Origin of the sequence: Brevibacillus sp. 1238, assembly GCF_029892995.1 — a bacterium.
GTDB lineage: Bacteria > Bacillota > Bacilli > Brevibacillales > Brevibacillaceae > Brevibacillus > Brevibacillus parabrevis.
The window spans coordinates 1-112465 of the sequence record NZ_JARXWC010000009.1; the positions used below are offsets into that span (position 1 = coordinate 1).

Genomic DNA, 112465 nt, shown 5'->3' on the forward strand with positions numbered 1-112465 from the left:
CTGAAAGCATCTAAGCGTGAAGCCCCCTCCAAGATGAGACTTCCCACAGCGCAAGCTGGTAAGACCCCTCATAGACGATGAGGTTGATAGGTTCGGTGTGGAAGCGCGGTAACGCGTGGAGCTGACGAATACTAATCGGTCGAGGACTTATCCACACATGCTTAGCAATCATGCATATTCAGTTTTGAAGGAATAAATCCTTCAACGTTCCTCGGTAGCTCAGTTGGTAGAGCAATCGGCTGTTAACCGATCGGTCGGCGGTTCGAGTCCGTCCCGAGGAGCCATATATGCGGAGAGTTACCCAAGAGGCCGAAGGGGACGGTTTGCTAAACCGTTAGTATGCGCAAGCGTAGCGAGGGTTCGAATCCCTCACTCTCCGCCATATTTTTCAATCAAAAAGCTTTTATGGCGGTGTAGCTCAGCTGGTTAGAGCGTTCGGTTCATACCCGAAAGGTCGGGGGTTCGATTCCCTCCGCCGCTACCATCCTAAGCTGCGGTCGTGGTGGAATTGGCAGACACACCATCTTGAGGGGGTGGCGGGGCGACCCGTGCGAGTTCGAGTCTCGCCGACCGCACCATATTTAATACATGGCCCGTTGGTGAAGCGGTTTAACACAGCAGCCTTTCACGCTGTCATACAGGGGTTCGAATCCCCTACGGGTCACTTAATCACCTCACAAAGTGAAGTTGTTGCGTTATAGCAACACCGAACATTTTGCGGGGGGACCCAACAACTGGTTGGGTCCCGACAAAAGTCGGGGAGCATGGAGGCTTAGCTCAGCTGGGAGAGCATCTGCCTTACAAGCAGAGGGTCGGCGGTTCGATCCCGTCAGCCTCCACCATTTATAAATTAGCAGGACGGTCAGTTGAAAACGCCGCGTTTTGTGGTGATGCTGATGTGTGAGTCCTAATCGTCGCGGGATGGAGCAGCTCGGTAGCTCGTCGGGCTCATAACCCGAAGGTCGCAGGTTCAAATCCTGCTCCCGCAACCAAATTTTCCTTGATGGAATGGAAGTACTCTTGGGTGCAACCAAACATGGAGCTGTGGTGAAGTTGGAGTTCACGCCGGTCTGTCACACCGGAGGTCGCGGGTTCGAGTCCCGTCAGCTCCGCCATTTTTTGAATAAAAGAATGGCATAAGATAAAAATCATTATGGCTCGGTAGCTCAGTCGGTAGAGCAGAGGACTGAAAATCCTCGTGTCGGCGGTTCGATTCCGTCCCGAGCCACCATTAGTAACATATCTTGCCGGTATAGCTCAATTGGTAGAGCACCTGACTTGTAATCAGGGGGTTGTGGGTTCAAGTCCTATTGCCGGCACCACCATTGGGGTATAGCCAAGCGGTAAGGCAACGGACTTTGACTCCGTCATTCCTAGGTTCAAATCCTAGTACCCCAGCCATTTGCGAGCCATTAGCTCAGTTGGTAGAGCATCTGACTTTTAATCAGAGGGTCGAAGGTTCGAGTCCTTCATGGCTCACCAGTTTTTACAATCAAGAGTCGAGTAGCACGATAGAAATATCGATGCGCTTTTCTGTTTTATCTTGCGGGTGTGGCGGAATGGCAGACGCACCAGATTTAGGTTCTGGCGGGCAACCGTGGGGGTTCAAGTCCCTTCACCCGCACCATAGTAGTAAAACCCTTGAGAAATCAAGGCTTTTTTTATTTTTGAGAGAAGTTCGACTTGAAGAAAATCATCACCAAAAGGGGAGGTGGGGACGAATTGGGGACGAACTCTCAAATCGACTGTTTTTTGGGGTCGAACTGATCAAATTTGTCCGCGAGGTCCCGGCTCACTTTCTTGGTAACGTGTGCGTAGATGTCCGCTGTCGTTTGGTGCTGTTTGTGTCCCAGACGTTCCTGAATCGCTTTTAGTGAAGCTCCTTGGGCGATAAGAAGTGTTGCCGAACTGTGGCGTAGGTCATGGAATCGGATGTAGCGGAGCCCATGACGCTTGACAAACTTACTCCACCACTCAGAGGGGTAGGTGAAGTAAAGCGGCTTTCCGTAACCGGCGTGGAATACATATTCACGATCGCCACCCTCCCATCTGTCCCGAATTTTCATCTTTTCTTCACGCCACTGCAAATGGTATCGACGAAGTTCCTCCATATACCATCCCGGCATTTCCACAATTCTGTCCTCACCGTTTTTTGGGTCTTTTTCGTACACTTTGCCTTCTTGTGCGAGTGATATGCTCTTTTTGATATGGATCGCATTTTCGCTGAAAAGAACCTGTGGCCACTCCAGGGCAACCAATTCGCCGCGCCTGAATCCGCCAATAATGGCACCCAGGATAAGTAGCCTCCACATAACCGGCTCTTCGTACAATGCCTTAATGACTTCTTGTGCCTCATCTGCGTCATAGTACTGGGCTTTCTTCTTTTCTGCCTTCGGTTTCTTAATTTCCTCTATCGGATTTGATTTGATGAGCTTCCAGCTTTCCGCCTGGGCGAATATATTCCGCATCACCGCGTAAATGTATTGAATGGTACGCCCAGATAATGTTTCGCCACGGTTGTCTTTCCTTGAACCAGGCTTGGAGAGGCGATCCAAGAAGGTAACGATGTGCATGGGTTTTATTTCATCAAGTCTTTTATGTCCGAGCGCTGGTAGGATGTGATTATTAATGTGACCCATGTACTCTTTTAAGGTTTTTGGGGCAAGCTGCTTTTCGGCGTATTTTGATCGCCACTCTTCAATAAAAGTAGCAAGAGTCATCTTCTCTGGAGTAATATACTCGCCAGCCTCAACCTCCATTTTGAATTTAAGCCACTCACTTTCCAGATAGTCTCTAAGTTTCTTCGTTGTTTTCAACAACGCCTGATCTTCAACTTTGATGACTTTCCTTTCGCGCAAACGCTCACCATTAGGGCCATAGCCCAACTCAACGGTAAGACGCCATGAGTTAGCACCACGTTTTTCAATACTTGCCATGCTTAATCACCTCCATGGATTCATGTGCAGAAGCTCTTCAAGGTCTGACACTTGCAGCACCAGCTATTCTGCCTCCCAGTAATTTTGCTTGTTTTCCGTCGCGCGTCTACGGAGCTGATCGAGCCGAATCCCGAACTTCCCCGGTTTTTCTTCGTTCAAAGTCAAGTCCGCAAGAGCAACTGTGATTCCCATGCTGTCCGTACTAAAGTCTTCAGCACCTTGACGCTGGAAAGGGGCAGCAATCGGTATGTATGCCATGTCTTTATTCCAATCAAGTTCCCCTTTGCGAAAGTTGATGACATACCAGAGGGGAGCGAGTTCCCCCTCAAAATAATCGTAATAAACCGCAATTTTCATCGAATTACCACTCCTTGATCTCTTTCTAATTTTCGTTGGATAGCTGTAATGAAAAGTCGTTTCGTTTCATCGGACCAGTTTGCTGGATCTGCTTTGCTGTACATACTTTGGGCGTAAGAAGCAAGGCGTTGACTATATTCCTCCTGGTTAATGCGAGCCTTGATTTGATTGAATCGCCGGGTAGCAAGTGCAATCGTCACCTGAAACACATGCGCCAGATACAATGGAATATCTTTCTCGTAAACCGGCATATCCAACTCCTGCACCATGAAGAAGGGGATAGAGGCATACAGTTGAAATTGGGTCGCCTGAGTCTCCTGTAAGTCTCGAAAAGCCTTCGGAAGCATTTTCTGGTTCCCTACATGGCGGAGAGGGTGGCAAATCTCATGGAAGAACTCACTCCTTACGATAGGCTCACTCAAACGAGAATCAAGAATTATCATGAATTCGCTTGTGCCATCGTCTTCCCAGCGAGCATGCGATTTTGTTGGTAGATATGCGACTTCACCACCAAAAACCTCGGCAATCCGATGGACGTCGATATCTTCTGGTGTGCTGATGGAGTGAGCAAGATATTTTTCTGTGATCCATTCCTCAAGTGGCGTCATTTTGTAGAGCGTTAGATTCATAGATTACCCCTCCAAACAAAACGTATGTTCGTATATGTAGGTGAAAATAATAGCCCAAGTGGGCTGTTATTTATTTTTTTCTCTTTCCTTCGCTTTCCGTTCCTTCATCCGCCTGAATAACTCAAGGCTCTCCTTGAGATACTCTACTTCTTCTTCAGAAAGATCTTCTCCGCCAGTGATGAATGCAAGGCCTATGCGTGGATCGTTAACTTCTAAATGTTTCTCCTTATCAGGTGGAGAAGGATCATCTTTTCCAAACAAGATATAATCAGCTTTCGTCTCAAGTATGAGAGCTAATTTTGCAATATCATCATGGTCAAGCGGAGTGTATTCCCTTTCCCAGTTTGAGACTACTTGTGGGGAAACATTAACGCGTTTTGCCAACTGTTGCTGTGTCCATCCTTTTTGTTTGCGAAGTCTCTTAATTCTTTGGCCAACCGTTTCCACCACAATCACCTCCTAAGCAGATGATACCAGCAACTAACGTATTTAGGTAGTTTATTAACGAAATATGAGAATTTAATTTAGTATGAGGTTGACACTAACGAAAAGCGTTAGTATAATCAAACTAACGAAACGCGTTAGTAATTGAGTGGAGGTGATGGGATGGTACACATCAACGTAGAGCGTATTCGCAAAGCCAAAGGCGTAACTAAGACCTATCTGGCCAATAAATTGAATTTGTCGTTACAAGGATATCGTCATATCGCTTCCGGCGGAGTCCGATTGGATGCGGAAAGATTAAAGATCATCGCTGATGCATTGGATGTAGAGCCAGCAGTTTTTTTTGATAACAAACTAACGGAATCCGTTATTGAACGTTTAAACAATTTAAAACTGGCTTGAAAGGAGGGGAGCAGAATGAATCAAGGAACCATGACGCCTGCTGAATGTGCAAAATACATCGGTGTTCACCGTGACACTATCTACGCGATGGTTCGAAAAAAAGAGATTCCGTTTTTCCGAGTACGATCCAGGATTTTTTTCAGAACAGAAGCCATCGATGCCTGGATGCGTGAACAGGAACAGCGTAATTGCCAGGCTGCGGGTTGATACAAGCAAACAGAAAGGAGGTGCTCCTTTGGACTTTACCGATATCAACGGCCTGCACGAAACCACCAGCGCCAAGGAAGCGAACGAGTTACTTCAAGATGGATGGACGCTGTACGACATCGAGAAGAAAAACGGTCGCTATACCTTCTTGCTTGTGAAGGTGTAATCGAAGCATCAACCATCAACCATAGACACACAACTGCATAGAGCGCCGAAGAGCGGGAGCGTGCGATGATATGAGCCGCGCCGTAATACATTCCACCGATTCACCAGGTAAGGGTGAGCAAGGTCAGGTGGGGTCACTGCCAAGACTCGGCGTTGCATGCAGTTGTGTGATGAAAGTGAGGTGAAAACGAATGGCCGCAGAAATTCCGCAGCACTTGCTTCAAAGCCGTCACTGGCGTAGCTTGATTTACCTGTTTCAAAATCATCCCAAGCTTCAGGGATACTTCAACACCAAATACTTCGATCTGCATGCTGAAAGGGTAAAAGCACAAGCCCTCAAAAGAGAATCCAAGCCATGGTCGGACAGCGAGCGCTTCATGCTCGATTTGGCGCTGCATCTGTTTAACGACTCAAACAAAGTCGATCTGGGCGGCATGGATTACCTGGACCACAACAATACCAGATTGGCGCTTAAAGCAATCGAGCTGCGCTATTCATAAAAAGAAGACCCCCGACGAGGGGGAATCTGGGAAATGAGCTACTTTTATTATACATCGACAAGTGGGTCACACCAGTAAAGGAGATGCGAACACATGAGCGCAAAAAATCAATACGGCCCGCAACTGGGCCAAGCGCTCATGGAAGCAGGCATGACACAACTGAGTTTCAGCTTCGATGCACATGTAAGTCCTGAGTCCGTGAGTGCCTACAAAAACGGACGTGCAATCGCGCCGCCTGATGTCAAGTCAAAGTCGGTACTGGTAACGGACAACCCATATTTGGCGATCGCAGCGGCACACGAGTCAACAGCAGGAACCAGCCCGGTGATACTTGACGGCGATAACGTGGAACTCAACCGGCACACAGTCGTGGTGAAGACGGTTGAAGAAGTAGAGGAACTGCTTGCGGCAATAAAGCAAGTGAGGCCGATCCTCATCAAACCTCCGAAGTCATTAACCGCGGCAGAGCGGCAGCAAGTGGAGCATTTGATCCAAGAAACGCTCGATGTGGTTACGTCGACAACGAATATGGCTGCTGTTATATGCCGGGAAATGCGATTCTCATGGGTTTATCAGTGGGGGTTGCACAAATCAAAGTTGGTGAAGGAAGGCTTCATGAAAATGATGAAAGGGGCGGGGCGACATGAATAATCAGTACATGGTGTTTGATCAAGACCAGTTGCTCATTATCATCGGTGCACTGGTAAAAGAAAAAGTCAGGCTTGACCGTAGGGGAGATGTTTGGCAAGGCAGACGGGTGATTTCCACGGCAAATACACTGTTCGATATGTACTGCGGTAAGCCTGGTTATCTGGATGAAGAACAGCTTGAACACTCAGCTGTGGCATTGGAAAAGGCCATAGAGGAAGGCAGGGGACTGTCAGACAGCAAGGCGTCGCAGGCTTTATGGATCGCTTCGCGACTTCGAGAGATAAAGATGAAGCGGGAACTCAGCTTTTTTAAAGCTCCATATGTGATGGTGAAGGGCAGACGGAAAGCGGTTCTCTTGAAAGCGCGAGAAGTCGCAGCTTACCTGAAATACGAAAAAACCGCCCGCGGCGAACGGACGGCTTAAACAAACACTTAACGGAAGAATATCACAAATTTACACAGGAGGGCAAGCCATGAATTTGAGTGATCGGCTGAAAGCGAAAGGCATCGTATCAAATGAACTGCTCGGAGGTAAGTTTGACCGCATGGCTACGTATCGGACGGATGGCACATTGTTGATCGAAGCGACACCAGACTTTGCTGCAGGTAACTGGGTAGAAGCGCAGCAAGTCATCTTGCAGAACTGGGAAGAAATTTGCAGACTGCGTGATTTCTTGAACGGACTGACGCCCGTTGATGTCCCTCAGAAGAGGAAGGAGGAGCCGCATGATGAACGAGCCTCTGCTTGATTTCCCGGATCATGTGCAGCGGACCGAACCGATCCGCAAAAGAGAACTGGAGGCGTTGGCCTTCGACCAAGACGATGGGCCGCTGGAAGAACAACTGCGGGCTTTGATGATTGAGCTTGAAGACATCCAGGAAGAAACGCGTAGCATCTGGGAGTTTAGGAACGACTACCCGGTTGCAGACAGCTTGGCTGCTTTACAGGAACAGAAACGAAGGCTGACCAAGTGGGCAAACGGAAAATAGCAAACGCGGGCTTCGGCCCTGCGTGGAAGGCTCAGAGCCACATCCTTTCAAATTGAATGGAATTCGCACGATGAGCTGAGCCTTCCACGGAGGCTTGAAACCTCCAAATTACATAACGAGGCCAAGACGTGGCGTAGGCAAGGAACTACAACGGCTGCCGTAGAGGTTGGGACGGTGGCGGCCTCGTGACCATGAGAAAGGGGGCGATGCAGTGGGAGAAGTAGCAGATATGATGCTCTCCGGGTTGCTGTGCCAAGTTTGCGGCACCTACATGGACGACTTCGAAGAACCGGGGTATCCAAGAACTTGCGAAGATTGCGAAGAAGAACAGTAAAAGACCCAGCGTTGCAGCGCTGAGTCAAGGTCGATAATGTACGATTGGGAATCAAGTTAATCGTAGCTTATCAAGTGATTTAACACAAGAGGGAGTGGTTCTGTGGGAGCCTTGAAACTTGTCTCCACGGAAAACATGCCACATCACGAGTGGCTCCAGTGGCGTAAGAAAGGCATTGGTGGATCGGATGCTGGAGCGGTTGCCGGATTCAGCAAATATCGCTCTCCCGTTGTCGTCTGGCTTGAAAAGACCGGGAAGGCTGAAGCCTCACAGGAAGAGTCACAGGCGGCGCGCTTCGGGCGAAAGTTAGAACCCATTGTCGCTGATGAATTTGCTGAACGGACTGGATTAAAAATCGAGCCAATCTATGAAATGCTCGCACACGAAGATTACCCGTTCATGCTGGCAAACCTCGACAGATTGATCCATATGGACGGAGAGCTTGGAGTCTTGGAGTGTAAAACCGCTGACAAGTATCTTGCAGCTGAGTGGGACGAGGAGAAGATGCCGGACCATTACTATCTGCAAGTACAGCATTATCTCGCGGTGACCGGACTGAAATTTGCCTACATCGCGGTTCTGATTGGTGGGAACGACTTCCGGTACAAACGGATCGATAGAAACGACGAGGTAATCGCTCATCTAATCAAAATCGAATCAGACTTTTGGAACTTGGTTGAAGAGGATATTCCTCCGGCAGTGGATGGAACAGAATCTACAACAGAAATGATCAGGCAACTGTATCCAGAGTCCAACGGGCAAGAAATCATTTTACCAGAAGTAGCTATGGACTGGCTTGATCAGTACCACAAAGCAGCAGCCAAGGTCAAGGAATATGAACTGCTGAAAACGGAAGCTCAAAACAAGATTATGTACGCCATGCAAGATTATGCTATCGGCTGGATCGGTGAAAAGAAAGTTACTCGGTCTGTGATTGCTGAGAAGCAAATGAGCTATGTGAAAAAAGCACACACACGTCTTTACTTGCCCAGAACATAGGAGGTGAAGTGAATGGGAAATCCACAAGATATGGCAACCAAATTGGCCGGAAGGTCGGCTCAAGCAACACCAGCACTAAAGCCTGAACAGCAAATCTCTGCCTTGTTGAAAAGAATGGAGTCAGAAATCGCGCGAGCGATGCCGAAGCATTTGACTCCAGACAGGTTGGGTCGCATCGCTCTGACAGCCATTCGGCAGACGCCAAAACTTTTGCAATGCGACCAAATGAGTTTGCTGGCTGCTGTAATGCAGTCCGCCCAGCTTGGATTGGAGCCAAACACCCCTCTGGGTGAGGCGTATTTGATTCCATATCGGAACAAAAAGGAAGTGAATGGAAATGAAATATGGGTAGACGAGGCCCAATTCCAGATCGGCTACAAGGGCATAATCGCGCTCGCTCATCGCACTGGTGAATACCAAGCCATTTATGCACATGAAGTGTACAAAAACGACAAGTTTGAGTTTGCTTATGGTTTGGATAAGAATCTGACCCATGTACCAGCCGATGTGCCTGAAGGAGAGCCGACACATTATTACGCTGTATATAAGCTCAAAAACGGTGGCTTTGACTTTGTAGTGTGGTCGACCAAAAAGATCGATGCACACGCTAAACGATTCTCCAAAGCCTATGCAAAAGGCTGGAACACCCCTTGGAAGACTGACTTCCCGGCTATGGCAAAGAAAACAGTGCTGAAAGAGGTACTGAAATATGCTCCGAAGTCAGCTGAACTGGCAAAGGCTCTGATAATGGACGAGACAGTGAAACACGAGATTTCTGATGACATGTCATCAGTTCCATGGATCAATGTTGACGCTTATCCCGTTGAAATTGCGACGGAAAATAGCGATAGCCAGAAGCAAGGTGAGGAAGGGACCGACTTGTTTTCACAAGGATAGCGAGGGGGGCAGGGGATGGGCATAGCAGAGCAAGGAGCAGCGGGGTTTTTTGTCCTCCCCCGTTCATCCTGGCGATCGAAGAGGGACAAGCTGTTGTACTACGACTTGGTAGAACAGGCGAACTACAGAGATACGGCTGGATGTAAGCGGGGGCAGCTCATCACCTCTACTCTCCAGCTGTCGAAGGATACCGGATGGACGGAAAAACAAGTCAGAGGTTCGCTGGAGTATTTGAAGCAACAGGCTCTGATCACGATCGAAACCTTCAAGGACCGAAAAAAAGGGATGATCGTAACGATAACCGCCTATGAAAAGTTGCAGGATTTGTCCACCTACAGAAACCAAAAATTGGTTTTCAACAGTTTTCAAAAGGGCGAATTAAATGGCGAATTGAAGGGCGAATGCGAGGGCGAATTAGAAGTGCCAGAAAATGCAGTCGTACCAAAGGTTGAAGGCACATCAAAAGAGGGTGAGGGCGAATTGAAGGACGAATTAAAGGGCGAATTTGAGGGCGACTCCTTAACAGCAGTATTAACAACAGATAAACAACAAAAAGATTTAAAAGACTTACCCGAGCAGTTGGCACACATTGAGCATGTGGAGTCCTTTGTTGACTCGCAAATGCTCGCCAACCCGATTTCTAATTTGCCAAGAAAGCTCTTCGTGAAATATTTCAACACGATCCGTCTGAAGCGGGCAACCGGACGCATCGCGGTAGGAAAAGCAGCGAAGATATGGGACAAGCTGTTGACCTATTGGCAAAACAAGAAATTGGCTGACACGCCCGAGGGTCGAGCAGCCATCATCCTATACGCTCTGAGCCTGCACGTACTGCAGCATGACGACAAAGCGGAAGAATACACGTTTGGTATCATCCGGCGGACAACAGAGCATGAGGCTCGACAAAAGATGCTGAAAATCAGAAACCAGGGAGGTGCAGGCCGTGAAGTCGCTGCAACAGGTACTGACGGACGGGCAGAGTATCACCAGAAGCGCCGAAGCTTCTAAGCCGCCAGCTAGGCAGTGTCCCTACTGCAAAAGGATGTTGGAGCCGGTGCAAATCCAGTTGCTTGGTCAGGTGCGATGGGGTTCGGTAACCTGCACGTGTGAAACAAAGGCCAGAGAGGCCGAGGAAGAGGCAAAACGGAACCGGGACTGGTTGACCCTTTGCCATGAGTTTACGAGCCGGGACAAGCTGATCACGAAAGCGGCTCTTGCTCGTGAAACTGAACGAGCCGGAAGCGCAAATGCCATGAAGATCGCTTACAACTTTGTTGATACATACACCGAGTGGCAACGTGAAAAACCGGGGCTTGGCCTTTACTTCAACGGCGCCAACGGCCTGGGCAAGACTTACATCCTATCAGGCATATACAAATCGTTGATGAGCAAGAACGTATCGGCTGTCTTCATGACCACATACCACATGTTCCAGCGATTCCGTGAAGTTGGCAAGGTGGATGACTACGAGTATGAAAAACGGCTTCTGAAAGTGCTGTACGGTTGCGATGTACTGCTTCTCGATGATGTTGGCGGCGAAGTGCCGTACGACTCGCGAGCGGAGAAACTACTGGACGTAATCAATGCCCGCAGCCAGAAAAGGCCAATCATCTACTCTAGCAACTTCACCACAGAGGGACTTGAACAGTGGATGGGGAGCCAAGGCGCACGGATCGCAGACCGCATCTTGGAGAACTCCATCACCATCACGTTGCATGGTGAGAGCCTGCGAGGTGCCATCAATGACAGACATCATGACTGGCTTGCAGGAAGGGTGAAGGGACTTGGATAACACGGTGGTGCAAACGGAAAGCCTCAGCCATGTGCTGGTGAACCACCAGGCCGAACAGAGCGTGATCGGTACGATGATCTTGGACGAAACCTACTTCCCGTTGGTTTACTCCATGTGCTCGCCAGATGACATGTACTCGCCGCAGCACAGACAGATTTTCCACGCGATGGTCGATCTGAAACAATCCGGCAAGCCAATCGATCTTGTATCTGTGACAACTCACTTACAGGACCTGAAGCAGCTCGATGATGTGGGCGGGGTAGGCTACCTCACTGAATTAGCCAGCGCCGTACCTACAGCAGCGAACGCGGAGTATTACGCGCAGGTTGTACGTGAGAAGTCCAACCTGCGGAAACTGTATCTCACTGCGATGAGGTTGCCCCGCCTGATCGAAGAAGAAGTTAACCTGGTCGTAGCGGTAGAGTGCTTGGAAAAGGCGCTGCAAGAGGTCGCTGTAAGCTCTACAAACAGGGGGTTCCGCTCAACGAAGGATGTGTTGCTGGATGTCTACGACACGATCGAACGAAACGCCAATAACGGCGCTAGAGAAGTAACTGGGCTTCCGACGGGCTTCAAGGACTTGGATCGCATTACGCGCGGGTTTCAAAGATCAGACTTGATTATACTTGCGGCCCGACCGTCTGTTGGAAAAACGGCTTTTGCTCAAAACGTTGCGCAGCGCGCCGCTGAGATAACCAACGAACCAATCGCGATCTTTTCGCTCGAAATGAGTGCGGCTCAGTTGGTGCAGCGCATGATTAGCTCTGAGGGTCATATCGAGGCCGACAGGCTGAGGTCAGGCCAATTAGAGGCGGATGACTGGGAGAAGCTCACAGAGGCCATTGGAAACCTCTCAAAGCTGCCTATTTACATCGACGACACCCCTGGTATCACGATCACAGAGATCAAAGCGAAAGCCATGAGGCTGATGAATGAACAGGGGGGAAGGCTTGGAGCCATCCTAATCGACTACCTGCAGTTGGTTCGCTTGAGAGCCAAAACGCATAACCGACAAGAAGAGGTATCCGAGGTGTCACGGTCCTTGAAGGCACTCGCCCGTGAGCTGAATGTTCCCGTGATCGCCTTGTCCCAGTTGAGCCGTGGTGTAGAGCAACGGCAGGACAAGCGACCGATGATGTCCGACATCCGCGAGTCCGGTTCGATTGAGCAGGACGCCGATATCGTAGCGTTCCTGTACCGCGATGACTACTACGACAAGGAAACAGAAAACAAAAACATCGTTGAAGTCATCATCGCCAAGCAGCGAAACGGATCAACCGGAACGGTGGAGCTGGCGTTCCTCAAAGAATTTAACAAATTTGCCGACTTGGATCGACGCTTTAAAAACGAGCAACTCTCCATCCAGGTTGTTGCTGATGATGTCCAGGAAGAGAAGCCATGGTGGACGAAGTGAGTGAGCTTGCTGGCAGCGTGCCCGTGAAAGTGCCGATTCCCCGCAGGCTGTTGCTGATCGAGGACGAAGCAGAGCGGTCAACAGCCATGAGGCAATGGTGGGTGGCTTATGCCAGTCGTTATCCAGACTACAAGGCTGAACGGAAAGACAGCCAGTTCGTTTACATGCTGAAACGCTAGGAAAGCGAGGGTAGCAAACGTGAAACAGGGAAAACGGCCAACGAATAGGCAGAAAGATGTAATGACAGCAAAGAAGCTGAATCCGGCAAACTGGCTCGTTGAGCGCGATAGCATGACGGAGCTCGTCCTGATCCATCGGTACACCGGGACGAAAAAGACCATCAAGAAAGGGGCATAGTCATGAAACGCAGAGTCCGAACCACCAAGCAGGAAACTGACAAGCCAAAAACGCCAAAATACAACAACAAGATCACGTATGTAGATGGCATCAAGTTCGATTCCAAAGCCGAGTCAGAATACTACGTGGTTCTCAAAGAGAAATTAGCGGCTGGCGAAATTCGGGACATGAAGCTTCAACCAGTCTACGTTCTTCAGGATAAGTGCTCACGGAATGGTAAGAACCTTCAAGCTATTACGTATAAGGCGGACTTTGAAGTGCTGCACCTGGACGGATCGCTGGAGGTCATTGACATCAAGGGTGAAGAAACAGAAGCTTTCAAAATCAAGGCGAAGATGTTCATGTACAAGTATCCAGACCTGAAACTCACTTTGCTGAAGAAGGTCATGAAATACGGCGGTTGGATCACTACTGACGAGTATAAAGAGAAAAAACGCGATGAGAAAAAAGCTATTTAAACCAATTAAACCAAGGGAGAGTGTGGGAAATGAGCTACATGGAGTTTAAACCACTGGTAAAGAAAGTGAACTTGAAACCAAAGGGTATCGTGGAAATCGTACTGGAGACAAGCATTACCGATCTCCAAGGAAAAATCGATCCTTTGAGCAGTATGATTGATCGGCGGGCCGAAGCTTCCTTGGATTCCCTTGTCGTGAACTATAATGTCGCAATTAATACCAAAACGAATAAACCAGTTGTAAACTACAAGGTTGATGATTCGGGGGTCGTTCACGAAGTGAAGCCAGAAGGCGAGCAAATCGAAGCGGAATTGGGGCTGCCAAAAGAAAAAATTCTGACTAAGGAAGAGCAAGAAGAGGCAGAACGTTCCGTTATTGATGATTTTATCCGCGAAGGATTTGCCCCCCAGTTTGATGACCTGCCTTACGACTTCCAGAGCATCATTTCACGCAAGCTGTCAGGTGAGACGTATATGAAAATCGCTTCTGAACTTGATATGTCGAGCGGAAAAATCGTGGAGCTTGTTGACGAGTACCGCAGTCGTGTAGCTCCTATGGCCCTGAAATGGGATGAGTGGAGAAAAGGCAAGGATAAGCCAAAGGCTGCCAATGAGAAAAAAGAGGACAAGCCCGCAGAACAGGCAGATGCTAATACCGAAAACAAAAATTCTGATAGTCCTGATGACGTTGCTGCTAGCAAAGCCGACCAAGGAGAGACTGAGGGAAGCACTCATGATCCAGAACAGCAAGGCCAAGATGCATCCGGGGTTAGCGAGAATGACGCCGACGACCATGGTGCTGAAAAACAGGAAGATGCTGCCGCAGCAATCGACAAAGAAACACTGGAAGCATTCATCCTGAGCGGACAGGCCCCAGTTTTTGAAGAAATCGAATATGATTTTCCCGCCTTGCTCGCCCGAAGAAAAGCGGGTGAAACATGGTTGAAGATTGCACCGACGATTGGTACATCATCCACCAAACTGCAAGCAGCATGGAGCAGATACAAGAAACTCGTAACCGATCATATGGCGAAGCAAAACGGCGGTGAGCCCGGGGCAGCGTAAAGCTGCTCCTCTCCACCAGAAAGGCGGGATCATATGACAGCCGTTAAGCCAGCACCCGATCACCCTTGGAGACGAGGATTCCCTAAAACTGCCGATCAAAAGAGAATCAATCAAACTATCGTAAACGCGAAAGTGAACAACTGGAAAGTGGGCGGTGCCGTGCCGCCCTGGAACGGGAGGAAGTAGTTACTCGGGATAACGCAGCCCGTGCCCGTCGAACAGCTCCCGAACGCTGTTGTAGACTCGCACATGCAGGTCTGGAAACACAAAAGCAACGTGTCCGGCGGCCAGGTTCAGCTTGTCGGAGGGTTGCTCAATAGAAAACGGTATCTCCATCGTCTGGAGTGCTTTTTTCAGGCAACTGGCTTCTGACCATTCTACCGAATAATAAAACGACTTTTCCACGATATCACGCCTCCTTTTCTGATAGAGTAGCACACCCGTTTGAGACAAAAAAACAGGCATCACTCCACGGAGGGATGAGTATGAATTTTGTCGAGCCAATCAGGGACATGCAGAAATTGGACGAGCTTAAATCACTGTTGAAAAAGCGGTCTGAGCGAGACTATTTCTTGGTGGTACTGGGCATCAACACCGGGTTACGAATATCTGATCTGCTGCGCTTGAAGGTTTCGGACGTGAAAGGTAAGAGTCATATCATCTTGGTTGAAAAGAAGACGGGCAAGCGAAAAAGGTTTCTCATCAACGACAGCTTGCGGAAAGAGGTCGATCAATACATCGACGACAAGAAAGGTGACGAGTATCTGTTCGTCTCAACGAAAAGGCCGCAGCCGATCACTCGGGTCCGAGCCTATCAGATCATCAACGGAGCTGCGAAGAAGATAGGACTGAGCGAGATTGGTACCCATACACTTCGTAAGACGTTTGGCTACCATTTCTATCAGCGCACAAAAGACATCGCCACACTCCAGATGATATTCAATCACTCGCACCCGTCGATCACTCTGCGATACATCGGCATCACTCAAGACCTGATCGACGAGGCGGTAGATGGCTTTAGCTTGTAGGGTACAAACGCTCAATTGAGAGAAGAGGCGATAATCATGCGTGAATGGTTTGGCGACATCCTGTTCCTGATAGGTGGGCGCCTCCTAGTTTGGTCGGCAAAGTTGAACGGACATGACAGAATGGCTGTTGAGTTGAAAGAAACAATCAAAGAGGGCTGGGTATCACGAAAGGTAGCCCGGTGGCATCGTTAACACAACAATCGTTTTGATAAATGGGAGGGGGATGTGACATGAAATATGCAATCAAAGTGGGCGAAATGGTGATGGCAACATACGATTCACCAATGGATGCTTACGAAGCTGCGATATGTGCCTATGAAGAAACGGAAGTGTTTCATGAAGTTGTTGCGATAGCTGATTAACAAAACATTACTTTTGTATCTATGGAGGGACGACATTGAAAAAGTCTGAAATCGCATGCGGAAAATCGTATTCGAACGGCCATCCAGAAGGCAGCCAATACCGGACGGTTCGGAAGGTACTGGCGATTTACACCGATCACTACGTTTACACAGGTCGTGAGGAGCGCCTGGTTCGGTACTTGTGCACAGAAGGACGCGTAGATGTACGTGATCGTGAATATGAGATTACCTTGCAGGCATTTGCAACCTGGGCGAAGGCGGTTGTAGAGGAGGCAAAGCCATGAAAGCACTCACCATCCACCAGCCTTGGGCGACACTGATCGCTCTCGGGGAAAAACGATTTGAAACACGAGGCTGGGCCACAAAGTACCGTGGCCCCATCGCCATCCACGCTGCTAAGAAAGTGGACAAGGCAGTGTGCCAGAAGGAGCCTTTTCGCAGCGTGCTGGCAAACCACGGATACACGGCGGACAACCTGCCAACAGGCGCGGTGGTGGCGACAGCCAACCTTAAAGAGTGCCTGCGGATCGTTACCCCGGGCACAGGCCAGGTAGCAGCTTACCGGGACGCGGACGACGCCATGATACCGATTGACGGACACTGAGGAAGGTTTGCTTGGCAGATGACGGATGTAAAGGAGATCAATCCGGTGCCAGTAAAAGGGCATCAGGGACTTTGGAATTGGGGAGGGGAACGGGATGCAAGCAGGACGGGAGATCAAGTTTCGGGCGTGGGATAACGTTAAAGATCAAATGTATTACCTAGGAGAAGAGGACTCGGTTGTATTCACTTTCAACAGTGTGGGTATTGTAGCCACCGACATTACAGAGAACGAGGAAGAATTTAAGACGCTTCACCATCTCCAGTACATGCAATTCACCGGCCTCCGCGACAAGAACGACCGTGAGATTTACGAGGGGGATATCCTGGGAAAAACGTCCGAAACAAGCGGGCTGTCATATCGCTACACCGTTGAATGGGACTCCGAAAATGCGCGCTTTATGGCAAGAGGAAAACATTTTCAGGAACTGGTGTCTGACTCGTTGGAACGCTGTTGTGAAGTCATCGGGAATGTATGGGAGGACGGTGGATTACTTAATGACCGTGAAACATCAAAAGCCGATTAGTTTCATCAACACTTGTAATTGTATTGTTGATGAAAGCGAACTGGAAAAAGCTATTTTATGGTATTCAGAAAAACCTGTCTTAGGAACAAAAAAGATTTTCATTCATGGTGAATACCCTGCCGTTTCGATACACAAAGAAAAAATCCACGTTCATAGACTCTTAATGATGTATTGGATGAGAAGGAAGCTTTCATCTAACGAGTATGTGCATCATTTGAATCACGAAAAGCTTTGTGCGTTACAATCGAATTTGTCGGTGATGATCGGACCAGGGCATCAAAGTTTGCATAACAAAGGGAAGAAGTTTTCTTCCGAGCATCGGCGAAAGATTTCCGAAGCAAACAGGGCGCGTTCCGGAAAGGTGAAGCTTAAGAAAAGGCGAAAAATCCCAATAAACGAACTGAAAACACTGCTATCAGAAGGAAAATCTATTAACTTTATTGCGAAACACTTCGGTGTTGATTGGACAACTATAAAACAAAGAATTAACGAGAACCCTGAGTTGCTGGAGGTGTCCGAGTAATGGAGGCAGGACGTGAGCTTGATGTGAAAGTGGCCGAGGCGTTGGGGTGGCAAGTCGTTTACTACAATGGCATACCGAATGTTTGGGTAGGCGGCACCGATAACAGCAGTGGGGAGAATAAGGGACTGCTCCCCCAGTTCTCAACCACCTGGGGCAGCATGGGCGTGCTGGTGGAGGAAGCGAAGAAGCAAGGTATCTACCTCGAATACTCGCACTCTCTGAATGGCGGGTATTATGGCGGCGCATACAGCTTTGACGATGGCGAATATCAGATGGACTACTCTACAGAGCAAGCTTTGCCGACAGCGCCGCACGCTGTAGCACTGGTGTACCTTATGGCAAGAGGAGTGATAAGCCATGCGTGACGCAGAAAAAGACATGCAGGTGTGCGAGGCAGCTACAGATGGACCATGGCATACACAAACGGATGGTAGATACTCGCTGGCTATTGTCAGCATTCCAGAGCAAGAAGTGATTTGCTTCACAGATAGCTTTGGTGCTGGCGTGCATGATGGACGGCTTATCGCAGAAGCCCGCACCGCGCTGCCGTACTGGATTCGAAGAGCTGATGCGGCAGAGGCGGAGGTTGTAAGGTTGAAAAAGAGCTTGCACTTCCTCATGACAGCAGTAAAAGCAGGTTACAGAGCAGGTTACATCGATGGTGACGGCTTTGGTGATGAGCTGATGGAAGAGATAAAGAAGATCACTGTTTAACATAAGAGAAAATGAAAAAACCGCCTATTTTTTAAATTTAGGCGGCAGGATGTGACAATATGGACGTCACAAACTTTCTACAAATCAATTTTATCACGTTTTGGTAATTGGTCCAGCATCGTGTTTTTAAATTTTACAAAAAATTTCTAGAGTTGAGAGAAAAAAATAACCACGTTCTAAAATAGAAATCGTGGTTAAAGGTAATCAATTTCGCTTGGCTCTCCAACAAAGATAAACTAAAGCGAAACAAGCAATTGTTCCAATTAAAGCTATGTCTGTAATTTCAGGTGAGAAGTGGATTTCAGGCACAGCAATACCTCCTAAAAAGATAGCCCCCAACCGGGAGCCTGATAATTTTCCTTCGACAAGAAAATTATAACATGGGCTTGCCGCGAGGGGGAATCGAGGAATGAGCGCACAAATACAAGAGCAGCTGTCTTTTCTGCAACCAGTAAATGAGACGGAAGTCAGAAAAGCAGTTGCGAAAGAACTGAAGGAGTACAAAGCCCTCCGCGTTGCTGTGAAAAATAAACAGGAGCTACAGGAGAAGGGCATAAGTCAGTTGTTTCCACGACTACAGCAGACAGAAACGATAAGCGAGCTGAAAGCCGGCCAAATAGAGCGGGCACTGCAATACTCGCTGGATGAAGTGGAACGGCGGATCATCGAAGAAAAGTACCTCAGCACGACGCGGGTGAAGGATATCAATGTTTACCTGGAGCTGGGCCTGACCAAAGACCAATACTATTTAAAAAAGAAAGAGGCGATTTTTCAAATTGCCACGGCACTCGGTATGATCTGAGTGCCTTTTTTATGCATAAAACTGTCGACAAAATCCCGACAAAAAACGGGATAAAACCCGGACAAAATCAGGGATATTTTGCTGGACGTTTTTACCAACGAGGATCGGTAATCTTGAGTCAAGGGCAAGCAAAAACGCCCCTTGGGAGATACCGGATTCCTCCCTTATCAAAACGGTACTCGGGGCGAAACGTAGGGATGATGATAGCTGTAGTCGACCAGGCAGAGCAGCAGGAGTCCTATATGCGCGCATGACGGTAAGAGCATGCACACTTACTTTTTGGTGAGTGTCAGGTGCGGCGGACGCTACGGAGGAACAAGGTTTTTGTATTAAACCTTGTAGATTGTGTTCGTCGCGATCACGTATCACTTGACTCCCTTCTGCCTGGGTGAACGCTGAGAGCGACAATATACATCTGGGAAATACCGGACAGGGGATTACATGCGAGACCTACGGCTCCGGCCCCTCGCCCCTTGTCCAGTACCTCTCATATTCGATACGCCGATCCTCCCCAAGAGTGCAGTGGACGTGTCATTAACGGCAAGTAAGGGGCAAACTTGCTGGTTCGGGCTTGCAGGCCCATCTGCACCACCTCCTACAGTCTGTGACCGCAACAGGCATAAGGATTGGCTCGCGGCGGCGGCCCCTGCCGAAAGAAGTGCGGCTGTAGTCACACAAAGTTTGAAATTTATGGTAGGATTGGTTGTGAAAAAGGGAGGAGGATTTTTAATGGCAAGCGATATTACCTATCAGTGCTCGATACACAAGCTTTGGTTAGATGAAGTAATTGTTCTTGAGAATATTTTTCCTGACATTAACAAAGTGGAGATTTCTATTGAAGAAAACCAGAACTCAAAAATTAACAAAATGTTTATCAGGTTCTATATGCAAAATGTTAAAAATTTGGTTGAAGCAGAAACACTGTTAAAACAACCTTTAAATTACATTGTGGACCTTATTTCGTTTAAATTTAATACAAGCATTGGAAATCCGTATTTGATAAATGCAAACATTCCAGGACAAGCGATTGGTATTTCTCAAATTAATGCTTCATTGACAGTTAAAAGGTCTCTTACAGAAAAACAGATTCAAGAGTTTAAAAATGAATTAACTTCTAAAATCGTTGAAAGTAGTTACCTGCCACTTTTTAAAGCCGCAATGCAGAATACTGAGCCAGTTTCAAGGTTTATGTTTCTCTATAGTATTTTGTCGCTTGCATTAGAGGATCTCAACCAGAAAGACACAGTAAGTCAACAAGAAATTGATTCCTTTATTAAGCAGTCAGCCTATTGGGATTCGAAAAAAGATAGACCAACTGCCAATCCAAGAAAAAATGGAGCAATGGAAACAATTTATACGTGGTTGCGAAATCAGGTTGGTCATACCAAGAACAATTCAGATTTAACTGAAGTAACGGCTGAAATTGAAAGTGAAGTTGAAAATCTTTGTGAGATTGTAAAGCTAGCTATCAGAGCGATTCCCTAAGCACCCGCGCGGTGCTTTTTTTCATGGAGGTGGGCGAGATGTAGTGAGACAATTTGTTGACCCAAATACCGGAGAAGTTTTCTTTGAGGAGCAAATCCTCCGGCGCTCTGATGAGATCGTCAAGGTTTTCCGTCCAGCTGGACGCAGCGCAAAATTCGTGAAGATCAAAGCCAGCCAGAAGGCAAAGCGACGGCTCAGGAAGCTGTCACTCGCTGAGGCTGGCTTTTTGTTGAAGATCGCTCCTTATGCCAGCGAGGGAACAAATCTCCTGCTGGGAGACAATGAACGCGGGCAAAAGGGGACGCCACTTACAGTCAAAGACCTTGCCCGCATAGCTGACTGCTCTTATCCTACGGCCAGGAAGGTCGTGAAGACGCTTATTGAGCTACACGTCTTACGCCGGACTGATTTGGATGGCCGGGCAGCACTGGCAATTAATCCACTATATTCCCTCAACGGGAAGACAGCAGAAGCGTGGCTCCTGCAGCTCTTCAAACAGGAGATCACGGAGGCAGGCGAAGACCCGAACTTGGACTAGGGGGTCGCCAGAAGCTAACAGCGTATGAAACCTTGTGGCTCTAAGGACGAACACGCTTTTTTGCGGTGAAAAGATACATATACTTTTTCGTCGGAATAGTAGTCGTTTCGTTACACCACCAAAACACCGCTCTAAACTTACAGCGTCAAGGATTTCAGCAGTTTGTGGGCTGGCAATATTCTTAATTCTTATATCTATCGCCACGAAGGAGAGAAAAAGGCTTGGATCTACGAAAAATCCCTGTTTCAAAGATCAACCCAGCTCCGTATAACCCGCGTGTCGACTTGCAGCCTGGTGACCCGGAATATGAAAAGCTGAAACGATCGATGCAAGAATTTGGCTACGTCGAGCCGCTCGTCTGGAATGAACGAACTGGTAACCTCGTCGGAGGACATCAACGCTTCAAAATCCTTGTAGAGCAAGGAGAAACGGAAATAGTCGTTTCGGCCGTCACCTTGGATGAAATCCAAGAAAAGGCTTTGAATATCGCGTTGAACAAGATCAGCGGGCATTGGGACGACGAAAAGCTCGCGCAGGTGCTTGCCGATCTTCGAGAAAGCGAATTGGATATCACCCTTTCTGGCTTCGACGAAGAGGAAGTCATAGCACTGCTCAGTGAATATGGAGACATCGAGGTTCAAGCTCCGATTGTCGAGGATGATTTCGATATCCAGAAGGCGCTAAATGAGGGCAAGGAGCCCGAAACGAAGCAAGGAGATATTTGGCAGCTGGGGCGGCATCTTCTCATGTGTGGAGATTCTACAAGCCTGGATGATGTGCAGACACTCATGGCTGGTACAAAGGCTGATTTGGTGGTAACAGACCCTCCGTATAACGTCGCTTTTCAGAGTGAGTCAGCCGAGTTGTCTGCAGATGGGCGGGAAAGCATCATGAACGACGATATGCCCATGGAGCAATTTGAGGAATTTTTGCGGAAGGTGTTCAGTAGTTATACGGCCATAATGGACTCAAAAGCGGCGATCTACGTATTCCACCCGTCACGGTATCAACGAGAATTTGAAAACGCAATGAATCAAGTTGGCATGCTTGTTAGGACTCAGTGCATCTGGGTGAAGAATGCAGCCAGCTTCGGCTTTTCGCAGTACAAATTCAAGCATGAGCCAGTGTTCTATGCTCATCTGAAAGGGAAGGCCCCGGCTTGGTATGGAGATCGGAAGCAGACAACTGTTTGGCGTGCGGGTCTTGCAGAGGAGCAACCTGTTCCCGAAACAATATGGGAGGTTTCCCGGGGGGATGTGAGCAAATATGTTCATCCGACACAGAAACCACTCGAACTCCTGGCGATTCCGATCGGGAACAGCAGCAAGAAAGATGATGTTGTGGTGGATCTCTTCGGTGGCAGCGGATCAACACTAATGACATGCGAACAGATGGGACGTACCTGCAGAACTATGGAGCTAGACCTAAAGTTTTGCGATGTCATCAAACGCAGATTTTTCGAGGCAACTGGCATAGAGCCAATGCTAATTCGTAGGTTGCAGGAAGCTGCTTAAAATAGCAAAAGGGAGACGCGCGAACGTCCCCCTCTGCACCCGGGTCACCCCGGCTGAGATAGTGGAAACCCGTGGCCACGGAACCTCATAGCCACTATCTCGTTTTCCATTTTACCGGAAAGCCGAGGGCGTCTCAATGAGAACAACAATAGAACAGTCCTCCGTTGACTCTCTTGATCTTCTCTTGCAGCATGAAGTCAAAGTGATGGAAGGCATCTTGGAGTCGAAGGAGCAATACAGAAAAGTCGTAAAGGCTGCCATTGCAAAATGGGTCAAGGACTTTCAGTCGGGTCACATCGAGATCAAGTCGGTTGATGACCTGAAAAAGCTAATAGAGCTGGACATTGAGCTGCAAAAGGTAGAAATCTAACGTCCTTTCAGCCACGTGTAAATAATTGCGGCCATTGCAAGAACTGTTTCTACTGGATGCGTCTCGATGTAGTGCAAGAGCAAAGCGATCGCAATGAGATTTACGATTATTCGTACCAAGTGAATCACCCCCTCATAAAAGGGTGACATCGGTAGAAACTTTTGCTGGTTTTGAAAACAACCCCATGAATGAGGTGGTGGATATGTAGATGGCGAGAAACCCGGACAAGCAGCGATGCAAAGCGCGGAGCAAGCAGCGCGGCGAACAATGCAAAAACTGGGCGAAGCCTGGTTATGAGGTGTGTCGGTTTCACGGAGCTGGGGGCGGCGCACCAAAGCGGAATACAAACGCAGTCAAAACGGGCGAGCATCAATCGATCTGGATGGATGCCCTGACCCCAGAGCAAGCCGAGGTGCTTGACAGGATCAATCTCGATCCAGTGCAGCAGGCGGACGAAGAAATCCGTTTGTTTACTTGGCGCGAGCGGGAAATGATGATCCGCATACGCGACTTGAAAAAAGGTTTGACCGAGAAGCAGCGGCGCATCCTGCAGGAGCGAGTCACCATAAAAGAGCCTGTCCAGGTTCATGACGACAAGTCCGGTCACTCGAAAACAGTGGTTCTTTCACGGAATGAACTGGTCACAACAGAGATCGAAGAGACCGAGTACCGAGCGATCGAGGACATACTGGCTCTGGAAGAAGCACTGACCAGAGTCCAAGACAAAAAGTTGAAGGCGATACAGCTCAAAGCGCAACTGCTGAGCAACGGTGGCGGTCCGGAGAAGCAAATCACCGTTCGGAGGTGGTCACGTGAGCCTGGTGCTTGATCTTGACCTTGATCCATTCGAGGGCTGGACCCCTCATCCGAAGCAAGTAGAAGTGATGGAGTCCGACGCTCGAAATGTCGTCATGAACTGTGGGCGTCGAGGCGGGAAGACGAATGTGGGCGCACGAAAATTCTTCGATAACATCTTGGCAGACATCGAGGCGGACAAGGGGCTGCCATACAAGCCCCCACGCAACTTGAAGGTAATGAAAAAGCCAAAGCCGCGGTTGGAATACTGGTGTGTGTCACCGACCTATTCCATGTCAGAGATTCAGCAGGAGGAACTGGCTGCCGTCATTCCAGAGGAAATGATCGAGAACTGGGACTTATCCAAAAATCGAGTGTGGCTGAAAGGGTACATTCTCATTCAGTTCAAGTCCGCCGACAGACCGAAAACACTTGTTGGTAAAGGTTTGAGTGGGGTGTGGCTGGATGAGGCGTCGAAAATGAAGGCAGATACATGGAGTGGGTATCTCTCCTATGCTCTCGCTGATAAAGGCGGCTGGAGCGTTTGGACGACCACGCCTGAGGGAATGAACTGGTTCTATCATGAAATCGTCTTGAACGGTCAACACACGTTAGCTGGAGGGCATTTGGAAGAGTACCGAAACGATCCAGAATGGCGAAACTTCTACTGGACCAGCAAGGACAATCCACTGCCTGAGCTGCAGCGGAATATACAGCGCATGATTGAGACCATGCCGAAGCGATATGTTGACCGGGAGATATTTGCCCGGTTCGATGTGTTTTTTGGGCAGGTGTATGAAGAGTTTGACCGCTCTATTCACGTTGTTCCGCAATCACTGTGTCGGCAGAAGTTTGAAAACGGCGATTTTGTTTTGGTCGAGGCCGGTAAGGACTGGGGCTTCACAAATCCCGGCGTCACATTGGTTGGTGCCATGACAGCCAACGGTGAACTGTGGATCGTCGATGCCATTTACAAACGCCAGATGGAAATCCTCATCCCGGGTGATCCGAATTGCTGGGTGGCACAGGATAAAGAACTGATGAAAAAGTGGAAGATCAGGTTGTTTTGGTGTGACGAGGAGGACCCGAGCAACATCAAGACCTATCAGACGAATGGCCTGCCGGCAAAAGCGGCCAAGAAGCATCTGAAGCCTGGTATCCGTGCCGTTGCATCTTTGTTTACGGTGAAAACGGACAACGGGCGGCCAAATATCTTTATCAGCGATCACCTAAAAGATGTGATTCAGGAGCTGACAAACTACAGGTATCCAGAAGGAGCTTCAGGTGAAAAAGCGGAGATTCCGCTAAAGGAAAACGATCACTCAATGGACGCGCTGCGGTACCTTGTATGGAACAGCAAGACATTCCATCAGTTACTGATAGCCCGGTTCAAAGTGATTCCGTGGAAGGTTGCCGACGATGCGGCGTAAAGGGGGTGAATAAGCGTGCAAATAACGCTGCTTGAGCAGTTTTATGAGGAAAACAAAGCCAACAATACTTGGCGCTGGGTATCTGATCTGATTTCCAAACACAAGCAAAAGGACTACTCCCTGATGCGGAGGTACGTCGATGGTGACCACGACATTCTGAAGCTGCCGGAGGAAAAGGGCAAGCCAAATAACCGAATTGTGGTAAACTTCGCCCGGAAGATCGTCGACTTTGGGACGGCCTACATAGCCAGCAACCCTATCCGTTATACGGCCAACGTTGAAAAAGATGGCATGGATGAGTTTACGAAAAAGCTGCAGGCGGTTCTAGTAGACAACGATGAAGAGAGTTTGTCCTATGAACTGATAGAGGACGGCTCTATCGATGGGGAGGTTTTTGAATACTATTATTTTGATGAAGACGGCCAGATTTGCATGACCGAATTCAAAACGGATGAGTGCATTGCTGTTTATGATACGACCGTGAAGGCAAAGCTGATCGCGGTCATCCGCTATTACTCTCTGACCGACATGCAGCGAAACGAAAAATCGCTAATAGTCGAGGTGTACGACGAAAACGAGATTACCTATCTTCGACAGGAGGGCGCCGCGCTCGTTTTGGATACGAGTAGAGAAGTCAATCCGGTCGCCCATCAGGTAACTGTATTGGCAAAGGATCAAGACGGGAAGCTCCAGCAGAAACCAGTCGTACCATGGACGCACTACGTGAATCGGCGGCGTAAACACCAGCAATACCGTGACAATGGATTGATTGAAGGCATGGGCGATCTTGCTGATCTGAAGAACCTAATGGATGCGATAAACAAAGCGGTAACCGGGAAGGTGAATGTCCAGGAATACTTCAAAAATCCGAAGGTGCTGTTTGAAGACCTCGATTTGGACGAGCTGCTGCTTTATGACGAAGAGGGAAATCTGATCACCGACGCGGAGAGGAAAAAGCAGTATCTTGCGAAAATGTGGGCAACCTCTCAAATCCTCATCGGAGGTAAGGCTGTGCCCATTACGTGGGACCTTCAAGATACTCATGAGGAAAACACCATAAACCGACTGGTTGAATCAATTCTCGATCAATCGGGAACGCCACATCTGCGACCTGATCAAGTAGGCTCCGCACCTTCTGGCATTGCCTTGAAGATAATCTTCTACCATGCGGACATCAAAGCTGGTCTGAAAATGCGCCAGTACGGAAAAGGGTTTAGAAACCGTATCCGTATCCTGACGGGCATGCTGAATGCCAAATACAAAAAGCAATGGGACTATCAAGACATCGATATCCGGTTCAGCAAAAACATGCCTGTCAACCTGGTAGAGATGGTAGATGTCGTGACCAAGCTTGTCGGCCAGGTATCGCATGAAGAGCGGTTGACGCTCCTGCCGTTCATTGATGATCCGAAAGCTTCCCGCGACAAGGTTCTGGCAGAACAGGAAGACGAGTCCAAGCGCCGTATGGCGTTGCTTGACCCTATGGCTGTAGATGAAGGCGATGATCCTGAAGGCGACAGCCCCGAAAATGATAATGGTGGGAATGACCCGCAAGGTGATGCTGCATGAGCAGAGAGGAGCGTTACCAAGAGGAACTGGAAGCAAGAATCGACAAGCATGGGGGCAAACTGAAAAAGCTATTTTCCAAAGCTAATAAAAGCATTGTGCAAGAAATTACTGATCTTTACGCTCGATTTGCTGAAAGTGGCGAAGGCTTAGTTTCCCTAATCTATAATGCTGCACGTCTGGATCAGGTGATGGCAAGCATTAAATCAATCCTGTACACACTCCGCCTAGAAGAAGAGCAGCAATTACGAATTACTTGGGAAGCAGAGTACAAGCGCAGCCTGTTCCATCACCTCTATTTTCTTGAACAGGATGCGCAAGTAGAAGTGCGACTCCCGCTGATTAATACGGGGATGGTGCTTGCTGCATTGGAACGACCATGGCAGGGCAGGCATTTTTCCAAGCGGATTCGGATGCGTACTGATCTGTTGGCAGCATCTATGGAGGATGTAATCACACAAGGTGCTGCTCAGGGGTGGGGTGTAACACGAACAGCGAAGGAAATTACCAAAAGGACATCAGAGAGTTGGTCAAGCGCTCAGCGTCTTGCTCGTACAGAACTAAACCGGGCTGCCGCCAAAGGGCAAACGATGGCCTACCAAGCCAATTCAGACATCGTGAGCGAAAAAGAGTTTTGTGCGACCTTGGATAAGCGGACGTCTTCCCAGTGTCGCAAGCTTGATGGCAAGAGGTTTCCCTTGGATTACGACACTGAGGAGAATCCAGGGCGAGAAGGTGAACGGATTCCAAATCATCCAAATTGCCGATCCTACTGGCGACCAGTCATGAAATCGAAGGTCTTGGAGAAGTTGGAACGAGAGCGGTCTTACCGAATTGATCAGGAAAGAGGATACACTTCTGCACGCACCTATAAAGAATGGGCAAAAGAAAAGGGATTGCCTGAGTAGCATCACGGAATCGTGGTGTTTTTTTATGGCCTGAAAGGGGGCGAGATCGATGTGATCAAGATCAAAGCGTACCTGAATAATGGCGAAATGAAGATTCATGCCGCAGGACACGCGGGTTATGCGGAGCACGGTAAAGACATTGTCTGTGCTGCAATCTCTACCATCATGCAGACAGCATTGTTAGGTATCCAAGCGGTTGCACAGCAATACCCTGAATACATTTCTTTGGAAATTCAATCTGAGGAAGGAGAAAGTGAACATGAAAAAGAGACAATGGAGCTTTAAAATTCAACGATTCAGCGAAGCAGGTGGTGCTGCTAGTGGCGGTGACGGCGGGAATGGAGGTGGTCAAGGTGGACAGGCCGGGCACAATGGTGGTGGTACCAGAGCAGTTGTTGGTTCCGATGGAGGAGGCGGTCAAGCTGCTGCAGGAGGCGATAAGGGAGGGGACAGCGGCAGTAAACCTGCGGTAGCCTTTACCTCAAAAGAGGAATACGATTCCGCGTTGCAAGGAGCAGTCAGCGACTTCCTCAAGGGCTTGGGCATTGAGAAAGCTGCTGATCTGAAGGGTATTGTCGATGCCCATAAACAACAGCTGGAAGCACAAAAAACGGCCGAGCAAAAGCTGGCAGAGCGGGAAACCGACCTGAAGACTGCCAATGGGACCATTCAATCCATGCGCATTGAAAATGCCTTTATCGTGGAAGCCATTAAACAAGGCGTTGATCCCGACAAACTGGCTGATGCGATCCGGTTGGCTGAGCTGACCAAAATCGAAGTCACCGACAGCGGAAAGATCAAGAACATCGACAAGCATGTGTCCGAGTTGATCACGTCGAAACCGTGGCTCAAATCAGACGGCACGCCACGAGGTACCACTCCACAGGCCAAGACGTCCACGCAACAAAAAACATCGATGCCAAACATTACTGACCTGCGAAAAATGCAGCGTATCTAAGGAGGAACTTATCCATGATGAAAAAACAAATGAGCGTAATGCCGGTAATGGCTATGGCCGCAGCCTTTTCGTTTGACATTCAAAAATTTGCCGAAGGAGCTACTCTCAGCACGGAGCTGACTGGTTTGATTCCTGATGAAACAGCTACGGACATCATCAAGGACGTTGTTCGCGGTTCCGCGATCATGAAACTGGCCGATTTGGAGCCAATGGCGTCGGCCACAAAGAAGATTCCAGTCTTGCTCGATGGCCCAGGTGCCTACTGGGTAGGTGAGGGAGAGCGAATCAAAACATCAAAGGCCACTTGGGCCCAGGTGACGTTGCAGGCGAAAAAATTGGGTGTAATCATTCCGATGTCGAAGGAAGCACTCAACCGCCCACGTGTTGACGTATTCGAAGAACTTAAGCCGTATATCGCCGAAGCGTTCTACAGCAAGTTGGATGCAGCGGCCTTCATCGGTACGGAGTCGCCGTTTGCAACCAACATCCTCACGGCTGCTGTCAACTCCGGTAATACCTTTACCCGCGGATCGGTAGCAGGGCAAAACCTCGCGGATGACGTAAACAGTGTTATGGCCTTGATCGAAGCAGATGATCAAGAGCCGCGCGCGTTCGCTGCCCACTTTGGCCTGAAATCTTCTCTGCGTGGTCTGAAAAACAGCCAAGGCGATCCGCTCTATCTGACCTCCGTCCGCGAGGGGGTTGCCGAAGATTCCCTTTACGCTCTTCCGATCGAATACTGCCGCAATGGAGCATGGGATAAAACGAAAGCGGATCTCATTGCAGGCGACTACAAAAAGTCCAAGGTCGGTATTTTGCAACAAATCGAATACGAAATCTTGAAGGAGGCTACTTTGCAAAGCGTCAATGCGGCAGATGGTAAGCCTCTTTCTCTTGCTGAGCAGGACATGGTTGCGCTGAAAGCTACTTTCCAAGTGGCATTCCTGGTAGTCAAGGAAGCTGCATTTGGCGTGCTGCGTCCTGTCGGCTTCGTAGGTTAATCAATTCAGTGAGAAAGGAGTTGCCCCACAATGAAAAAGCCAAATGACATCCTTTTGATCAGTAAGGGTAAAGAAAAACTGAAAGTCAGTCGCAAGGCATATGAAGTCGTCTACTCCCAGCATGAATACAAGATTGCGGATGACCCATCCGGGGATGACGAAGGCGGCAGTCAGGCTGTGACGACCGATGACAATCCTCAGTAACGAGCAGCTGCTGGCTCATTTTCCTGAACTGGCTTCTTTGTCGCCTGACAAGTTGAGCTCCGTCGTTCTGAATGCAAACATCTATGTGCTGGGTCAGGTGAATCTTCCTGACCCGGTGCCTGAAGAATTGCGATTGGCTACGGCCATGGTTGCGAAGGATATGGGGCAGGAAAAGCGTGTAACCAGCGTGAAGCAAGGGGACTATCAGGAGTCAATATCCTACTCGTCAAACGATCCGAAGGTGCAGGATATTATTTTGAAATACAGTAAGAAACGGGGGCAGAAGCTGTGGATGATTTGAGCGAATACAAACGGCTTCTGTGCTACTCATTTACCCTTCTGGATGTCGGGGGGGAGACTGACACCTTCACCGGAGGAAAAGACCGCTCAGAATGGCGCACAGTAGCCCAGAACGTGCCTTGCAGGATATCTGGTTCCCCTGGTCGCATTCAGCAGCTTATAGGGCGGCAGGCAACGTCACAAGACTTCTTGATGCACACTCTATACGAGGGGTTGAAACCGGGCATGCGTCTACAGATCGAACAGTCGGAGTATGCTGGCAAGATGTTCGAAGTCAGTCTACCCTATCCTGTATATGGGGCAGAGAGCTTGCATCACTTTGAAGTGGTCATTTCCCAGGTCGATCCTATTACAGGTAAGGAGCCAGAAATCTGATGGCGAAGGTGAATAAGAAGGAGCTGGAGCGGCTATATAAACGAGTGAAAAAGCGATCACAACGTGAGGCCCAGTTTTCTATGGATCGGGTCGCTCGTGCATCTGCTTTACAAGTTTTAAGAGGAGCACAAGATAGAGTTCCCGTGCGCGATGGTATTCTACGGGCCTCCCTCACGATTGGTCATGCCTCCAACGTTTTTGATCTGGTGTTGAGCGGATTACGAGCTGAAGTAACGATCGGCACTAATCTGTCATATGCACGTTACGTAGAAGAGGGGTTTACACAACGGAAGGGGCAATTCGTGCCGGGTTATTGGGACAGAGAAAAGTTTATCTATGTTCCTGATCATCCTGGGGGAATGGTCCTCAAAGGTAAACGAATCCCTGGGGTTCACTTTCTTGCCCGATCAGAGGCAGAAGTGGAATCAATCATGGACGAGTTGGTAAAAGAAGAGCTCGACGATTTGGCAAGGAGGTTGTTCCCCGATGGGTGATGATGTTCTCTCCGTTCGCCACTGGCTGTACTCGCTAACAGAAATACAAACGGAGGACCTTTTGATTCCAAAGGACTTCAAGAGGCCAACATGGTTTGTAGAGGTGCCCTTCCGTATCCCGGAACCTCGAAGGGCGGATGCCTATCGGGAAAAATGCACGATGAACTTTGCCCTGCTGGCTAAGGACAAGGCGCAACTCGCGCGCGTGGTATCACAAGTAAGGCAAGACTTGGCTGATAAGAGGTGGGCCTTGCCATTGTTCAACGAGGAAAGGGTACAGGTGGGCTACCTGCGGGAATGCCGCTTGACTATGAGCAAGCCGGACGGGCTGGACCTTCCAATGGAGTTGAAGTACACCGTTTATATCCCATACACTCCGGTAGTTTACGACCAGTTGGAAGCAATCCATAGACGTTATGATGAAACGCTGAGGAAAGGAGACAAGCGTTATGGTTCGCAAATCGGATCAGGACAATAGCCAGCCAAAAGCGGCGGCTTACAAAAAAGAACAAATCTTGCAGGTAGCGGAGCAAAGGTTCGGTGTAAACCGAGTCGAAGCAACCGCTGCCTTTTTTGATGCGCCAGACGAGATGACTGTTGAGCAGGCAGAGCAGCTTGTGAAGAAATTCAAAGAAAGGACGGTGAAGTAAATGGCAGGACAATTTCAGCCCGGTGAAGATAAGGTTTTATCTGGTGTCTATTCGTTTTTAAAATCATTCATCAAGGAGCAAACGACAATCGGTAATCGGGGAAAGCTTGCATTACCGATTGTCGCAGATTGGGGACCAATCGGGGAGTTTGTAACAGTCCGGTCCAAGATTTCCGCTGAGAAAATCTTCGGAATCACAGAAGCATTTAATTTGATTTGGGCAGCAGATCCATTCCCAACAGAGGTATTGCTGTACCGCGTGGCAGGGGATAGTGCAGCTACTGCAAGCGTAGTTTTGAAGAATGGAGAAACAGATGTGCTTCGAGTTGAAGCCAAATACAAAGGCGAGGCAGGCAACAAATTGAAAGTCGTCGTACAACCAAGTTTATTGGATGCTAATCAGACGGAACTGCTCGTTTATCGGGGATTTGAGTTGGTAGATAGCCGAACTGGAAAGACGGTTGATGAGCTGGTAGCTGCTTTTGCAGATAGCGAATTTGTTGTCCTGAAAAAACTGACTGACACGCTGCCTGCTTCAACTGCAGGGGTAAGTTTGAGCGGTGGTAACAGCGGAACCAGTGTGGAGGCCACAAAATATACCACCTATCAAAGCGCGCTGGCAACTCAAAAAGGTAAGTATGGTGTGTTTACTCTTGGGATTGCTGATCCTGCATTAAATGCAGCAGCGGAAGACTGGACAAAGCAGCAAAACGTACTGGGGAACTACATCAAGTTTGTATTCGGTGGCGATGAGGCGAGAGATAAAAGTAAACAAGCAACCACGAAAGCATCTACCGATGTTAATCACATGGCTGTCGTCAACGTAGGTAGCGGAGCGCGGTGGAAAGGCAAAACCTATCCGAGTTCAAAAGTGGCTATCTATGTAGCAGCGATTATGGCATCGTTACCACTCAACTACACCATGGCTTTGTATATTACACCATTTGAGTCGCTTACAGTGGAGTGGGACCCGGATACGGATTTGACCGATATGGTTCAGGCTGGCGTGCTGATGCTCAATATGGACAATGACAAGGTCATCATTCAGGAGCCTGTAAACACCTTGACAATTCCCGGCCCCGATCAGTCAAGAGAGTTTGGCAAAATCCGCGTGGCTGATACCTTCCATACAATCCTCCATGCCGAAGAAAAGGCAGGAAAGGACTGGATTCGTCAGCAGCCCAACAGCAACAGCCCTGCCCGCCGTGCAGCCTTTTGCCAGATGATGAAGCAGGAAGTATTCCGACCGCTGGCTGCGCTGGAGGTTATCGCTGCTGACTATGAGTACATCGAAGACCCGGATTATCACGGTGATAACGCGATTTACACACCTGCGCGCAATGCGGGCCACTTTATTGCGGGCTTCCGGCACCAGGATGCCCTCGAAAAAATCTACATCTACAACCAAGCAAAGTGAGGTGAAGCAGCATGGCAGAAACTTTTTCTGGCACCCATGGGCATTTTTACGATAAAAACGGGAAAGAACTTCCTGAATGCATTGGTTTTGAGCTTACCGAAGACTTTGAGAAGGGAGAAAGTAAAAGAGCTGGTAGACTACGCAAAAGCCATCGTGTACTGGCCTCTACTGTTAACATGACTGCAACGTTTGAACGTACAGCAGATATTCAGGAACTCATCGTGGCAATCGCCGCAAATCCTGAGAAAAAAGTGAACTTCATTGGTGAACTGGATGATCCCGTTGCGGGCAAGTACAGGGTTGCGGTAACTGGTTTTTCTCCAGACTCACTGGCATTGTTGAAATGGAGTCATGGTGAACTGGACGAAGACACCAGCTTAGAAGGCACAGTCGACGACTACGAATTTATCTAAATAGAGGTGGGGGAACCCCAGAAGGAGGCAGCATAATATGAGTGAATTTTTGACCATGGAAGAGTTTTTGGGGATGAACACACAGGCCGCAGAAAAAGGGGAATGGGAGTGGAAACGCAAGAAAGTGAAGCTTCCTGTTCGCACTGTATCCGGCGACGTGTACTATAAAGCTCGCAAGAGTGCCATCAAAGTATCCGTTACTGGTAAAAAGAGCAAAGCAGAACGGAAAGTTGATTTTGATGATTTGCGCTATAAGGCCGAAATCATTATTGCCGGAATTGATACGGATCGAACCGATTTCCGTATTGATTCCCAACAGGTGCTCGCGAAATATGGAAAAGTAGCTGCTGTTGATGCAGTTCCTTGCATTTTCCGTCCAAATGAAATTGACTCGTTGTATGAGGCCATCGCTCAAATCAGCGACTTCGCTGAAGATGAGGAGGCGGAGGAAGAAGTAAAAAACTCATAAAAGAGAGCCCTGATCTGGCTCTCTATTCTTATATTTGGCAGGAAAAAGGCATGGTACCATCTGCAATCCTAAATTTGCCGGAACGAGAGAAACAATTTGTCCTTGTTTCAACAGCTTTGGAGATGGAAAAAAAGGCAGAACAAGCGAAAAAAATAGAGCAAGCAAAACGGCGTAGCAAGGGAAGGAACAGATAGCGGATGGCTGTGACGACCACGTTAGAATTTCAAGATAAAATGACTCGACAGCTAACTAATATCCTCCGAAGTATCCGAGCACTTCTGAATGGTTTAGATGATATTGAAGACGCCGCCAACGACGTAGAAGATGTCTTGGATGATTTGCTTGACGATTTTGACCTTGGACCAATCGAAGATTTGGACGATGCGCTCAGTGAGGCTGAGCGTGAGGCTGAACGACTCAGGCAAGAGTTGGAGCGTATGGAACGTGCCGAAGAGGATATCGACACTCAGGAGATTTCGCGATTAGAGCGCGCCTTACGTGACGCCGCAAGAGCTGGAGACGAGGCATCTGAGGCTTTAGATCACGTCGATGCTGTAGCAGGCCATTTAGAAGTAATTGGAGGGCTGGCAACTGCTGGTGGTGCGGCCATTACTGCTGGATTATCAGTAGCTGCCGTCGCAGCCAACTCTATGGATCAAGCGCTCAGGATGTTACAGGCAAATGTCGGGGCAACTGATGAGCGGATGGTGAGCATGTCGGAGACAGTAAAGGAACTCTACGCCACAGGTCTTGTTGAGGCGCCTTTAGAAGCTGCTGAATCATACGGAAAGCTGAGGCAGTTACTTGAAGGTACAGATGAGCAAATAGGAGCGATTGCTGAAGGGGTTCTATCGCTAGAAAAGGCTTCGTTCGGGAAACTTGATCAAGATGGTATTGCTAGAGCTCTCGACATGATGCAGGGCCAGTGGGCTACAGATCCAATAAAAGGATTGGATATGATTACAGTAGCTTATCAGAGAGTGGGAGACAAAGCAGAGGACTTGCTCGACACAATCTGGGAGTATTCGCCACAGTTTAAAGAGGCGGGGATCAGCGCCGAGCGGATGATGGGTATGTTTGTGGCCGGAGCAGACAAGGCGTTCAATTTCGATAAACTGGGCGATGCGTTCAAAGAAGGCTTCGGTATCCGGTTGAATAAGGCGCTTGACGAGAATGCTTTGGGGGCGCTAGAAGAAATCTTCGGAGAAAAGAAATTATTCGAGATGCTTGATAAAATCAAAGCGGGTGGGAAAGAAGCAGAAAATGCTATTCTAGCCATAACTGCTGGTATCGCATCCATCAAGGATCAAAAGCTACAAGATAATGTTCTAGGAAACGTCTTCGGGACTCAATATGAAGATATGGGTCGCGAGACTTTAATGTCTATGCTTAATGCTGGACCACTTGAAGACTTTGCGGGCACGACAAGCGAAATAGTAGGTCAGGTAACAAATGAGTGGCAGGCTATGGCTAACGAAATGCAGCTCGCCATCGAACCAGTAGGTGAATCGGTACTGGATGTAGTAAAGCCGATTGTAAGCTCCCTTGCTTGGATCGCTAAAGGGATTGGTAATTTTACAAAAGAACATCCATTTATCACAAAGGTAGCTGTTTCGTTTCTGATGATAGTTGCTGTGTTGGCTTTACTGGTAGGTCCTTTGCTATTTCTAGCTGGTATCTGGATGCCTGTATCAGCTGGCTTTGCAACAATGACTGCAGCAATGACAGGATTTGGAATAGCATCAATTAGTGCTTTGTGGCCGATTCTTCTTGTAATAGCAGCAGTAATAGCATTAATCGCTGTTGGCTGGTGGCTATATGAAAACTGGGACATGGTGAGCGCCTATCTGGTTGCCGGATGGGAATGGGTAAAGAACGCCGGAATCGCGGTGTGGGAAGGTATCTCAGCATATTTGAATGCAACGATCGCTTTCTGGAAAGGGATATTCACAGCGTTTCTTCAGTTCATCACTGGCGATTGGTCGGGAGCTTGGGATACGGTCCAGCAAACATTCTTCAATGCTTTTACCACGATAGATGGATGGTTTGATGGCTGGATCAGTGGGTTATTCAGCAGTGGTCAAAAAATCATTACCACTATCGTTGACGGAATTTTATCCGTGAAGGATGAAGTAGCAAATGCAATTGCAAGTGCATTTGAATGGGCGGATCAATTCTTGCCCCACTCGGACGCAGATTTGGGGCCGTTCTCCCGACTCACAGACAGCGGGATGGCTATCCCAGAGACGATGGCGATCGGCGTTGAGGCTTCTGGTGATTCACTTGCTTCAGCAATAGAAAATTCATTCAGCAAGGTGCCAAGCTATACACCATCTCTCGCCAATACAGGGGTTGCTCAAACAGCAGTTGGAGGACAAAACTCAGGTTCTACGTATGTTGATTTCCGACCAACTATCCAAATGACACTTCAAAGCAGTAGCGTAAACAGTAAAGAAGACCTAGACAGTCTATCTGATAAGATTGCGGATACCCTTGCTGACAAGTTACAACATGTTTTAGCAGGAACTGGTTATTTTGTTCTTGAGTAAAGAGGTATTTCATTCCATAACGGAGAATACCTCTTTATCTTTTTTAAGGAGGCTTTACAAGAATGTGGGTGGTAGTCGGAGTCGTAGGCTTCTTGGGATTCTTAATTTTTCTAGGGATCGCGTTTTATTCGCTAATTAGAAAGAATGGTAAGGCAAAAAGAAACTTCATGCTTTCTGGCGCTGGATTGATTATCTTTTTGATAGGTGCTGTTGGAAATGTAGAGCCAAATAAGGAAATCACCTCGACAACCGTAGCTAAGAAGTTGGAAGCATCTGAGATAGAGCGGTTAAAAACATATGCGACCAAAATTAGAGGTGGGACCTTTTTGAAACAAGTCGATGTATCGGATAATAGTGCAATAATCACACTTATGGGTGATTATCAAGACTTTAAGAGCTTAAATTCTAATAGCACTATTTCCGAAAAAGACTTTAACGATTATTGGAGCACAGGTGATGCCATAAACAAAACACTAATGGAGGAACCCGTACGCATTTTAAGAGAATTCCCTAGCTTAAACAAAGTAGAACTTATTATACCGATAAATGGAAAAGTGTATAGTTGTGAAATGGACCGGAAAATGGCCGAAAGTTATTTCAAAATTAACCTTGACGATTTGAATAAGGATACAAGTCTTGATTTGTGGCGAGAAAAAATCGTTAATCCTTACTTCAATAAAACTGAGAGGGAAAAATACGTAAGTGAATTTGTGAAAGTAAAATAAACGTTTTAGACGCCACTCAATATGAGTCGCGTCTTTTTTATTGGAGGTAGGGGAGATGAAATTCAAGCATCTGGAGTTCTGGTTAACCTGGAACAATAACGTTGAAAAGCTTCGTCTACCTGTCATCCCGCCGAAAATAGCAGTAAAGATCGGGCATAGCTACATCGATATTGATCTTGTCGCCATTGGCGAGGCAACTATCATCGGAGAATCAACATTGGAAGAGTATTCTTTTTCAACCAGATGGCCAGAGTCATATGATCCGGGGGATTGTGACTATGATGGGTTTCCTTCTCCTGAAGAATTTAAGAATACTCTTATACGTTGGAAAAACTCAGGCTACCCCATTCGATTCACGGTAACAGGAAGTGAAATCAATGTTCCAGTGACAATACGAGATTTCAGCTACGATTGGGACGGGTTTGATCTGGAGTTCACTTTAGCACTGAAAGAGTATAGGTTCGTTTCGGTTGAGAGCACTGATGTAAATATTCCTTTCCAAACAACGGCGAAAGGAAAACGGCCAGATACACGAAAAGCCAAAGTGTCAGCAACAAAGAAAAAAGGCGGCGAAAAAGAGTCTTTAGTCGACAAGTACAATTCACGATGACAGGGCAGGAAGGAGGGGGCAGATGCTTCCGAAATATCATTATGAGGTTCGATTCCAAAAGCCTGGTAAAAAAGCACTTCGCCTCCCCTTTACAGAAGCGACTTGGTCTGGAAGTCGGCAGGAGGCAAAGCGGACTCTGGCCGTTAAGACAAACAATGGCCGGGACAGATTTTGGCCTGATGTGGATGTGGAAGAAGGTGACCTGATGGAGCTGATTTCGTACACGGGTGGTACGGTTAAATCACTCTTTATGGGGATTGTTGTTGATCTGGGGAAGTCGTCAAAAGGCGACATCAACCCAGTAGCATATGACTTCGGCTTTTATTTACTCAATAACGATGTAGCTGTGGTGTATCTAGGGGGACCTGCCGATCAGCTGTTAAAGCTCATTTTTGCACAGCATGGAATCCCTGTGGGTGGGATCGGAGCGATGCCCGCTGTTGAGAAACAAGTCATACGTGGTAAAAGCGTATGGGACGCAGTTGTCGATGTCCTCAATCAAATTTACCGGGCAACTGGCGTCCGTTACTGGTGCTGGATTGATCAAGGTAAGGTGTATGTCGGAACGCAGCGAGGTCAAACAAAACAATGGAAAATTCAGCAAGGTAGCAATCTATTAAATGCGGAGCGCAAGCGATCCATTGCAGATATGCGAACAGTTGTAAGGGTGATTGGGAGTGATAGTGACTATATTTCTGTCTTGCATGACGAGGTGGATGCTGACAAAGCCAAACGATACGGCCATCTTGTAAAGGTAATTGAAATTCAGGATGAAGATCGAGAAAACATAATATCGATTGCCAAGCAAGAGATGCAGAATTTGAGCAGAGTGAAGGAGCAGGCAGCAGTTACCTCATTGGGAATTGATGATGTCATTGCCGGAACGAAGATCGAGGTTTTCGAGGAAATTACGGCACTCCAAGGGACATATACAGTCTTCGGCGATAGCCATACCATTCGCCCGAGATACCATGAGATGAAGCTTGATTTACAGATGGAGGTGAGTGGAAAGTGAACGGGTTTCAAAAGCTTGCTCAAACTCTGTCGGGCATTAATCAAAATCAAAGTCAGAATGGGGCAAAGCCACCTCAGAAAGATTTTCGAATTGAGTTGGCAACTGTCATAAAGCCTTCACCGGATTTGAAAATATTGATAGATGGCATGACTGAGCCGATCGGCAAGGAGTTTCTTACTGTGGTGGAGCATTTGACGAGGCATAAACGGATTGTCTCGATTACGCACCAAGAAAAGGCTGAACGGGATCTGGGCGACATGAAGAAAGAAGACTTCTTAGACACGGATGATCTCGCAGCTCCCTTCACCTCGTACAAGCACAATTATGTGGAGCTGCAATCAGAGGATGTACTAAAGAAAGATGATAAGGTACTGGTCCTATCCGTAGAATCTGCCTACTACATCATAGATCGGGTGGTGAGGCCATGAGTATTTTCCCGCTCCTTTTGGTAGAAGAAGAGAGTTCTGAACGGGAACGGCCTCCTATCCCCAATGTGCTTCGGACATATAAATTCGACTTCGAAACTGGTCAGTTTGTCGTGCGACCTGATGGCAAGTCAGTCATGATCGACGGTGAAGAGGCTCTGCTACAGAAAGCCACAAAAGCACTACGAACGGATCGTTATACGTTCCCTATTTATTCGTCGGACTATGGGCATGAGCTGAAAGAAATCATCAGGGGTAGTGGAACGAGGGCTTGGAAACAAGCAGAGGCGACGCGCTTGGTGCGTGAAGCTTTGGAGTATCTATACGGCATCGAGCGATGTGAAAAGTTCGCGTTTGAATGGGACAGCAACAAACTGAAAATCTTCTTTTCGATCATTACAGAGGAAGGGGTGTTGGAGATGGTGATAGATGTCTGAAACGGACTTGAGCTTCATGGAAGGATCGACCTTTGAGCAGATATTATATGACATGCTCCGCACCGTACCGGAGGACTTGGACAGAAGCGAAGGCTCAATTATTTACGATGCGCTTGCTCCGATTGGAAAAGCTCTTTTTAAGCACCAGACAGAACGCGGCAAGATTATCGAACAGGCTTTTGGTGTAACCGCAACGAGGAAATACCTGGAGCTCATGGCGGTCGACTATGGTCTGGCCCTTGATAAAGACGAACCAACTGAATACTTGCGCAATCGAATTTTGCGTCATAAACGCAACCCGGAGCGCGGTGGATCGATATCGGATTATGAACGTTGGGCTTTATCTATACCAGGCGTAAATTATGCGCGAGCGCTCAACTTGATACGGGGGATCGGCACTGTTGACTTAGTTGTTGGCGGTACGATCCCTAATTTATTGGAGACGGTTCGTGAACTAATTGATCGCCGCAAGACACCTGGCCTTGATATAGTGGTTCGACTTGTAAGTAAACAAGTTGTAAACATTGAAGTTGCAGTCACTGGGTTGGACCAAGAAAAGGCACGACAAACTATATTGGATTATACGGGTTCTATTGGTGTTGGTGGGACCTTATTCCTTGCTCAGATTTTTGCAGTGTTGGTTGGTGCTGGTGCTACTGACGCTAGGATTCTTTCCCCGACGACCAGTATGACACTTCGCCCGGATGCACAAATTGACCCGGTGGTGACGGTCATATGAGCGAAGAGCAGATGAATGTGCTAATGGCTGAGCTGCCTAGCTACTATAAAAAAAGCCGACACATGCGGGCGATTATGGATGCAGTCTCAGGCTATCTACCAGCGGATAGCGACATCTGGAAAGCGTTTTTCATTCATCTTATGTATGAGCCTTCATTGGAACTTTGGAGACGCGAGCTTGATGCTGCTGACGACGAAGACTTGCTGGCGAAACTCAGAGCAACCAACGGCAGGATGACCGTTGAGTCCGTGCTCGCGCAAGGTTTTGGTTTGCAGGAGTCTTACCGTCTTATGCCGGAGGACGGTCTCGTACTTTCAGACTTCGGCGTGTTGGCCGACGGCTGGGAGTTTGCACCTTTAACCTCGGTTATTTACGCGACACCAGAAACTGTGGGAATCGCACGAGGAATCGTAAAACTGATGGGACTTGCAGGATTCCGTTACCTCTTCGGTGTCAGAGTTGCAGCATACCTCAAAACAAAGCAAGGAAAGACCACCACCAAACAGACTCGATTTTTCACGACAAGTAACTTCAAGGAAAGAGACGACGACGAAGTCAGCGGTCGGAAAATGGACTCAGGTGTTTCCAGAACGCAGTATTTTTCGTCGATTTGTGACGGACAGCGTAAGAATTTCTGGTCGCCAAATATAACGTTTCTGGATGACCTCACATTCGTGGACAAGCTAGTGGTCGTCCAGCGATCGAAAATCACGGTAATACCGTAGGAGGGCATTGAATGGGCATCAAATCATCGGATGTGGTAGGGCTGCGAACCTTTCACGCCTACAACTTTATCCACAACAAGAGTATTTTTGTTGGCGCAGGTAAGGATACCCCTTGGCCCGGCACGCCAGAAGTAGTGCCGGAGCCTACATACAACGGTACGATCGAAAACTTGGTCGCGCTAAAAAGAGCAGACCAAGTCAGGTATGCGTTGCCTGATCCTGCAGGGGACATCGAAATCACAACAGGGCAAAAGTATCGCCTTGTCAGCGAGGAAGAAGCAATCGCGAACAATTCCCGCTGGGTGTACGTGCAAGCGTGGTTCAAGTACGATCAGTTCCCGGTCACAACATACAGGCAAACGGGAGTGTTCGTTAACGTAAAGCTAAGGACAGGCGTGCCAGTGAACAAGGACGTCGCGCTGCCTGATGATGTCGAAAGTTATGGCTTTTTTGTCAATCTATCGAATCTCGATCCAGTCGTACGCGACAAACACTCACGCGAGAGCATCGAGTATATCATCGAACTGTAGGAGGATGAACCATGACCCATTACAACCGTTTTGACCCAAACAAAAAGTGGGTTTCGGTCGACATCAACGGAGGCAGGAGAATCCAAAGCGCGGAGTTGAACGAAATGCAATCCATCGCGCTGCATCGAGACAAGCAAATCGGTGACATCATCTTTGGTGCAGGACACGTCATCGAAGGCGGAGAGCTGTATATCAACAGAGACAAGACTGAGTTGCGCATAACTCCTGCTCGCGTGTACCTGGATGGTATCGTTCACGACATCCCTGACACGACTCTGCCAATAACTGGTGTCGGGGAAGCAAACGTCGGTTTGAAGGTGACTATGACCGTTGTCACCTTTGAGGATGACCCTGACCTACTTGACCCAGCAGTAGCGCACTCCAACTTCGGAATGCCGGGTGCAGATAGAACGATCACGATCCCGAACTGGTATGTCAACGATCCGGCAGCTACGACCATGTACCGCCTGATTGACGGCGAATTGGTAACAGCAAAGGTTCCGCCCGAACTAGAAGGGTTTACGCCCGTTCTGGCTCGTCGTACATACGATACAAGCGGATCTTTTCTTGTGTCTGGCATGGACGGATATATTGAGCCGAAAGACGAAAGTAGCGTGAACCTTGTTGTTGATGCCGGGAAAGCGTATGTCCTCGGCTACGAACTTTCACGGTTGGTGCCGACAAGGATCGAAGTACCGAAAGCATTGGAATACCGGACTGTCGTCAACGAAACGAAAACATACAACAGCGGGACGTCCTTTTACCCGTTGAACTCGAACCCTGTCAAACAGATCACTCAAATCACAGCAACCGTCCGACGAACCGATACAATCACGCGCGGGAACATCGGGGGAACCGCTGATGTGTTGCCGTTGACGCCAGTCGTAAACGTGGTCGAAGTGAAACAAGGCGGAACGACATACAGCAAAGGAACGGACTACCAGCAATCAGGTGATTCCATCGACTGGTCGCTGGCGGGCGCGGAGCCTGCGGGCGGCACGTCATACACGGTTACGTATGACTATACAAAGGTGATTGTACTTGGAACCGACGCCAAGCTCGAAAACGACGGGGTTCAGTGGTTGTCTGGCGACAAGCCAGTCAGCGGCACCCAGTTCCAAACGACCTATGACTTTTACCTGTCCCGAAAAGATGTGTATTACATCGACGCAAGAAATGAAATCAAAGTCATCCAAGGGCAGCCTTCCGTCACGGCTTTTGCACCAACGTCGCCGCCTGATGTTTTGGAGCTGGGCGAATTATACCTGCCACCGAACAGCGACCAAGTCGTTGTTACAAATCGCAAGCCGAAACGTCTGACCATGCTGGAACTGCGGTCGCTGCTGGAACGGCTGGAACGAGCTGAATACAACCAAGCAATCCAGAGCCTTGATACAGCAGCACAGCTTTCCGATCCATCTTTGACCAAGAAAGGGATCTTCACCGACAACTTTACGAATTTCGAGCGCACGGACATCGGTCATCCAGATTTCGACGCTATGATCAACCCAGCCGACAAGGTGTTGCAACTACCAATCGACGGGAATTTCTTTGATCTCGAAGTCGACACGGCAGGCACGACAGCAAGGGTGCATGAAAGGCTTGTCACGTCGCCATACACTGAAGAAATTTTGATCGACCAGTCCTTCACGACACAAACAATGAACCTCAACCCGTATATGGTGTTTGGGAACATTGCGACCATTCGTCTGACGCCGTCGAGCGACACTTGGATCGAACAGCAGACCATCACGAAAAATGTGTACGGATGGTGGGACGACTGGCGCAAAGTCGGGACGACCAAGACCACGACGGCAATCTTGCTGGACGAAGCGATTCCGTTCATTCGCCAGCGAGAAGTGATCGTCAACGGCGAAGCGTTCGAGCCGATGAGCAACAATATCACAGCTACTTTCGACGGTGTCACTGTACCACTGATTCCGATGGGGACAACGGTCGCAGGTTCAGCACCGGGAACGATCAAAGCAGACGGGCTGGGTAAATTCCAGTGCAAGTTTATGATTCCGCCGAACATTCGCAGCGGAACCCGCGAAGTGTATTTCTATAACGAAGTCTAGGGGGGAAAGGGACATGGCGAAGCAAAACGAAGCAAAAGCGTCCTACGTTGCTGTGGGGCGCAAACAAGTAATTGAATCAACACTTTGGGAAATCCCGTCGTGGCGGCTATACGACCCGCTAGCGCAAACCTTCCTTTTGACCGAAGAACGATATGTTACAGCGCTCGACCTTTACTTCGGCCAGAAAGACCCAAACGCAGACGTGACAGTTCAATTGCGGACGGTAGCTAATGGTTATCCGTCCATGACTATTCTGACGTCAACCGTTGTCAACGCGAAGGATGTCAAAGTTTCTGCGGACGGGTCGGTCGCTACGCGGGTGAGGTTTCCGGACCCGATCCTTCTGCGAGCGAACGTCGAATATGCGATTGTCCTACTGACTCCATCTTCGAACTACCGGGCACACGTAGCGAAGATGGGTGAAAAAGATCTTGTGTCTCAAAAAATTGTTGCAAAGCAGCCGTATGATGTTGGGTTGCTGTTCTCGTCCTCGAACGCATCTGCATGGACAGCGCACCAGGACATGGATCTAAAATTCAGGTTGATCGGCGCGAAATTCCTAACTGCGAACTACTACTTGAAATTCAAAAAGATGTCAGTTGATCGAGCTGCTCAGATGGTGCTCGCCGCGTCTCAAATCGTTCCGAGGGGCGCGGAGATTCAGTGGCAGTATTCGCCGAACAATGTAAACTGGTACGCGCTTGATGATGCTAGCGTGACGGCTTTTGGACAGACGGCAAATGAAATCTATATTCGTGCTGTTTTCAAGTCCAAAGGGTCTTCTGCCGTCGTGCAAGCTGCTGTCGGTGCGTTCCCGTTGGCATACAAGGACAGTGGCACGTATATCAGTCGCGAAATCACGTCCGCGACGAATTTCACCACGATCACAGCTTATGTGGAACTGGACACGCCATCGGGCACGAATCAAATCGTCGAGTATACATTGAACGGTACGGACTGGGTTGGCTTCGGGTCAGCTGTTTCCTCCGTGCAAATCGATCAAAACTTTGTTCAATTGAAATTTGCGGCCAACGTGCCTGCTTCCACGAAAGCACGCGTCCGAATCAGGCAGTTGTCGTCATCGCGAGTGATTACGCCCAAAGCGCGGAATCTGATGGTTCACTTGACATAAAATTCAACGATGAAAAGGGGAGGGATCAGACATGGCGACGAACACGGAACGCATTGTCCTTGATCCTTCCGCACCTGATTCTCTTAAAGCGGGTGCGGAAAAAATCAATCGAGCGTTTGATATCTATGATCAAAAGGTTGAAAATCTTGAAGCAGGGGTGCAAGTGGCGATAGGCACAGCGAGTGATCTTGAATTTAAATTTCGCTTCGAGATAGAGCCTGTTCTTTCGGCACACACAGATGACGTCACAAGAATCGACGCGAGAATCGACAACGTCCTTGGCGACCAAGGTCAACTAACGGATGCGGTGAACGGCTTGGTTGCGAGCGAAATCCCGGAATTAAAGACCAGGATGAATAATGTCGAAAACGACACGGGAGTTTTGTATGTCAAAAGAACGGAGAAAGACATCAATGGTGTTTATACCGTTGTCAGGTCGTTCAGAGGAAATGGAACGATGCATACCAAGAGCGAACTGACGTTGCCTGACGAGAGTGGAAGATATTCTCGACGAACAGAAACGCGGTATGCAGCAGATGGGACAACTCCGGTGTCCGTTGTGACGTCAGCGCTCTTTTATGACGAGGACGGCGACCTTTATGAAGAGAAACTGGGGGAATACTGATGGACATACTCCAACAGCACGGGCTGATCGGCGGCAGGAAAGGTACGTCTGATATCGACATAGAAAACACATTTGACGTTATCGCGGGACAATCCATCGTAAAAGGCGATGCTGTGGAGCTGATAAGAACAGGAGCTAATGCAAATAAGGTAAGGACATCCCGGGAATATTGGCAGCAGTATGCAACAGCGATAACGGCATCGGGAAAAGTGGCTGACGGTATGGCTTTAAAAGCGTACGTTGGGTTGGAGGAAGATGGAGAAGCGGTATCTGTCATCGCTTATCAGAAAACATCGACGACGATCGGTTTTAAAGCGATCCGATATAGTTATGATGGCATGGTGCAAGAGGGCCAGGAATATCTTTTGAACGGATGGACATTCAATACAATGTCGGCCTTATCACAAGCAGGCACCCTTACGGCTGTTTTCGTCGGGCTTAAATCATCGTTTTTGGCAGCTGCCTTTATTCGAGTTGGCAGCGATTTGAGTTTGACGTTTACAGAAACGGTAGCTGGAATTTCAGGAACAAGCATGTACTATACAACCATCATTCGTATATCCAACGAAAAATTCGTACTGACTCACAGAAATTCGAGCGGATATGCATGCGCCATGGCAATGTATGTGAACAACTCCACCGGAACGGCATACTTCTCTACGATTTACACGGTGTCATCGGCAAACACGACGTACGTGTGGGCTAAAGGTGTACGATACGCAAATGGAGCTGTGATTTTGTGGGGAACGTCAGGTACGATGTCGACCATCGTATACGCGAGTTTTTCAGGAACGACAAGCCCGAGCCTCGGTTTTTCGGGAATGGTGCATCAAAACGCCGTCACTATCGGAACCGTAACATACGGCATCGTTCGTTCCACGGTATATCCAGATGAATTTTGGGTTGTTTGCAAGAATGGTTCATTTGATATTCGTTTGTTCAAAATCAAGTATTCAGGTGGCGTGTTCACGTTCGATACAGCAAACGCCAAGCTCATGCATGGCGTTTACGGCGACGGGGATGCTCTTGCGATTGAAGTTGTGAACGCAGACGACATCGCTAATGTAGATTCTGGATCAAGCAAAAGTTCATGCGTCATCGTAGCCATTTACACAGCGACCACGACAACTTACTACCTGATCGACTTTGTAAATGCGTTCAGTACGCCTTTGGAGTATAAGTGGAATCAGATTATGCCTGTGTCGAAAGTGACAATCACGAATGCTGCAACGATTTATTCTGGATATCGCGTCGGTAATTTGGAGTCACAAAGGATCATAAGCGGAACCACCCCGAGTGGATATGATCTGATGGGTGGAATACGTGTGACTGATGCTTATACAGTCAGTCCACATACGTCGATTAAATTGGTCGGCCTGACCCTTTCTCGCGATCTTTCGACGCTTGTGGAAGGGATGGTAATGATCGAACAAAAACCAATCGGTATTTCCACAGGAAATGCAAGCGGTGGAGAGAAAGTGAAGGTAAAAATGAGAGGAATTGTTCGGGGGTTGTCTTTGGTTCCCGGGTCAAGGTACTATGCTGATAAATACGGAAAGCTGACGAGAGAAAAGACGAAAAATCCTATCGGTATCGCTATTTCCAGTTCCGAGTTGTTGATTCGAAGGTCGGCAACAGAAGAAGGGGGAATGTGCTAGTGGAAACAATTATTAAAAATTACCCATTCGCTTCTAAAGTACCCAGCCAAGGGCATATGGCGACCTTGTTAAACAACGGAAAGGTGAAAGCTGCTTTAAAAGAAACCATCGACGAAACGGTCAACAATCCGCCGTTGTCTATACCTGTTCCAGCCACTTATACACAAGCAAATGCCCCACATCAACACAGGGCAGCTATTTTGTTTGTTTCTCCGACATTGATGATCCATGTGACTTCCAGCGATGGCACTTTGTATGCCCAAGCAGTAAATCCACAAACATCCAGTTTCAACTCTTACAATATAGACGCCGGAGGAGCGACGGGATTCACGCACATTTACGCTCATATTTTGCCGAATGGCAAAATACTGATCGTAGGAGCGAAGGCGAACAACAACTCATCGCTAGACTTTATTTGGGCGGGCGTATATTCGGTAGATTCAATCGGAAATCTCACAAGAGTTACGTCACAAATCCTTGTAAATGGGTACGTTTATGCGCCGCGAATCATTTCTGTATTGAGTGAACGCGGTGTTTTGGTTATGTACCATGCCAACAACGGTAGCAGAGAAATGCGACTGCTTTGTTTCACTGTTGACAACGATGCAATCTCCACCTCAAACGGAACGGCAACGTATATAGAAGCTGGAACGTTTTTTAGTTATGGAGACGGTTGTGACGTTTGCAGAATCGGAGAAGATTCTGTTCTGATCATGGGCAGGTCAGAGTATGCGTCGGGTACGGGTGTGCAAGTATCTATCTGGCGAACGTACGTGGTGACAATCAACTCATCGACAAGGGCACTCACAAAATACGCAGCGTACAATGACTTGATAGCTGCCGACAGCCAATACGTTACACTCATGAACATCGGCCAAAATCGCGTTGTCGCCTATTATGCGGACAACAAAGGCGGATACTTCGCAAACTATGTGTCCCTCATGGATGTTGCTAACCTGTTGAATATCAAAGTAATAAAAACCTACGAAGTCGATAACCCGTACGCAAATTCTCCGTTACCAAGCATGTATTCCATAGGAGGGAAGGGGTACTATCGTTCTAAGTTGGTTCACCAACTCAACACGCACCCCGAAATAGGTCGATTTCCTGTTTGCTTTCCGGTGGCGATAAGGCTATCTGGATATCGGGTAGCTTTTATGGGACAAGCAGCAAATACTTGGGCTGGGAACGCGGGGTCGACGACTACTTACATGAACCTTGCGGTTGTGGTCGAATTAACGGGCAATGCGAACGGATTGATTTTCGGCGATCCGATGCCTATGTTTGATGCCAGCGGAGCATCGCCCGGGGTTCACTTTGCCATAACCAAGACACCCACCGGACAGTACGCCTATGTAAATACCAGGACGACGAATGCAAGCGGGACTTCGGTTGGGCTGTTTCCAGAAAAATATTTTGACACAGGCATGATCATCGGTATCTTCGATAAAAATTCCAATGTTATCCTGCGGGGTATCGTGAAATTGAATGTGGCGGCTTTGGTAAACGGATATGAATACTTTGCCTATTTGCCAAAAAGCTCGGCTGTGCCACTTGTTCCAAATTTGATAAAGTCGGCATACGTTGGAACCGGAGTGGATGCAAAAACTCTGTTGATGAGAGATTTTCTGGGTATAAGCAAGCCGCCAACAGTATAAGGAGGGACAGAAAGTGTATATCGTTTTCCAGAAGAACACACGAATCGCAGTAGCGAAAACAGCAACAATCAAACGGGTTGAACAAGGACTGGCAACCGACGAATCTATCTATTTCGATGGAAATGGTGAGTTGGATTACAGAGAAGTAGATGACAACGACGTTCCGGCGGATTTCGGTCCGCATAAGTACATCCTAGATACAGGTGGAAGCTTTGGTTTGAACGAAGATTATGTTGAATACAAAACGCCTGAGCAGAAGATTGCGGAATTGGAAGCGAGGCAGGCTGCGACCGAAGAGGCGCTTTTGCAATTAATTCTTTCTCAAGCGTGACTAATCCGAAAGGGAAGTGTTGTCAATGTATGCATTTATGCTGAATATGTGGGTCATGAAAAAAGTGACGAATGCCGATCTGATGAAGCTAGTCAACCGGACGCCACAACAACTTACTCAGGAAGAATACAATATGATCGTTGAGACATCGCAAAAGTAGAAGCGCCTTTCCAAAAGCGGGAGGCGTTTTTTCATGGGGAGCTGCCGAGGCGGCTTCTCTTTATTTTGCCCCAAGGGGGTGAGGAGGAAGAGCGACATGGAAAACATCATCAAATCAGTATTCGCACTTGGCGGCGCAGCTGCATCTTTTCTCTTTGGTGGATGGTCGGCATTGCTCAGTGTGTTGTTGGCATTCGTAATCTTTGATTTCGTCACCGGAATGGTTGCGTCCGGCATGGAAGGCAAGCTAAAAAGCAAGGTCGGCATGATCGGCATTGCGCGGAAGGTGTTCATCTTCTGCATGGTCGCGATTGCGCATCTGATCGACATGTCTCTGGGTGACCAAAATTTCATCCGCGACGCGACGATCTTTTTCTATCTGGCAAACGAGCTGCTGTCCATCATCGAGAACGCGGGACGCATTGGCCTGCCCGTTCCGGAATTGATTAAGCGAGCAGTAGAGGTACTAAAAGGGAGAGGGGAAGGGAAGTAACATGCAAATCATCGATATGATGCTGACCAACAAGACGGCCAGGCCAGGTACAAAGATTGTCCCGAAAGGACTGGTCATCCACTGGACAGCCAACGAGGGCAAAGGTGCTGATGCCGTGGCGAACCGGAACTACTTCAACAAGCCGACGACAGAAGCTAGCGCTCACTACATCGTGGATGACCGGCAAATTATCAGGTGTTTGCCTGAGACGGAAATGGGCTATCACGTCGGGGCTAAGTCGTACAAGCCGGAGGCGGTTGCCAGGTTGAGCAGCTATCCGAACAACGCAACCATCGGAATCGAAATGTGCGTCAATGCAGACGGCGATTTCAAGGTGATGTATCAGCGGACAGTGGAGCTGGCAGCGGATATTCTCAAGCGGTACGGGTGGAGTGTAGACAAGCTGTGGCGCCACTTTGACATCACCGGGAAAAACTGCCCGGCTTACTTCGTGTCAGATGACTTCTCCCGCCGCTTTACCGGACTGACAGCGACGCAGGCATGGTCGAAGTTCAAGGCTGATGTGGAGCAGGCGTTAAAGCCTAATCCACAACCTGCACAAAAGCCTGTGGACAAGGTGCTCGTGGAGATCAACGGCAAGCGCCTGGCGGCGTCCGGCTACCTCAAAGATGGTGTATCTTGGCTGCCGATCCGTGCCGTTGCAGAGGCAGTTGGCGGCAAGGTCGAGTGGTGCCAATTGACCAAACAAATCAAAGTGAATGGCAAGGACATCAACGAGGAAATTATCGAGGGCACCGGCTACGCCTGGTCGAAGGAGATCGGCGCAGCGCTCGGCCTGACGGTGGAGTGGGATGGGGAAACCAAAACAGTGCGCCTGACGAAAGGATGTGTGTAAGATGGACTGGCTGAAACAGAACAAAAGGGGCTTGCTCCTCATCGTGATCGGCGTCCTCGCTATTGTTGGCAGCTACGGACTGCTGACGGAAGAGCAGCAGCGGCAGATCGTGGAGATCATCGCATCGTTCCTGTATACGATCTTGTAAACGACGAAGCCCTCTGGCGGAGTGATCCGCTGGAGGGTTTTCATTGTTGAAATTTTTGCATCTAGCGTGTTTTTTAATAATTATTTGAAACAAGACATTCAATTTTATTTACACCCTACTTTTTCACATAGTATGCTAAAAACAGAAACAATAAGGGTGAAATAAAATGGATCTCGTATTATCGGGCAGTCTTGACAGGAATCAAATTTCAAAGGCACTGGCCTCACTACAAAAGGCTAATACCAAGACGGTCAATAATGTTGATCTTACTGGGGTAACATTCGCACAACCTTATGGGATGGTTCTGTTACTGCAGTTATTTGGCTATCTAAGCATTACCAATGATATCTTGTTGCCAAATAATAAAATACTTTCTTACATGGCAAGAGCTAACTTTTTCTCTTTAGTTCAGAAGTATGCATATCTAGACGATAACATTTTGAGAATAATGGACCAGACTGTTAAGGATGATGGTAACAAGAGTTTGCTTGAAATCACGCGTATTGAAGACAACAGTGATATTAAAAAAACAGTTCAAGCGGTTTTTGACCAAGCTTATAATATCCTGAAATATGAACTGTTGTATGACGATGATGATGTTTCTAGCTTCCTCTCACTGCTAATTGAATTACTACAAAACATCCCTAGACACAGCGAATCATATGGTTATGTATGTGCTCAGAGATACCATTTCCCGAAGAGTGATCTTAGATATATTAGCGTGTGTATATCCGATAAAGGAATTGGTATTAAAGAGAGCTTAACACCGACTCATGGTAATTACATGTCTGTATGGGACGACAGTGTTGCCATTAATCTGGCCGTACTCGAGGGAGAGTCAAGTAAAAGTAGAGGAGGTTTGGGCTACAAAGGAGCAAGGGAAATCGTTAAAAAATTCTCAGGAACCCTATATGTTCGGTCTGGAACTGCCGACATATTTATCAAAGAGAATGGCATACCAGTAATAAATGGAGGACTTCCATTTTTTCCTGGCACCCAAATTGAAATCATCTTACCACAAAAAAATGATTGACAAACCTTTTTGGAAGATATAATATCTTCCTTGTAAGGGTTTATAATATTTTTGTTTAAAGGAGGGGTGAGCATGATTGGTTCAGTAAAGGTTTTGGACCTTGGCGGCCTAAGTGAACAGCTTGTTGAGACAAAACTCCTCTCCATCCGCCCTGACGGTGAAATTATCAGGAACGAAATTATCTCGATTGCTCATTCAATTGAGGAGGATATTATACTTCTTGATTTTAGTAATGTCCTGATTATTGACTTTTCTTGTTCTGATGAGATTATTGCAGTACTACAAGAAAACACGAAGCTCCTCTCAGGTAAGAGGATTATCCTATCGAACCTGACAAAAAGTCATCAGGAAAATATTCAAATGGCATTGAAGGAAAGAAAACAAGCTGTCTGGGCGCTGGATAAGTTACAAGGTTATTATCTCATAGGTCATCTTCAAGGAAATCTGGAATCGATTTTGGCGTTTGTAACCGACAGAAAAAGAGTAACTGCAAGAGAGTTAGCTGATGACCTAGGGGAAGAGTTGGCTAGTGTGAGTCTGAAGCTTGGAAAACTCTATAAAGGCGGATTAATAAACCGTATTGAAGATCGATCACCAGAAGGAATGCAATATATTTATACTTCACTTTTTTGAACTCCATAGCGAGTTCAAAAAAATTAGAATGGTTTAACCGAAAAATGAATAAAGGTACTTTAAATAAAAAAAGAATAAGGGGTGAGAGGGAATGAGATCGAAGAACAAAATAAAAAACTGGTTGCTGTTCCGACATTCTTGCCGGGAGCCTACCAGTCTGGTGTAAAGTGGGTATTCATGTTATCGTCCTTTTTATTGCCTCGACAACAATAAATGTAACATGAATGGCTCTCTCCTGGCAAGGCACAAAAAACCAGGAGGATTGATAAAGATGTTAATTTGCACACCGTACATTACTCTGAGGAACGGTCATCGTTTGTATGCTCATGAAAAGGGGCTGGAAGCATTTTGCTTCGAGGTTACTCCCGAACAACAAAAGAAGTACGAGGAAAAAAAGCGTAATAAAGCGTCTGAACAAAACGAAAAAACAAAAGAGTAGTTGCATTTCGGCGGGATTTTGGACGAGATCCCGTCGACCAAATTTATTATCAGGAGGAACATGATGAGATACTGGTTACGAGATAAATTGTTGGGACTTGGTTTATTGGTAATCGCTGTGGTAATTGCTGTGGGTATTATTTTTCCGCTTGTGAGAAGTGCACTGGTTAGCGCTTTTGGTGACCAGGTGACTACAGTGTATGTTGCGATAGTTGATGATGTCAAAAATGCTCAAGCAAAAGTTAGATGGATTGATGATGTTCCTCAGCTACCTATGCAGAACGACAAGTATGTTGCACAGAAAGCGTGGGTTAATATTGAAAAATTTCCTATTGCTAGGGTAGGAGACACAGTTGACCTTGCTGTAACTGCACCTGGAACACTAAAGAAACTCGGAAATCCCCATCAGTACACAAAACTTGAGGTGGTAGATCTAAACTTAAATTGGTTCTCAGAGGCTTGGCGATATATAACGAAATGACAAGTCGGCGTTTGCCGACTTAATTTTATTTGCAAGATTCCCTCCTGTTCGCATATAATACAAACAAATGTTCTTATTTGGAGGCGAACAGCATGAGAATCAGCAAGATAGATAATCCGCTTTCAATCAGATTTGTCCTGCCGGAGCAACGGGAGCTGTACCTGCAGATGCGCGAGGACGAGAAGCTGGTGCCAATGCCAGTGCTGGAGCAGGATGAACTTGAATCCTTTCAGTACCTGATTCGCGATGCAGCGCGCGAGGACTACGCCGTCACAGTGACCTGGTGGCAGCAGGTCAAAGGTGATCTGGGCAAGAACCGCAGCATGTGGGGCACCGTGAAGTGGATCGACCACAACACGCGCCGGATCAAGCTGGTAAATGATGAAGATGTTCAGTGGGTTCCATTAGATAATGTAACAGCGATTTCAAGTTAAGTGGTTGTCGAAGGGTGTCGGACAATTACCCTTGCTCACCCTTGGGTACTTGGATTATCGTGGAAATGTCACGAATATAGTCCTGGGACCATCAGGAGGAAAAGCCATTGAAATTTTTGAAGTTCATAGGTTGGGTTTTTATTCCTTATATCATGATCCTTTTTCAATGGAAGAAGATCGGGGCAATTGGTAAGGGATTAGGAACCGCATGGGCATTAATTGTTCTGATTTCTAGTATTGGTAATGCTGCCAGCGAGAAAAAGCCAGTTCAAACAGTTTCAATTCAAGAGAGTAAGTCTACAGAGGTAAAGCAAAAGGAAGTAGCCCCAATAGCTTCCCAAAATCAATCGAACCAGACACCTACAACCGACTCTCAAGCGGTAACGCCAACTGCCTCACGTATTCAAGCGAAAGTTCTTGAGGTAACAGACGGCGATACAATCAAGGTTGAGTTAAATGGTAAGGAGGCAGCTGTTCGTTTTCTTCTGGTCGATACCCCGGAAACCAAACATCCACAGCATGGCGAACAGCCCTTCGGAAAAGAAGCATCAAATTTCACCAAAGATTTGCTAAGTGGCAAGACCGTTGAGCTCGAACAGGACGTAAATAATGGGCCCGACAAGTACGGCCGACTGCTTTACTACGTGTATGTGGATGGCAAATCCGTACAGGAAGCGCTGCTGGAGAAAGGGCTTGCCCGGGTCGCCTACGTGTATGTTCCAAACGTCAAGTACGTGGATGAGTACCGAGCAATCCAAGAAAAAGCCCAGAAGGCTGGCGTGGGAATCTGGTCAATCGAGAACTACGCCCAAGAAGATGGATACCACGCAGAAGTGGTTAAGAAGAACGCTTCAACTCCGGTTAAAAACGCCACCACAACCTCAGCGCCTAAGCCACAGCCTAAGCCACAACCTGCTCCGCAGCCGGTTCAGGAAGTGTATTATGCGAATTGCAGCGAGGCAAAAGCAGCCGGTGCGGCTCCGATCTACAGAGGCGAGCCAGGTTACAGACCGAAGCTTGATCGTGATAACGACGGGATCGCCTGTGAAAAGTAAAACAAAAGCCCTTCTCAACAGAGAGGGGCTTTTGATACGACGTTATATTAATATGGAAGAAACTCAACAAAGAATTGGGGACAATGGGGACGAATTGGGGACCAAATCGAACAGCAAGCATCATTTTTTATCCTGCGTTACCATAAACATCTTACGAAAAACCCTTGACCCATTAGGTTTTATCATGTTACACTCTAATCTGTCAGACGGCCTCGACCAGATTTAGGTTCTGGCGGGAGACCGTGGGGGTTCAAGTCCCTTCACCCGCACCTTATAAGAAAAAGGATTTGCAGCCAGAGCAAACCTTTGTTCATGTACATGCGGACGTAGCTCAATTGGTAGAGCGTCGCCTTGCCAAGGCGAAGGTCGCGGGTTCGAGACCCGTCGTCCGCTCCATAGATGTTCTCGGGTCTCTCACCCGTTCCGGGTTTACCCTTGAAGAGCATCAAAGAAGAGTGTCACGGGTACTTCAGATCTGGCTTGTCGGGTAGCAAATCGGCGAAGTGGTGCCAGTAGAAGCGAGACCCGTCGTCCGCTCCATCATTATTCAACCGTTTCAGGTTGACTCTTACAATTAAGTGCCCTTAGCTCAGCTGGATAGAGCGTTTGACTACGAATCAAAAGGTCGGGAGTTCGAATCTCTCAGGGCACGCCATTACTTCATATGAAACCGTAGAGTAGGAACAATTCCTACTCTTTTTTGCATAATCTCGGCTGCATTCTTACAAATTTTAAGTAAGTTTTCCTTGTATCTCCCAATTCCATCTATTACTTTAGAATTACACTGTATTTTCAACATCAACAATACAGGTGATACAAGGGAAAACAGGTGACAACGAGAGTTTGTTACATGCGTGATGGAAGAATAAGATGGAACAGGAGATGTATCAACGTGAACCCAATTAAATTGGACCAAATGCATCCTGCAATTGCTAAACTGATCGATAATATAGAAAAAGTTTTGATTGGAAAACGTTCGGTAATCGAGATGATGGTCGCAGCGATTTTGGCGAATGGGCATGTTCTTTTGGAGGACGTGCCGGGTGTCGGAAAGACGATGCTCGTACGCGCTCTGGCCAAATCGATCGGGGGCGAGTTCAAGCGTATCCAATTCACGCCCGATTTGCTGCCGACCGACGTGACTGGGGTAGCGATCTTCAACCAGCAAACGATGGAGTTTGAATTTCGGCAAGGACCGTTGTTTGCAAACGTGATTTTGGCGGATGAAATCAACCGGACATCGCCAAAGACACAGTCAGCTCTTTTGGAAGCAATGGAAGAGCGCTCAGTCACTGTAGACGGCACAACGTATCGGTTGGCCAACCCGTTTTTTGTGATGGCGACGCAAAACCCGCTGGAATACGAAGGAACGTTTCCACTGCCGGAAGCACAGTTGGACCGTTTTCTGATGCAATTACGCTTGGGATATCCGACTGTAGATGAAGAAATGCGGATGTTGTCGAGATTCTCAGATGTGAATCCGCTCACAGAGCTTGAGCCTGTCTTGTCGGCAGCAGACTTGACGCAGCTCCAGAAAGAAGTTGCTGCGATCAAGGTGTCGGAAGGGGTAAAAGAATACATTGTGCGGCTTTGCCACCGTACACGTGAACACCACCATATTTACCTTGGTGTAAGTCCACGCGGGTCACTTGCCTTGTATAAAGCGGTGCAGGCACTTGCATTTGTACGCGGCAGAGATTACGTTATCCCGGATGATGTCAAAGAACTGGTGCCGTTAGTATTCGCCCATCGGATGATCGTGAAGCCGGAAGCACGTCTGGAAGGAGCAACCGTTGATCGGGTACTGACCGTGATCTTGACCGAAACCCGAGTGCCGGTGAGCTGAGGCGGTGACTGCGAATGAGACAGCAAAGATGGGGTAAGCTCAAAGCGGTCCTGCTTGTGGTGATCACCTATGTTTTCGCCAAATTTCAGGGCGGTTTTTCCAGCTGGTTTCTTTTTTACAGCAGTCTGGTGTTTCTGGTATATGAGGCTCTGGCGTATTTTCTCATGTTCTCTACGCTGGAGGTAGAACGCCACATCGATCGCAATCGTTTGCAGGACGGCGAGGACGTCGTTGTGACGGTTCGTCTGCGCCGGAGAATCCGGTTTCCGCTCGGGTGGCATATGGTTGTGGAGCCGTTGCCGGAGCGTCTCGCAGGCGTGTATGAGCCGCACAGACAGCTGATTTTTCCTTGGTTTAAAAAAGAGATGGAGTTTCGCTACGTCATTCCCAGCCTGCCACGCGGTTTTTACACGCTGGATCAGTGTGTTGTCAGCGGAGGAGATTTTTTCGGATTTTGCGAAAGGCGGAAAGTGTTTTCATTCCCCCAGGAGTTTCTCGTCTATCCACGCTATAAGGAATTGACGCATTGGGCTTTGGGCGATGGCAGCTTCAGCGGGAATGTCCACGTGTCACACAAGCGCTCCGACGACGTCGCTGCGGTAAGGGGCGTACGCGATTATCAGCGCGGTGACCGGCTGAGCCAGATTCATTGGCGTGCATCTGCCAGAGGGACTGGCTTAAAAACAAAGGAATTTGAGCATCAGGCGATGAATCAGGCTGTCTTTTTCCTTGATGTAGAAAAGGAAAGCTACGAGGGCCAGCCAGCCCAGCTTTTCGAAACGGCGGTAAAGCTAAGTGCAAGCCTGATCGCGTATGCCAACCGGAACCAGTATCACTACGGGCTGGTGTACAGGCAAAAGGAACGCATCTCGATTGCTCCGGCGCTGTCCCATGCCCACTTCCTGCGTGTGTTTGATCAGTTGGCGCGAGTCATGCCGCAAGGAAGCGAGTCGTTCGCACGGGTTGTAGGGCGAGAAGCGCTGGAACAGCAACAAGGTGTAACGCTGATTATCGTCACACCGCGAGTAGACAAAGACCTGGTCAATCGACTGATTGCGTTGTCGCAAAAAGGAAGAAGAGTGCAATTGTTCTACGTACATGCCGAAGCCACCATTTCCCAGGAGCGCAGACGAATGCTGCAACTGCTCGGCGGAAGCAAAGTATCGTGTACGTCTATCCACGTCGATGAACAAGAGTGGAAGCGGATAGGAGGTGCTTAGACTCATGAGCGTGTGGAAACGTCCAACGGTATGGCAATGGGTCTCGGCCCTTTTTCTGTTCCTGATGCTAAGAGAGTGGCTATTGCCTTTGCAGGAGCTGACAGATACAGGCATCCTTTGGCCTTTTTATGCGATCGTGGCCGGAGTGCTGATTATCGACGTAGCCATACCGTATCGCTGGATTACAATACCGATCAAAATGCTGGGCCTGCTGTGGCTTTTGCATGCTTCTTTGTTCGACACACCGCTGTTTGCGACGGATTGGCTGGCGGAGTTGTACGGGCAGATAGTTCATGACCTCCCGTTGGCTTTTCAGCAGGATTGGGCAGCGATGTCCATCTTGTCGCGAAATGCCTTGTTTGACCTGATGCTGATCGTTTTGATCACGATGCTGACGTACTTGGTACTGGAGCAGCGGCAAGGCTTATGGTTCGTCTTTTTGACAGAGCTGTATTTGGCTGTCCTTGATACGTTCTTGCCGTATGACGCCAGCGAGGGGATTGTGCGGACGCTCATTTTCGGGTTCTTGCTCCTGGCTGTCAGTCATTTGATGAAGATGACCAACATGGCTACCGTGGCAGAAAAAAGGAGCCGACTTCTCTTCGGTTCTCTGATGGCTTCTCTCCTGATCATTCTCGTGAGCGTAGGCATCGGCTATGCCGCTCCGAAGAAAGCAGCGAGCTGGCCTGATCCGATTGCTTTTCTGATGGGCAACGGGAACGAGACGCCGACAGCGGTCATGAAAAAAGTTGGTTACGACAACAACGACGAGCGGTTGGGCGGACCTTTTCTGCAAGACAATACGCTGGTGTTCATTGCGACAACGAACGAGCGCAGCTATTGGCGCGGCGACTCCAAAGACCTGTATACAGGTGTAGGCTGGGAGAAAGGGGAACGCGATTACACGGCGATTCTCGACCCGCAAAACTACGAGTGGAAAAATGAACTGTTCCACGGGTTCGAAATGAAAAAGGTAGAAGCAACGCTGGAATTTAAAGGACCGCAGCAGTTTGCCACTGTCTTTTATCCGGGGCAATTGAACAAGGTGAGCAATTACGCTCCGCCGAATGCTACTGTCGTGTACGATCAGTTGAACCAACAGCTAGAGGTGCGGGCAGGCAAAATCAACCTGATCCAGCCCAGATCGCAAAATGGCAAAACGGAATACGCTCCTAACACATTGCTGCTCAAGCTCAACCAGTACAAGGTGAATGCAGAGGTTCCGGTTGTCAGCGAAAAGGCAGTGACCGAAGCGGGAACCGACTATCCGGAAGAGATCAAAGAGCGGTACTTGCAGCTTCCGGCAACTTTGCCGCCGCGTGTAAAAGAGCTGGCGAAGTCGATTACGCAAAATGCCAAGACCCCGTACGAAAAAGTCCGGGCGATCGAGAATTACTTGCGATCGAGTGGAAAATATAAGTATGAAACGAAAGATGTGCCTGTAGCTGCGGAGGGTCAAGATTTTGTCGACCATTTTCTCTTTGACAGCATGAGAGGGTACTGCGATCATTTCTCCACCTCCATGGCGGTTATGTTGCGCTCTCTGGACATCCCGACGCGCTGGGTAAAAGGCTTCGCTCCGGGGGAGAGAGTAGGCAGCGACGATCAAAACCGCGACATCATGGAAATTCGCAACAAAGATGCCCACTCGTGGGTAGAGGTGTACTTCCCGGGTCACGGGTGGATTCCTTTTGAAGCGACCAGCACCTTTATCTCGCCAGTGCGATTCAACTACGATTTGCAAACCTCCCAACCGCAATTGCCGATCCCTGTGCCGGATCTGGGCAACCAGACTTCGCCAGACAGAGGAGACGGGCGCTTCAATGAGCTGGAAGAGGGAGATGCCGTCCCTGGGAAAAGCTTTTCGATTCCGTGGCAAGTCAATGCGGGGCTGGTGGTTGTGGCAGCCGTTGCGGGCTTCATGGCTTGGAGGAGGAGAAAAGACATTCAACTATGGTGGCTCCGAAGACAGATTGATCAACATAAAGGAAACAAGTACCAGGATCGTTTCAACTGGTTGCTTCGCGTGATGGAAAGTGTCTACTCACGTCGGCAATCGGGTGAGACTCTCCGGGAGTATGTAGGCAGAATCACGATTCCAGCCGACAAGCGGCAAGACTTGCGTTACTTGACGGAAATGTACGAGCGAACCGTTTACGGCTACAAGGAATTGGAACAAAAGGCACGTTCCGTGGCAGAGCAGCTGATCGAGAGATTGATCCGTCAACTGAAGCCTTGAACAAAGCCGTCCCATCTGCTAGAATGACGATCAATGAGTCTCGTATAATGATCAGGAATACGGCCTGAAAGTTTCTACCGCTGAACCGTAAATTCGGCGACTACGAGGAGAGCACTTCGGATTTCTGTACATGCAACCACACATGTGTACACAAGCTGGGACGCTGCCTCCGTATGAAAGATCGGAGTCACCGTCCCGGTTTTTTTGCAAATATGCGACAATTCGGCTTGTAGACGAGTGAGCATGATGCAGAACCGGGGGAAGCGGAAACTGTTTGACCATGCATCAAGCGAGGAGGTCGGCAAAATTGCAGCCGACACTCACGTCCTGTGCGTAACAGGAGAAGGGGGATATGATGGACAAGTCATTGGAAATGGTCGTCGTACTCGATTTCGGAGGCCAGTACAATCAATTGATCGCGCGACGCGTTCGCGATCTCGGTGTCTACAGCGAGCTGATGCCGTTCAATACGCCTGTAGAAAAAATCAAGGCAATGCAACCAAAAGGGATTATTTTCTCCGGCGGACCTGCGAGCGTGTACGAAGAGGGAGCGCCTAAAGTAGATCCGGCGATTTTTGATCTGGGCTTGCCAATCCTGGGTATTTGCTACGGCATGCAGCTGATGAGCCACATGCTGGAAGGAAAAGTAGAGCGAGCTGGCAAACGCGAGTACGGAAAAGCGGAGCTGCGTTTGCAAAATGCCCACAGCCTGTACGAAAAATGGGATGCGAATGAAATCGTCTGGATGAGCCACACCGATAAAGTAGTAGAGCTGCCGACTGGTTTTAGCGTAGATGCTGTGAGCGACAGCTGCCCGGTAGCGGCGATCAGCAACCCTGAGCGCAAGCTGTACGGCGTGCAATTCCACCCAGAAGTTCGTCACACCGTAAAAGGAAGCGAGTTCATCGGCAACTTCCTGTTTAACGTCTGCGGTTGCGAGCCTACCTGGAGCATGACGACTTTCATCGAGGACGAGCTGGTTCGCATTCGTGAAACCGTAGGCAACAAGCAAGTTCTGTGTGCCTTGAGCGGCGGCGTTGACTCTTCCGTCGTAGCAGCGTTGATCCACAGAGCGATTGGCGATCAATTGACTTGCATGTTCGTAGACCACGGCCTTCTGCGCAAAGGGGAAGCCGAAAGCGTCATGGAGACATTCGGTGAGAAATTCTCCATGAAAGTGATCAAGATTGACGCTCGCGAGCGTTTCCTGAGCAAGCTGAAAGGCGTTTCCGACCCTGAGCAAAAGCGCAAAATCATCGGCAACGAGTTCATTTACGTATTCGATGAAGAAGCAGGCAAACTGACAGACATGGACTTCCTGGCGCAAGGTACACTGTACACGGACATCGTGGAAAGCGGAACGGCGACAGCGCAAACGATCAAGTCCCACCACAACGTGGGCGGCTTGCCGGAAGACATGAAGTTCGAACTGATCGAGCCTTTGAAAACATTGTTCAAGGACGAGGTTCGCAAATTGGGTACAGAGCTTGGCTTGCCGGATGAAATCGTTTGGCGTCAACCGTTCCCAGGTCCGGGACTCGGCATTCGCGTTTTGGGCGAAGTGACAGAGGAAAAACTGGAGATCGTTCGTGAATCCGACGCGATTCTTCGCGAAGAGATTGCCAAAGCAGGTTTGGATCGGGACATTTGGCAATACTTCACAGCTCTGCCGAACATGACGACAGTGGGCGTAATGGGCGATGTACGCACCTATTCCTACACAGTAGGCATTCGTGCCGTTACTTCCATCGACGGCATGACAGCTGACTGGGCACGCATTCCGTGGGATGTTCTGGAGAAAATCTCCACGCGGATCGTCAATGAAGTCGACAACGTAAACCGCATCGTGTACGATGTCACTTCCAAACCACCAGCAACGATTGAGTGGGAATAAAATAAATCCGGATGTTCACCTTATTTCAAAAATGAACGTTCGTATTTTCGTTGACATTCGATATGTCACCTGATACACTTCTCAATGTGAACAGGTAATATAGGAAGGTTCGTATATTCTTGAGAATATGGCTCAAGAGTTTCTACGGGGTCGCCATTAACGACCTGGCTACGAACAAAATGTCGACGGGATGCGAGTTTGTTATTATTTTTGAAATTGTTCCCGGAGTGTTTTGTGAAGAGGCCAGGCGCATACTAATAGCGTCCGGGCCTTTTTTCATTGCCACTACCATAAGCATGGGGGGACTTACGGTGCGGAAGTACTTTGAGTTTGACAAACTGGGCACCAATTACCGCCGCGAAACAATCGCGGGCATCACTACTTTTTTGGCCATGGCGTACATTCTGGCTGTCAATCCGTTCATTCTCAGCGGTGCAGACTTGCCGCCGGATCTGAAAGCAAACTACCCTGAGTTCGGCGCTGTATTCACGGCGACAGCTCTGGCAGCAGCGATCGGAACGCTGCTCATGGGGATTCTTGGACGTTTGCCGATCGGGCAAGCACCAGGGATGGGACTGAATGCGTTCTTTACTTACACCGTCGTGTTGACGATGCACATTCCTTGGCAGCAAGCATTGGCTGGGGTATTTGTCTCTTGTACGATCTTTTTGATTCTGTCCTTGACTGGCGTTCGGGAAGCGATCATCAAAGCGATTCCAAAAGGGTTGAAATATGCGGTTTCTGCGGGGATTGGGCTGTTTATCGCATTTATCGGTTTGAAAAACGCAGGCATTGTGGTTGCAAATGACGCGACGTTTGTCGCTTTGGGTCATCTGACCTTTTACCATGAAGGAATGAAGCCAGAAGACGTATTGGCTGCGAAAAATGCCTTGCTGGCAATCTTCGGTCTGATTGTTACGGTCGTTCTGCTTTCGCGAAAAGTGAACTCCGGTATTTTCATCGGGATGGTGGTCACAGCTGTAGTCGGGATGATCTTCGGTCTGGTCAGCCTGCCAGAGCAGGTTGTATCTGCACCGCCGAGCCTGGCGCCGACATTCGGTGCGGCGTTCCAATACCTCGGTGATCCATCTGCTTTGTTTACAGTGAACATGCTGATCGTTGTACTTACGTTCTTGTTCGTTGACTTCTTCGATGCAACAGGTACTTTGCTCGGCGTAGCCAGCCAAGCTGGATTGTTGAAAGAAGACGGAAACTTGCCGCGTCCTGGCAAAGCGCTCGCTTCTGATGCGATTGCCGGTATGGCGGGTGCGGTACTCGGTACTTCGACGACTACTGCTTATGTCGAGTCCACGGCAGGGGTAGCAGCAGGCGGCCGTTCCGGTTTTACTGCTATCGTTACAGGTGTGCTGTTCTTGTTGGCTCTGTTCTTCTCGCCGCTGCTCGCGATTGTGACCCCGGCTGTTACCGCCCCGGCGCTGATTATCGTCGGTGTGCTGATGGCTTCGCATATCGCCCATGTGGCTTGGAACGATCTGGACGAAGCGTTCCCAGCGTTCCTGACGATCTTGTTGATGCCGCTCACTTACAGTATCGCAACAGGGATTGCGACTGGCTTCATCGTTTATCCAGTGATGAAGTTGCTGAAAGGCAAAGGGCGTGAAGTGCATCCGGCGATGTACGTTCTGTTCTTCGTGTTCCTGGCCTACTTCATCTGGTTGCGCGAATAGGATATTTTGGAAAATGGCTTCTCGTCTACTGGACGGGGAGCTTTTTTTGCGCTATGATAGGAAAAATCTTTTGATGTGGAGGGACCTCTGTCATGTTTAGCCAAATATCGTTCCTTCAACAGCATCACCACGGCTAGAGCGTTTGTATCTTCGGAAATGTTTCCGCAGGTGCAAGCGCTTCTTGTGCTTTGTGCCTGCGGTGGTGATTTTTTTGTAGCCATGCGGGCATGAAGTTGCCTCGCATGGCTATTTTTGTTGGTTCGAAAACAGAAAGGATGAGGGACATGGAAAACAGCGTTTTGAAAAGCGTGAAAGGAACAAAAGACTTTTTGCCAAAAGAGCAGGCGCAGCGCAACTGGATACGGCGCACGCTGGAGGCGGTGTTCGAGGCGTACGGCTGCAAGCCGCTGGAGACTCCGACATTGCAATACTATGAGCTGCTCGCATCCAAATACGGCGGCGGGGACGAGATTTTGAAAGAAGTTTATCGGCTGAGTGACCAAGGGGAGCGGGAACTCGCCTTGCGCTACGATTTGACGGTTCCTTTGGCAAAAGTCGTCGGGATGAACCCGGAGATGAGATTGCCCTTCAAGCGCTATGAGATCGGCAAAGTGTTTCGCGACGGTCCGGTGAAGACTGGACGGCTGCGGGAGTTTATCCAGTGCGACGTCGATATCGTCGGTACGTCCTCGATGCTTGCCGAGGCAGAGCTGATCAGCATGGCGTTTGCGGCATTCGCCAAGCTTGGGCTGGACGTGTACATCGAGGTAAACAATCGCAAGCTGTTGTCGGGCGTGTTGCAGGAGCTGGGGGTACCGGCAGAACGGGCGGGAGATGTGATGCTGTCGCTCGACAAGCTGGAGAAAATCGGCGTGGAAGGGGTACGCGACGATTTGCGGGAGCGCCAGGTGGAGGAGCCGCTTGTTGCAGCGATCACGGCTTTTTTGCAAAAGGGTGCGCTGACTTTGGACGCTTTGGCGAAGCAGTTTTCCTCTGATACTTTCCAGCAGGGCGTACAGGAGCTGCAAGAGCTGTTTGACTACTTGCAAGGAGCAGGCGTCTCTGGCGAGGTGCGCTTTTCGCCGTTTTTGGCCCGCGGTTTGGGGATTTACACGGGCACAGTTTACGAGATTTTTTTGCAGGATCGAAGCATTGCCTCAAGCATCGGGAGTGGCGGCAGGTTCGATGAGATTATTGGGCGGTTTTTAGGCGATGGGCGAGCATATCCGGCGGTGGGCATCTCGTTTGGGCTTGATGTGATTCTGGCGGCGCTCTCCATGCGGGAGGCAAGCGAGCGGGCAGCCGCTGACGTTTTGGTCATCCCGCTCGGCACCGAGACGCTTAGCCTTGGGCTGGCGAATCGCCTGCGTGCGAGCGGTCTCCGGGTCGAGCTGGAGCTTGCGGGCAGGAAGCTGAAGAAAGCGCTGGACTACGCAAACAAGGAAGGGATAGCCTACGCGCTGATTTACGGCGAAAATGAAGTGAACAGCGGACAGGTGATCGTGCGGGACATGCGGCAGGGCAGTGAAGAGGCAATAGCACTCGATTCTGTTTCAAGCTGGTTGTCCAGTAGACTGTAAAGGAGATAGCCTTTTTTTGCCACTTTCGTTACGATAAAGAAAAAAGGGGGCGAAGGCATGCGAAAATGGGCCTTTTGGCTAGGATGCAGTTGCTTGGTGATGAACTTGGGATGGCCAGCTAAGGCAAGCGAGGAGCCGCTTTTGCAAAAGCCGTTGTATCAGGCGAATGTCCACATTGATCCAGTGAAAAAAGAAGTGAGCGGAAGCATAGCCATCACCTTTTGGCCGAAAGACCCGAAACATGCCTACCTTCATCTTTATCCGGACGTATTTACGAAACGACAAGATGGAATGCTATGGGAGGAACTTTTAGGCAAGGAACCTGGACTTGGCACGTATGATAGTAACAAGCTCACAGTCGACGGAAAAGCGGTTGCGGGCAAAAAGACTGGGCATATTTTGGAGATACCGCTTGCAGCAGAAGGAAAACCGATAAGCGAGACAGGCCCGCACAAAATCGAGCTGGATTTTGCGATGAAGCTTCCTCACAACGACGGGAGGATGTCATACGATGAGCACGCGATCTGGCTGGGCAACTGGCTGCCGATTCTCGCCGTGTACGATCAGGGCGGGTGGCGTCTCGATGCGTACGAGCCTGTAGGCGATCCCTTTTACAGCGAGGTCGCAGATTACGAGGTCAACGTCACTTTTCCAGCGGGCTATCAGTGGGCGAGCACGGCACCCGATAAAGCAGCAGAGGTGACTGCGCCGTCAAAAGGAGAAAAAACGGCACGGCTGCGCGTAAAAGATGTGCGCGATTTCGCCCTTGTTGTCATGGATGCGAGCTACCAGAGCACAGAGAGCAAAGCAGGAGATACAGTAGTTCGCACTTGGTGGCGCCAAGGGGATGACGTGCAGCAAGCCAAGCAAAACCATCAGGCGGCTGTTTCGTCACTGGCGTATTTTCATCAAAACTTGGGGGCATATCCGTACACGGAGTACGATGTGATTCGGACAGGCGGGGCGATCAACGGGATGGAGTACCCGGCTTTGGTGTTTCTGGACGGGCGGCATTTTCTGGCGAATGCAGAGTACGCGATTGATACGGTGGTGCATGAGACGGCCCACCAATGGTTTTACGGATTGGTCGGCAACGATCAGCTTCGCGAGGCATGGCTGGACGAAGGCTTTACTGAATATGCAACGATCGCCTTCCTGACGGAACAGTATCCGCTACACGGTGCTGAGCGCGTGCGCAGGCGGCTTGCCAACGGGACGTTTGTGCCGCTTTACGTAAAAGAGCATCAGCGGCCGTGGCAGGCTCTCACCGAGTTTCCTGCCAATCAATACTATAGCGATCTCGTTTACTCCAGGACAACCTCCATGCTGTGGCTGTTGCGGGGAGCTTGGGGAGAAGAGCGGCTGTATGATGTTTTGAGACAGTATGTGGCGACTTACCGTTACCAGCTTGTCAGCGGCGAGCAATGGAAGGCGTTTTTGACAAAAGCGGCTGGCGAGGACGCGAGCGCATTTTTGGACTATTGGATGAATCTGGACATGTCCCAGCAGGAACAGGCAGCGGCCTGGCTGGAACGACAACGCGAAAAGCAGCAAAAGTAAGCGAAGGCAGGGGAGTGCCATGTGGCGCAAGCATTGGGTGGTCGGCATGGTAGTAGGGATTGCTCTGGCAGTGTGCTTGTGGAGCAGCCCGTGGGCGGGACAAGCCGGGGCAGATGTGGCGGTGATCGCCAACCCGGAGCAGAAGCCGGCAGCTGTCACGTACAGCGCAGAGGTGTGGCTGGATATGAACGAGCGAGTCGTAAAAGGAACGTTGACGACCCGCTTTGTACCACAGGATGACAAAGCCTTTTTCCATCTGTATCCGAATGCTTTCGCTACAGAGGCGGATCTTCGCTCAGAAAACTGGGAGCAAGTGCTGGGCAAACAAAGAGAGCCGGGCGGCATTGCGATCTCGGCTGTCAAAGTAAACGGACGCCAAGCTGATGTTCGCTATGAAGGAAAAACGAACACGCTTTTGCGCGTGCCGCTCCCACAGCTTCCGCCGAACAAGGCAAAAGCCGAAACGGTTGTGGAGATGAGCTTCCGCCTGCAAGTGCCGTATAACAACGGGCGGCTGTCTTACCACGATCATGCCATGTGGCTCGGCAATTGGCTGCCGATTCTCGCCGTCAAGGACAGCGGCGGCTGGCGACTCGATCCGTACACAGCGATCGGCGACCCGTTTTACAGCGAGGTGGCGAACTATCATCTGCGCGTTCATTTGCCGGAAGGGTATCAGCTTGCTACGACGGGGCTGGAAAGTGTCGCTGTCGTCACGCAAACAAGGCCGCAGCGCCAAAGTATATACGAGCTGGATGCCTGGAACGTTCGTGATTTTGCCATGGTCGTGATGGATGACACGTATCAGGCGATGTCCGGCAAGGTGGGGGAAACTGTCGTTCGGACCTGGTCGCAGCAAGGCGATGATGCGGCAGTCGTGAACAGCTTGCACCAGACGGCGATGGAATCGCTCGACTACTATGGAAAACAGTTTGGCACGTACCCCTACAAGGAATACGATGTCGTCAAGACGGGCGGCTTTTTCGGGGGAATGGAGTATCCGAGTCTCGTCTTTATTGAAGAGGAATTTTTCAACACAGCGAATAGCATGGGAGCGGCTGTGGTTGCGCACGAAACCGCCCATCAATGGTTTTACGGCATCGTCGGCAACGATGAAGTGCGGGAGGCGTGGCTCGATGAAAGCTTGACCGACTACGCCACGATGGTGTTTTTGCAGGAAAAAGATGCCAAACGGGCGCAGGCGTACATGCGGATGAGGCAAGGCCAGTCGCGAGCGGCGGAAGCGTATGCGAAGCAAGGAATTGACGCCGAGACGAGTGTGGCGGCCTTCCCGGACTGGAAAAGCTACAATGAGCTGGTCTACGGACGCTCAGGCGTCATGTGGTGGACTTTGCGGGATGCTTGGGGAGCCGAACGGCTGAATCAGCTATTGCGCCAGTACGTGAGTGAGCACCAGTACGGGCTTGCGAATGGAGCAGCGATCAAGGAACTGGTATCGGCGGCAAGCGGAGCGGATGCCACACCGTTTTTTGATTACTGGCTTCATCTCAAGCTGGAGCTTGCGGAAGCAGCGAACGGCTGGTTGGAAAAGGTTAAACACGAATGATGGAATCGAACCCAATTTAAAATGTTCGGAAGCGTGGTTGACAGGCAAACTTTCTCCCTGCTACACTGTGTATGTTGATAGCAAACGAGTACGAATAGCCCAGGCGATGAGTACGGCGCAAAAAGCCGTTAGTCGGTTGGGTTTTCTTCTGATGATACAAAACGTAGGGGGCGAATGGTTCATGCTACAGCCGTTGGTAGGCGTCATTATGGGCAGTACGTCAGACTGGGAAACGATGAAGGAAGCATGCGCAATTCTCGATGAATTGCAGGTTCCGTACGAAAAGAAGGTCGTCTCTGCACACAGAACGCCTGACTTGATGTTTTCGTATGCCGAGAGTGCAAAAAGCCGCGGGCTGGAAGTTATCATCGCAGGAGCGGGTGGCGCAGCCCATTTGCCAGGCATGGTGGCTGCCAAGACTGAACTGCCAGTAATCGGAGTACCTGTGAAGTCTTCCAATCTGAACGGACTGGATTCGCTTTTGTCCATCGTGCAAATGCCAGGCGGCGTGCCAGTCGCCACAGTCGCAATCGGCAAAGCGGGCGCGATCAATGCAGGGCTGCTCGCTGCGCAGATTTTGGGGATCAAATACCCTGAGGTGCAAGAGCGCTTTGTGGCAAGACGTGATGAAGTGCGCAATAAAGTGTTGGAGGCTGGCGAACTGGAATGACGACCAAACAGAGCAAGCAAATCAAACCAGGATCGACTCTCGGAATACTCGGCGGCGGACAGCTCGGCCGAATGATCGCTCTCGCTGGACGAGCTATGGGTTATCGCTTTGTGACGATGGACCCGACCGTCGACGCTCCGTGCGGACAAACGGCGGATCGGCAAATTGTCGCCAGCTACGATGACGTGGAAGCGGCGATGCAGCTTGCTTCTGTCAGCGACGTGATTTCCTACGAATTTGAAAATGTGGATGCACAAGTAGCAGAGGTGTTGGAAAGCCATGCGTACGTGCCGCAGGGCAGCCGCCTTTTGCGCATCACACAAAACCGAATTTCCGAAAAGACGGCGATTCGCGAAATCGGCATTCCGGTCGCACCTTTTCGCGTAGTCGGCAGTTTGCAAGATTTGCAGGGAGCCGTAGCCGAACTGGGGTTGCCTGCGGTCATGAAGACAGCGACCGGGGGCTATGACGGCAAAGGCCAGTGGGTCTTGCGCAGCGAGGACGAGCTTGCGGAGGCGTACGAGACACTCTCCAAGGCAGGAACAGAGCTGATCGTGGAACAGTTCGTGCCTTTTCAGATGGAGTTGTCGGTCATTGCAGCGCGAAATCCAGACGGAGAGTTGGCCGTATTCCCGACGTCGGAAAATATTCATCAGGAAAACATCTTGCATCTGAGCATCGTGCCGGCGCGTGTCGCACCGGAAGTAAAAGCACGCGCAGAAGAAATCGCCCGCACGATTGTCGAGAAGCTTGATGTAGTCGGGCTGATCGCTGTGGAAATGTTTTTGACCACAGACGGGCAACTGTACGTCAATGAACTGGCGCCGCGCCCGCACAATTCCGGCCATTACACGATGGATGCTTGTGTGACTTCGCAATTTGAACAACACGTCCGGGCTGTTTGCAACTTGCCGTTAGGCTCGACAGAGTTGCTCTCTCCCGTCGTGATGGTTAATATTTTGGGAGAGCATCTTCAGCCTGTCATCGATCAAATCGACAAGCTGCCGCGCACGGCCAAGCTGCATCTGTACGGAAAAGCCGAGAGCAAGGCGAAGCGGAAAATGGGGCATATCAACGTGCTCGCCCCCACTGTGGAAGAAGCGCTCACCCACATTGATGAGTTGAAAATCTGGACGAATCCATCGGAGGTATAATCATGATCGAACGTTATTCTCGCCCGGAAATGCGCGCCATTTGGACGGAAGAAAACAAGTTCAAGGCTTGGCTGGAAGTAGAAATTCTCGCATGTGAAGCTTGGTCCAAGCTGGGAATCATCCCGGAAGAGGACGTGAAAAAGCTGTGGGACAAGGCCAGCTTTGACATTAACCGCATCTATGAGATCGAGGAAGAGACACGCCATGACGTAGTGGCGTTTACCCGTGCGGTTTCGGAAACATTGGGCGAAGAGAAGAAGTGGGTACACTACGGCTTGACCTCTACTGACGTGGTGGACACGGCGCTGTCCTACTTGCTGCGTCAGGCGAACGAAATTTTGGAAAAAGATATCGAAGACTTCATTGCGATTTTGGCTGACAAAGCTCGCGAGCACAAAGACACGGTTTGCATGGGCAGAACGCATGGCGTGCACGCCGAGCCTACCACTTTCGGCTTGAAGCTGGCGCTGTGGCATGAAGAAATGAAGCGCAACCTGGCGCGTTTCCAGGCGGCGAGAAAAGAAGTGGCGTACGGCAAAATTTCCGGCGCAGTAGGCACGTATGCGAACATCGACCCGTTCGTGGAAGCATACGTCTGCGAAAAGCTCGGTCTGTCTCCGGCTCCGATTTCCACCCAAACATTGCAGCGCGACCGTCATGCCGAGTACATGGCGACATTGGCTCTGATCGCAACTTCGCTGGAGAAGTTCGCAACAGAGATCCGCGGTCTGCAAAAGAGCGAAATGCGCGAAGTGGAAGAAGCGTTTGCCAAAGGTCAAAAAGGCTCTTCCGCCATGCCGCACAAGCGCAACCCGATCGGCAGCGAAAACATTTGCGGTCTTGCGCGCGTCATCCGCGGTCACATGCTCACTTCTTACGAAAACGTGTCGCTCTGGCATGAGCGGGATATTTCCCACTCTTCCGCAGAGCGCGTGATTTTGCCAGACGCGACCCAAGCGCTGAACTACATGCTGCGCCGTTTCATGAACATCGTGAAAAACTTGACGGTATTCCCGGAGAACATGAAGCGCAACATGGATCGCACATTCGGATTGATCTACTCCCAGCAAGTCATGCTCAAGCTGATCGAAAAAGGCATGAGCCGCGAGCAAGCGTACGATACGGTGCAGCCGCGCGCGATGCAAGCCTGGGAAGAACAGCGTTCTTTCCGCGCCATCGTGGAAGAAGACGCAACGGTCAGCTCCACACTGACCAAAGAAGAGCTGGATGAATGCTTCGACTATCGCTACCATTTGAAGCATGTGGATACGATTTTCCAGCGTCTTGGCTTGCTGTAAGGTTTGAATATGCTTGTAAGGAACGCTCCCGAGTGATTCGGGGGCGTTTTTTTTGCGGAAGAACATCCCTTTTTACGTGGAAATCATGTATGAGGAGGATTTTTCAATATATTGGAAAATATATATTTTGATGTAAAACGCTGAGCGGAAAAAAGCGAGTGTGGGACAGAGTGGAGTTCGTCCGTTTCGCCAAAGCTTACTTCCCTGTTACCGAAAATTATTTTGCAAGTTGGCTCAGGCTGTAACCAAACGAGTGGGGCTCTCGTACCTATAAGTGCGAGAGCTTACAAGCAAGCTATAAGTACCTTACAAAAGTGTAAGCTTCTTGAAATATAACTCGATGGTTCCTGCCTCTGATCCGTTTTACAATGAGATCAACTCATACGGATCACGAAATGGGAGATCGATTATGACTACTGCACTCATTTATGCGAAACCAAACCAAAGACAAATTTACGAAGATTATTCCGCCAAAATATACCGCTATTTCCGCTACCGCGTAAAGAACATCTGGGACGTGGAAGACCTGACAACGACTGTGTTCATCAAAGTATACTCGAAGCTGGATCAATACGATGGCCGCCATCCTTTTGGGGCATGGATTTTCCGCATCGCGCATAATGCCCTGATTGACCACATGCGCAAAAAACGGGAATGCCCGGTTGATCAGGACACTTTCAGCACAATGGCCGCGACTGACAAGCTGCCGGAGGAGTGCCTGCTGACGCAAGAAACGACGGAGGGACTGTGGCAAAAGGTACACACCTTGACGACAGATCAACGCAACGTGATTTCTTTGCGCTATCTCGCTGATTTGCGCATGAACGAGATTGCCGAGATTTTGGGCAAGACAGAGGCTTCAGTCAAAATCCTGCATTTTCGCGGGATCAAAAAACTTCAGCAAATTATGGATGCAAAAGCTTGAAGGCGGATGACAATACCGCCTTTTTTTGTTGGACGAAAACGGGCGTGGCGTGATTCGGACAGCTTGGCGCAGTTGGCGTTGCCGAGTTTTCTAGTGGTATAGTAGAGAGAGGAAGAATTAGGAGATTCGCGATGAGAGGAGTATAAGCTGATGTCGACAATCATGATTGTGGAAGACGACCCGAAGATCAACCAGCTTTTGCAAGAACAGCTGGAAAAATACGGATTTCAAACGGTCAACGTCGAGCATTTTGACCGCGTCATGGATGTGTTCATAGACAGGCGGCCCGATCTGGTACTGCTGGATGTGAACTTGCCCAAGTTTGACGGCTTTTACTGGTGCAGACAGATGCGGCAGGAGTCCAACTGCCCGATTTTGTTTATTTCCGCGCGGGAGAGCAAGATGGATCAGGTCATGGCGCTGGAAAATGGCGCAGACGACTACATTACCAAGCCGTTCGACTACGATGTGGTGCTGGCGAAAATTCGCAGCCAGCTGCGCCGCGCATACGGGCAATACGCGCCGCAGGAAGGGGAACGCACGGTAGAGGTTGCGGGACTGAAGCTGTTTTTGGAGCGGATGGAGCTTTCGATGAACGATACGAAGATCGAGCTGAGCAAAAAAGAGGCGCTGCTGCTGGAAGCGTTGATGAATCAATACCCGCGCGTCGTGAGCAGGGAGCGCCTGTTGGAAAAGCTGTGGGACGAGCAATTCGTCGATGAAAACACGTTGAACGTGTACATCACGCGTGTGCGCGGAAAGCTGAAAGACATCGGGCTGGAAGGAGCCGTCGAGACTGTGCGCGGTTCGGGCTATCGTCTGCGAGCGACCTGGGAGGATGGGCAATGAAGCTGTTCCTCAGGGATCAATGGGCCTTTGCCGCCTTTTTTCTCGTTCAGCTGTTTTTGCTGATTTTGATTTTCGCCATGGACGGCTACTGGAACGAATCCTTGGTTATTTACGTGATGTTTTTGTCCGTGTTTTTTGCCGGAGCTTTTCTGGTCGTGCGTTATTTGACCCATCGGTTGATTTACCAGCGCTTGAGCAAGCCGGTAGAAACGTTGGAGGAGCTGACGCAGACGTACGGAAACGCAGCGCTTTGCCGCGCCTTGGACGAGAAAAGCCTGGAGCAGTATCGGCTGTACAAGGAGCAGCTGCATGCGTACGAGAACAAGCAGCGCGATTACACGACGTTTATCCAGCAATGGGTGCACCAGATGAAAACGCCGATCTCCGTCATCCATTTGCTGCTGCAAAATGAAGATGATCCGAAATCGGAGAGCGTGCGTGAAGAAATCGACCGGATCAAGCGCGGCTTGGAAACAGTGCTGTACATAGCGCGGCTGGACCGCTTTGAACAGGACTTTTTGATCGAGCCTGTGGCGATTCGCACATTGACGCAAAACGTGCTGGCGGAAAACAAGCGGTTGTTTATCCGCAATCAAGTGTATCCGGAGCTGAAAATAGAAGAGAACTGGCGAGTGGAATCCGACGACAAATGGCTTTCGTTTGTGTTGAACCAGCTTTTGACCAACGCGGTTCGCTATTCGGCAGGGAAAAGCAACAAGGTGACGATCCGAGCGTACGAACGCGGGCAGCATGTCGTCCTGGAAGTGCAAGACTACGGGATCGGCATACCAGCCGAGGATATCAGACGGGTGTTCAAGCCGTATTTTACCGGGGAAAATGGCCGCAAGTATCCTGAATCGACCGGGATGGGCCTGTACTTAGTCAAGGAAATTTGCGGACGGCTGCACCATGGCGTGGAAATGGACTCCGAAGTGGGCGAGGGCACGACAGTCCGCCTTGTCCTGTCTGCGGTGGTGCCAACCTTACAAGAACGTAAGGATGATGAAAGTTAAATCGATAGTTGAAAAACGTGCGCCCTCGTATAGTGAAAAGTGGGATGTCAGAGGAAAGGGGAAAGACGCATGGAAATGCTTGCGGTGAACAGTCTGAGTAAAATATACGGAGGCAAAGTGACATACCGCGCGTTGACCGATATCGATTTTTCGATTCGCAAAGGAGAATTTGTCGGTATCATGGGTCCATCCGGCAGCGGGAAAACGACGCTTTTAAATATGATCTCCACGATTGACTCTCCTACATCGGGGGCTGTTCTCTTGAATGGAACGAATCCGCACTTGTTGAAAAAAGACAAGCTGGCGCTCTTCCGTCGCCGCGAGTTGGGCTTTGTGTTCCAGGATTTCAATTTGCTCGATACCCTGACGATTGGTGAAAATATCGTTTTGCCGCTTACGCTGGAAAACGTCAAAGTTCAGACGATGGAAGAAAAGCTGCAAAATGTGGCTACGAAGCTGGGAATTTTGGACATTTTGGATAAGCGTACATACGAGGTATCCGGCGGGCAGCGTCAAAAGACCGCCATCGCTCGCGCTATCATCCATTCCCCTTCGCTGCTTTTGGCCGACGAGCCTACGGGAAACCTCGATTCCAAGTCTTCGCGAAATGTCATGGAGACTTTGGAAGCGATCAATAAAGCGGACAATACGACGATGATGATGGTGACGCACGATGCCCTGGCAGCCAGCTACTGTCATCGGGTCATTTTTATCAAAGACGGGCAGTTGCATAACGAAATGTACCGGGGAGAGAACCGTCAGGCGTTTTTCCAAAAGATTATTGACGCGCTATCGTTTTTGGGAGGGAACACCTATGACCTTTCGACAATTCGCGTGTAATAATGTTTTGCGCAATAAACGTACTTATGCTGCCTTTTTCATGAGCAGCGTGTTCTCTGTCATGATCTTTTTCGTCTACGCCATGTTCATTTTCCATCCGGGAATTGTCGGCGAGGAGATTCATGAATCAGTAGCGACCGGGATGATCGTAGCGGAATACGTCATCTTTCTGTTTTCGTTCTTTTTCCTCTTCTACTGCGTGGGAGCGTTTTTGAAAAAGCGGGAAAAGGAATTTGGGATTTTGTTCATGCACGGCATGACTCCGATGCAGCGCAATGTGCTCATCTGCATGGAAAACATGCTGATCGGGGTCGTCTCCATCGCGTTTGGGATCGGTCTTGGGATGGTGCTGGCCAAGCTGTTTTTCCAGTTTGCGGGCTTTCTGCTCGATGTGAAGGCATTGGGTTTTTATCTGCCCTGGAAAGCGATAGGGCTGACAGTGGTGGCGTTTCTTATTTTGTTCGCGGCGATCTCACTGTTTACTGTGCTGTTGCTCAGAAGCCGCAGCCTGCTTGAACTGTTGCAGGGGAGCCGCCGTCCCAAGCGGGAGCCTAGCGCGTCGATCGTGCTGTCGCTCGTAGCGGTTGCCTTGCTCGGAATGAGCTATTGGCTTGCCCTGACAGCAGACGGCATCTACGTGGTGGCGCTTGTGTTGCCGGTGACCGCTTTGACAGTGGTAGGAACGTACTTGCTGTTTACACAGCTGAGCGTGATCCTGATTGAATATTTGAAGAAGCGTCGAGCGATTTACTGGCGGCGCACGAATCTCCTGACGCTATCTGACCTGGCGTACCGGATGAAAGACAACGCGAGAATGTTTTTCCTGGTCTGTATCGTTTCGACGGTCGCCTTTTGTGCGATTGGGACGTTGGCTGCCTTGGCAGGTTCGATCCAGGAGACAGTCGTGAAGACGAATCCGTTTGCGTTTGAATACCAGAGCAAAGCAGGCAATCCTGACAAGGACGCGCATTTGCAGTTGATTGAAAACAGCTTGCAGCAAGGCGGCTTTTCTTTTGAAAAATATCAGGTGTCCATGCGTGTGCTGCCCGAGGCTCCGAATATGGAGAGAATCGGGGTCGTAAAACTGTCCGATTACAACCGCATCGCCGTGGCCGCCAATTCGCGCGAGCTGAAAATGGCCGACAACGAAGTGTTTTTGCTGCTCTTGTGGTTTGATGACGCTGTGAAGCAAAAGACGTTGCGCGTGGGCAACCAGGAGCTGATCGTCAAAACGGATACGAAAATGAACCCGCTGATCAGCGGCATCGATTTTGAGCGTCTGGCCGTCGTGCCGAACAAGGTGTACGATCAACTGACCAATTTGCGGGAAGAACAGCGTTTTGCCTATGATGTGCCGCGGTGGAAAGACACGCAGGACATCAGTCTCAAGCTGACTGATGAAATCGAGCATCGGAACGATATACATTCCTTTGCCGCCCGTGCTCCCCTCTATCATCAGATGAAACAGATGGCAAACACCGGGCTGTTCATTGGGCTGTTTGTAGGGGTTCTGTTTTTCGTAGCAGCAGCGAGCTTTTTGTATTTCCGGCTGTACACGGACTTAGAAAATGACAAGCGGCATTATGGAGCGATTGCCAAGATCGGGCTGACGGATGCGGAGTTGACGAGAATTGTCACGACGCAGATCGCGCTGTTGTTTTTCGTACCGATACTGGTTGCGATCATCCATAGCATCGTGGCGTTTGTTTCGTTGCAGAGCCTGCTCAAAATCATGCTCATCGCCTCCGTCGTCAAGCCGACTGCCATCGTGTTGTGCAGCTTCGTCATCGTTCAGGCGATTTACTTTTGGGTCATCCGCAATCGGTACTTGTTCCATTTGAAGCGGTCGATGAACCGAATATAGTGCTAGTGTGCAAAAGGTGTCCGGGAGCGGGCGCCTTTTTTGCGCGTCTGAATAAGTCGGCAAAGCGATGAGCGAGTTTGGCTAATGCAAGTACACAAACTGGCATAGGATATAGAAGGAGCGCAAAGCGAGGAGGGAAAGGCATGGAACAGGAAACATGGATGGAGCATGCCGTCAATCTGGCGTTGGATAATGTAACAGCCAGCCGTGGCGGGCCTTTTGGCGCGATAGTCGTGAAGGACGGGCAAATTGTCGGGCGGGGCCGCAATGAAGTGACGGCGACGAACGATCCTACCGCGCATGCGGAGGTCCAGGCGATTCGCGAGGCGTGTCAGAAACTGGGGACTTTCCAGTTGGACGACTGCGAGCTGTACACGAGCTGCGAGCCGTGTCCGATGTGTTTGGGCGCGATTTACTGGGCGCGTCCGCGGGCCGTGTACTACGCTTGCACAAAAGAAGACGCAGCGCGTGTCGGATTCGATGATCAGTTCATTTATGAGCAAATCATGTTGCCGCATGAGCGCAGAAGCATTCCTTTTCGCCAGATGGAGCTGGAGAATCGGCAAGGTCCGTTTCTGGCTTGGGAGCAATCGGAAAAGCGGATTGAATATTGAACGGGTGGTGCTGGTCGTTCAGCCATTTCCTACGGGGAGTGGCTGTTTTTTTGTTTATGAATACGCGAAATATGATAAAGGAAAATAAAAAAATGAAAATGCTTTCAAAAAGAAATTTTCTGAATAAAGGGTTGCATCGTGCCGTAATTCGTATTATAGTAACAACAATCGTTACGTAATTCGACTGTAATTTTTAATTTACAACCGCTATAAGGTTAAAAAATGGATAAGTAAGACGAATAAAGGAGTGGTTATATGGAGGAGAAATTCCGGCGTTCCCTGTACCCGGAGCTTGACGATACAGATTATGGGATCATCCGCGCTCTGCAAGAAAATGCTCGCCTGCCTTTTACCCAAATCGCCAAAGATCTCGGGGTGACCGAAAAAACGATTCGCATGCGCGTGCAGCAGCTGCAAGACGAAGGAACGTTGAGTCTGGTTGGCATCGTCAATCCAGTCAAGGCAGGCCTGCATGTTCAGGCGATCATTCAAGTAGCGGTCGAAGCGGAAAAGCTCGACGAAGTCGTCGCCGCGCTGAACGAGATGGTGGAAATTCGTCTGATCGTATTGACCTCCGGTGACTATCAGCTGTTCACGCAGGTCTTGGTAAGAAGCTACGAAGAATTGTCGGAATTTTTGATGAAAAAGCTGTACAAAGTCCCGGGAATTTTGCGGACAAACGTCATCAATGAGCTGAAAATTTTGAAATCCAAGTACAACTTCGTCCGCTAAAACAAAGCGGGAACCTTGGAAGGGGGAATGCCATCGGACGAATGAGCCGCTGGGATTGTCTTGAAAAAGTCGTCATGTTTATCACAGAAAAAAAGAGAGAAGGGGTCATCTTATGTTTTCGACCAAAATGAGCAAAGCGATGCTCGGTGCCGTGCTGGGGACGGTTTTATTGGTAACAGGCTGTGGAGGAGGAAGCGGAGCAGGAACGGCTGATAGCGGAAAAACAGCAACAGCACCTGCTGCTGGCAAAAAAGTAATCAATATCGGGCTGAAGGCAGATCCGCCATCGATGGACCCGAGCATCTCCACATCGCTTTATGATCGCCAAGTATACGCGAGTCTTTACGACAAGCTGTTCGATATCGATGCGCAAGGCAAGATTGTGCCGATGCTGGCTGAATCGTACGAAGTCACGCCGGATGGCAAGACTTATACACTCAAGCTCAAGCAAGGCGTGAAGTTCCACGACGGTACGGATTTTGATGCGGATGCCGTCAAATTCAACTTCGATCGCAACATCAGCGGAGAAAAATCCCGCCGCAAAGGGGAGCTGAAATTCGTTGAATCCGTGTCGGTTGTCGATAAAAGCACGGTGAAAATTCAATTGAAAGAGCCGTTTGCTCCGTTCCTCTCCGTGTTGACTGACCGTTCCGGCATCATCGTCTCGCCGAAAGCAGTCAAGGAGCATGGCGAACAATATCTCAACCATCCAGTCGGAACCGGGCCGTTCACTTTTGTTGAACAGGTAAAAGGCGACCACGTGACGCTGAAGAAAAACGAGAACTACTGGAACGGCGCGGTAAAAGTCGACGAAGTGAACTACAAAGTGTTCACGAACGGCACAGCCAAGGTGCAAAACTTGCGCTCCGGCACGCTGGACATCATCGATGATACGCCTGTGAAAGAAATCCCTGTCGTGAAAGGCGATACGAATCTGCAACTGATCGCCGAGTCGGGAATGGGCTTCCAAGGAATTTACTTGAACAACTCCCGCCCGCCGTTTGACAACAAGTTTTTGCGTCAGGCTGTAGACCGCGCCATTGAGCGGGAAGCGGTCGTGAAGGTACTGTACAACGGCTATGCGGCGCCTGCGCGTACAGCGTTTACCAAAGGAAATCTGGCTTACAACGAACAGTTGAACACACCAACAGCGCCAAATGCGGATGAAATCAAGGACTTGCTGGAAAAAGGCGGCAAGCCAGGCGGATTTGACTTCAAACTGTATATCGCGACTTCTCCGGAAAACGAGCAGCTGGGAGCTGTGCTGCAAAGCATGCTGAAGCAGTACAACATCAACATGACACTGGAGAAGCTGGAGTACGGACAGCTGATTGAAACAGGCGACAAAGGCGAATTTGACGCTTTGCAACTGGGCTGGTCCGGTCGTCAGGACCCTGACCAAAACTTGCATGACTTCGTCGTAACCGGCACTTCCAACAACAACGGCCGCATTTCCATTCCGAAGCTGGACGAGCTGGTTGTAGCGGCACGCGGGGAAATGGACGAAGCGAAGCGCAAAGCCTTGTACGATGAAGCAGCGAAACTGTTGCAGGATGAAGCGGGGTACGTGTACTTGTACCACCAATACGTATTGATTGGCATGAACAAAAAAGTAACGGGCTTCAACTATGTACCGGATGGCTTGATCCGTACCGCGACTTTGGACAAGCAATAAGGCAAGCGAAACACTATAAAGGCAAGAGCAAGGAGGAATTGCCATGATGTTCGTGGTCAGGCGTCTGCTGCTGACAATCCCGATTCTCCTGCTGGTGTCCATTATGACTTTTTCTTTGATCCACATGATCCCGGGCGATCCCGCCCGGGTCATTTTAGGACAGGAAGCGACACCGGAAGCCTATCAGGCACTGCGAACAGAGCTGGGTTTGGACCAGCCGATCGTAGTGCAATATTTTTCCTGGCTGGGAAAAGTGCTGCAGGGCGATTTGGGAATCTCGATTACGGACCGGGTGCCGGTCTCTGAACTAATAATGCAAAGGCTGCCCGCAACAGTGGAGCTGACGATCGGAACGTTTCTCGTCGCCATCCTGATTGCGTTTCCGGCCGGGATTCTGGCGGCTGTGCGCCGCGGGACGTGGGTTGATTACACGAGCACCTTTACCGCGCTGGGCGGAATGAGCATCCCGAGCTTTTGGCTGGCAATGATGATGATTATCTTTTTTGCGGTCAACAACCAGTGGCTGCCTGCCTCCGGCTATGTTCCGTTTCTGGAAAATCCGACGCAAAATTTGCTGGCGATGATTCTTCCCTGTTTGGCGACAGGGCTGAGGGAGTCTGCGGTCCTGATGCGGATGCTGCGCTCTTCCTTGCTCGATGTGGTCAGCATGGACTTCATTCGGACGGCAAAAGCAAAAGGCTTGAATGAAGCACGGACGATTTTGGGCCATGCGCTGCGCAACGCCATGGTGCCAGTGGTCACGACTTCCGGATTGATGATCGCGGGGCTTTTGGGCGGATTGGTCATTACCGAGTCGATCTTTTCCATTCCCGGCTTCGGCCGTCTGATCGTCGAATCCGTGTTCAAGCGGGACTATGTGACGGTACAAGGAGCGATTCTCGTCTCTGCGGTGCTGGTAGTCATGGTCAACCTGGCTGTCGATATGTTGTACGCGGTGATCGATCCGCGCATCAAAGCTGGGAAAGGAGCGGGTGAGTGATGAAAACCGCACGCAAATTCCTCCGAAATGGTCTTGGCGTCATCGGAGCAGTCATTATTCTTGTGCTCATTCTGGTAGCCATCTTCGCACCACAGATCGCTCCTTTTGACCCGAATGCACAAGATTACAACAAAGTGATGATGCAGCCGGACGGTGAGCATTTGTTTGGGACAGACGACCTCGGTCGGGATATTTTCTCCCGCGTCGTCTACGGTGCGCGAATTTCCATCCAGGCTGCGCTGATATCTGTTGGAATTGCCATGCTGATCGGCGTGCCGATCGGTTTGCTGTCAGGATATTACCGAGGCTTTTGGGATGAGTGGGTAGTCATGCGGAGCGTCGATGCGATGCAGGCTTTTCCGTTTTTGATTTTGGCGCTCGCGATCTCGGCGGTGCTTGGTTCCGGTTTTGGCAACGCCATGCTTGCGATCGGCATCGGCTTTGCGCCTGCCTTCATCCGGATTACCCGAGGTCAGGTTCTGTCTTTGCGCAACATGGAATATATTCAAGCGGCGCGTTCGGTCGGGGTAAAAGATGCGCGCATCATTTTCCGCCATATCCTGCCCAATGCGCTCAACCCGATTGTGATTCAGGCGACGCTCGCCATGGCATCAGGCATTATCGCCGAGGCTTCGCTTTCCTATCTGGGATTGGGTGTGCAGCCGCCGACGCCGTCGTGGGGCAGCATGCTGAACCAGGCGCAAACATTGATGTCTGTCGCACCGTACGCGACGTTTTATCCGGGCATCGCGATCTTTTTAGTCGTGCTGGGCTTCAACTTGCTGGGAGATGGATTGCAGCAGGTGCTGGACCCGCGCTCACGTAAATAATCAAAAGCCCTACGCAGGGAAAAGGAGTGGAGCAGATGACGACCATCTTGGAAGTCGAACAACTGAGAACCCGGTTTCGCACGGACAGCGGTGTCGTCAGTGTAGTTGACGGCGTCGACTTCTCCATCCGTGCTGGTGAAACACTCGGTGTCGTAGGCGAATCAGGCTGTGGCAAGAGCGTAACCAGCCTGTCGATCATGCGGCTTTTGCCACCCAACGGAAATACGAGCGGAACGATTCGCTTTCACGGAAAAGACGTGCTGGGGCTGTCGGAAAAAGAAATGCAGGCTGTGCGCGGCAACGAGATTGCAATGATTTTTCAGGAGCCGATGACTTCGCTCAATCCGCTGCATACGGTAGGCAGACAAATTGAGGAAGCCGTCATGCTGCATCGACAAGTGACAAAAGCGCAGGCAAAAGAGCGGGCAATCACCATGCTCAAGGCAGTCGGCATGCCTCGCGCAGAAGAGATATACGGAGAATTTCCGCATCAGCTCTCGGGCGGAATGCGGCAGCGGGTCATGATCGCGATGGCGATGTCCTGCGATCCGAAGCTGATCATTGCCGACGAACCGACGACGGCGCTAGATGTGACGATTCAGGCGCAAATTCTCGACTTGATGCGTGACCTGAAAGAAAAAACGGGAACCTCGATCATGCTGATCACGCACGATCTGGGCGTAGTAGCCGAGATGTGCGACCGTGTCATCGTCATGTACGCTGGGCAGGTCGTCGAGGAAACAGATGTGGATACTTTGTTTGAAAGTCCGAAGCATCCGTATACGATTGGCCTGATGAACTCCATACCGGAGCTGGACGAGGAACGCGAATATTTGGAAACCATCCCAGGGGCAGTTCCTTTGCCGCATCAGATGCCGACTGGCTGCCGTTTTGCGCCGCGCTGCTCCAGGGCAATGCCGATCTGCAACGAAAAGCCGCCGGAACTGTTGCAACTGAACGGGACAAAATGCCGTTGCTGGCTGTATGCAGAGGAGGGAGAGCAACAATGACGACACCTCTATTGGAAGTAAAAGGACTTCAGCAGCATTTTCCGATCAAGGGCGGCTTTTTGAAACGAACGGTCGGACACGTCAAGGCAGTGGATGGCATCGACTTGACTGTCTACCCCGGAGAGACGCTCGGGATTGTAGGCGAGTCGGGCTGCGGAAAATCGACGACGGGTCGAACGATCTTGCGCCTTTTGGAGCCGACGGCAGGGGAAGTCTGGTTTGACGGGAAAGATTTAGCGAAGCTGCCCAAAGAAGAAATGCGCCTGATGCGCAAAGATTTGCAAATGATCTTCCAGGACCCGTACGCTTCGCTGAACCCGCGCATGACGATCAAGCAGATTTTGCTGGAATCGCTCATGGTGCACAACATCGGGACGAAGCCGGAACGGGAAAAGATCATTGAAGACATCATTCAAATCGTCGGCTTGCGAAAAGAGCATCTGAACCGTCACCCGCACGACTTTTCCGGGGGGCAACGGCAACGGATCGGGATTGCCCGCGCGCTCGTGGTCAAGCCAAAGCTGATTATCGCGGATGAGCCTGTTTCTGCCCTGGACGTATCGATTCAGTCGCAGGTGCTGAACTTGCTGAAGGATTTAAAAAAGGAATTTAATTTGACGTTGATGTTCATCTCGCATGACTTGTCGGTAGTCAAACATTTGTGCGACCGGATTGCGGTGATGTATTTGGGGCGTGTGGTGGAAATCGCCGACAAGCGGACGCTGTTCGAGAATCCGAGCCACCCGTACACACGGGCGCTGCTCTCGGCTGTTCCGGTAGCGAAGCCGCGGCAAAAGCGCGAACGGATTTTGTTGACGGGGGATTTGCCAAGCCCGGCGAATCCGCCAAGCGGCTGCACGTTTCACCCGCGCTGCCCGTATGCAACAGATATTTGCCGCTCGCAAACGCCCAGTCTGTCAGACATCGGCGGGGGCCAACTGGTATCCTGTCATCTGGTGCAATCGGGAGAGGTGCTCCGCTAAGGCAAGGGATGGAGGTACGAACATGGTTTACTGGCATTTGTTTCTCGCCTTTTTCCGCATCGGGATATTTGGTTTCGGCGGAGGACCGACGATGGTTCCCCTGTTTTACACCGAGTGCGTGAAAAAGTATAAATGGGTATCGGATGAAGATTTCTCGGACAATTTGGCGCTCGCCAACGCACTGCCCGGGCCGATTGCCACTAAGCTGGCGGCTTTCATCGGCTATCGGGTAAAAGGCTGGATGGGCGCACTGGTGGCAAATATCGCCGTGGTCATGCCGATCGTGCTCGTCATGATTGGACTTTTGCAGGTGATCTATCAATGGAAGGACGCGCCTGGCGTCTACGGCATGATTCAGGCGATCGGCCCGGTGATTGCCGTCATGACAGGCGTGCTGACGTGGGAGTTTCTCGCAAAAGGCTGGAAGGGAGCAGCGAGCAAAACAGGCGTGAGCATCTCGCTCGGTCTGTCGCTTGTAGCGCTGCTTTTCCTTGACTGGCATCCGGGCATTGTCGTGGGCATTGCGCTGCTTGTCTCGTTCGCATACTCGACCTGGTCTGTCCGCAAGCGCAAGAAGCAGGACGGCAAGGAGGGAGCGGCATGATTTATCTGCAACTGTTTTGGGCTTTTTTTATCTCTAACATATTGGGGTACGGCGGAGGGCCGCCGAGCATCCCGCTCATTCAAAACGAGGTCGTCGATCATTACCACTGGATGTCGATAAAGGAGTTCGGGGAAGTGCTGGCGGTAGGCAATGCGCTGCCAAGTCCAATCGCGACCAAGCTGGCAGGCTACATCGGCTATCAGGTGGCAGGTGTGCCGGGAGCGACTGTCGCTCTGCTCGCTACGGTTGCGCCTACTGCCATCGCGATGATTTTGCTGCTTCAATTCATTAACTTGTTCCGCAACGCACCGCAGGTGAAAGCGATGACGCAATCGGTTCGCCCTGTCGTGACTGTTTTGCTGGGAACGATGACGTATCAGTTTTTGCTGGGGGCAGTCGAAGGGATCGGCTGGATACAGACGGGCATTTTGACCGTTGCGTCTTATCTGCTGCTGGAAACGTGGAAGGTGCATCCTGCTTTTGTCATGGTAGCAGCGATGGTGTATGGGTACATCTTTATCGGCTAACGAGCAAGCAACGATAACTACATCAAGGAGGCATAAACCATGGTTAACTACGATGCAATGGAATACCCGTACGCTTCAAAACGTGTGACCACCTTTGCGAGAAACGGTATGGTCGCAACCTCGCAACCGCTGGCGGCACAGGCAGGTCTTGATATTTTGAAAAAGGGCGGCAATGCGGTAGATGCGGCGATTGCGACGGCGGCATGCCTGACTGTCGTGGAGCCGACGTCCAACGGGATCGGCGGCGATGCGTTCGCGCTGGTCTGGATCAAGGATGAGCTGCACGGTCTGAATGCGAGCGGGCCAGCTCCGCAAGCGATTTCGATCGATGCGCTGAAGGCAAAAGGTCTGGAAGAAATGCCGACATACGGCTGGACGCCAGTGACTGTGCCAGGTGCTCCGGCAGCATGGGCAGCCCTGTCCAAGCGCTTCGGCAAGCTGCCGTTGACGGAAGTGTTGCAGCCTGCCATCGATTACGCGGAGAATGGCTACCCGCTTTCGCCAACGCTCGCTCATTACTGGAACGCAGCGTACAAAAAGTTTTCGCAGCTGTGCAAAGGCGAAGAATTTGCGCACTGGTTCTCCACTTTTGCGCCAGAGGGCAAGGTGCCAAAAGCGGGCGACATCTGGAAATCGCCAGGGCATGCCGCTACTTTGCGCGAGATCGCGGAGACAAACGGGGAGAGCTTCTATCGCGGCGCGCTTGCCGACAAAATCGACGTCTTTTCCCGCGAGTGCGGCGGCTATTTGCGCAAAGAAGACCTGGCGGCATTCGAGCCGGAATGGGTACAGCCAGTAGGCGTCAACTACCGCGGTTACGACGTGTGGGAAATTCCGCCGAACGGTCAGGGAATGATCGGGCTGATGGCGCTGAACATTTTGAAAGGCTATGATTTTGCCGCAAAAGACACGACAGAGACGTATCACAAGCAGATCGAAGCGATGAAGCTGGCGTTTGCGGATGGGTTGAAATACATCACAGAGGAAAGCAAAATGAAGGTCGCAGTCAAAGACTTGCTGTCCGAGGAGTACGCAGAGGAGCGCCGCGCGCTGATCGGCGACGAGGCGTTGACGCCAGAGCCGGGGCAGCCGAAGTCGAGCGGAACGGTTTATTTGGCAACAGCCGATGGCGAAGGCAACATGGTGTCGTTCATCCAGAGCAACTACATGGGCTTCGGCTCGGGAGTCGTCGTGCCAGGAACCGGGATCGCCATGCAAAATCGCGGGCACAACTTTTCGCTCGATCCAGGCCACGACAATTGCCTGGAGCCGGGCAAGCGGACGTTCCACACGATTATTCCGGGCTTTTTGACCAAAGACGGAAAAGCAGTCGGTCCGTTCGGTGTAATGGGTGGCTTCATGCAGCCTCAAGGTCATGTGCAGGTAGTCATGAACACGATCGATTTCCACCTCAATCCGCAAGCGGCGCTGGATGCCCCGCGTTGGCAGTGGATGGAGGGCAAAACGGTGGAGCTGGAGCGGCACTTCCCGGAGCACCTGGCGCAAGCATTGGAGCGCAAAGGGCACACGATCAAGTGGGCACAGCTCGGCAACTACTTTGGACGCGGTCAAATTATTTGGCGGGATGAAAACGGCGTGCTGAGCGGCGGGACGGACATGCGCGCAGACAGCAGCATTGCCGCGTGGTAGGGGAGTACAAAAATTTGCGAATGAATAATGCCGGAGCTTAGCTTCGGCATTTTGTTTTTATTTCGTCATAATAAGAAAATCTTGTGCTTTACTTGTTTCAACCGGTAGATAAAATATTTGTTCGACTTTCAAGTTGTCTAAGCTAACGATTGCGAATTTTGCTCCGATCTCTGTATGACCTTTGACTTGAGATAATATATACAGTTTATCTTTTTCAAACTTGGATCTCATGTACTCTAAATTTAGACTAACGATTCTTGAAATAGAGTCATCGTTCGGGTTTAGCGAAAGTAATCCTGCACTGCCAGAATAGTTCACAAAGCAAACATACAAGTTGTTGTTATGACCAAGGTACAAAGTATCTGCAAAAGCTACATTAGGAGGATACTTGATCTGCTTGATTTTTCCGGTACTTATTTCTAGTTTTGTCAGGTAATTTTCTGTGGAAAGAAATAGATAACCATTTACTGCGATTATTTCAGTCGCCCCTTCACTAATTGGGTAAGAGTTTGTAACGGTACTTGTCTTTCTACTAATGATATGAATTTCATCTTTCTCAGTAGTAGTATTGTAATTCAGAACATATATGTTATTTTTGTCATAAGTTGCATTTGTTAAGTAAGCAGGTAATTTAATTTGATATGTTTTATTGTTTATCCGATCATTAACATGCAGTAAGTTTTCGGTGTAACTGAGATTAAAGCTTTCTATTTGAATATCCTTGTCATCAATAATAAAAGAATAAGGAGCCTCTTGGTTGTGTTCTGAAATGGAGTAGTCATTTTTGACTATATATTTTTTTGAGATATGTTCTGCAGGTAAAATTAGTTCATTGTGTTGGCCTTTTATTAAATTTGGCGTATCGTTTATGTTATATGACACCTTATGGAATTTTTCACCATCATCAGTAGCCAAAATATAGGTTTTATCTTTAAATGGACTGGAGTATAAAAATAAGTATTTATTGTCCATTACGCTCTGGACTTTTGCTTCCAGTGTGTTTTTGAAGAAGAGTATACCAGTAAAAATTAGACTTGAACAAATAAACAGCATAATAAAGCTAGTTTTTAAGAATAAGCCTCTTTTCATTTCATCATACACCTCTAAAGATTGATTTGTTAGAACTCAAAAGAAAGAGTGTGCTCTTCACACACTCTTATCTCCACATTAATATTCCACAGTTAATTTCGAGTCGTCGATATCTGCAGGAGTTACAAGAAAGCCACCATCAGCATCAACGTCAAAACCTTGTTCATACCAAGCTTTCCATACCAGTTGTGAGCAGTAATATGCGTCAGTAAAATGTTTTTGCACGTTTAGCTGATATGGTTTCCCCAATTGAGAATATGCATATTTTTGTGCGTTTGTAAAATCACTGTCATCTGCACCTTTGACATAAAATTTGTAAGCCGAGTCAAAGCGACTTCCCCAGTTGTTTTTATATACGCGGACTCCTTCTTTCGGCCAAGCTTCTACAATGTAATCATTGCTTTTCCTTACAATGGCTGCATGCCCATGGTTCCAGCCACTTGTTTCGTTGTCATAAGTAATGAGTATATCTCCAACTGTTCCCATCTTGCCACTGGAGGCAAGGGCCTTTTGCTTACTTTGTTCATCTTGAATTTCTTTATATTTTTCAGGTGCATTTTTCTTTAATTCTTTCAGGGAATCAATTTCATTTCTTTTTTTGGCCTTACTTTTTTGTTCTTTCTTGGCTTCTGTTTCTTTTTCTTCCTTAGCTAACTCTGCTTGTACTTCAGAAGAGGTTAAATCTAAGAGACCTTCCTGTGAATTGCTGGAGGCATGAGCAAGAATAGGAAGGGTAGAGACGCTTAAAGCAGTAATGGTGAGAGCAATAAGTTTGTTTTTTAAATTCATGATAGCCAACTCCTTTTTTTAAAAAAAATAATACTAACCGGTTAGTATTTGTAATACAATATAACATGGGTATAAATGGAAGTAAATAAAATGTTGTAAAAAAGGGGAAAATATGTAAAATGAGTGAAGTAAACAAACACACGCAGAAAAGCAATGAATCTTATCAAAAGATCATGGATGCAGCTGTTAAAGTTTTTGCTCAACATGGTTATGACAAAGCTTCAATCGACTTATTGGCAAAGGAGGCTGGATATACAAAAGGAACCTTTTACTTACACTTTAAAAGTAAAGAGGACTTCTTTTTAGAGTTTATGGATCACAAGTTGTCCATTTACAAACAGCATTTTCTCCCTTTGCTAAATTCCAATGAGCCGTTTGAAAGCGTAGTCAGTCAAGGTGTACACATCTTTTATCAATTAAGTAATCAAGATAATTGGATTCAAATCTTTTTTGAGTTTTGTTCCATTGCTGTCAGAAATGAAAGCGTCAGAGAGAGGATGTCTGCATATTACCAAGAATGGTTCCAGCTAATATGCCTGGTTTTAGAAAAGGGAAAACAAACGAAGCAACTCCCGGAAAACCTGGATTCGAAAATAGCTGCCAGCGCAATAGTTGCCGTGCTTGACGGCTACAATCTTCAAAATAGTTTTGTTGCCGATTGCAGATCAGTTGAACAAGTAGAAAGATTGATTAAACAAATTCTGGGGCTTTTCTGATAGGAGGGAGGGAACCCATGGAGACGTTGCCTTCTTGGGTCTGGGGTTTCTATTATGTATTCATTTTGATAGCGCTAGTCAGCAGTATTGTGTATCTCATTCGGAAACAGCGCAAGCTTCTTTCCATACTGACCATATTGTCCTCCATAATTGGACCGATTGTATTCTTTTTACAGTCCTTGCTGCGTGCTTCCGGGACGGAAATAGATAACTTGTGGCATAGCCTTGGTCAAGGGGAGATATGGGCTTTGTTTGTCCTCCTGGCGTTTATGGAAATGCTAGTGTGGTATGTAACGCTTATTAAAGATTTTTTGGGGAGAAGGGGGAAAAGGAACAGTCTCAAAACGTAAGAGGAGCAGTATTCCCTTTTATAAAAAGTTTTTTCCTGCAAAATGAAAGAGGCAAAAAAGGCACTTGGCAGCATCGCAAATTCGGCTATCGTTAGTTTGTGACAACTTGCCGATAGCCGAATTTGAAAAGATGCTGAAAGTACCTTAACAATCACTAGCTTTAAATCGCTTATTCGGACTCAGAATGGTCAGCGTTTGCTGCGCCTCTAGGCTCGACCAACATGACATGGGCTTCCTTTTCGGCGAACGGCTTTTGCGCGGCTCCCCCCGGGACAATAAACATCTCGCCCTTGGAAATTTTCACCTGACCATCGCGAAAAGCAATGAACATCTCTCCTTCGAGCACGATAAATACTTTATCGACACCATCATGCTCATGCCATTCAAAATCTCCGTCAATTTTAATCAGCTTGAATTGAACGTCATGTATTTCCCCCACGACTTTCGGAGACCAAAGCTCGTTGATTGCAGATAGCTGCTCATTCAGATTAATAACCTCGTAATTCATAGGAATCCCTCCTTTTTTTGCCTGCACTGTACTTACCCTTACCTTTCAAAGAGCGGGATAGCATCTATTGTCACTCGCATGTTGCACAAGAGTGATTTCGCTCGGATTTTTCGCGTTTTTTAGACCTTGCTATTTACGCAAGGCATCTGTGATATTTTGCAAAGCGTATTGGATAGCTAATGGGCCGCCAGTAATAGCGGAAGTATCCATTAGATGCACGTTGCCTTTCTTCACGGCATTCAGATTGTTCCATACCTTGCTTTGTTGCAAGTCATTCATCAATGCTTCCTTTTTGGTAATGTCGCCGATCAGGAAAATATGGTCGGCTTGAACAGTGGAAATTCCCTCAAACGCAGTAAACTCATTGTTCGTACCTGTAAATTTATGATCTGGTGTAAGCCCCAATCCCTTTTCTTTATCGAACGCGAGTTTATAGACTGGATTTCCTTCACCTAGTACATTGAACGTTTTTCCATCCCAAGACAAAATGAGAGTCACTGACTCGCCTGCCATCGGCTTTAAGGCTTCGCGCCCGGTTGTAATGTCGTTCATCATCTTGTCGATGACTTTTTCCGCCTCGTCGTCTTTGCCGATAATCTTGGCTACTGTACGAATCCCGTATTGCCAATCATTGTAGATGTCCTTGGTGTTTAACGTAATGACTGGCGCCACTTTTTCCAGGGAATCATACATTTTTTCATGTTGTTCTGTTGCCAAAATAATATCAGGCCCAATGGAAAGAATTTTCTCGATACTAGGGGATACTTTATCTCCCAGCTCTTCGGCTGAATCCAGCTTTCCTTTTAAATAAGCTAAAGAAGCGAGAAACTCTTTTTCCGTAGAACCAGCAGGTGGCTCGCCTAATGCCACTAATATTTCCGGATAAAAGTACCATAGCGCGGCCAATTTCTCCGGTTTTTTCTCGATCACAATTTCTTTGCCTAACGAATCTTTAAATGTTCTTGGCCAAGCAGGTGTATCTGTCTTAGCTGTGGATGTAGATGTACTTTCCGGAGCGGAGCTTTTATTTTCGGCAGGTGCTTGATTGCAGCCTGCTAGTATGCCTGCTAGTAATAGAGTGGAAATTAACAGGCTTTTTATTTTTGGCATGGGCGATTCCTCCGACATGATGTTTTCTTTGGCTTGCCATTAGTATAGTAAAGCCATTTTTCGGAGAGAATGGATGCCTGTTGAAATCAGCATGGATTATTGATGAACTGCTCGCGATATTCAGTGGGGGAAATGCCTAATTGTTTTTTGAACACTCGACTAAAATAAAAAGGATCGGCAATGCCAACCGTTTGTGCAATTTGCTGTACGGGCAATTCACTTGTTACTAGCATTTCTTGCGCCATGTTGATGCGGTACTTCAATAAATATTCTGCCGGTCCCATGCCTGCATATCTTCTGAATACGTAAGAAAGCCGATTGCGATTGACGTTATGTTGTTCTGCAAGCGATGCTATCGTAAGGCTTTGATAGTAGTGTTCATGAATATATTGAGCTACCCGTTCGAATAATGCGTGTGGTTCATAGCTGTTTTGCCGATTCGCAACACATAACAACGCTTCATTCAGTACATCTCGAAACAGCATCTCGGTCTGAAACATGGAAATGCCGCCACGCTGATTGTACACATGCCAAAGACGCATGATTAATTCGATCAGACGGGGGGATTGTCCCGTTGCTAATTCAAAATGCTGATGCGAAAAGCTGGACGCTTCCAGTTCTGCGTTACATATCCGATATTGGACGAGAATATATTCCCAGTTTGTTTTGCCAAACATTTTTTGCGCCAGACTCATTTTTGCACCGCCATGCACCACTTTTCCTGGCGAAAGAATATAAGGCGTACCATTAAACTGGAATTGCACCTTCCCTGTAAGGGGAAACACGAATCCAGGATAAGAATCTGTATAGTCAGCGTGAGGCACACCGGGATCTCTGGCATATCGATATACTCCTTCTACTTGAAAAGGAATGTGTGCAAAATGCTTTGCTAACTGATCAACGTCGATTTTCACATTGCATGCCTCATTTCCATCGTAGTTTGCCGGCTCTCGTCTATTTCCACATTATTGATAATGAATATCAGTGTCAATCTATTTGCACAACAAAAGTGCCGCTCCCGGCTCATGTTCAAACAGCCGGGTGGCGGCATCGGGTCAGTTTTTCGTAAAACTTATGCGCTTGTTCAGAATTTGTTCAGATGGTCAGAGTACAATGAGGAGTACGTATAGAAAAGGTCTTGATTCCTATTTTAGCCAAAATAATCCTGCCTGTCTTTCTACGGGGCATTCAATAGGGATTGAGTCCTGCTGAAACTTTCGATCAAACACAGGTCGGGATGGGAGAAGTCATGTCAATGAGCAGCATCATGATAGTGGATGATACCGCTTTTACGAGAGCCATGCTTCGCAACATACTGGAGTCCCTGGGGCTGGAAGTGACGGTGGAGGCTGATTCAGGCGAAGATGCCGTCCATAAATACGGGCTGTACAGGCCAGAGCTTGTCTTTATGGACATTTCCATGCCGGGTATGAATGGGATTCGCGCCTCTCACAAAATCATGGATATGGACAAAGATGCGAAGATCATTATATGCTCAGCTGTCGTGCGGCGCGATACCGTCATCAAGGCGATTCAGGCTGGTGCGCGCGATTTTATCGCCAAACCGCTTCAGCTTGACCGTGTGGAATGGGCTGTTCGCAATGCATTGGGCTAAAGATTTCATGTATGAAGACGAGCTTGACGACACCATTTTTCGTTTGGATGAGACGAATAATCATGGTGTTTTTGATTTGGAAAAGAGGGTGGGCTGAAATGAAAGGGACCAGGGCGACAGGAAGGCATGCGGGCAGCAAAGTATTTCGTCATGAGCTGAAGTATTATCTTCACTGGAGCGACTACGAGACGATCAGAAAAAAGCTGCGGCTGATTGCGTATCTAGACCCGCACTCGATTGACGAAACAGGCTATCAGATTCGCAGCCTGTATTTTGACGATATTCAGGACATGGCTCTGGAAGATAAAAAGAACGCCGCATCCAGCGGCAGAAAGTATCGAATCCGCATCTACAACAACAGTGACGCTGCAATCAAAATGGAGCGAAAGAGCAAGATTGGCGGGTACATTTGCAAGGAAGCGGTTGCGATTGCGCGGGACGAATATGCGAGCATCATGACGGGACAAACCGATTTTCTCAAGGAGACGGAGAGCAGTTTGCTCCGCGATTTTTATGTGGAGAGCCGACAGCCCCTTTTTGCCCCACGGATTGTAACCGACTACATCCGGGAAGCGTATGCGATGGAAACAGGCAATGTGCGAGTGACCTTCGACAAGCAGCTGATGACCACTGTTGATTTCGATGATCTGTTCAACGACCAGCTCGCGATGGTGAGCGTCATTCCACAGCCGATGCTGATTATGGAAGTCAAGTTCGATCATTTCCTTCCTTTTAACATCCAATATTTGCTGCAAAATTTGAGCAACCAGCGGACGCTGATCTCCAAATACGCTGTATGCAGAGAAAAAACTAAAAATTTAAACAATTAACAGTACGAGCGTGGAATGCAGTCTTTTTCGCAGATGTCAAAGCCCTTCCTGACAAATGGGCCGGGAAGGGCTTTCGAGTAGCGCTTGTGCGTAGCCTTACGCATACTGCTTTGCTTTCCACGCTTGAAACCAGTTCGAAATATCCTCATTCACAGCGGAATCAAGCTCTTGCTCCCAGCGCGTAGCGAGCAATTCATACTGCTCTTCGACCGATGCGGGATCATTCATGGCGTCGTAGAGCTGCATCAGGGAGAAATAGCAGTCCTCGTCCAAAGGATGCAAAAGCTGAATGCGCTCGTTTACTTGAATCGCTTCAGCAAGCATGCCTTTTTCCTGATAGAAGTGGTTCATTTTTTTCGCGAGCTGGAGCCATAATCGGCGCAGACGCTCCCGCTCGTACTCGGCCCACAAATAGTCGTACTCGCCAAAGTAATCGCCGCTGTACATGGCAAGCGTCTGCTCGTAATCTGCGATGTTGTCGCGAGCAGGCGGAGCCAGCTGCGCCAGGCGCTTCTCCCATTCATCTACGTCAATCAACGAGGACTCCACTGTCAGCTTGTAGCCCGTTTCGAGGTTGCCTTTGTTGATCGTAACCGTTTTGATGCCGGATCGCTTCAACGTTTGGCGGATCAAATAGATCGCTGTGTAGAGCTGAGGCATTCCTTTGGATAAATCGTAATCGGGCCATAAAAGCTCCAAAAGCGTATCTTTGTCCACCGTTTTGTTGCGGTGATGAAACAAGTAGGCAAACAGTTCGCGTACTTTGTTTGTTCGCCATTTGATCTCCTGCGGCTCCTGGCCGGACATGTGGAACTGGAGATGGTTGAAGCATTGGATGGAGACAAGCGGTGTGGCTTGCTGTTCGGTTGTTTGCGCGATGTTGATTTTTTCCCGCAGACGCTCGACGGTTTTCTCCAGCCGTTTCAGTTGGACAGGCTTCATGATGTAGTCCAGCGCGCACAGTTCGAAAGCGTCTACTGCATATTTGTCGTAGCCGGTCACAAAGACGATTTCCGGGGAAGGATCGGCATTCTGGAGCTGCTCCCCGATTTCCAGACCGTTGATTTGCGGCATGTTGATATCGAGAAAGACGACATCCGGGCGAAGCTTATGCGTCATTTCAATCGCCTGGATCGGGTTGGTAAACGTCCCGATCACCTGTATGCCACCTATTTTTTGCTCAAGCATGATCTGTAGATGTTGCAAAGGCAGTTGTTCGTCATCGACCAAAATTGCTTTCATCGACTTCTCCTTCCTTACGTTGTCTTGAATGCATAAAACTCCCTCTATTGTAGACATCACAAGCCTCTGAAAAGTTGCTTTAATCAGCCGAAAAGGAATTGTAAAGCTTATGGTGAGATTTCAGCCACGCATCACTCCGGTACATATCGGCTGCTGATTCAACTGGATGAACACGCGCGTTTTCCTTCCGGCCGGGCTTCATCGCGGCATGACGGTTTCCTTTCGCGTGCCTAAATCGCATAGGGAAAAGCAGGGCAAGAGTGGTTTGGCAGAAGCGGATCTGCTGAACCACTCTTTTTGTCATACAAGTATTTTGGTCCGTGCGCGATTCGGCAAAATACGCCGGGCAGCGAGGGAGCAGGATCAAGGTAAAAGGACCTGTTCCGAGCGGAAATGGCAAAATGTTTTTTCTAAAATAACCCAAAAAATTTTCCCGAATGCGCAACAATATTCCCCAAATGATCGTCAGTGGTGGTGAAATTTTCCTCCAAAAGAAAGGGGGAGGAGGGCGCGTGCCGACCTTGTATGTCATCGTTCCCATTCTTTTCGTAATGGCAGTGGCTGTGTATACAGACCTACGCTACCGACTGATTTACGATTGGTTGACGCTGCCTGGGATCGCCTATTTTCTGATCGCGCATGCGGTTCTTCGGCCGGAAGACTGGCTGGCGCACCTCCTGGGGGTCGTCGTGCTTGGCGGACTGTCGCTCGGGATGGCCGTCATCAGCAATGGGCAGTTGGGGGGTGGCGACATCAAGCTGCTTGCCGTGGTTGGGGCAGCGTTGGGCTGGCAGGCGGGATTGTTCGCGATGGTGCTTGCCTATCTGCTTGCCGGAGTCATCATGCTTCCCGTATGGCTTGCCTCAAGACTGTCGCGAAAGGTGACTTTGGATCGGGAAATCCCGCTGGCTCCATTCATCGCGGGGGGAACCGGACTGTTGCTGGTAATGGTTATCTATTACTAGGCGGTGATTCTCGGGGAATAATCCGATAGTAACAGTGTGTGTTTTTACTTATTATGGAAAAATGGGCTGTACAGCATGATTTGACATTATTCTAGCTACAGAAAAAGAGAGGGAACCTTTTCATGTTGGAATCGAAACGACGGGCAATTATTTTTCTGGCGTTATCCTTTTTGCTTGCGGCTCTGGCCGGGTTTCTGTTTTTGAAGAAAATCAAGGACATGAACGCGCAGCTCGGGGAGATGGTGGAGATTTACGAGGCGAATGTCGATATTCCCTCTCGTGCCTTGATCCAACCCGATCAATTGACGACAAGACAAATTCCGAAAAAGTACGCGGATGGTTCGTACGTTGTCGACAAGATGAGTCTGAAAAATCAGGTAACGGTTGTCCCTTTGTCGAAAGGCGACATCATTACGAAAAATATTTTGAAGCCGGCGAATATGGTCCGCGATCAAAACAATCGGCTGATTACCGTGTACGCGTCGGGAAACATCATGTTCGACCAGGAGCTGGAGGCGCTGGACCGTGTGGATATTATCATCTCGACTACGAAGGCGGGTCAGCCTGTAACCGAAGTGTTCATGAAGGACGTTCCTGTCGCCATGGTGGCGAAGTCGGACAACAAATTCAAGGGCGTGGCGCTGGAGCTGCCGTTTGAGGATGTGCCCAAATTCATCCATCAGCAGCACTACGCCGAGCTGATGCGCATTTTGAAAGCCAATGTCGGCAAAGGAGAGCTGGGGATTCCCGACCCGTTTACAACCACGGAGCCGAACAAGACGGAGACGGCGCCAAAGCCAAAGCCTGCGGAAACAAAGCCGCAAACGCCGCCAGCCACAACACCAGCGACTCCGCCAGTGACGGCACCAGCGGCTCAGCCAGCCGGGCAAACTCAGCCAGCACCGACCAATCAGCAGCAGCCAGCGAAACCGCCAACTTCGGTACAGCCGCCAACCAATCCAGCACCCAAAACCGGAGGGTAAGTCATGAGCAAAGAAGTGAAAATTCTTGTAGTCGCAGATTACGATTCGGTCAAGGAAATGCTCACGGAATTTTTGGCCGGGTATGAGCAAACACGCTATACGACCTCCAGCGAAGTGAAAAAAGAAATCGACCGGATCGGACCCGATGTCGTGTTGCTCGTCCAGCCCGAGGAGGGGGCCGGAGTCGAGCTGGTTCAGTACATACAGAGCGAGTTGCCAGAGGGAATCGTCATTTTTTTGACGGAAAGGCAAGATTTTGCCCTGCTGCGGGATGTCGTCCGCGCCGGAGCAGTCGAGTACATCGTCATGCCAGACGAGTTGAACCTGTTGACCGATCGCCTCGAAAAAATATCCGAGCTGTCCCAAATCCAGCAGCGCAAAAAAGGCGCGGATGCTTCCGGCAAAGCGTTTGTGCGCGGGCGGGGCAAGGTGTATTCCTTTTACAGCGGCAAGGGAGGCAGCGGCTGTACGCAGCTTGCCACAGGCTTTGCCCAGTCGCTGAAGCTGGAATCGACGGCCAGCGTGCTTTTGATTGATCTCAACCTGCAGTACGGGGGCGTGGAGACGTTCCTGTCGTTTGACAGCAACCGCACGCTGGGGGACCTGATTCCGGTCATGAACGAGATGAACGAATTTCACATCCGCAACGTGGCGCAGCGCGAGGCTCACTCCAAGCTGGAAGTGCTGGTCAGCCCGCGTGACGCCGAGATTGCGGAAAATATGTCCGAGGCGTTTGTCACGCGCCTGATCCGGGCGAGCCGCCGCAGCTATGATTTCGTCATCATCGACCTGCCGAGCCATATGAACGAGCTGGTCTATGCCGCTTTGTCGGAAGCCGACATGATTTACTACGTGATGAACCTGGATACGCCTTCTGTGCAAATTTATCGGCTCGTCGAAGACTTGTTCAGACGGCTGCGCATCGATACCGAGGGCAGGCTGGAAGTCGTCGTCAACCAGGTGGGCCGGGATAACGAGCTGGCCGTGTCCGACCTGAAAGGGCTGTTCAACGCCCCGATTACCGCGGAAATCAGGCGGGATCACGCGGGGGTGCAGGCGGCTGTCAATCAGGGAAGGCCGTTGCAAAAAGAAGCGAATGAGAAAAAACTGACTCCTGCGGCAAAAGACATCCGAAAATGGGTCCAAAGCAAACTGTCTTGAGGGGGGAGCTAGATGGCTTTATTCAAGCGCAAGCAAGAGCAGAAGACAGCAGAAGATGAGTCGTCACGGACGACACTGGCAGCGACACTTGCGGCTCCCGCCTTCAATCCGTACATTGACGAGCTGGCAGAGCATTACAAGACACGCCTTTTGCGGGAAACCAACCTGGAACGGTTGACCAGCCTTGGCTCGCAGGAAATGCGGGTGGCGATTGAGCGTCTCGTGTCGCAGTACATGTCGGAAGAAAAAGTCGTGATCCCGCGCAGCGAAAAGGAATTGCTGCTGACTCGCCTGATCAACGAATCAGTGGGGCTGGGGCCGTTGGAGCCGCTGCTTGCGGACCCGGAGATTACGGAAATCTCGATCAACGGACACAACCTCGTCTACATCGAAAAACGCGGGCGGCTGGAGTTGACCGACTTGAAGTTTCGCGACGAGGAACATTTGCGACACATCGTCGACCGGATCGTGGCTCCGCTCGGCAGGCGGATTGATGAAAGCTCGCCGATGGTCGACGCCCGCCTGAAAGACGGGAGCCGGGTGAATGCGGTCATCCCGCCGATCAGCTTGAACGGAACGCTGGTGTCGATCCGCAAGTTCCGCAAAGAGCCGTATTTGATGGACGATTTGCAACAATTCGGCTCGTTTGACGAGGCGATGTCGTGCTACATCCAGGCAGTCGTGGAAGCGAAGATGAACGTGCTGATCTCGGGCGGTACCGGGAGCGGGAAAACGACGCTGCTCAACGCGGCCGCGCGAGCGATCCCCCACTACGAACGGATCATCACGATCGAGGACTCGGCGGAGCTGAAGCTGACCCATCCGAACTGCGTCGGACTGGAGGCGCGCCCGCCGAACATGGAGGGAAAAGGCGAAATTACGATCCGCCAGCTTGTGCGCAACTCGCTGCGGATGCGTCCCGACAGGATCATCGTCGGGGAAGTGCGCGGCGCAGAGGCATTCGACATGCTGCAAGCGATGAATACAGGTCACGAAGGCTCACTCACCACGGTGCACGCCAACTCGCCACTGGACGCCTTCAACCGTCTGGAAGGGATGGTCGTCATGGCGGGAATGGATTTGCCCTCTGCCATCGTCCGCGAGTACATCGTCAGTGCGCTCGACATCATCGTACAGGTCATGCGGCTGTCGGACGGGACGCGCAAGATCGTCTCGATCTCCGAGGTGGCGAAGTCGGAGGACAAACGGGTAGAGGTGCAGGAAATTTTCCGCTTTCACCGGACTGGAATCGGCAGCAAAGGCGAAGTGCTCGGATATTTTACCCCGACCGGAATCATCCCGCGCAGCCTGGAGCGGTTCAAAGTATTCGGGATTGAGCTGGACGAGTCGATGTTTACGGCGAAAGGAGGGGGCAGACGTGAGCCTAGCTATTCTGTTTAGCCTGGCGGTGCTGTTCGGAATTTGGGGCATGTACGAATACCTCGGATACCGCACGAAGAAAAACGAGTGGAAAAAGAAAGCGGAAGACTGGTACGAGGTAAAGACACAGCGCAAAAGCTTCATCGTCGTCTGGGGCGACCGCTTCGACCAGAAGCCGTACGCCCAGGAGATCGACAAAAAGCTGAAAAAGGCCAACATTCCGCTGACCCCTTCCGAATTTTTCGCGGGCATGTTCGTCGGGACGATGGGGCTTGGGTTTTTCCTGCACAGCGTAGTGGCGATTCCGGCTCCCTACAACTTCATGGCGGGCGGAGGCGCGATGTATGTCATCCAGAAAGCCGTCTTTTTTGCCCGGCGCCACAAATATTTGGAGAGATTGAACGATCAGCTCTCGGAGGTGTGCCGCCTGCTTGCCAACTCGTTGCGCGCAGGGCTGACGCTGACCCAGGGGATCGCGATTGTGGCAAAAGAACTGAACGCTCCGGCGGGAGAAGAGTTCAAGCGGATGTCGCGGGAGCTGGCGCTTGGCGTCAGTTTTGACCGGGCGCTGATGGAGATGGAAAAGCGGATTCCGACGCGCGATTTCCGCATTTTCGCGGCGACCTTGCTCATCCAGCGCAGGGCAGGGGGCAACCTGAGCGAAGTGCTGCAGGAGATGGCCGAGACGATGGAGGAGCGCCGCCTCGTCTCGCAAGAAATCAAGACGATGACCGCCGAGCAGCGCTACGTCTCGTATCTCGTGCCGATCATGCCCGTCGCCCTGGTGCTGATGATGAACATGATTAACAAAGGCTTTATCGATCCGCTGTTTACGCCGATGGGGCTGGTGCTGCTCGGGCTGTTCCTGATCGGAACGTTGCTGTCCTACATCCTGGTGAAAAAAGTGACCAACATAAAGGTGTGAAACGATGGATGCACTAATCATCACCTGTCTGTTTCTGTTTTTATTGTTCTTTTCCATATTTTTAAAGGAATGGTATTTGTTTTCTGTGCAAAAGCGCACGCTGATCGAGCATATGTACGAGGTGACGGGGCAGCGGACGTACGATGTGCGCAAGCCGGAAACGGCCTCGGAACGACTGGTCAAGCGGCTGTTGCGCTACGGGGATGACTATGCGGTCCTCGGGCAGCGTTTCAACTTTTTCAGCGAGTCGCACGAGGTGGAGGACTGGCTGCTCAAGGCGGGCCGCCCGCTCGATCTGACTGTAGCCCGCTTTCAAGGCGTCAAAATCGTGCTCGCCCTGCTCGGCATCATCATCGGGGCGTTGTTGTTCGTCCTCGGCTTTCCGTTCGCCCAGTTCGGGCTGATCCTGTGGCCGCTGGCTGGCTATTTTTTGCCGATCCTCTGGTTGAAGAAAAAGGCGAGCGAGCGCCAGCAGCAAATCCGCTACGATCTGCCCGAATTTCTCGATACGGTCAGCGTGACGTTGCAGGCCGGAGTCAGTCTCGATCACGCCCTGCGCGAAGTCATCCGCTTTTTCAGCGGGCCGATTCAGGAAGAGTTCTCGCGCTTCAACCAGGAGATCGACCTCGGTGTGCCGCGGGAAAAAGCGTACGAGCAACTGCTGCGGCGCAACGACAACCCGGAATTTCAACTGTTGATCAAGGCATTGATCCAAGGAATGCGCCTGGGTGTGCCGATCTCGGTGACGTTCAAGGTGCAGGCGGACAACATGCGGCGAATGCGCAAAGAGCTGGTCAAGGAAAAAGCGGCGAAGGCCTCGCCGAAGGTCACGCTGATTACCACGCTCGTCGTCGCCCCGACCGCCATGCTGATGATCGGCGGCCTGATGGTACTGAACATTTTGGAAAATGCCAAGACGTTTACGGGCATTTTCCAATAAATGCTGGATCGGATGCCTGTAAGGGAGGTGATGCAGGCAGAGGTGTCCGGGAGTCATTTTTTACCTATTAAATACATTCCCGTTTGGAGGAAAAAACGATGGTGACAACATTGATGCAAAAACTGTTTGTAAAAGCAAGCTTTTCCCTGCGCAACGAAAAGGGAGCGCAATCGATTGAATGGATCGCACTGGCTGCAGTCGTCCTGGCGGTGCTTGGCGCTGTAGCGACCTTTTTCAGCAAAGATGAAAACGTGGGCAACGCCGTTTCCGGCACGCTGTCCGATGTCATTGAGCACATTGGCGACAAGATTACAGGTGACTAATGCCAAGCGTCAATTCCGGTGCCTACGGTTAGTGGTGGAAGCTGATTTTCACCACTAACTTTCCCTGTTTTTTGCCTGGGAACAACAAGCAGCTCTGAAATGACGGAGGTACATACAGATGAAAGCTATCAAGGTACTGATTGCAGCCCTCGGGCTGATGGTCATCTTGCATGCTTGCTCCAGCGACGAACCGTCGAGCACGCGGGAACCGACAACGCCACCGGAAGCGGTGTCCAACGAGCAGGTGGAACAGCCAGTCAATCAGGAGCAGAAGTCGTCGAAGGAGGAGCAAATCGCTTCCCTGAAAGCATTGCTTCCTGAGGGAGCCACAAAAATTCCGGAGACGGCCGCCGAGATTGCCAGCTTTCCTATCGGGCGCTATGCGGGAAGCAACTATTCCGAGCATGAACAAGAGCTGCAGACGTTTTTGCAGGAGCTGCCCACCATCGAAAACCCCGATCAGGAGGTTGTCGGCATGTACTATATGGCGCTGCTCGGGCTATTCGCCGAAGACTACCCCGATCCGGAACGGCTGATCGAAGATATCAAAATGGCTTCGTTCGGAAGTCCTGAAATCGACGATCCCCGCTTTCAGTTCAAGGAGCAGTACAACGTCGAAATTATTCTCGACGCGAGCGGCAGCATGGCAGGCCGGATGGACGGCAAAACCAAAATGGATGCAGCCAAGGAAGCGATCAAAGCGTTTGCCGAGACGTTGCCCAAAGAGGCGAATGTGGCCCTCCGCGTGTACGGGAACGAAGGGAGCGGCAAAGACTCCGACAAGGCGCTTTCTTGCAGCAGCAGCGAGCTGGTGTACCAGTTGCAAAAATACGACGCCGGAAAGCTCGCCGCAAGCTTGAATCAATTCCAACCGACGGGCTGGACTCCGATCGCTCATTCCTTGCAGGAGGCAGAGAAAGATTTGAGTCAGCTTGCCGGGGACAAGAATACCAACCTGATTTTTCTCGTCAGCGACGGAATCGAGACATGCGGCGGAGATCCGGTGGCAGCAGCGAAGCAGTTGGCGGATTCCAACATCACGCCTGTCTTGAATGTCATCGGCTTTGACGTGGACGGAGAGGGACAAAAGCAGCTAAAGGCAGTCGCAGAAGCAGCGCGCGGCCGCTATGTATCGATCCGCGACAAAAAAGGGTTGCAGGACGAATTTTCCAAAGCAAAAGAAATTGCGGACGAGTGGTACAAATGGAGGCGCAAGGAATCCAGTGAAGCGTACTCCCGAAAAGTCAATCTGCTCGTAAACAATACGCACTACAAGCTGGAGTGGAAGTTTTTGGCCGACGATGAGAAGCGAAACGTCGACTGGATGATTCGGCAGATCAAACGGGATAAACGGTTCCCGCAGCAGCTCGCCGAAGAGTTGGCCCGATTGCAGGATGAACATAAGCGAAACGTGGATAAACGGGCGGACGAACTGGAAGACATGCTCGATTCTCTGGCCAAAAAATCATACAAGGAAACCATTGAAGCCATTTCTGAGCAGTACGGCATCAATGCAGGCGGAAACTAGCGCCGCCAATCAGTGGTTTGCCAGGGATTAAGGAAATCGGGGTGAATGCTGTGAAGCGTCTAGCAAGACGGACGAATTGGGCTGCCATCGTTGCCCTGTTCATACTGGTGATCAATCTTTTCCCCTTTGCAGCTTTTGTGCATGCAGAGTCTGTGGCGCCTGGCGACGTGCGTCCAGGCGCAGTCCAGCCGGGAGAGATCAGGCCGGGAAATATTTCGCCAAATGACATACAGCCTGGTAGTTTTCAATGGGAAACAGGAGAGATTTCGCCCGGTGAGATACAGCCGGGGAGTCTGGATGTAGGAAACACCCGTCCTGGCAATGTGACCCCAGGCGTGATCCAGCCAGGAAGCGTCAGTCCCGGCGATACCCAACTGGGGAACGTCAATCCGGGGGATACCCGTCCCGGTAGCCTGACCCCAGGCAGTACCCAGCCAGGGAGCGTCACACCGGGCAGCCTTTCCGGCAAGGGCGATTCCAAAGCCTACGACTATGTAAACTGGTCGATCAACAGTGCGTTCGGCGGCAGTCTCAGCATGGTGGCCGACATGACGGAAGGGAATGTAGACCCGGCTACCTTTGCCAGCATGCGCAGCCTGTTTTTGGTCGAGCTGGGCGTCAAGGCGATCGACATTCATCTGAAGGACACTTCCTTCGACTGGGTGAGCGGCTTGCCTGTCGACGGCTTCGACGCTGCTTCCGCCTGGATGAATTTCAAGTTCATCAAAGACACGGCAAGCGGCCTGCAAGTGACAGGACTGGTCAAAGGCTTGAACGTCGCGACAGCAGGAATCAGTCTGGTGTTTGACAGCATCGACACCTTCACGAACTTTCAGGATGCCTTTGATTCAGGCAACAGCCAGTCTGAGCGCATCGACTATGCGATCGACGGAACAGGCAGCTTCGGCAGCACGCTCATGGATGCCGGGGTCATCGCCGCCATGATTCCCGGAGGGCAGACGGCCGCTGTCGTGCTTGTCTCAGTCGGCGGCGTTCTGTGGGTAGGCAGCAAGCTGGCGAAATGGGGACGCAAGCTGTTCAAACGGTTCGCCTAGCGTCTGATACTGGTCGTGACTGGCCGCCAAAACGTTAGATGGGAATGAGTCAGAGTGAAGCATCCGATCAAAGAAAGCTTCCTGTTTTATACACGCAATATCGAGTCCATGCTGCTCTTGTCAGCGGTCGTCGTTCTGCCTTTTTTGCTCATTCACAATTTTACCGTCAACTATATCCACTTTATCGCTGCCTTGACGGGCGGGCAGGTGGTTTCCGCCTTTTTCAACCTGTTTTTGCTGCTCGTGTTTTTGACAGTCGTGCAGCTTCCGTTTGCCCAGTATGTGCAAAGCGAGCTTGCGGGAGAGGAACGGCCGATTCGCCAGGCATTGCGCACGTTTTTGGACCAAGGCTTTGCCGTGTTTGTCTTCGGGATCGTCTACGTCCTGGCCGTGTCTTTTGGCATGATGCTGTTTTTTGTGCCGGGGATTGTCATCCTCGTGCTGTTTTACTTGACTCCTTATTTGACGGTCATGAAAAAACAGCCGGTGCAGCAGAGCTGGAAAAAGGCGTTTGCGCTGGGGAAAAAGCATTTTTTCTCTATTCTCGGCGTGATTTTGCTGATTAGCGCCATCGAGTGGGGCATCAGTGTGATCGGGCTGTTTACCGTCACGTACATTACGACCAGCTTTGGCGCGGTTTTCTTTACGCAGATTTTGCTGAATGTCATTTTCTTTCCGCTGATGGCGGTGATGCTGACGATGTATACGCACAGATGGATGAGTGAGCCAGCGACTGCGGAGAGCGTGGATACCGGGAGGAGGGACACGGCTTGACGACAAAAGAAGCGAAAAGGCAGCGGTTTTGGAATGGGATCGCGATTGTTTTGTACGGCGTGCTCCTGCCGCTCTGCTGCCTGCTCATGGTAGTGGGGGAGACGATTCCGTATCCGCTGCTGCTTGTCTGGTTTGCGCTGCCCTATATCGAACAGTCTGGCATGGAGTACGCACGCCGCAAAGAAGTGAAGCGGTAGAGACGACGCCAAGCGAATAATCATGGAGGGGGAAACGACATGTCCAAGCAGGAGAAAAACTGGCAGCGTTTCTGGAAGTTCATGCTGCTTTATTTTTACGCCCTGATTGTGCCTGCGGCGATCATCGGCGCCATTTACCGGGGAGACTTTCCGATCCAGCTGGTCATTTTGGCGATCGGGCTGCCGTTTATGAAAAAAAATCATCTGGCTTTTCTCCGGAAGAAACATGCGTCTGTTTAACCGTACGCCCAGGCAGTGGGTGATGCCGGGCGCAAGACAGGGCCGCGCGAACGCGAGGAACGCAGGAAAGCTGTCGCGTCTGCTGTCCGGGGAAAAAGGCTCGGTCACGATTGAGTTTCTCGGGATTTTGCCGCTGCTTTTTCTCATCATGCTCGTTTGCTGGCAGTTTTTGATCGGCGTGTACGGGGTGATCGCCGCGCAATCGGCTGCCAATGAGGCGGCAAAAGTATTCGCCATCACCGGGAGCGAGGCCAGTGCACTGAACGCCGCTGAAAAAGTGTTAGCCGGAGCGGGTGGCGGCATCGGCTTCGACAGGGGAGAGTCGTACATCGAGACGACAAGTGACGGGTACTTCAAAGTCATGGTCGGCGCGAACCTGGAAATCGCCTTTTTGCCGGATATTTTGACACAGAACATGGATGAGGCGGACAAAAGGATTTCGTTCCAGCGCGAGATCACGAGCAGGGTGGTTCACTAGATGAGAGACTGGCTGGCGTGTTTGCGGAATGAACGAGGCAATGTCACAATCTTTACGCTTACGATCTTTATGCTCATCATGCTCATCTTGTTCATGGCGCTGTTTAACCTCTCGACAGTCTTCGTCGTCAAGGAGCAAGCGTCAGACAGTGCGCAGCAAGCGGCGCTGGCGGCGGTCAAGCCGATCTACGACGAGATGGAAAAGGCACTCGTTCGCTACGATCGATCTCCCATGCGCCTGAAGGACGAGACATACATCAAGCCGTTCGTGGATCAGGCGGAAGCCGCTATCCGCGCGAGCCATCCGGATTGGGCCAGGAGCGAGGTGCGGTACGAAGCGATTGACCAGGTGCTGGGAAGCTGGCTGCCAGCAAACGTGGAGCTGCTGCTGTATGTGCAGGCGGGTCTTGCAGAAGCAGCCCCGAAGCTGCGGGATGTCGTCGTCACGGTCCTCGACGCCAATCACGCCACAGTGCCCGGTTCGCAAATTGTCGTCACCGCGGATGAGCGCATTCAGGTACAGACTTCTGTCCGCTTCCGCTCCACTACGTTTGACTTTTCCTTCATGCCTGACCCGAAGCACGAGGAGGAAGTGTACCAGACGGGATCGAGCAGACAGATTGGCTTTCTCCATGCGGCAGGAAGCTTTTTTCTCAGTTCTATCACGCTGTAAAGGAAAGCACGGTTCATCTCGTCATATCCGATGATGCAGAACATACACACGACAAGGAGGCTATGACCGAATGCACAGTAAGTACAGGCGAATGCTCGGCCTGGTGAACAGCTTGATGACGGCACTGCTGCTGTGCGGCTGCACCCTTGGCGCATCTGGAGCAGGGCCGCGAGTGGGCGAGGTGAAATGGCCGCAAAACACGCAGGAGTTGATTGCGGAGCAGCCCGGACAGTTGGCGGGCACGCATTTTTACCTCGCCCAGCATCCGCATCGGCCGGCTATTGCTGCCATTCTCGACAAAATGCCTACTGTGGTGGATGGGATGAACGAAGCGTATTTGCAACTGTACTGGAATCAGCTGCTCGCTTTGTTCTCCGAAGACTACCTCAGTCCGCAGATGGTTGTGGATCGCTGGAAAATGGCTTCGTTTGGAGATCCCGGCATCGAGGATGCGCGGTTTCAGTTTCGGGAAAATTTTAACGTCGAAATCATTTTGGACGCGAGCGGCAGCATGGCCGGGAAAATGGGAGACAAAACCAAGATGCAACTGGCCAAGGAAGCGATCAAGGAATTTGCCGAATCACTCCCGGAGGAAGCAAACATTTCGCTGCGCGTCTATGGACATAAAGGGAGCAATGCCGATGGAGACAAACAGCTCTCCTGCTCCAGCAGCGATCTTGTCTATCCGCTGCAATCGTACGAGCCGAAGCGGCTGGACCAGGCGCTTGCACTGTTTGAGCCGACTGGCTGGACGTCGATCGCCCATTCTCTCACGCTTGCCCAGCAAGATTTGGCCGCGTTTTCGGCGGATAAAAACACGAACGTCATCTACCTCGTCAGCGACGGCATCGAGACTTGCGGCGGCGATCCGGTGGCTGTAGCCAAAGAGCTGTCCCAGTCGCAAATCATGCCGCTCGTAAACGTGATCGGCTTTGACGTGAACGCCGAAGGGCAGAAGCAATTGAAGGCGATTGCCCAGGCATCGGAAGGCTTGTATGCCAACGTGACGAACCGCGAGCAATTCAAAAGAGAGCTGGAGCGGGCAAAAGAAATCGCTCAAAAGTGGGAGCAGTGGAAGCGGGACGCCCTGACGGAAGTAGGCGAGGTGCTGATCGACCGCCGCAAGTGGATCGACGCCTACAACCGGGACTGGTACGAGAAAAGCTGGCGGGAGAGCTTGAATATCGGAAGCGCGATCGAGTATTTGGCGGCAAGCGGCAAGATCGGCAACCAGGCCAAAGCGCATTTTACGAAGCAGAGACAGGACAGGGAAGCGTTAGCCTCGCAGGCGAAAGAAGAGCTTACCGATTATTTGGTCAACCTTACCAACAAGACTTATCAGGAAATGAAAGAAGAAATCGAGGAAAAATACAGTGGAAGCTAATAGAAAGTCCCGTTGCCTGAGACGGTGTGTCTGGCAACGGGACTTTTTTGCACGAAAAGCAGTCTGGGGCGTTTCTGCCGGAGCAATCGCACGGTGTTTCGCTTTCGCTGCATGCAGGCGGTCGGTCGACCACATCAGTCATAGGTGAAGGTGACGACCTGCTTCAAGGCAGTATCGACCCCGATGGCGATTGCGTTGTGGCCGTCTGAATAGTAAAAGTAGCGCTTGAGATCGTTGTCTGTGGCCTCGGAAGTCCGAACGAGCTGAAAGTCAGCCGTGGCCAGCAAGTTTTGCGAGCGCACGAAGTCGGCTGCGGCTTTTTCCAGATCGGCTTCAGCGATCGTTTTCGTCGCTTTCTCGCCGTCCTTGCCGATCACGTCAATCGAGAGCGAGAGAAGCTGCTTTGTCTTTGGCTCGATGATCGCGTGGTAGCCGGATATATCTCCGCTTTTCGGCTCGCCGCGAAGCAGGGCGTGAACGGGCACTCCTTTGTAGATCGGCTCGCCAGTGGCGGCATCGATCAGTTTGGCAGGGTCTTCAAGTGTAATTTCCCGATCGGCGGTATCTACCGTCAGATGATAATACTGACGAACAGCGCCCGCAGCGATTTGCGCCGCTTCTTCTTTTCCCAGCCCCTGCACCTGTTCAGGTGTATTGGGCTTGGAACAGCCTATGATAAACAACGCCAGGATGGTCGTCGCGAGTAAAAAGGTTGCCAGTTTTTTCATGGGTCAAGCCTCCGTGCCTGTTGCGTAATCTTTTCTTATCCTAACAGGAAACGGGGCCAGGAGATATCGATTTTCCTTTCCACTACCTTACGATGTTGTAAGTTTGCAAAGAAATAGGGCGGACAGACAGGACATGAGGGTTGAAAAGACGAAAAATTCAGTGTACGGGTGTTTTGGTGAGCGAGAGCAATTTTGTTGAATCGAGGAGGAGAAGCGCTATGAGCACGAGTACCATTACTGCCCTGGAGTTGAATGAGGCCATTCAAACGTATGTGCGGACGGAAACGTTCCCTGTGGGCATTTCGATCATTCGCGAGGAAGCGGCATTGCCGACAAAGGCAAAGCGACCGCAGCAAGACTTGGGGTACCCGATCACGATTTGCCAGGCGGTCGGCTTTTCGCGACGTTATGGCTGGAGCATTGCCATGAACGGCGCAGATCTGTCCTGTCCGATCGCGCAGGTGGCGTTCGGCTACGAGGAACAACCTGCGTTTTACACCGAGGGCCATCTCGCTTGCGGGATGTACACAGACTCGCTGGAAACGGGAGCGAAAAGCGAGGCGGATGTCCCGAAATTTTCGGCGGAGGAAAGCGGCTACTACGTGTCGTACCCACTGGAGCGGGCGCAGGTCGAGCCGGACGTGGTTGTCATTTACGGAAACGCGGCACAGGTGATGCGGCTGGTGGCGGGAATGCTCTACAAGCGCGGCGGCTCGATTCCGTCCACTTTTTCCAGCCGGGCGGACTGTGCCGATATTGCGATCAAGCCGATCCAGACCGGACAACCGCAAGTGATCGTCCCCTGTTACGGAGATCGGCTGTTTGCCCAGACGCAGGACCACGAGATGGCGTTCAGCTTTCATTTCCGCGATGCAGCCGAGCTGGTGGAAGGGCTGGCAGCCACGCAAAAAGGCGGGATACGCTACCCGATCCCGTCCTTCCTGCGCTATCAGGCAGAGTTTCCGCCGACCTACCAAAAGCTCGCTGGTCTGTTCGGAGAAAAAAGTTAGCCTTTTAGCCTGTTCAATTGGTGCAGATGGTGGCGATAGTGCATCTCTACAAGCGCAAACCACTCCTGCGCATTCAAAGGTCCGAAGCGAGGGTGTGCGACTTTGTGGTGTGTCGGAATATCCTGCAAGGTCGGCTCCAATTCTTGCATCAGGCGCAGGACAGTGCGCAAGCCGTCGTGCAGTTGCTCTTTGTTCTCTGGCTGCTTGGGTGTATATTGGGGCGAAGCAGGAACGTGGATGCGGATAGGCGGTAAGGAGCCTTGGGCAAAGATCGCTTGCCCGTCCTCAGACATTTGGGCGTCCGGCTGGATGACTTCGGGCGCGCCTTTTCTACACGCTTCGATGTTGGCGAGTTGCATATAGAGGGCCGATTGGATCAGATGCTGGTACATCTGGCCGATGGACCATTCCTCTTCGCTTGGCTTTTGCAGCAGACGGTCCATGTCAAATGCTTCGAGTTCCTGGATGTACAGATCGGTTACTTGTTGCATGCTGTGCATGATTTCGGTTGGATTCATCTTGTGGTCAGCTCCTCTTTCATTCTTTGTCACAAGCATACAAAAACGCTACTGACAACTGTATGTCAGTAGCGTTTTAGCAATTTTTCCGCTTCCTCGCGAATTTTTTCACGGAGGGATGGCGGTTCGAGGACGAGCGCATTTGCCCCCAGCCCCAGAACCCAGTCCGAGATTTCCTCCAGTTGCCGGACGCGCAGCGTGACCAGCACTCCGTCCGGATGATCGGCCATCTCTTCTATATAAAAGGACTTTGCTTCCAGCACCTGATCGGCTATCGCTGGCTGGACGAGCAGGCGGACTTCGAGTGTGCGGTTGTCGGGAGGCTTGTAATCGTCAAAGGAAAAATGCTCCGGGAGGTCAAAGCTGTCTTCGAGCATGGTCAGCCCGCTCATGCGGGACAGGCGGAACCTGCGGATGTCCTGGCGCAAATCGCAAAAGGCGAGCAAAGTCCACACGCTCCGAGCCAGCACAAGCCCGTAGGGAGCCGCATCGCGCACGCTCTCGCGGTTGCCGTCTGTCTCGGGGATCGTTTTGCGATAGCGGAAGCGGACTTTGCGGCGATGCAGGATGGCTTCGTGGAGCAGCTCGGCATATTGTTTTTCCCGCTCGCGCTGGTTGGCTTCTCCGATATCGAGCAGGCGAAAGGTCGAGCGAATCCCCTCTACTTCTCGGATAAATTCCTGCGACAGAAGCGCTTCGACTTTGCGTTGGACACCGCGGGCGCTGTGGCCGTAATTTTTGCCAAACGCCTGCTCGACCAGGTCTGCGCCGATCAGCAGCGCGACGGCTTCCTCCACCGTAAAGCGAACGGGCGGCAGAAAAAAGCCTTCCATCAGCGAGTAGCCTTGCCCGGGCGAGCCGACGACAGGGACCCCTGCTTCGCTCAACGCCTGCATATCCCGGTAGATGGTCCGCACGCTCGTCTCGAATGTCGCGGCCAAATCTTCCGCGCGCAAGGTGCGCTTGCGCTGAAGCTCCAGCACAATGGCCAGCAGGCGGTCTGATTTGTTCATGCATAGACCCCATTTCCAAAAACGTTTCTCATCCCCATTGTAGTTTTTGCGTCGAGCGAACAAAAGCCAGGAATGAACTTTCTGCCGGACGGTCGTCACGCCGCGCCATGTCGTGTCGCGCCGTCAACGCTATCGCTGCAAGTATTGCCATGCCATAAGACTAATCTATAACGCTGTTACTGGCACACATATTTCGCAATAAGGATTGGTCGTGATATCGCCCGTATATTTTTCCAAAATGGGCTTGCTGTCCATCGTGTATCCTTTGCTGTGGAGAGCAGGAAAAATTTCAGCATACGCCCGCTGGATGTCCTCTGCTGTATGCTTGGCTTCGAAAACGAGGTAATTCCCGCCCGCAAGCTCGCCTTCGCAAATGGAATCGGCATCGTCCAACTGATAATTTGCGGAGAGCACAATGCAAGCATCAAATCGGCAGCTTTCAGGAGCGGTTGTCTGTGGGTTATCTTGTGGAATGGCAAACAGGATAGCCGATTCCAGAAGCTGTTTCTCCTTCGCCCATTTTTTTAGCTCCTCCATTACTTCCACATTGGCAGGACCGTATGGACCGACTCGCCGCATATACGCAATGCGATAGGGGGGAATAGTTTCGACTTTGCATTTCATGGATGGTACTTCCTTTCTTCGTGGATTTGGTTGCGTATTGACTGTAGCATGTTCTAAAAAACATTTGCATTAATTTTTAGAATTTTTTGTAAATTTTAAAATGATGATTTTCACGGAACATCAGCATGAAAAAATGGATAGGGTTCAGATGTTCTCTGAAGCCTATCCATTGTTAGTGCTAGACGTGCTATACGGTATGCCCTACACCAGATTTTCCGGGTTCAAGCCTTCCAGCTCTGGCAGCACGAAGCGGCCGTCTTTTCTGATCAGCACGTCGTCAAACCAGATTTCGCCTCCGCCGTATTCCGGACGCTGGATTTGCACCAAATCCCAGTGAACAGAGGAGCGGTTTCCGTTGTCCGCTACTGTGTAGGCGTTGCCAGGCGTGAAGTGGAAGCTTCCGGCGATTTTTTCGTCGAACAGGATGTCCAGCATCGGATGCAGGATGTGCGGGTTGAAGCCAATGGCAAATTCCCCGATA

The 112465-nt window shown here is 49.9% G+C and carries 134 protein-coding genes, 15 tRNA genes, 1 rRNA gene, 1 pseudogene and 2 riboswitches (1 of these 153 cut by a window edge); of the genes and pseudogenes, 133 read left to right on the forward strand and 18 right to left on the reverse strand.

The features are described from left to right. The 14 genes from M2298_RS18990 to M2298_RS19055 all read left to right on the forward strand — a co-directional run. Positions 1–155: ribosomal RNA gene (locus tag M2298_RS18990) — 23S ribosomal RNA — on the forward strand; the annotation flags it as partial. 53 nt (positions 156–208) lie between these two features. Continuing rightward, positions 209–284: transfer RNA gene (locus M2298_RS18995), tRNA-Asn, on the forward strand. A 7-nt stretch (positions 285–291) separates the two neighbouring features. Next, positions 292–382, forward strand: a tRNA-Ser gene (locus M2298_RS19000). 25 nt (positions 383–407) lie between these two features. Next, positions 408–484 (forward strand) — tRNA-Met (locus M2298_RS19005). Between the two features lie 9 nt (positions 485–493). Further along, positions 494–578, forward strand: a tRNA-Leu gene (locus M2298_RS19010). A 12-nt stretch (positions 579–590) separates the two neighbouring features. Continuing rightward, positions 591–664 (forward strand) — tRNA-Glu (locus M2298_RS19015). A gap of 102 nt (positions 665–766) precedes the next feature. After that, positions 767–842: transfer RNA gene (locus tag M2298_RS19020), tRNA-Val, on the forward strand. 73 nt (positions 843–915) lie between these two features. Continuing rightward, positions 916–992, forward strand: a tRNA-Met gene (locus M2298_RS19025). A gap of 46 nt (positions 993–1038) precedes the next feature. Further along, positions 1039–1115, forward strand: a tRNA-Asp gene (locus tag M2298_RS19030). A 40-nt stretch (positions 1116–1155) separates the two neighbouring features. Then, positions 1156–1231: transfer RNA gene (locus M2298_RS19035), tRNA-Phe, on the forward strand. Positions 1232–1246: 15 nt separating this feature from the next. Further along, a tRNA-Thr gene (locus M2298_RS19040) sits at positions 1247–1322 on the forward strand. A 4-nt stretch (positions 1323–1326) separates the two neighbouring features. After that, positions 1327–1401: transfer RNA gene (locus M2298_RS19045), tRNA-Gln, on the forward strand. A 5-nt stretch (positions 1402–1406) separates the two neighbouring features. Continuing rightward, a tRNA-Lys gene (locus tag M2298_RS19050) sits at positions 1407–1482 on the forward strand. 63 nt (positions 1483–1545) lie between these two features. Next, a tRNA-Leu gene (locus M2298_RS19055) sits at positions 1546–1627 on the forward strand. A gap of 109 nt (positions 1628–1736) precedes the next feature. On the opposite strand, the gene M2298_RS19060 is transcribed toward M2298_RS19055, so the two are convergent. The 4 genes from M2298_RS19060 to M2298_RS19075 all read right to left on the reverse strand — a co-directional run bounded on the left by M2298_RS19060 (position 1737) and on the right by M2298_RS19075 (position 4369). Then, entirely contained in the window at positions 1737–2936 is a 1200-nt protein-coding gene (locus M2298_RS19060; RefSeq protein ID WP_280648906.1) for a tyrosine-type recombinase/integrase, read from the reverse strand. A 63-nt stretch (positions 2937–2999) separates the two neighbouring features. After that, positions 3000–3293: a hypothetical protein gene (locus M2298_RS19065; RefSeq protein WP_280648907.1), complete on the reverse strand. Its 294-nt coding sequence runs from the start codon at positions 3291–3293 to the stop codon at positions 3000–3002. Next, positions 3290–3922 carry an ImmA/IrrE family metallo-endopeptidase gene (locus tag M2298_RS19070; protein ID WP_280648908.1) on the reverse strand — a complete coding sequence of 211 codons (633 nt, stop codon included), beginning with the start codon at positions 3920–3922 and terminating at the stop codon, positions 3290–3292. Before M2298_RS19070 ends, M2298_RS19065 begins: the two co-directional genes overlap by 4 nt. A 66-nt stretch (positions 3923–3988) precedes the next feature. Then, positions 3989–4369 (reverse strand): helix-turn-helix domain-containing protein, encoded by a 381-nt coding sequence (locus M2298_RS19075; protein WP_280648909.1) that lies wholly within the window; start codon positions 4367–4369, stop codon positions 3989–3991. A 159-nt stretch (positions 4370–4528) separates the two neighbouring features. Between M2298_RS19075 and M2298_RS19080 the strand changes: the two genes are divergently transcribed. From M2298_RS19080 to M2298_RS19160, 18 genes are all read left to right on the forward strand, one after another. Further along, positions 4529–4768 carry a helix-turn-helix domain-containing protein gene (locus M2298_RS19080; protein ID WP_280648910.1) on the forward strand — a complete coding sequence of 80 codons (240 nt, stop codon included), beginning with the start codon at positions 4529–4531 and terminating at the stop codon, positions 4766–4768. A gap of 15 nt (positions 4769–4783) precedes the next feature. Continuing rightward, positions 4784–4975, forward strand: a complete 192-nt coding sequence (locus M2298_RS19085; RefSeq protein WP_280648911.1) for a helix-turn-helix domain-containing protein — start codon at positions 4784–4786, stop codon at positions 4973–4975. Between the two features lie 28 nt (positions 4976–5003). Next, positions 5004–5141: a hypothetical protein gene (locus M2298_RS19090; RefSeq protein WP_280648912.1), complete on the forward strand. Its 138-nt coding sequence runs from the start codon at positions 5004–5006 to the stop codon at positions 5139–5141. Between the two features lie 190 nt (positions 5142–5331). Then, positions 5332–5640: a hypothetical protein gene (locus M2298_RS19095; protein WP_280648913.1), complete on the forward strand. Its 309-nt coding sequence runs from the start codon at positions 5332–5334 to the stop codon at positions 5638–5640. A 93-nt stretch (positions 5641–5733) separates the two neighbouring features. Further along, positions 5734–6291 (forward strand): XRE family transcriptional regulator, encoded by a 558-nt coding sequence (locus M2298_RS19100; RefSeq protein WP_280648914.1) that lies wholly within the window; start codon positions 5734–5736, stop codon positions 6289–6291. Further along, the gene (locus M2298_RS19105) at positions 6284–6715 is read left to right on the forward strand and encodes a hypothetical protein (RefSeq protein WP_280648915.1); all 432 of its coding nucleotides are present in this window, start codon (positions 6284–6286) and stop codon (positions 6713–6715) included. Before M2298_RS19100 ends, M2298_RS19105 begins: the two co-directional genes overlap by 8 nt. A gap of 49 nt (positions 6716–6764) precedes the next feature. Continuing rightward, the gene (locus M2298_RS19110) at positions 6765–7040 is read left to right on the forward strand and encodes a hypothetical protein (protein ID WP_280648916.1); all 276 of its coding nucleotides are present in this window, start codon (positions 6765–6767) and stop codon (positions 7038–7040) included. Further along, the gene (locus M2298_RS19115) at positions 7018–7281 is read left to right on the forward strand and encodes a hypothetical protein (RefSeq protein WP_280648917.1); all 264 of its coding nucleotides are present in this window, start codon (positions 7018–7020) and stop codon (positions 7279–7281) included. The genes M2298_RS19110 and M2298_RS19115 overlap by 23 nt, the downstream gene beginning before the upstream one ends. Positions 7282–7492: 211 nt before the next feature. Beyond that, positions 7493–7615 carry a hypothetical protein gene (locus tag M2298_RS19120; protein WP_280648918.1) on the forward strand — a complete coding sequence of 41 codons (123 nt, stop codon included), beginning with the start codon at positions 7493–7495 and terminating at the stop codon, positions 7613–7615. Between the two features lie 102 nt (positions 7616–7717). Continuing rightward, positions 7718–8614: a YqaJ viral recombinase family nuclease gene (locus M2298_RS19125; RefSeq protein ID WP_280648919.1), complete on the forward strand. Its 897-nt coding sequence runs from the start codon at positions 7718–7720 to the stop codon at positions 8612–8614. A 12-nt stretch (positions 8615–8626) separates the two neighbouring features. Further along, a complete protein-coding gene (locus M2298_RS19130) occupies positions 8627–9511 on the forward strand; it encodes a recombinase RecT (protein WP_280648920.1) in 885 nt (294 codons plus the stop codon). Positions 9512–9526: 15 nt separating this feature from the next. Further along, on the forward strand, positions 9527–10519 hold the full coding sequence (locus M2298_RS19135; protein WP_280648921.1) for a hypothetical protein: 993 nt from the start codon (positions 9527–9529) through the stop codon (positions 10517–10519). 46 nt (positions 10520–10565) lie between these two features. Next, a complete protein-coding gene (locus M2298_RS19140; RefSeq protein WP_280648922.1) occupies positions 10566–11303 on the forward strand; it encodes an ATP-binding protein in 738 nt (245 codons plus the stop codon). Beyond that, complete coding sequence (gene dnaB / locus M2298_RS19145) at positions 11296–12717, forward strand: replicative DNA helicase (protein ID WP_280648923.1); 1422 nt, start codon at positions 11296–11298, stop codon at positions 12715–12717. Before M2298_RS19140 ends, dnaB begins: the two co-directional genes overlap by 8 nt. Beyond that, positions 12702–12896, forward strand: a complete 195-nt coding sequence (locus M2298_RS19150; protein WP_280648924.1) for a hypothetical protein — start codon at positions 12702–12704, stop codon at positions 12894–12896. Before dnaB ends, M2298_RS19150 begins: the two co-directional genes overlap by 16 nt. Before the next feature lie 19 nt (positions 12897–12915). Continuing rightward, positions 12916–13074: a DUF6906 family protein gene (locus M2298_RS28295; protein ID WP_481752857.1), complete on the forward strand. Its 159-nt coding sequence runs from the start codon at positions 12916–12918 to the stop codon at positions 13072–13074. Positions 13075–13076: 2 nt separating this feature from the next. Further along, on the forward strand, positions 13077–13532 hold the full coding sequence (locus M2298_RS19155; RefSeq protein ID WP_280648925.1) for a DUF1064 domain-containing protein: 456 nt from the start codon (positions 13077–13079) through the stop codon (positions 13530–13532). Between the two features lie 29 nt (positions 13533–13561). Then, a complete protein-coding gene (locus M2298_RS19160) occupies positions 13562–14596 on the forward strand; it encodes a hypothetical protein (RefSeq protein WP_280648926.1) in 1035 nt (344 codons plus the stop codon). A 186-nt stretch (positions 14597–14782) separates the two neighbouring features. On the opposite strand, the gene M2298_RS19165 is transcribed toward M2298_RS19160, so the two are convergent. After that, positions 14783–15001: a hypothetical protein gene (locus tag M2298_RS19165; protein WP_280648927.1), complete on the reverse strand. Its 219-nt coding sequence runs from the start codon at positions 14999–15001 to the stop codon at positions 14783–14785. Positions 15002–15081: 80 nt separating this feature from the next. Between M2298_RS19165 and M2298_RS19170 the strand changes: the two genes are divergently transcribed. The 13 genes and pseudogenes from M2298_RS19170 to M2298_RS19230 all read left to right on the forward strand — a co-directional run bounded on the left by M2298_RS19170 (position 15082) and on the right by M2298_RS19230 (position 23059). Further along, on the forward strand, positions 15082–15624 hold the full coding sequence (locus M2298_RS19170) for a site-specific integrase (RefSeq protein ID WP_280648928.1): 543 nt from the start codon (positions 15082–15084) through the stop codon (positions 15622–15624). 230 nt (positions 15625–15854) lie between these two features. Then, positions 15855–15986, forward strand: coding sequence for a hypothetical protein (locus M2298_RS19175; protein ID WP_280648929.1), 132 nt, complete (start codon positions 15855–15857; stop codon positions 15984–15986). Positions 15987–16021: 35 nt separating this feature from the next. Continuing rightward, positions 16022–16270, forward strand: coding sequence for a hypothetical protein (locus M2298_RS19180; RefSeq protein ID WP_280648930.1), 249 nt, complete (start codon positions 16022–16024; stop codon positions 16268–16270). Continuing rightward, positions 16267–16725, forward strand: a pseudogene (locus M2298_RS19185) (ASCH domain-containing protein). Before M2298_RS19180 ends, M2298_RS19185 begins: the two are co-directional and overlap by 4 nt. Next, entirely contained in the window at positions 16685–17113 is a 429-nt protein-coding gene (locus M2298_RS19190; protein WP_280648931.1) for a YopX family protein, read from the forward strand. The pseudogene M2298_RS19185 and the gene M2298_RS19190 overlap by 41 nt, the downstream one beginning before the upstream one ends. Then, a complete protein-coding gene (locus tag M2298_RS19195; protein WP_280648932.1) occupies positions 17085–17636 on the forward strand; it encodes a hypothetical protein in 552 nt (183 codons plus the stop codon). The genes M2298_RS19190 and M2298_RS19195 overlap by 29 nt, the downstream gene beginning before the upstream one ends. After that, positions 17636–18001 carry a hypothetical protein gene (locus M2298_RS19200; protein WP_280648933.1) on the forward strand — a complete coding sequence of 122 codons (366 nt, stop codon included), beginning with the start codon at positions 17636–17638 and terminating at the stop codon, positions 17999–18001. The genes M2298_RS19195 and M2298_RS19200 overlap by 1 nt, the downstream gene beginning before the upstream one ends. After that, entirely contained in the window at positions 17994–18350 is a 357-nt protein-coding gene (locus M2298_RS19205; RefSeq protein ID WP_280648934.1) for a hypothetical protein, read from the forward strand. Before M2298_RS19200 ends, M2298_RS19205 begins: the two co-directional genes overlap by 8 nt. A 409-nt stretch (positions 18351–18759) precedes the next feature. Next, positions 18760–19152, forward strand: coding sequence for an ArpU family phage packaging/lysis transcriptional regulator (locus M2298_RS19210; RefSeq protein ID WP_280648935.1), 393 nt, complete (start codon positions 18760–18762; stop codon positions 19150–19152). Positions 19153–19680: 528 nt separating this feature from the next. After that, complete coding sequence (gene mauJ, locus M2298_RS19215; protein WP_280648936.1) at positions 19681–20637, forward strand: methylamine utilization protein MauJ; 957 nt, start codon at positions 19681–19683, stop codon at positions 20635–20637. A 43-nt stretch (positions 20638–20680) separates the two neighbouring features. Next, positions 20681–21175, forward strand: coding sequence for a hypothetical protein (locus tag M2298_RS19220; RefSeq protein ID WP_280648937.1), 495 nt, complete (start codon positions 20681–20683; stop codon positions 21173–21175). 221 nt (positions 21176–21396) lie between these two features. Next, a complete protein-coding gene (locus M2298_RS19225) occupies positions 21397–22689 on the forward strand; it encodes a site-specific DNA-methyltransferase (RefSeq protein ID WP_280648938.1) in 1293 nt (430 codons plus the stop codon). 136 nt (positions 22690–22825) lie between these two features. After that, entirely contained in the window at positions 22826–23059 is a 234-nt protein-coding gene (locus M2298_RS19230; RefSeq protein ID WP_280648939.1) for a hypothetical protein, read from the forward strand. On the opposite strand, the gene M2298_RS19235 is transcribed toward M2298_RS19230, so the two are convergent. Then, positions 23056–23178 (reverse strand): hypothetical protein, encoded by a 123-nt coding sequence (locus M2298_RS19235; protein ID WP_280648940.1) that lies wholly within the window; start codon positions 23176–23178, stop codon positions 23056–23058. The two genes, M2298_RS19230 and M2298_RS19235, sit on opposite strands and share 4 nt — an antisense overlap. An 89-nt stretch (positions 23179–23267) precedes the next feature. On the opposite strand from M2298_RS19235, the gene M2298_RS19240 reads away from it, so the two are divergent. The 68 genes from M2298_RS19240 (at position 23268) to ggt (ending at position 86837) form a co-directional block, all read left to right on the forward strand. Beyond that, positions 23268–23888 (forward strand): hypothetical protein, encoded by a 621-nt coding sequence (locus M2298_RS19240; protein WP_280648941.1) that lies wholly within the window; start codon positions 23268–23270, stop codon positions 23886–23888. Beyond that, positions 23872–25284 (forward strand): terminase large subunit domain-containing protein, encoded by a 1413-nt coding sequence (locus M2298_RS19245; protein ID WP_280648942.1) that lies wholly within the window; start codon positions 23872–23874, stop codon positions 25282–25284. Before M2298_RS19240 ends, M2298_RS19245 begins: the two co-directional genes overlap by 17 nt. A 15-nt stretch (positions 25285–25299) precedes the next feature. Further along, positions 25300–26853, forward strand: coding sequence for a phage portal protein (locus tag M2298_RS19250; RefSeq protein WP_280648943.1), 1554 nt, complete (start codon positions 25300–25302; stop codon positions 26851–26853). Then, on the forward strand, positions 26850–27758 hold the full coding sequence (locus M2298_RS19255; RefSeq protein ID WP_280648944.1) for a minor capsid protein: 909 nt from the start codon (positions 26850–26852) through the stop codon (positions 27756–27758). The genes M2298_RS19250 and M2298_RS19255 overlap by 4 nt, the downstream gene beginning before the upstream one ends. A 51-nt stretch (positions 27759–27809) precedes the next feature. Continuing rightward, positions 27810–28043 (forward strand): ribosomal-processing cysteine protease Prp, encoded by a 234-nt coding sequence (locus M2298_RS19260; RefSeq protein WP_280648945.1) that lies wholly within the window; start codon positions 27810–27812, stop codon positions 28041–28043. Then, positions 28018–28716 (forward strand): hypothetical protein, encoded by a 699-nt coding sequence (locus M2298_RS19265; RefSeq protein ID WP_280648946.1) that lies wholly within the window; start codon positions 28018–28020, stop codon positions 28714–28716. The genes M2298_RS19260 and M2298_RS19265 overlap by 26 nt, the downstream gene beginning before the upstream one ends. Positions 28717–28730: 14 nt before the next feature. Further along, complete coding sequence (locus M2298_RS19270) at positions 28731–29717, forward strand: phage major capsid protein (protein WP_280648947.1); 987 nt, start codon at positions 28731–28733, stop codon at positions 29715–29717. Positions 29718–29747: 30 nt separating this feature from the next. Then, the gene (locus M2298_RS19275; protein WP_280648948.1) at positions 29748–29921 is read left to right on the forward strand and encodes a hypothetical protein; all 174 of its coding nucleotides are present in this window, start codon (positions 29748–29750) and stop codon (positions 29919–29921) included. Beyond that, positions 29905–30222, forward strand: a complete 318-nt coding sequence (locus tag M2298_RS19280; RefSeq protein WP_280648949.1) for a head-tail connector protein — start codon at positions 29905–29907, stop codon at positions 30220–30222. Before M2298_RS19275 ends, M2298_RS19280 begins: the two co-directional genes overlap by 17 nt. Beyond that, positions 30210–30596, forward strand: a complete 387-nt coding sequence (locus M2298_RS19285; protein WP_280648950.1) for a hypothetical protein — start codon at positions 30210–30212, stop codon at positions 30594–30596. Before M2298_RS19280 ends, M2298_RS19285 begins: the two co-directional genes overlap by 13 nt. Beyond that, a complete protein-coding gene (locus M2298_RS19290) occupies positions 30596–31090 on the forward strand; it encodes an HK97 gp10 family phage protein (RefSeq protein ID WP_280648951.1) in 495 nt (164 codons plus the stop codon). Before M2298_RS19285 ends, M2298_RS19290 begins: the two co-directional genes overlap by 1 nt. Beyond that, the gene (locus M2298_RS19295; protein WP_280648952.1) at positions 31083–31568 is read left to right on the forward strand and encodes a hypothetical protein; all 486 of its coding nucleotides are present in this window, start codon (positions 31083–31085) and stop codon (positions 31566–31568) included. The genes M2298_RS19290 and M2298_RS19295 overlap by 8 nt, the downstream gene beginning before the upstream one ends. Beyond that, positions 31540–31740 (forward strand): YqzN/YkzM domain-containing protein, encoded by a 201-nt coding sequence (locus M2298_RS19300; protein ID WP_280648953.1) that lies wholly within the window; start codon positions 31540–31542, stop codon positions 31738–31740. The genes M2298_RS19295 and M2298_RS19300 overlap by 29 nt, the downstream gene beginning before the upstream one ends. After that, complete coding sequence (locus M2298_RS19305; protein ID WP_280648954.1) at positions 31741–33156, forward strand: phage tail sheath N-terminal beta-sandwich domain-containing protein; 1416 nt, start codon at positions 31741–31743, stop codon at positions 33154–33156. An 11-nt stretch (positions 33157–33167) separates the two neighbouring features. Next, positions 33168–33569 (forward strand): phage tail tube protein, encoded by a 402-nt coding sequence (locus M2298_RS19310; protein ID WP_280648955.1) that lies wholly within the window; start codon positions 33168–33170, stop codon positions 33567–33569. 37 nt (positions 33570–33606) lie between these two features. Next, positions 33607–34038 (forward strand): phage tail assembly chaperone, encoded by a 432-nt coding sequence (locus tag M2298_RS19315; RefSeq protein ID WP_280648956.1) that lies wholly within the window; start codon positions 33607–33609, stop codon positions 34036–34038. A gap of 197 nt (positions 34039–34235) precedes the next feature. Further along, complete coding sequence (locus tag M2298_RS19320; protein ID WP_280648957.1) at positions 34236–36587, forward strand: phage tail tape measure protein; 2352 nt, start codon at positions 34236–34238, stop codon at positions 36585–36587. Between the two features lie 62 nt (positions 36588–36649). Then, positions 36650–37312 (forward strand): hypothetical protein, encoded by a 663-nt coding sequence (locus M2298_RS19325; RefSeq protein ID WP_280648958.1) that lies wholly within the window; start codon positions 36650–36652, stop codon positions 37310–37312. 55 nt (positions 37313–37367) lie between these two features. Further along, on the forward strand, positions 37368–37922 hold the full coding sequence (locus M2298_RS19330) for a hypothetical protein (RefSeq protein ID WP_280648959.1): 555 nt from the start codon (positions 37368–37370) through the stop codon (positions 37920–37922). 22 nt (positions 37923–37944) lie between these two features. Continuing rightward, positions 37945–38937 carry an XkdQ/YqbQ family protein gene (locus M2298_RS19335; RefSeq protein ID WP_280648960.1) on the forward strand — a complete coding sequence of 331 codons (993 nt, stop codon included), beginning with the start codon at positions 37945–37947 and terminating at the stop codon, positions 38935–38937. Then, positions 38934–39365, forward strand: coding sequence for a DUF2577 domain-containing protein (locus M2298_RS19340; protein WP_280648961.1), 432 nt, complete (start codon positions 38934–38936; stop codon positions 39363–39365). The genes M2298_RS19335 and M2298_RS19340 overlap by 4 nt, the downstream gene beginning before the upstream one ends. Continuing rightward, positions 39362–39799, forward strand: a complete 438-nt coding sequence (locus tag M2298_RS19345; protein ID WP_280648962.1) for a DUF2634 domain-containing protein — start codon at positions 39362–39364, stop codon at positions 39797–39799. Before M2298_RS19340 ends, M2298_RS19345 begins: the two co-directional genes overlap by 4 nt. Beyond that, positions 39792–40538 (forward strand): baseplate J/gp47 family protein, encoded by a 747-nt coding sequence (locus M2298_RS19350; protein ID WP_280648963.1) that lies wholly within the window; start codon positions 39792–39794, stop codon positions 40536–40538. The genes M2298_RS19345 and M2298_RS19350 overlap by 8 nt, the downstream gene beginning before the upstream one ends. Next, on the forward strand, positions 40535–41263 hold the full coding sequence (locus M2298_RS19355) for a hypothetical protein (RefSeq protein WP_280648964.1): 729 nt from the start codon (positions 40535–40537) through the stop codon (positions 41261–41263). The genes M2298_RS19350 and M2298_RS19355 overlap by 4 nt, the downstream gene beginning before the upstream one ends. 11 nt (positions 41264–41274) lie before the next feature. Beyond that, a complete protein-coding gene (locus M2298_RS19360; RefSeq protein ID WP_280648966.1) occupies positions 41275–41793 on the forward strand; it encodes a hypothetical protein in 519 nt (172 codons plus the stop codon). 11 nt (positions 41794–41804) lie between these two features. Then, positions 41805–43871 (forward strand): DUF4815 domain-containing protein, encoded by a 2067-nt coding sequence (locus M2298_RS19365; protein WP_280648967.1) that lies wholly within the window; start codon positions 41805–41807, stop codon positions 43869–43871. Between the two features lie 13 nt (positions 43872–43884). Next, a complete protein-coding gene (locus tag M2298_RS19370) occupies positions 43885–45003 on the forward strand; it encodes a hypothetical protein (protein WP_280648968.1) in 1119 nt (372 codons plus the stop codon). A 31-nt stretch (positions 45004–45034) separates the two neighbouring features. Further along, positions 45035–45628, forward strand: coding sequence for a hypothetical protein (locus M2298_RS19375; RefSeq protein ID WP_280648969.1), 594 nt, complete (start codon positions 45035–45037; stop codon positions 45626–45628). Further along, on the forward strand, positions 45628–47286 hold the full coding sequence (locus M2298_RS19380) for a hypothetical protein (RefSeq protein WP_280648970.1): 1659 nt from the start codon (positions 45628–45630) through the stop codon (positions 47284–47286). The genes M2298_RS19375 and M2298_RS19380 overlap by 1 nt, the downstream gene beginning before the upstream one ends. Continuing rightward, the gene (locus M2298_RS19385) at positions 47286–48944 is read left to right on the forward strand and encodes a hypothetical protein (protein WP_280648971.1); all 1659 of its coding nucleotides are present in this window, start codon (positions 47286–47288) and stop codon (positions 48942–48944) included. Before M2298_RS19380 ends, M2298_RS19385 begins: the two co-directional genes overlap by 1 nt. A 13-nt stretch (positions 48945–48957) precedes the next feature. Beyond that, positions 48958–49275 (forward strand): hypothetical protein, encoded by a 318-nt coding sequence (locus tag M2298_RS19390; protein ID WP_280648972.1) that lies wholly within the window; start codon positions 48958–48960, stop codon positions 49273–49275. 25 nt (positions 49276–49300) lie between these two features. After that, complete coding sequence (locus M2298_RS19395; protein WP_280648973.1) at positions 49301–49435, forward strand: hypothetical protein; 135 nt, start codon at positions 49301–49303, stop codon at positions 49433–49435. Positions 49436–49531: 96 nt separating this feature from the next. Continuing rightward, positions 49532–49927 (forward strand): phage holin family protein, encoded by a 396-nt coding sequence (locus tag M2298_RS19400; protein WP_280648974.1) that lies wholly within the window; start codon positions 49532–49534, stop codon positions 49925–49927. Between the two features lies 1 nt (position 49928). Then, entirely contained in the window at positions 49929–50783 is an 855-nt protein-coding gene (locus tag M2298_RS19405) for an N-acetylmuramoyl-L-alanine amidase (RefSeq protein WP_280648975.1), read from the forward strand. 1 nt (position 50784) lies between these two features. Continuing rightward, complete coding sequence (locus M2298_RS19410; RefSeq protein ID WP_280648976.1) at positions 50785–50931, forward strand: hypothetical protein; 147 nt, start codon at positions 50785–50787, stop codon at positions 50929–50931. Between the two features lie 166 nt (positions 50932–51097). Then, complete coding sequence (locus M2298_RS19415) at positions 51098–51964, forward strand: ATP-binding protein (protein WP_280648977.1); 867 nt, start codon at positions 51098–51100, stop codon at positions 51962–51964. Between the two features lie 72 nt (positions 51965–52036). Then, on the forward strand, positions 52037–52597 hold the full coding sequence (locus tag M2298_RS19420) for a hypothetical protein (protein WP_280648978.1): 561 nt from the start codon (positions 52037–52039) through the stop codon (positions 52595–52597). Positions 52598–53099: 502 nt separating this feature from the next. Next, on the forward strand, positions 53100–53516 hold the full coding sequence (locus M2298_RS19425; protein WP_280648979.1) for a hypothetical protein: 417 nt from the start codon (positions 53100–53102) through the stop codon (positions 53514–53516). A 92-nt stretch (positions 53517–53608) separates the two neighbouring features. Further along, entirely contained in the window at positions 53609–53950 is a 342-nt protein-coding gene (locus M2298_RS19430) for a YolD-like family protein (RefSeq protein ID WP_280648980.1), read from the forward strand. Between the two features lie 107 nt (positions 53951–54057). Then, positions 54058–55005, forward strand: a complete 948-nt coding sequence (locus tag M2298_RS19435; protein WP_280648981.1) for a thermonuclease family protein — start codon at positions 54058–54060, stop codon at positions 55003–55005. A 320-nt stretch (positions 55006–55325) separates the two neighbouring features. Continuing rightward, a tRNA-Gly gene (locus M2298_RS19440) sits at positions 55326–55401 on the forward strand. Between the two features lie 182 nt (positions 55402–55583). Next, positions 55584–55660 (forward strand) — tRNA-Arg (locus tag M2298_RS19445). A 237-nt stretch (positions 55661–55897) separates the two neighbouring features. After that, positions 55898–56851, forward strand: a complete 954-nt coding sequence (locus M2298_RS19450) for an AAA family ATPase (RefSeq protein ID WP_122965618.1) — start codon at positions 55898–55900, stop codon at positions 56849–56851. A gap of 14 nt (positions 56852–56865) precedes the next feature. After that, positions 56866–58071 carry a DUF58 domain-containing protein gene (locus tag M2298_RS19455; RefSeq protein ID WP_122965617.1) on the forward strand — a complete coding sequence of 402 codons (1206 nt, stop codon included), beginning with the start codon at positions 56866–56868 and terminating at the stop codon, positions 58069–58071. A gap of 4 nt (positions 58072–58075) precedes the next feature. Further along, entirely contained in the window at positions 58076–60310 is a 2235-nt protein-coding gene (locus M2298_RS19460) for a transglutaminase TgpA family protein (RefSeq protein WP_173597808.1), read from the forward strand. A 20-nt stretch (positions 60311–60330) separates the two neighbouring features. Then, a riboswitch (purine riboswitch) is annotated at positions 60331–60433 on the forward strand. Positions 60434–60665: 232 nt separating this feature from the next. After that, positions 60666–62204 (forward strand): glutamine-hydrolyzing GMP synthase, encoded by a 1539-nt coding sequence (gene guaA, locus M2298_RS19465; protein ID WP_122965627.1) that lies wholly within the window; start codon positions 60666–60668, stop codon positions 62202–62204. Positions 62205–62293: 89 nt separating this feature from the next. Continuing rightward, a riboswitch (purine riboswitch) is annotated at positions 62294–62395 on the forward strand. A 120-nt stretch (positions 62396–62515) separates the two neighbouring features. Next, on the forward strand, positions 62516–63892 hold the full coding sequence (locus M2298_RS19470; protein WP_063229610.1) for an NCS2 family permease: 1377 nt from the start codon (positions 62516–62518) through the stop codon (positions 63890–63892). Between the two features lie 284 nt (positions 63893–64176). Further along, on the forward strand, positions 64177–65472 hold the full coding sequence (locus M2298_RS19475) for a histidine--tRNA ligase (RefSeq protein ID WP_280648982.1): 1296 nt from the start codon (positions 64177–64179) through the stop codon (positions 65470–65472). A gap of 99 nt (positions 65473–65571) precedes the next feature. Next, positions 65572–67032, forward strand: coding sequence for a M1 family metallopeptidase (locus M2298_RS19480; RefSeq protein WP_280648983.1), 1461 nt, complete (start codon positions 65572–65574; stop codon positions 67030–67032). A 19-nt stretch (positions 67033–67051) separates the two neighbouring features. Next, positions 67052–68599, forward strand: coding sequence for a M1 family metallopeptidase (locus M2298_RS19485; RefSeq protein ID WP_280648984.1), 1548 nt, complete (start codon positions 67052–67054; stop codon positions 68597–68599). 181 nt (positions 68600–68780) lie between these two features. Continuing rightward, on the forward strand, positions 68781–69269 hold the full coding sequence (purE, locus tag M2298_RS19490; protein WP_173597812.1) for a 5-(carboxyamino)imidazole ribonucleotide mutase: 489 nt from the start codon (positions 68781–68783) through the stop codon (positions 69267–69269). Further along, positions 69266–70423 carry a 5-(carboxyamino)imidazole ribonucleotide synthase gene (gene purK / locus M2298_RS19495; protein WP_122965611.1) on the forward strand — a complete coding sequence of 386 codons (1158 nt, stop codon included), beginning with the start codon at positions 69266–69268 and terminating at the stop codon, positions 70421–70423. Before purE ends, purK begins: the two co-directional genes overlap by 4 nt. A gap of 2 nt (positions 70424–70425) precedes the next feature. Next, the gene (gene purB, locus M2298_RS19500) at positions 70426–71721 is read left to right on the forward strand and encodes an adenylosuccinate lyase (protein ID WP_063229604.1); all 1296 of its coding nucleotides are present in this window, start codon (positions 70426–70428) and stop codon (positions 71719–71721) included. Positions 71722–72130: 409 nt separating this feature from the next. Then, the gene (locus M2298_RS19505; protein ID WP_280648985.1) at positions 72131–72646 is read left to right on the forward strand and encodes a sigma-70 family RNA polymerase sigma factor; all 516 of its coding nucleotides are present in this window, start codon (positions 72131–72133) and stop codon (positions 72644–72646) included. Positions 72647–72796: 150 nt separating this feature from the next. After that, positions 72797–73495, forward strand: coding sequence for a response regulator transcription factor (locus tag M2298_RS19510; RefSeq protein WP_063229601.1), 699 nt, complete (start codon positions 72797–72799; stop codon positions 73493–73495). After that, a complete protein-coding gene (locus M2298_RS19515) occupies positions 73492–74508 on the forward strand; it encodes a sensor histidine kinase (RefSeq protein ID WP_122965609.1) in 1017 nt (338 codons plus the stop codon). Before M2298_RS19510 ends, M2298_RS19515 begins: the two co-directional genes overlap by 4 nt. A 69-nt stretch (positions 74509–74577) precedes the next feature. Beyond that, entirely contained in the window at positions 74578–75348 is a 771-nt protein-coding gene (locus tag M2298_RS19520) for an ABC transporter ATP-binding protein (protein WP_122965608.1), read from the forward strand. Beyond that, positions 75323–77212, forward strand: coding sequence for an ABC transporter permease (locus tag M2298_RS19525; RefSeq protein ID WP_122965607.1), 1890 nt, complete (start codon positions 75323–75325; stop codon positions 77210–77212). The genes M2298_RS19520 and M2298_RS19525 overlap by 26 nt, the downstream gene beginning before the upstream one ends. Positions 77213–77355: 143 nt before the next feature. Continuing rightward, positions 77356–77826 (forward strand): nucleoside deaminase, encoded by a 471-nt coding sequence (locus tag M2298_RS19530; RefSeq protein WP_063229597.1) that lies wholly within the window; start codon positions 77356–77358, stop codon positions 77824–77826. Between the two features lie 255 nt (positions 77827–78081). Further along, the gene (locus M2298_RS19535) at positions 78082–78558 is read left to right on the forward strand and encodes an Lrp/AsnC family transcriptional regulator (protein ID WP_063229596.1); all 477 of its coding nucleotides are present in this window, start codon (positions 78082–78084) and stop codon (positions 78556–78558) included. A 112-nt stretch (positions 78559–78670) separates the two neighbouring features. Then, positions 78671–80233: an ABC transporter substrate-binding protein gene (locus M2298_RS19540; RefSeq protein ID WP_173599434.1), complete on the forward strand. Its 1563-nt coding sequence runs from the start codon at positions 78671–78673 to the stop codon at positions 80231–80233. Between the two features lie 43 nt (positions 80234–80276). Next, complete coding sequence (locus tag M2298_RS19545; RefSeq protein ID WP_063229594.1) at positions 80277–81233, forward strand: ABC transporter permease; 957 nt, start codon at positions 80277–80279, stop codon at positions 81231–81233. Continuing rightward, positions 81233–82063 carry an ABC transporter permease gene (locus M2298_RS19550; RefSeq protein ID WP_063229593.1) on the forward strand — a complete coding sequence of 277 codons (831 nt, stop codon included), beginning with the start codon at positions 81233–81235 and terminating at the stop codon, positions 82061–82063. Before M2298_RS19545 ends, M2298_RS19550 begins: the two co-directional genes overlap by 1 nt. Before the next feature lie 35 nt (positions 82064–82098). Next, positions 82099–83073: an ABC transporter ATP-binding protein gene (locus tag M2298_RS19555; RefSeq protein ID WP_173599435.1), complete on the forward strand. Its 975-nt coding sequence runs from the start codon at positions 82099–82101 to the stop codon at positions 83071–83073. Next, positions 83070–84056, forward strand: coding sequence for an ABC transporter ATP-binding protein (locus tag M2298_RS19560; protein ID WP_173597815.1), 987 nt, complete (start codon positions 83070–83072; stop codon positions 84054–84056). The genes M2298_RS19555 and M2298_RS19560 overlap by 4 nt, the downstream gene beginning before the upstream one ends. A gap of 22 nt (positions 84057–84078) precedes the next feature. Next, entirely contained in the window at positions 84079–84660 is a 582-nt protein-coding gene (locus M2298_RS19565) for a chromate transporter (protein WP_122965602.1), read from the forward strand. Further along, positions 84657–85187 carry a chromate transporter gene (locus tag M2298_RS19570; RefSeq protein WP_122965601.1) on the forward strand — a complete coding sequence of 177 codons (531 nt, stop codon included), beginning with the start codon at positions 84657–84659 and terminating at the stop codon, positions 85185–85187. The genes M2298_RS19565 and M2298_RS19570 overlap by 4 nt, the downstream gene beginning before the upstream one ends. Before the next feature lie 39 nt (positions 85188–85226). Then, positions 85227–86837, forward strand: a complete 1611-nt coding sequence (ggt, locus tag M2298_RS19575) for a gamma-glutamyltransferase (RefSeq protein ID WP_173599436.1) — start codon at positions 85227–85229, stop codon at positions 86835–86837. A gap of 57 nt (positions 86838–86894) precedes the next feature. Here ggt and M2298_RS19580 read toward each other — a convergent pair whose 3' ends face one another. Together M2298_RS19580 and M2298_RS19585 are read right to left on the reverse strand one after the other, a co-directional pair. Further along, positions 86895–87926, reverse strand: coding sequence for a hypothetical protein (locus M2298_RS19580; protein WP_274874805.1), 1032 nt, complete (start codon positions 87924–87926; stop codon positions 86895–86897). Between the two features lie 78 nt (positions 87927–88004). Next, complete coding sequence (locus tag M2298_RS19585; protein ID WP_217022668.1) at positions 88005–88715, reverse strand: YiiX/YebB-like N1pC/P60 family cysteine hydrolase; 711 nt, start codon at positions 88713–88715, stop codon at positions 88005–88007. A gap of 119 nt (positions 88716–88834) precedes the next feature. Here M2298_RS19585 and M2298_RS19590 point away from each other — a divergent pair, with 119 nt between their 5' ends. Beyond that, positions 88835–89431 (forward strand): TetR/AcrR family transcriptional regulator, encoded by a 597-nt coding sequence (locus M2298_RS19590; RefSeq protein ID WP_217022666.1) that lies wholly within the window; start codon positions 88835–88837, stop codon positions 89429–89431. Between the two features lie 17 nt (positions 89432–89448). Next, on the forward strand, positions 89449–89781 hold the full coding sequence (locus M2298_RS19595; RefSeq protein ID WP_173597817.1) for a hypothetical protein: 333 nt from the start codon (positions 89449–89451) through the stop codon (positions 89779–89781). Between the two features lie 169 nt (positions 89782–89950). On the opposite strand, the gene M2298_RS19600 is transcribed toward M2298_RS19595, so the two are convergent. From M2298_RS19600 to M2298_RS19610, 3 genes are all read right to left on the reverse strand, one after another. Beyond that, the gene (locus M2298_RS19600; protein ID WP_173597818.1) at positions 89951–90289 is read right to left on the reverse strand and encodes a cupin domain-containing protein; all 339 of its coding nucleotides are present in this window, start codon (positions 90287–90289) and stop codon (positions 89951–89953) included. Positions 90290–90418: 129 nt separating this feature from the next. Beyond that, positions 90419–91399, reverse strand: coding sequence for an ABC transporter substrate-binding protein (locus tag M2298_RS19605; protein ID WP_173599439.1), 981 nt, complete (start codon positions 91397–91399; stop codon positions 90419–90421). Between the two features lie 86 nt (positions 91400–91485). Beyond that, positions 91486–92313, reverse strand: coding sequence for an AraC family transcriptional regulator (locus M2298_RS19610; RefSeq protein ID WP_217022661.1), 828 nt, complete (start codon positions 92311–92313; stop codon positions 91486–91488). 341 nt (positions 92314–92654) lie between these two features. Between M2298_RS19610 and M2298_RS19615 the strand changes: the two genes are divergently transcribed. Together M2298_RS19615 and M2298_RS19620 are read left to right on the forward strand one after the other, a co-directional pair. Next, the gene (locus M2298_RS19615) at positions 92655–93014 is read left to right on the forward strand and encodes a response regulator (RefSeq protein WP_122965594.1); all 360 of its coding nucleotides are present in this window, start codon (positions 92655–92657) and stop codon (positions 93012–93014) included. Positions 93015–93112: 98 nt separating this feature from the next. After that, positions 93113–93844, forward strand: coding sequence for a polyphosphate polymerase domain-containing protein (locus tag M2298_RS19620; RefSeq protein ID WP_122965626.1), 732 nt, complete (start codon positions 93113–93115; stop codon positions 93842–93844). Between the two features lie 96 nt (positions 93845–93940). Here M2298_RS19620 and M2298_RS19625 read toward each other — a convergent pair whose 3' ends face one another. Next, the gene (locus tag M2298_RS19625; RefSeq protein ID WP_217022659.1) at positions 93941–95086 is read right to left on the reverse strand and encodes a response regulator; all 1146 of its coding nucleotides are present in this window, start codon (positions 95084–95086) and stop codon (positions 93941–93943) included. 79 nt (positions 95087–95165) lie between these two features. After that, positions 95166–95618, reverse strand: a complete 453-nt coding sequence (locus tag M2298_RS19630; protein ID WP_274874813.1) for a hypothetical protein — start codon at positions 95616–95618, stop codon at positions 95166–95168. Here M2298_RS19630 and M2298_RS19635 point away from each other — a divergent pair. The 15 genes from M2298_RS19635 to M2298_RS19705 all read left to right on the forward strand — a co-directional run bounded on the left by M2298_RS19635 (position 95599) and on the right by M2298_RS19705 (position 108091). Then, positions 95599–96051 carry a prepilin peptidase gene (locus tag M2298_RS19635; RefSeq protein WP_233454110.1) on the forward strand — a complete coding sequence of 151 codons (453 nt, stop codon included), beginning with the start codon at positions 95599–95601 and terminating at the stop codon, positions 96049–96051. The genes M2298_RS19630 and M2298_RS19635 overlap by 20 nt on opposite strands. Before the next feature lie 122 nt (positions 96052–96173). After that, a complete protein-coding gene (locus M2298_RS19640) occupies positions 96174–97034 on the forward strand; it encodes a CpaB family protein (protein ID WP_274874814.1) in 861 nt (286 codons plus the stop codon). A gap of 3 nt (positions 97035–97037) precedes the next feature. Then, positions 97038–98195, forward strand: coding sequence for a CpaE/TadZ family protein (locus M2298_RS19645; RefSeq protein ID WP_173597822.1), 1158 nt, complete (start codon positions 97038–97040; stop codon positions 98193–98195). Positions 98196–98207: 12 nt separating this feature from the next. Next, positions 98208–99596 (forward strand): TadA family conjugal transfer-associated ATPase, encoded by a 1389-nt coding sequence (locus M2298_RS19650; protein ID WP_122965590.1) that lies wholly within the window; start codon positions 98208–98210, stop codon positions 99594–99596. Continuing rightward, entirely contained in the window at positions 99574–100500 is a 927-nt protein-coding gene (locus tag M2298_RS19655) for a type II secretion system F family protein (RefSeq protein WP_280648986.1), read from the forward strand. Before M2298_RS19650 ends, M2298_RS19655 begins: the two co-directional genes overlap by 23 nt. A gap of 4 nt (positions 100501–100504) precedes the next feature. Further along, entirely contained in the window at positions 100505–101440 is a 936-nt protein-coding gene (locus M2298_RS19660; protein WP_122965588.1) for a type II secretion system F family protein, read from the forward strand. Positions 101441–101538: 98 nt separating this feature from the next. Next, entirely contained in the window at positions 101539–101763 is a 225-nt protein-coding gene (locus M2298_RS19665) for a hypothetical protein (RefSeq protein ID WP_122965587.1), read from the forward strand. A 118-nt stretch (positions 101764–101881) separates the two neighbouring features. After that, on the forward strand, positions 101882–103291 hold the full coding sequence (locus M2298_RS19670; protein ID WP_280648987.1) for a VWA domain-containing protein: 1410 nt from the start codon (positions 101882–101884) through the stop codon (positions 103289–103291). Between the two features lie 50 nt (positions 103292–103341). Then, positions 103342–104346, forward strand: a complete 1005-nt coding sequence (locus M2298_RS19675; RefSeq protein ID WP_280648988.1) for a hypothetical protein — start codon at positions 103342–103344, stop codon at positions 104344–104346. Positions 104347–104400: 54 nt separating this feature from the next. After that, on the forward strand, positions 104401–105120 hold the full coding sequence (locus M2298_RS19680) for a hypothetical protein (RefSeq protein ID WP_122965584.1): 720 nt from the start codon (positions 104401–104403) through the stop codon (positions 105118–105120). Continuing rightward, positions 105117–105317, forward strand: a complete 201-nt coding sequence (locus tag M2298_RS19685) for a hypothetical protein (RefSeq protein WP_242772824.1) — start codon at positions 105117–105119, stop codon at positions 105315–105317. The genes M2298_RS19680 and M2298_RS19685 overlap by 4 nt, the downstream gene beginning before the upstream one ends. Positions 105318–105356: 39 nt before the next feature. After that, positions 105357–105557, forward strand: coding sequence for a hypothetical protein (locus M2298_RS19690; protein ID WP_173599444.1), 201 nt, complete (start codon positions 105357–105359; stop codon positions 105555–105557). After that, entirely contained in the window at positions 105544–106035 is a 492-nt protein-coding gene (locus tag M2298_RS19695; RefSeq protein WP_233454107.1) for a TadE/TadG family type IV pilus assembly protein, read from the forward strand. The genes M2298_RS19690 and M2298_RS19695 overlap by 14 nt, the downstream gene beginning before the upstream one ends. Beyond that, positions 106036–106707, forward strand: coding sequence for a Tad domain-containing protein (locus M2298_RS19700; protein ID WP_173599445.1), 672 nt, complete (start codon positions 106036–106038; stop codon positions 106705–106707). Positions 106708–106777: 70 nt separating this feature from the next. Then, positions 106778–108091: a VWA domain-containing protein gene (locus tag M2298_RS19705; RefSeq protein ID WP_280648989.1), complete on the forward strand. Its 1314-nt coding sequence runs from the start codon at positions 106778–106780 to the stop codon at positions 108089–108091. Between the two features lie 134 nt (positions 108092–108225). On the opposite strand, the gene M2298_RS19710 is transcribed toward M2298_RS19705, so the two are convergent. Continuing rightward, the gene (locus M2298_RS19710; RefSeq protein WP_122965579.1) at positions 108226–108819 is read right to left on the reverse strand and encodes a hypothetical protein; all 594 of its coding nucleotides are present in this window, start codon (positions 108817–108819) and stop codon (positions 108226–108228) included. Between the two features lie 218 nt (positions 108820–109037). Between M2298_RS19710 and M2298_RS19715 the strand changes: the two genes are divergently transcribed. Then, the gene (locus tag M2298_RS19715) at positions 109038–109829 is read left to right on the forward strand and encodes a DUF169 domain-containing protein (protein ID WP_217365751.1); all 792 of its coding nucleotides are present in this window, start codon (positions 109038–109040) and stop codon (positions 109827–109829) included. On the opposite strand, the gene M2298_RS19720 is transcribed toward M2298_RS19715, so the two are convergent. The 4 genes from M2298_RS19720 to M2298_RS19735 form a co-directional block, all read right to left on the reverse strand. Beyond that, complete coding sequence (locus tag M2298_RS19720) at positions 109826–110347, reverse strand: DinB family protein (RefSeq protein WP_122965577.1); 522 nt, start codon at positions 110345–110347, stop codon at positions 109826–109828. The two genes, M2298_RS19715 and M2298_RS19720, sit on opposite strands and share 4 nt — an antisense overlap. 65 nt (positions 110348–110412) lie before the next feature. Beyond that, a complete protein-coding gene (locus M2298_RS19725; protein WP_280648990.1) occupies positions 110413–111360 on the reverse strand; it encodes a helix-turn-helix transcriptional regulator in 948 nt (315 codons plus the stop codon). Between the two features lie 165 nt (positions 111361–111525). Then, positions 111526–111984 (reverse strand): AraC family transcriptional regulator, encoded by a 459-nt coding sequence (locus M2298_RS19730; protein ID WP_173599449.1) that lies wholly within the window; start codon positions 111982–111984, stop codon positions 111526–111528. A 201-nt stretch (positions 111985–112185) separates the two neighbouring features. Next, a protein-coding gene (locus M2298_RS19735) for an aminopeptidase (protein WP_122965574.1) crosses the window boundary here: on the reverse strand, positions 112186–112465 show its end. The gene runs 836 nt beyond the window's last position; 280 of the gene's 1116 nt are visible here — the last part of the coding sequence; its start codon lies off the right edge, out of view — the gene reads right to left on this strand; its stop codon occupies positions 112186–112188.

Coding starts and splice junctions, on each gene's coding strand:
- M2298_RS19060 (WP_280648906.1), bottom strand. CDS start 2,936: ATGGCAAGTATTGAAAAACGTGGTGCTAACTCATGGCGTCTTACCGTT.
- M2298_RS19065 (WP_280648907.1), bottom strand. CDS start 3,293: ATGAAAATTGCGGTTTATTACGATTATTTTGAGGGGGAACTCGCTCCC.
- M2298_RS19070 (WP_280648908.1), bottom strand. CDS start 3,922: ATGAATCTAACGCTCTACAAAATGACGCCACTTGAGGAATGGATCACA.
- M2298_RS19080 (WP_280648910.1), top strand. CDS start 4,529: ATGGTACACATCAACGTAGAGCGTATTCGCAAAGCCAAAGGCGTAACT.
- M2298_RS19085 (WP_280648911.1), top strand. CDS start 4,784: ATGAATCAAGGAACCATGACGCCTGCTGAATGTGCAAAATACATCGGT.
- M2298_RS19095 (WP_280648913.1), top strand. CDS start 5,332: ATGGCCGCAGAAATTCCGCAGCACTTGCTTCAAAGCCGTCACTGGCGT.
- M2298_RS19100 (WP_280648914.1), top strand. CDS start 5,734: ATGAGCGCAAAAAATCAATACGGCCCGCAACTGGGCCAAGCGCTCATG.
- M2298_RS19105 (WP_280648915.1), top strand. CDS start 6,284: ATGAATAATCAGTACATGGTGTTTGATCAAGACCAGTTGCTCATTATC.
- M2298_RS19110 (WP_280648916.1), top strand. CDS start 6,765: ATGAATTTGAGTGATCGGCTGAAAGCGAAAGGCATCGTATCAAATGAA.
- M2298_RS19115 (WP_280648917.1), top strand. CDS start 7,018: ATGATGAACGAGCCTCTGCTTGATTTCCCGGATCATGTGCAGCGGACC.
- M2298_RS19130 (WP_280648920.1), top strand. CDS start 8,627: ATGGGAAATCCACAAGATATGGCAACCAAATTGGCCGGAAGGTCGGCT.
- M2298_RS19135 (WP_280648921.1), top strand. CDS start 9,527: ATGGGCATAGCAGAGCAAGGAGCAGCGGGGTTTTTTGTCCTCCCCCGT.
- M2298_RS19150 (WP_280648924.1), top strand. CDS start 12,702: ATGGTGGACGAAGTGAGTGAGCTTGCTGGCAGCGTGCCCGTGAAAGTG.
- M2298_RS19155 (WP_280648925.1), top strand. CDS start 13,077: ATGAAACGCAGAGTCCGAACCACCAAGCAGGAAACTGACAAGCCAAAA.
- M2298_RS19160 (WP_280648926.1), top strand. CDS start 13,562: ATGAGCTACATGGAGTTTAAACCACTGGTAAAGAAAGTGAACTTGAAA.
- M2298_RS19170 (WP_280648928.1), top strand. CDS start 15,082: ATGAATTTTGTCGAGCCAATCAGGGACATGCAGAAATTGGACGAGCTT.
- M2298_RS19175 (WP_280648929.1), top strand. CDS start 15,855: ATGAAATATGCAATCAAAGTGGGCGAAATGGTGATGGCAACATACGAT.
- M2298_RS19190 (WP_280648931.1), top strand. CDS start 16,685: ATGCAAGCAGGACGGGAGATCAAGTTTCGGGCGTGGGATAACGTTAAA.
- M2298_RS19195 (WP_280648932.1), top strand. CDS start 17,085: ATGACCGTGAAACATCAAAAGCCGATTAGTTTCATCAACACTTGTAAT.
- M2298_RS19200 (WP_280648933.1), top strand. CDS start 17,636: ATGGAGGCAGGACGTGAGCTTGATGTGAAAGTGGCCGAGGCGTTGGGG.
- M2298_RS19205 (WP_280648934.1), top strand. CDS start 17,994: ATGCGTGACGCAGAAAAAGACATGCAGGTGTGCGAGGCAGCTACAGAT.
- M2298_RS19210 (WP_280648935.1), top strand. CDS start 18,760: ATGAGCGCACAAATACAAGAGCAGCTGTCTTTTCTGCAACCAGTAAAT.
- M2298_RS19230 (WP_280648939.1), top strand. CDS start 22,826: ATGAGAACAACAATAGAACAGTCCTCCGTTGACTCTCTTGATCTTCTC.
- M2298_RS19240 (WP_280648941.1), top strand. CDS start 23,268: ATGGCGAGAAACCCGGACAAGCAGCGATGCAAAGCGCGGAGCAAGCAG.
- M2298_RS19255 (WP_280648944.1), top strand. CDS start 26,850: ATGAGCAGAGAGGAGCGTTACCAAGAGGAACTGGAAGCAAGAATCGAC.
- M2298_RS19265 (WP_280648946.1), top strand. CDS start 28,018: ATGAAAAAGAGACAATGGAGCTTTAAAATTCAACGATTCAGCGAAGCA.
- M2298_RS19270 (WP_280648947.1), top strand. CDS start 28,731: ATGATGAAAAAACAAATGAGCGTAATGCCGGTAATGGCTATGGCCGCA.
- M2298_RS19275 (WP_280648948.1), top strand. CDS start 29,748: ATGAAAAAGCCAAATGACATCCTTTTGATCAGTAAGGGTAAAGAAAAA.
- M2298_RS19280 (WP_280648949.1), top strand. CDS start 29,905: ATGACAATCCTCAGTAACGAGCAGCTGCTGGCTCATTTTCCTGAACTG.
- M2298_RS19290 (WP_280648951.1), top strand. CDS start 30,596: ATGGCGAAGGTGAATAAGAAGGAGCTGGAGCGGCTATATAAACGAGTG.
- M2298_RS19295 (WP_280648952.1), top strand. CDS start 31,083: ATGGGTGATGATGTTCTCTCCGTTCGCCACTGGCTGTACTCGCTAACA.
- M2298_RS19300 (WP_280648953.1), top strand. CDS start 31,540: ATGGTTCGCAAATCGGATCAGGACAATAGCCAGCCAAAAGCGGCGGCT.
- M2298_RS19305 (WP_280648954.1), top strand. CDS start 31,741: ATGGCAGGACAATTTCAGCCCGGTGAAGATAAGGTTTTATCTGGTGTC.
- M2298_RS19310 (WP_280648955.1), top strand. CDS start 33,168: ATGGCAGAAACTTTTTCTGGCACCCATGGGCATTTTTACGATAAAAAC.
- M2298_RS19315 (WP_280648956.1), top strand. CDS start 33,607: ATGAGTGAATTTTTGACCATGGAAGAGTTTTTGGGGATGAACACACAG.
- M2298_RS19320 (WP_280648957.1), top strand. CDS start 34,236: ATGGCTGTGACGACCACGTTAGAATTTCAAGATAAAATGACTCGACAG.
- M2298_RS19325 (WP_280648958.1), top strand. CDS start 36,650: ATGTGGGTGGTAGTCGGAGTCGTAGGCTTCTTGGGATTCTTAATTTTT.
- M2298_RS19330 (WP_280648959.1), top strand. CDS start 37,368: ATGAAATTCAAGCATCTGGAGTTCTGGTTAACCTGGAACAATAACGTT.
- M2298_RS19335 (WP_280648960.1), top strand. CDS start 37,945: ATGCTTCCGAAATATCATTATGAGGTTCGATTCCAAAAGCCTGGTAAA.
- M2298_RS19345 (WP_280648962.1), top strand. CDS start 39,362: ATGAGTATTTTCCCGCTCCTTTTGGTAGAAGAAGAGAGTTCTGAACGG.
- M2298_RS19350 (WP_280648963.1), top strand. CDS start 39,792: ATGTCTGAAACGGACTTGAGCTTCATGGAAGGATCGACCTTTGAGCAG.
- M2298_RS19355 (WP_280648964.1), top strand. CDS start 40,535: ATGAGCGAAGAGCAGATGAATGTGCTAATGGCTGAGCTGCCTAGCTAC.
- M2298_RS19360 (WP_280648966.1), top strand. CDS start 41,275: ATGGGCATCAAATCATCGGATGTGGTAGGGCTGCGAACCTTTCACGCC.
- M2298_RS19365 (WP_280648967.1), top strand. CDS start 41,805: ATGACCCATTACAACCGTTTTGACCCAAACAAAAAGTGGGTTTCGGTC.
- M2298_RS19370 (WP_280648968.1), top strand. CDS start 43,885: ATGGCGAAGCAAAACGAAGCAAAAGCGTCCTACGTTGCTGTGGGGCGC.
- M2298_RS19375 (WP_280648969.1), top strand. CDS start 45,035: ATGGCGACGAACACGGAACGCATTGTCCTTGATCCTTCCGCACCTGAT.
- M2298_RS19380 (WP_280648970.1), top strand. CDS start 45,628: ATGGACATACTCCAACAGCACGGGCTGATCGGCGGCAGGAAAGGTACG.
- M2298_RS19395 (WP_280648973.1), top strand. CDS start 49,301: ATGTATGCATTTATGCTGAATATGTGGGTCATGAAAAAAGTGACGAAT.
- M2298_RS19400 (WP_280648974.1), top strand. CDS start 49,532: ATGGAAAACATCATCAAATCAGTATTCGCACTTGGCGGCGCAGCTGCA.
- M2298_RS19405 (WP_280648975.1), top strand. CDS start 49,929: ATGCAAATCATCGATATGATGCTGACCAACAAGACGGCCAGGCCAGGT.
- M2298_RS19410 (WP_280648976.1), top strand. CDS start 50,785: ATGGACTGGCTGAAACAGAACAAAAGGGGCTTGCTCCTCATCGTGATC.
- M2298_RS19415 (WP_280648977.1), top strand. CDS start 51,098: ATGGATCTCGTATTATCGGGCAGTCTTGACAGGAATCAAATTTCAAAG.
- M2298_RS19420 (WP_280648978.1), top strand. CDS start 52,037: ATGATTGGTTCAGTAAAGGTTTTGGACCTTGGCGGCCTAAGTGAACAG.
- M2298_RS19425 (WP_280648979.1), top strand. CDS start 53,100: ATGAGATACTGGTTACGAGATAAATTGTTGGGACTTGGTTTATTGGTA.
- M2298_RS19430 (WP_280648980.1), top strand. CDS start 53,609: ATGAGAATCAGCAAGATAGATAATCCGCTTTCAATCAGATTTGTCCTG.
- M2298_RS19455 (WP_122965617.1), top strand. CDS start 56,866: ATGAGACAGCAAAGATGGGGTAAGCTCAAAGCGGTCCTGCTTGTGGTG.
- M2298_RS19460 (WP_173597808.1), top strand. CDS start 58,076: ATGAGCGTGTGGAAACGTCCAACGGTATGGCAATGGGTCTCGGCCCTT.
- guaA (WP_122965627.1), top strand. CDS start 60,666: ATGGACAAGTCATTGGAAATGGTCGTCGTACTCGATTTCGGAGGCCAG.
- M2298_RS19475 (WP_280648982.1), top strand. CDS start 64,177: ATGGAAAACAGCGTTTTGAAAAGCGTGAAAGGAACAAAAGACTTTTTG.
- M2298_RS19480 (WP_280648983.1), top strand. CDS start 65,572: ATGAACTTGGGATGGCCAGCTAAGGCAAGCGAGGAGCCGCTTTTGCAA.
- M2298_RS19485 (WP_280648984.1), top strand. CDS start 67,052: ATGTGGCGCAAGCATTGGGTGGTCGGCATGGTAGTAGGGATTGCTCTG.
- purE (WP_173597812.1), top strand. CDS start 68,781: ATGCTACAGCCGTTGGTAGGCGTCATTATGGGCAGTACGTCAGACTGG.
- purK (WP_122965611.1), top strand. CDS start 69,266: ATGACGACCAAACAGAGCAAGCAAATCAAACCAGGATCGACTCTCGGA.
- purB (WP_063229604.1), top strand. CDS start 70,426: ATGATCGAACGTTATTCTCGCCCGGAAATGCGCGCCATTTGGACGGAA.
- M2298_RS19505 (WP_280648985.1), top strand. CDS start 72,131: ATGACTACTGCACTCATTTATGCGAAACCAAACCAAAGACAAATTTAC.
- M2298_RS19510 (WP_063229601.1), top strand. CDS start 72,797: ATGTCGACAATCATGATTGTGGAAGACGACCCGAAGATCAACCAGCTT.
- M2298_RS19515 (WP_122965609.1), top strand. CDS start 73,492: ATGAAGCTGTTCCTCAGGGATCAATGGGCCTTTGCCGCCTTTTTTCTC.
- M2298_RS19520 (WP_122965608.1), top strand. CDS start 74,578: ATGGAAATGCTTGCGGTGAACAGTCTGAGTAAAATATACGGAGGCAAA.
- M2298_RS19525 (WP_122965607.1), top strand. CDS start 75,323: ATGACCTTTCGACAATTCGCGTGTAATAATGTTTTGCGCAATAAACGT.
- M2298_RS19530 (WP_063229597.1), top strand. CDS start 77,356: ATGGAACAGGAAACATGGATGGAGCATGCCGTCAATCTGGCGTTGGAT.
- M2298_RS19535 (WP_063229596.1), top strand. CDS start 78,082: ATGGAGGAGAAATTCCGGCGTTCCCTGTACCCGGAGCTTGACGATACA.
- M2298_RS19540 (WP_173599434.1), top strand. CDS start 78,671: ATGTTTTCGACCAAAATGAGCAAAGCGATGCTCGGTGCCGTGCTGGGG.
- M2298_RS19545 (WP_063229594.1), top strand. CDS start 80,277: ATGATGTTCGTGGTCAGGCGTCTGCTGCTGACAATCCCGATTCTCCTG.
- M2298_RS19550 (WP_063229593.1), top strand. CDS start 81,233: ATGAAAACCGCACGCAAATTCCTCCGAAATGGTCTTGGCGTCATCGGA.
- M2298_RS19555 (WP_173599435.1), top strand. CDS start 82,099: ATGACGACCATCTTGGAAGTCGAACAACTGAGAACCCGGTTTCGCACG.
- M2298_RS19560 (WP_173597815.1), top strand. CDS start 83,070: ATGACGACACCTCTATTGGAAGTAAAAGGACTTCAGCAGCATTTTCCG.
- M2298_RS19565 (WP_122965602.1), top strand. CDS start 84,079: ATGGTTTACTGGCATTTGTTTCTCGCCTTTTTCCGCATCGGGATATTT.
- M2298_RS19570 (WP_122965601.1), top strand. CDS start 84,657: ATGATTTATCTGCAACTGTTTTGGGCTTTTTTTATCTCTAACATATTG.
- ggt (WP_173599436.1), top strand. CDS start 85,227: ATGGTTAACTACGATGCAATGGAATACCCGTACGCTTCAAAACGTGTG.
- M2298_RS19580 (WP_274874805.1), bottom strand. CDS start 87,926: ATGAAAAGAGGCTTATTCTTAAAAACTAGCTTTATTATGCTGTTTATT.
- M2298_RS19585 (WP_217022668.1), bottom strand. CDS start 88,715: ATGAATTTAAAAAACAAACTTATTGCTCTCACCATTACTGCTTTAAGC.
- M2298_RS19590 (WP_217022666.1), top strand. CDS start 88,835: ATGAGTGAAGTAAACAAACACACGCAGAAAAGCAATGAATCTTATCAA.
- M2298_RS19595 (WP_173597817.1), top strand. CDS start 89,449: ATGGAGACGTTGCCTTCTTGGGTCTGGGGTTTCTATTATGTATTCATT.
- M2298_RS19600 (WP_173597818.1), bottom strand. CDS start 90,289: ATGAATTACGAGGTTATTAATCTGAATGAGCAGCTATCTGCAATCAAC.
- M2298_RS19605 (WP_173599439.1), bottom strand. CDS start 91,399: ATGCCAAAAATAAAAAGCCTGTTAATTTCCACTCTATTACTAGCAGGC.
- M2298_RS19615 (WP_122965594.1), top strand. CDS start 92,655: ATGAGCAGCATCATGATAGTGGATGATACCGCTTTTACGAGAGCCATG.
- M2298_RS19620 (WP_122965626.1), top strand. CDS start 93,113: ATGAAAGGGACCAGGGCGACAGGAAGGCATGCGGGCAGCAAAGTATTT.
- M2298_RS19625 (WP_217022659.1), bottom strand. CDS start 95,086: ATGAAAGCAATTTTGGTCGATGACGAACAACTGCCTTTGCAACATCTA.
- M2298_RS19630 (WP_274874813.1), bottom strand. CDS start 95,618: ATGACATACAAGGTCGGCACGCGCCCTCCTCCCCCTTTCTTTTGGAGG.
- M2298_RS19640 (WP_274874814.1), top strand. CDS start 96,174: ATGTTGGAATCGAAACGACGGGCAATTATTTTTCTGGCGTTATCCTTT.
- M2298_RS19645 (WP_173597822.1), top strand. CDS start 97,038: ATGAGCAAAGAAGTGAAAATTCTTGTAGTCGCAGATTACGATTCGGTC.
- M2298_RS19650 (WP_122965590.1), top strand. CDS start 98,208: ATGGCTTTATTCAAGCGCAAGCAAGAGCAGAAGACAGCAGAAGATGAG.
- M2298_RS19660 (WP_122965588.1), top strand. CDS start 100,505: ATGGATGCACTAATCATCACCTGTCTGTTTCTGTTTTTATTGTTCTTT.
- M2298_RS19665 (WP_122965587.1), top strand. CDS start 101,539: ATGGTGACAACATTGATGCAAAAACTGTTTGTAAAAGCAAGCTTTTCC.
- M2298_RS19670 (WP_280648987.1), top strand. CDS start 101,882: ATGAAAGCTATCAAGGTACTGATTGCAGCCCTCGGGCTGATGGTCATC.
- M2298_RS19690 (WP_173599444.1), top strand. CDS start 105,357: ATGTCCAAGCAGGAGAAAAACTGGCAGCGTTTCTGGAAGTTCATGCTG.
- M2298_RS19695 (WP_233454107.1), top strand. CDS start 105,544: ATGCGTCTGTTTAACCGTACGCCCAGGCAGTGGGTGATGCCGGGCGCA.
- M2298_RS19700 (WP_173599445.1), top strand. CDS start 106,036: ATGAGAGACTGGCTGGCGTGTTTGCGGAATGAACGAGGCAATGTCACA.
- M2298_RS19705 (WP_280648989.1), top strand. CDS start 106,778: ATGCACAGTAAGTACAGGCGAATGCTCGGCCTGGTGAACAGCTTGATG.
- M2298_RS19710 (WP_122965579.1), bottom strand. CDS start 108,819: ATGAAAAAACTGGCAACCTTTTTACTCGCGACGACCATCCTGGCGTTG.
- M2298_RS19715 (WP_217365751.1), top strand. CDS start 109,038: ATGAGCACGAGTACCATTACTGCCCTGGAGTTGAATGAGGCCATTCAA.
- M2298_RS19720 (WP_122965577.1), bottom strand. CDS start 110,347: ATGAATCCAACCGAAATCATGCACAGCATGCAACAAGTAACCGATCTG.
- M2298_RS19725 (WP_280648990.1), bottom strand. CDS start 111,360: ATGAACAAATCAGACCGCCTGCTGGCCATTGTGCTGGAGCTTCAGCGC.
- M2298_RS19730 (WP_173599449.1), bottom strand. CDS start 111,984: ATGAAATGCAAAGTCGAAACTATTCCCCCCTATCGCATTGCGTATATG.